Consider the following 112437-nt stretch of genomic DNA (forward strand, 5'->3'; position numbering starts at 1 on the left):
CCGCGTTCAAGGGTGGTAGCCCGCGCATTCCGCTGGCACGCGGCGCGGCATCGCCGTGGTTCTTCGCCGACAGCAATCCCGCCCGCGCCTGCTTCGAATACAATGGCGCGGTGCGGCGGGCCTACCTGGAAAATCCCGTCGCCCAGCGTGCCGTAAGGCTGGTGGCCGAAGGGATCGGCGGCGCACCGCTGAAGCCCACCGACCCCGCGCTTTGTGCCCTCGTCACCGATACGACGGCGGGCCAGTCGCTGCTGGAAACGCTGGCGGCGCACCTGCTGCTGCACGGCAATGCCTATGTGCAGGTGATCAAGGATGCGCGCGGCCGCCCGGTTGAGATGTTTGCGCTGCGGCCCGAGAGGGTGAGCGTGGTGGCCGGTGACGACGGCTGGCCCACCGCCTTCGCCTACGATGTGGCGGGGCGGCGACTGTCGATCCCGCTGCTGGACGAGGATGCCTTTCGCAACATCATCCACATCCGACACTTTCACCCCAGTGACGATCACTACGGCGCTGGCTGCCTCACCGCCGCCGACGAGGCGATCGCGACGCACAACGCCGCCGCCGTCTGGAACCGCCAGTTGCTGGAAAACGCGGCGCGGCCGTCCGGCGCGCTGGTCTATTCCGGGGACGACGGGGCGGGGCTGACGACCGAGCAGTTCGACCGGTTGAAGGCCGAACTCACTGCCGCCTATTCCGGCATGGCGAATGCCGGGCGGCCGATGCTGCTGGAGGGCGGGCTTAGCTGGCAGGCCATGGCGATGACCCCGGCGGACATGGATTTCGCGACCCTGAAAGCCGCCGCCGCGCGCGACATCGCGCTGGCGTTCGGGGTGCCACCGATGCTGCTGGGCCTGCCGGGCGACGCTACTTATAACAACTATCGCGAAGCCAACCGTGCGCTTTGGCGGCTGACTCTGCTGCCGCTGGCCTCCAAGCTTCTGGCCGCGATCGCCGAGGGACTGTCGCCGTGGTTTCCCGACGCCGCGCTTGCCATCGATCTCGACCGCGTGCCCGCCCTCGCCGACGATCGCGAGAAGCTGTGGGCACAAGTCAGCGCCGCCGATTTCCTGAACGACGACGAGAAACGCGCCCTCCTCGGCCTCCCCGAGCGGGCGGGAAAACAGGAGAACAAATCATGAACTCCAATGACATGCTAGCCGGATTGGTGGCCCAGGCATCGTCGCATGGCGGCGACCTCGTCACCCTGCGGGCCATTGTCGAGGAAGCGAGCGAACTTGGCGCGCGCCGCATGCTGGAACGCATCGGCCTGGACGACGAGACTGCGCCGCAAGACGTGGGCGAGCTGCGCGAGCTGCTGCAGGCGTGGCGCGATGCCAAGTCCAGCGCGCGGCGCACGGTGATGGCCTGGGTCATGCGCGGCGTGTTCGCCCTCATATTGCTCGGCCTTACGGTACGGCTGGGCGCGACGGACCTGCTGCGATGACAGGGCCGAAAACCCTGCGCTTCGCCGGTTACGCCGCCTTGTTCGGCCGGGCCGACGCCGGGCGCGACACCATCCGCCGGGGCGCGTTCGCCCGCACGCTTGCCGAACGCAGCGATCCGTTGCCCCTGTTCTGGCAGCACCGCGCCGACGTGCGGGTGGGCTGGGTGGAAACCGTGGCCGAGGATGCCCGCGGCCTGCGCGTGGTCGCCATGCTAGACATTCCGGACGGGGCGGCGGGTCTGGCTCTGCAGCGCGGCACGGTAACCGGCCTGTCGTTCGGCTACCGCACCCGGGCGAGCCGCCGCCTTTTGTCGGGCCGCGAATTGCTCGACGTGGATCTGTTCGAAGTCAGCCTCGTCACGCATCCGATGCAGTCTGATGCTCGGGTTCATCTGATCGCCTGAGTTTCACGCGGAAGCGCGGAGACGCGGAGAAGGATGTTCGCGCAAAGGCGCGAAGGCCCAAGGATGTCGCGCCGCGCCGCAGGCTATCTCTCCGCATCCTCACGTCAGCCGCACCTTCGAATGGGAAGGCGGCTTGGCCGCAAACGCTACACCTTAGCGCCTTTGCGCCTTTGCGCGCCCCCCTCCCCTTTTCTTCCTACGCGTCTCCGCGCCTCCGCGTGACCCACCCTTCCCAAGCCCAACCGAAAGGCCCCCGAAAAATGGAATCCACTCAACCCGTCGAAGCCCTCGACGCCTCCTTCGATCTGGTCGCCCGCCAGGACGCCACCGATGCCGCCGTCGAGGCACTTCGCGGCGATGTCGATGATGTGAAAGCCCGGCTGGACCGCGTATCCCGCGCCGCCGCCCGCCCGCTGATCGAAGGGTCGGCCCCCGCCAGCCTTGAAGTCAAAAGCTTCGTCCAGGGCTATCTGCGCTCCGGCCGCGAGACCGAACTGAAGTCGCTATCGGGCGCGGTGGCGGCGGATGGCGGCTATGCCGTCCCGCGCGAGATTGATGCGCTGATCTCCGCCCGCCTGAAGAACATCAGCCCGATCCGCTCCATCGCGCAAGTCGTTCAGACCGGCAGCGCCGGGTATCGCAAGCTCGTCACCACCGGCGGCACCGCGTCCGGCTGGGTCAGCGAAACCGCCGCCCGCCCCGAAACCGCGACGCCCGCCTTTGCCGAGATCGCCCCGCCGTCGGGCGAACTCTACGCCAATCCGGCAGCGAGCCAGGCGATGCTCGACGATGCCGCGTTCGATATCCAGTCCTGGCTGGCGGACGAGATCGCGATGGAATTCGCCCGCGCTGAAGGGGCCGCCTTCGTCCTTGGCACCGGCACCAACCAGCCGCGCGGCTTCCTCAACACGCCGTCCACCACCGCGAATGACGCCACCCGCCCGTTCGGCACGTTGCAGCACCTCGTCTCCGGTAACGCTACCGGGTTCGACACGTCGCCCGAACTGAAGCTGATCGATCTGGTGCACTCGTTGAAAGCCGGGCACCGCCAGGGGGCGAGCTGGGTGATGAACTCGAAGACGCTGGCGCAAGTTCGCAAGCTGAAGGCGGCAGACGGTTCGTTCCTGTGGCAGCCGGGCCTGATGGAAGGCCAGCCCAACCGCCTGCTCGGCTATCCCGTGGTCGAGGCCGAGGACATGCCCGATATCGGCGCGGGCGCCCTGCCGATCGCCTTCGGCAATTTCCGCGCCGGCTATCTGATCGCCGAACGCTCGGCCACCTCGATCCTGCGCGATCCGTTCACCAACAAGCCGTTCGTCCACTTCTACGCGACCAAGCGGATCGGCGGGCAGGTCCTCGATTCCGACGCCATCAAGCTGCTGCGTATCTCGACCTGACGGGTCGAGGCCCGCGCCGCTGCCCCCTCCCGGCGGCGCGGGCACTTTTGCCGACTTTGCCCCCCATTCCTGATTGGAGACACCCATGAACCGGGTCATCCTTACCCCGGCTGCGTTGCCGCCTTCGGCGCTGGCCGAGCTGAAACAATGGCTCGGCATCACGATCGGCGGCGACGATGCGGTGCTGGCCGCGCTGCTCGCCACTGCGCTCGAAACTTGCGAGGCGTTCATCGGCGTCCTGCCCATCGAGGCCGAATGCGAGGAGATACAAGACTCCAAGGCGTTCTGGCACACGCTGGCGACCCGCCCCGTCCAGGCGATCACCGCGATCGACGGCATTCTGAAGGACGGCACGCGTATCGCGCTCGCCCCCGCCGAATGGGAAGCGGACCTTGCGGCGGACGGCGCGGGCCGCGTCCGGTTGACCGGCATCCAGCCGTACCGGCGCATCGCCGTTCGCTTCACCGCCGGTCTTGCGCCTGATTGGGACACCTTGCCCGAAGCGCTGCGCCGCGGCGTCGTCCGGCTTGCCGCGCATCAGCACCGTGAGCGCGAAAGCGCGGGCGCCGCACCGCTGCCGCCTGCCTCGGTCGCGGCGCTGTGGCGGCCATGGCGGCGGATGCGGCTGGCATGATCAAGGTCGCTGCCCCGCTCGACGGCCTGGTCCACCGGCTGGCCCGCCGCGCCGCCACTCTCGCCGCCGCCCACGTCACCAGCCGGGTCCTTGCCGCCCGATCCGACGAGCGGCGCTGGCGACAGGCCCGCCTGCTCTGGCCGCTTTTCGCGAAAGGATAACCGATGGAAATCCCGTTGCGCGCGGCGCTTGTCGCCTGGCTTTCAGCCGACCCTGCCCTCGCCTTGCGCCTTAACGCCGTGGTCGAGGAAGCGCCGAGCCGCACCACACTGCCCTGGCTCGCCATCGTATCGAGCGCGAGCACGGACTGGAGTTGCAAGACCACGCCGGGGCGCGAAGTGCGCGTGGCGCTGGAACTGCACTGCCGCGGCGACGCACCCGATGCCGCCGCCGGTCTGGTCAGCCTGATCGAAGCGCGGGTGGAGGCCATGCCGCGCGAACAGTCCGGCTTTCGCATCACCACTGTCCAGTTTTTGCGCGCCCGCGCGGAACAGCGCCGGGAAAACCGCCGCGCGGTCCTGCTCGAATATCGCTTTCGGCTTTTGGCCGCCTAATCCGACCCCCTCGACGGAGAACTCCCAATGACAGCCCAGAAAGGCAGCGCCTTCCTTCTGAAAATCGCCGACAACGCCCAGCCCGCCACCTACCGGACCGTCGCTGGCCTGCGCACCACGCAGATGTCGGTCACCGGCGACGCGGTAGTCGTCACCTCCAAGGACAGTGGCGGCTGGCGTGAACTGCTGTCCGGGGCGGGCGTCCGATCGGTATCGGTCAGCGCCGCCGGAATCTTCCTGGGCAGCGATGCCGAAACGCAAGTGCGGGCCAACGCCATGGCCGGGACGCTCGACGACTATGAACTGAGCTTCGAGGATGGCGAGCGACTGCGCGGGCGGTTCCTCGTACAGCGGCTGGACTACGCCGGCGATTTCAATGGCGAGCGTAACTACACCCTGCAGCTGGAAAGCTCCGGCCAGGTGTCCCCGGCATGACCGGCGCCAACCCCCTGCGCGGCGAAGCGCTGCTGACGGTATCGGGGGTGCCCCGCCGCCTGCGCCCCAGCTTCACCGCGCTCGTCGCCGCAGAAGAGGAACTCGGCCCCCTGTTCGCGCTGGTCGAACGTGCCGCGGCGGGCAGCCTGCGCTTGTCCGAAATGGCCGCGCTATTCTGGCACTGCCTTGCCGAGCGTGACGGCCTGACCCGCGAAGCGGTGGGCGATGCGGTGGTCGGCCAGGGCCTGGCCGCTTGCGCTGCGCCGCTCCGCACGTTGCTGGCGCAGCTCCTGAAAGGCACCGCGTGAGCCACACGTTCGGGTCCGCCGCCCTGTCGCTTTGCGGCTTCGCAGCGCGCGCACTCGGGTGGCGGCCTCATGATTTCTGGAGCGCCACTCCCGCCGAACTGGCCGCCGCGATGGGTCTGCTCGGGTGCGGCTCTGCCGATGCAGGCTTTGACCGCGCCGCCCTCGAAAAACTGATGGAGCAAGATCATGGACGATGAAATCGACAGCCTGCTGATCGACGTGCGGGCCAGCACCGATGGCTTCACGCGCGACATCGCCCGGATGCGCGGAGTGGTGGACGGTGATCTGGTGTCCGGCTTCACCCGGGCGGGCGATGCGCTGGAACGGGGCCTTGCAGGCGCGATCCGGCGCGGTGGCCTTGGTTTCGACGACCTGAAACGCACCGCCACCTCTGCCCTGGATGCGATCGCCGGGCAGGCAGCGCGAACGCTCGCCTCGGCCGTCGTGGGCGGCGGCGGGGGAGCAGGCGGCGGCATCGACCTCTCCGGTCTGCTGCTCGGCGCGCTGGGGCTGCCGGGCCGGGCCACGGGCGGCAACGTCTCTCCCGGGCGCGGCTATCTGGTGGGCGAGCGTGGCCCCGAAGTCTTTGTGCCGACCTCCGCCGGGCGGGTGGAAACCGGCACCGCGTCCGGCGCCCGTGACGTGCGGGTGGCGATCAACGTCATCGCGCCGCGCGGGTCCAGCGCTCCGCAATCGCTGCAACGCTCCTCCCGCCAGGTGGCGAGCGCGGTCCGCCGCGCGCTGACGAACTGAAAGGACGCACCATGGCATTCTGGCTCGCCGATAAACGCGACGGTCAAGCCAGCGATTGGATCATGCGGTTCGACCCGCGTTTCTGGACGGTCAACTTCCCCCGCCCGATGGTGGCGACGGTGGTGTCGACCGGCCCGGACGCGCTGCGGGTGGACGCGTCGTTCCTGCGCAAGGCAGACCTTGGCGGCCTTATCTGGGACAGTGTCGACAGCCTCGACCATCCGCTGCTCGCCTACAAGACAGACCGCGATTACGCCCATACGTCACTGCGTTTTCGCTGGCGCTCGTCGGGCATGATCCCGCTCGACGGTGTGAATGGCCCGACGCTGACGATCGAAGGGCGCGACAGCGCCGGTGCGCCGCATACCTGGTACGTGCGGCTGTGGAACTACGCACAAGGATCGCCAGAGGATGCGGTGATCACGCTGGACTTCTCGCAGCTCGACGGCGGGTTCCAGCTGCCCGCCGATGCCGAACGGGTGTGGCCCGGCGCGATAGAGCGGATCTTCATCTCCTTTGCCCCGCCCGGCTACGATGGCGCTAGCGCCGACCCCCTGCTTGCCGAAGCCGAGGGCTGGATCGAAATGACCGGCATCGTCGCCGATGGCGCCCGCCCCATGCTGGAGATCGGCGACGTGATTGCGCCCATCAACGGCCTCGCCATCGCGACCGGCTATGACGATCAGGGCGTGCAGACCCCGGCACGGCTGGTGCGAGGCTTCCGCCAGCTGGGCTATCGCGGATCGGTGATCCACTATGTCGGGATGAGCCATTACTTCCGGCTCATCAGCGACGGCAGCGCTTTCCTAACCGGGTCCGGCGATGACCCGCTCAATGCGCCGACCCGCGTCTGGCACCGGTCCTTCTTCGCCGAATGCGTGGCTCAGGGGTTCAGCCCCGTCGCCTCGCTGTCCTACGAACTGCTGGACCAGCATTGCCCGCCGCGGTGGAAGCAGCGGGACCTGAACGGCAATCCAGCGCTTACCGGCTGGGATCCTCCATCGACCCTGCTCTCCCCCGCCCACCAAGGCGCGATGGTATGGCTGCAATCGGTCGCCGCCGCGTTCGGTCAGTTGATGGTCGATGCCGGGGCCCCGGTCCGCTTCCAGGTGGGTGAGCCGTGGTGGTGGACGATCCCCGACGGGCGCATCTTCCTCTACGACGATGCCGCCCGCGCCGCGTTCGGCGGATCGCCCCCCGCCATCGCCGACATGCGCGAGGAACTGGACGGCGCGCAGACCGCCCTGCTCGATCAGGCAGGCGCGTTGCTGGCAGGATCTACCGCTGCTCTCGTTTCAGCCGTTCGCGTTGCCGTGTCGCCTGATCCGGTCGAATCGCTGGTGCTGGTCTTCACGCCAACGCTGCTGGCGCCCGACATGCCCGAGTTGAAGCGTGCCAACCTGCCGATCGGCTGGGCCGCGCCCGCCTTCGACCGCTTGCAAGTCGAGGATTACGACTGGCTGACCGCCGGGGCCGACGCGCTGCGACGGCACGCCTATGCCGAAGTGGACGCCCGGCTGGGCTATCCGCCGCACGAGCAGGACTACCTCGCCGGGTTCGTCCTGCGCCCCGACCAGCGCGACCAATGGCGGCACATCGATGCCGGCATCGACGAAGCACTGGCCCGCAACCCGCACGAAGTCGTCGTCTGGGCGCATCCCCAGATCGTGCGCGACGGCTATGTCCGCCTGCCCCCCAACACCCGATCAGGAGCCGACCCCATGCAGGCCTTCGACGATATTCCATACCCCTTGGCGCTTGGCCGCGATGCCACCGTAGCGCCGGAATTTTCCACCAGCGTATCGGTCACCGCATCGGGCTTTGAGCGTCGCAACAGCCTGTGGTCGGATGCACGCCTGCGCTTCGACGTCGGCCCCGGCGTGCGATCGGAAGCCGAGATCGGCACGCTCATCGCGTTCTTCCGGGCGCGGCGCGGCCCTGCGCGCGGGTTTCCCCTCCGCGATCCGAGCGACTACAGTTCCAACGATATGGTCGGCACGCATGGGCCGCTGGATCAACTGCTCGGCATCGGAGACGGCACAACGGCCAGCTTCCCGCTGATCAAGACCTACGGCACAGGTGAGGATGCGCAACGCCGCCGCATCACCCGCCCTGATGTCGCGTCGATCCTCGTCTCGGTGGACGGTGCGCTTCAGGTCGGCAACTGGACGCTGGGCCAGCGCGGCGTGGTGACGTTCGATCACGCCCCTCCCAGCGGCGCGAAGGTGCGGGCAGGCTTCCTGTTCGACGTGCCCGTCCGCTTTGCGGAGGACCGCCTCGAAGTGTCGGGCGCGGCATTCGCTGCCGGGGAAGCGCCCAGCGTGCCGGTGGTCGAAATCCGGGAGGCATCATGACGCGAAACTGGTTCACGGGCGATCTGGAAACCACCGCTACCTGGCTGCGGATCTTGCGCAAGGATGGGGTGACGCTGGGCTTCACCACGCATGACCGCGACCTGTGGCTCGACGGCGTGCTCCATCGCGCGTCGCCGGGCATGGTGCCCAACGCCATCCGCAAGTCCGCTGACTTCGAGGCGGACAGCGCCGAAATCCGCGGCTCCCTCGCCGACGAGTCGATCACGGCGGACGATCTTGCCAAGGGCCGGTTCGACGGCGCGCAGGTGCGGATCGGGCTGGTCGATTGGGAATCGCTCGACCACGCACCCCTCTATGCCGGAACGATCGGGTCGGTCAGTGCGGAGGACGGGGCATTTTCGGTCGAGCTAACGTCACGCAAGGCCGAACTGTGGCGCGACGATACGCCACGCACCAGCCCCGCGTGCCGGGCCACGTTCTGCGGACCAGGCTGCAACCTCAATCCGGCACGTTACACCCGCGACGTCCGGCTCGCTTCGCTAAACACCACCGGGAACTCTGCTTCGTTCGAGCAGGCGATAGACCCATCGCGATATGCCGGGGGCAGCCTGCGCTGGCTGGACGGGCCGCAGGCGGGCCTTGGCATGACCATCCTGGGCGAAGGCGAAGGCGGCGGCCTTGCGCTCGATGTGCCCCTGGCCCCCGACATACCGGCCGGCAGCACGGCCATGGTGCGAGAGGGCTGCGATCATACGCTGGAAACATGCGCCACTCGCTTCGCCAACGCGGTGAACTTCCGTGGTGAACCGTTCCTGCCCGGCAACGATATGCTCACCCGCTACCCAAGCCCCGGCGAATGAGGGGCTACCGTCTGGCAAGCGCCGCCCGGTCTCTGGTCGGAGCGCCATTCCGCCTACATGGACGCGATGCCGTCAGTGGACTGGACTGCCTTGGCGTCATCGCGGTCTCCTTTGCGGCGATCGGCGTGCGCGTGGCATGGCCATCCGGTTATGCCCTTCGCACGCTAGGCCAGCCGGACACCGCCGCGCTGACGAACGCTCTTGGTCTGCGCGCCGTGTCTGGAAACCCCATCCCCGGCGATGTGCTGATGGTGCGGCCCGGCCCTTGTCAGTGCCACTTCGCCATCGCTTCCGCCGCGCGCTCGATCGTCCACGCCCACGCAGGCCTACGCCGCGTCGTGGAAGGCCCGCCCCCGGATGAATGGCAGCCGATCCGCCACTGGCGGATGACCGATACGCTCGAACGATAAGGACCTCTATAATGGCAACGCTCGTATTCAGCGGCATCGGCACGATGCTGGGCGGCCCGATCGGCGGCGCTATCGGATCGCTGGTGGGTCGCCAGCTGGACGCCGCACTGTTCGGCCCGACCGCCCGGCAAGGTCCACGGCTCAAGGAACTTGCGTTCACCACTTCCACCTATGGCCAAGTGCTGCCTCGCCATTTCGGCCGGATGCGCACCGGCGGATCGGTGATCTGGGCAACCGAACTGGTGGAACACAGCGAAACGCAGGGCGGCGGCAAGGGAGCGCCGTCGATCACCACCTACAGCTACACCGCCAACTTCGCGGTCGCCCTGTCGAGCCGCCCGATCCTTGGCATCGGGCGCATCTGGGCCGACGGCAAGCTGCTGCGCGGTGCGGCGGGTGATCTCAAGGTGGGTGGTATCCTGCGTGTCCACACCGGAGCCGGCGACCAGATGCCCGACCCGCTGATCGCCAGCGCCGAGGGAGAACATCGCTGCCCCGCCTATCGCGGCATCGCCTATATCGTATTCGAAAGCCTGGATCTGTCGGAATTCTATAACCGCATCCCCTCCCTTACCATCGAGGTGATCGCGGACGAGCAGTTCGACCTTGCCGCCATCATCGGCGATCGTATCGCGGACATCGACGTGGCCGTTTCCCTGCCCGGCATCGCAGGGTACACCAGCGAAAGTTCACCGGCCGACGATCTGGGCGTGTTCGACCAGGTCATCCCGCTGGCTCTCGATTGCAGTGGCGAACGCCTGACCGTCGATCTTGAGAGCACGCAACGCGAGGTAATCCGCCTCTGCCAGCCAGCGATCGCGACGGCAGACGACGATTTCGGCGGCGCGTCCGGTTTCGTCCGCCATCGCGCCCCCTCTTTGGAGAAGCCGCCAGCCATCCTGCGCTACTATGATCTGGCGCGAGACTATCAGCCCAGCCTCCAGCGAGTGCCGGGCAAAGCGGGGATGGGCACAATCGACCTGCCAGCGGCACTCGACGCGGATACGGCCCGCGGTCTGATCGAACGGACCAGCCGCCGAATGGATTGGAACCGTGACCGGACCGCCTGGCGCACCAGCGAACTGGACTGCCGGGTCAAACCGGGCAGCCTCGTCTCACTGCCCGATATGGACGGGGTCTGGCGTGTGCGGGAATGGGAATGGCGCGACAAGGGGGTCGAGCTGGCGCTCCAACGTGTTATCCCGATAAGCGCCGACCGGGCGGCCAGCGTGGTGTCCGATCCGGGACGCGGCAACCCACCTGTCGATGCACCTCTTGGCGAAACGAGACTGCTCGCCTTCGAATTGCCGCTGGAGGCTGAAAGCCAGACGCCCGATCGTCCTCGCCTTGTCGCCGCAGTGTCGAGTTCCCGCCCGCACTGGAAGGCGCAGCGCTCTATGCCGATCGGGGTGACGGACAGTTGCTCCCCCTTGGCCCTAGCGGACGGCGGCGCGCAATAATGGGCATTGCCCAATCGATCCTGCCCGCCGCCAGCCCGCTGCTGTTCGATCGCGGTTCGACGATGACGGTCAGGCTCATCGATCCGGCCATGCATCTCGCTTCCGCCGATACCCTGCAACTTGCGCAAGGCGCCAACCTTGCCGCGATCGGCGACGAAATCGTGCAATTCCTATCGGCGGCCCCCCTGGGTGGAGGGCTATGGCAGCTCGCAGGACTACTACGTGGGCGGGGCGGAACCGAATCCGCTATTGGCAGCCACGGTCCTGACGAGCCGTTCGTGTTGCTCGACCAGGCCATGGTGCCACTCGATCCGGTCCTGGTCGGAGCGAGCAGTGACCGCGCCATCGTCGCGATAGGGCTTGGCGATGCGGGTCCGGTACGCACAGCGATTGGCCTGTCCGGGTTGACCCTCCGCCCGTTGGCTCCCGTCCATCCGCGCAGAATAGTATCGGCAGACGGGGCATGGACCCTGTCCTGGACGCGGCGAAGCCGAAATGGATGGTCGTGGCACGATGCCATCGACATCCCGATGGAAGAGCAGACCGAGCGCTACGTCGTAACGCTCGGAACCATCGAATCGCCGGTTGCCACCTGGACCACCAACGAACCGATGCTGCGTCTGTCGGCCACAGAGCTCGCTGTTCTCCAGCACACAGCGCCCCACGGGCCGCTTCACGTGAGGCAGCAGGGACGACACGCCATGTCGCACCCCCTCCTGCTTTGCATTCTGCCTTGATCGAACAACAGGAGCGCACCCGATGCCCGACCAAATTATTTTTACCGAAACCACCCCCCGCACAGCCCTTCCGTTTCTCTATCCAGGGCAAACGCAAAAAGAGGTGTTCGTGAACGAAGCGCTGTCTCGGATCGACAACCTGATGCACTGCGTCGTGTATGGCAAAAATGCTACACCTGGGGAAAATAGCGTAGAAGGTGAAACATGGCTGATCGCCGACGAAGCGGTGGGTGCGTGGGCCGGTCGCGATGGCCAGCTGGCCACTTGGAACGCCGGAAATTGGGCGTTTCTGACCCCCTTCGACGGGCTTCGGATATTCAATGCTGCAACCGCTCAAGAGTACCTCTACTTCGGGGGCTGGAGAAAAGCGAAAACGGTCGGGGAACCAGTCGGAGGGGAGAGTGTTGATGGGGAGGCTCGGGCTGTGATCAATGAATTGATTGCAGCCCTACAAGCCTTGGGTATCCTCCCATCGGCATAAACAGGTGCAAAGAAACTAGGTATTCAGGGGTGACAGAGATTTCGAACATCGAGGTCGTACACGACACCCTGGTCTCCAAATTCGCGACATTATTGCAACAGTCGGTTGTAATGTGCGCTTGCACACGTAATGCCGAGGGGTTAGACACTCTCGCACTCGGTGGCTCCAAATCTCTAAGTAGGGGAAACGTATGAGGAAACTCGTCCTTGGCCTGGCGCTAGCTTCGACAGCTATCGCCACGCCCGCGCTCGCTCGCGACAATTCGTGGTATATTGAAGGTGGCTTCGGCGGCATGATCGTCGAAGATTCTGACGTCGACATCAACGGCATCAACAATGCCGATACGATCGACTTCAAGAAGGGCTGGGACGGCGGCGTGTCGCTCGGCTATGACTTCGGTCCTTTCCGTCTGGAAACCGAAGCCAGCTACCGCCAGGCAACCATCAAGAACAGCGGTGGCGCTGACGCCAGCAACCTGTCCTTCATGGTCAATGGCCTTCTGGACTTCGGTCCTGACGATGGCCTTCAGGGCTTCGTCGGTGGTGGTGCCGGTATCGCTCGCGTTCACGCCGATCTGATCGACGACTCGGACACGGGCTTCGCCTGGCAGGCAATCGCGGGTATCCGCGCTCCGCTGAACGACCACTGGGATGTCGGTCTGAAGTATCGCTTCATGAACGTCCGTAACGTTGACCTCGTCAGCGCTGCAGGCGACGACATCAGCACCCGCTGGCGTTCGCACTCGCTGCTCGGCACCCTGGCCTACAACTTCGGTGAGCCGGCTGCTCCGCCCCCGCCTCCGCCGCCGCCGCCGCCGCCTCCTCCGCCCCCGCCTCCGCCGCCGCCGCCGGTTGTGGAATGCAACAAGGGTCCGTACATCGTGTTCTTCGACTGGGATAAGTCGGACATCACGCCGGAAGCTTCGACCATCCTCGACAGCGCTGTCAGTGCCTATGGCAACTGCAACAGCGTGCCGATCATGCTCGCAGGCTACACCGACCGTTCGGGTTCGCCGCGCTACAACCAGGGTCTGTCGGAGCGTCGTAACGCTTCGGTCCGTTCGTACCTGACCAGCCGTGGCATCCCTGATGGCTCGATCTCGAGCCAGGGCTTCGGTGAAAGCAATCCGCGCGTTCCCACCGCTGACGGTGTGCGCGAGCTGCAGAACCGCCGCGTTGAGATCACTTACGGTCCGGGTTCGGGCATGTAAGCTAACCGGCAACGGTTACAGATTGGGGGGTCGGAGCAATCCGGCCCCTTTTTCGTATGACCGGCGGCCGCGAAAGTGTGCTGCCGACACAAAAAAGCCCCAGCGTCCTATGTGGACGCCGGGGCTTTTTGGTTCGTCTCAAGCGGCGTAGGGCGTCGGATCGATCAGCCCAGCGTCCGCGAACCCCGCCTTGCGAAGTCGGCAGCTATCGCACAGGCCACAGGCATGTCCATCCGGCTGGGGATCATAGCAAGACCAGCTCATCCCGGCATCCAGGCCCAAGCGGTCTGCCTCACGCGCGATGTCTGCCTTGCCCATGTACTGAAGCGGCGCGTGGATGCGCAAACGCTGCCCTTCTGCCCCCGCTTTCGTCGCGAGCGAGGCGATATCTTCGAACGCCGAGATGAACTCGGGGCGGCAGTCGGGATAGCCGGAATAATCGAGCGCATTGACACCGATAAAGATGTCGTTCGCCCCGATCGCCTCCGCCCAAGCGAGGGTAAGGGACAGAAATACGAGGTTGCGGGCGGGGACATATGTCACCGGGATGTCATCGCTCAACCCGCCCTTGGGCACCGCAATGTCATCGGTGAGGGCGGATCCGCCAAACCGTCGGAGGTCCAGTGGCATGATCACGTGGCGACGCGCTCCGATGAAGCGCGCTATGCGTCCGGCCGCTTCGAGCTCGATTCGATGCCGTTGATTGTAGTCGATGGTCAGTGCGGTGACCGCGAACCCTTGCTCACGGGCAATGCCGGCGCAAACCATGGAATCGAGCCCCCCGGACAACAGCACCACTGCCTGCCGGACTTCTAGTGTTTCAATGTCGTGCATAAAATCCCGCTACGCCTGCCGCACGGCGGGGGCAACGTTCAACCGTGACAATCGCCTGTTCGGCGTCCCTCAGCCGAATAGGAAAACGGCAAGCCATTGACGATGCCTTGAGTGTCGATCTGCATCAGCTTGCTCGTTTCGCGACGGATTTGGGTGCGGCCAAATCCCTGCCCCGGGCACGTATACTGCACCGTGACATGGTCAGCGGCATCATCAACAACCACGTTGCGGCATGCCAGACCAGGATGGCGAAATTGGATCAGGCGCCGTGCGCTATCCAGGCAGATATTTCGAACGCTGCCGTCACCGCCGCGCTCTCGCAACTCCCAGCCGCCCCGTTCGATCTGGTCGAGCATCGCCAACGACGATTTCTGCCCATGCGCCGGCAAGGCGATAGCCACGAGCAAGATGGCCGGAACTGCTGCGAAAGCCGCTTTCAATACCATTCCCTTTTCCTGTTCTCCGGAATATCGGCTCCCGCGCCCGGCGTTTCAAGTAATCAACGCCAGTGTCACGCTGGGATGCGAAGGATCTTCGAACAAAAAGCGCAATCCACCGGGATCATTCCATCCTCGTCGCGCATCTCGACGCGCTGGTCCTCCGGGAAGCTCGACAGGATCGCCCGATAATGTTCGACGCTGCAGCGGCACCCCCGCTCGAGCGGTGCCAGCGGCTCGACCCGCACTTCGTCTTCTTCGTGAAAAAGGCGCCACAGCAGCTGTTCGAGGTTCAGCACCGGATCGACAAGTTCGGCTTCCTGCACGCTGGCCGCCATGATCGCCACGTGTTCCCAATCGGGATGGTCGTCCTTGGCGTGCAGCCGGGTCTTGCCTTCCTCGCCGTCGGGGAAATGCTGCACCAGCAAGCCGCCCGCAGTGCAGCGCGCGCCGTTGGATCGGACGGCAATGCGGATCAGGGTCGGCACCTGCTCGGACTGAGCGAAATAATGTTCGCAGGCAACAGCGAGTGATGCCCCTTCCAGCGGCACGACGCCCTGATAACGCTCACCCGACGTCGCCAGGTCAAACGTGATCGCCAGATACCCTTTGCCGAAAATCGTTTCCAGCGAGCAATCGTCTTCCAGATCGGCAACGCGTTCCGGGTCATGCCGCAGATAGCCGCGCACTTCCCCGCCACGATAGTCGCACACCAGCAGATCGACCGCCCCGCCCTCGGCCTGCGCCTGAAAGGTGATCTGGGCATCATCATCCTTGAGCATCGAGCCCATCAGCGACGTCAGTACCAGCGCCTCGGCCAGTACATGCTTGACGACTTTGGGATAGTCATGCGCCGACAATACCGTTTCCAGCGTCGGGCCGAGCCGCACCACCCGCCCGCGCGCGTGGCGCGAGGGAACGGTGAAAGCCAGGACCCGATCAAAACCGGTATCGTCGCGGCGCAGGAAATCCTCTTCGTTCATAGCTTGCCGAGTGCCCATAGCAGGATCGACTTCTGAGCATGGATGCGGTTTTCCGCTTCATCCCAGATCGCTGACTGCGGGCCGTCCATCACCTCATCTGTGACTTCCTCGTTACGGTGGGCCGGAAGGCAATGGAGGAACACGGCGCGCGGGTCTGCCTGGGCCATCAAGGCCGAATCGACCTGATAGGGCTGCATTGCCGCGATGTGCTTGTCTCCACCGACCTGGCCCATGGACACCCACGTATCGGTCACCACGACATGCGCTCCGGCCGCCGCTTCGCGCGGATCGCGGGTGAGGATGATCTCCCCTCCAGCGGCGCGTGCTCGCTCGACGAACCCCGCATCGGGTTCATACCCCGCCGGACCACCGATACGCACCGTGAACTTCATCAGGCCGGCTGCCTCGATCAGAGAGTTCGCGACGTTGTTGCCATCCCCAAGCCACGCCACCTGTAGACCCGGCAGCGCGAACCCGCGTTCCACCACTGTCAGCAGATCGGCCACGATCTGGCATGGGTGGGACAGATCAGTCAGTCCATTGATGACAGGTACGTCCGCGTAATGGGCCAATTCCTCAATCTTGGCGTGATCGTCGGTGCGGATCATGATGGCATCGACCATGCGGCTAAGCACGCGAGCGGTATCAGCGATCGATTCACCGCGACCGATCTGCGTGCTCCCCGCTTCCATGATCAACGCCGAACCGCCAAGCTGGCGCATGGCGATGTCGAACGACACGCGGGTGCGGGTCGAGTTCTTCTCAAAGATCATGGCGAGAGCATGGCCCGCCAACGGCGCATCGGCATCGGCGCGCCCCTTCGTCCAACCCTTGCGGGCGGCCTTGCGATCGATGGCATCATTGATCATGGCGGCGATCACATCGCCCCCGGCATCGGTCAGATCGACAAAGTCCCGCGCCATCAGGCGGCCCCTTCCGGTTGATAGCTGGCCGCTGCAGCGGAAATCTTTTCCATGAATTCATCGATATGGGTATCATCGATGACCAGCGGGGGGAGGATGCGCACGACGTTGTCACCGGCCGAAACAGTCAGCAACTGATGATGGTCGCGCATATGAGCTACAAATGGGCGCGGTTCGACCTTCATTTTGAGGCCAACGAACAGGCCCCGGCCCCGTACCAGTTCAAAGAGGTCGGGGTAGTTGCCGATGAACTGTTCGAGCCGCGACCGCAGCCGCTCCCCTTTGGCGCGCACGTCAGTGAGGAAAGCTTCGTCCGAAAGAACGTCAAGCACCGCGCCGATCGCCGCCATCGCGAATGGATTGCCGCCATACGTCGAGCCATGGGCACCTGCGACCATGCCACGCGCTGCCTTTTCGGTCGCCAGGCAGGCACCGACCGGAAAGCCGCCGCCGATGCCCTTGGCCGTAGCGAGGATGTCGGGCGTGATGCCATACTGCTCATACGCGTAAAGAGTGCCGGACCGCCCGACGCCGCTCTGCACTTCATCGAGCACCAGCATCAGGTCGTGTTCGTCGCACAGCGCGCGCAGGCCCTGCAGGAATTCGTCGCTGGCGATGCGAATGCCACCTTCTCCCTGGATCGGTTCGACCAGGAAACCGGCGGTGATCGGTCCGATCGCCGCCTTGGCCGCTTCCAGATCGTTGAATTCGACATGCTTGAAGCCAGGAAGCAGGGGCAGGAAGCCCTTGTGCATCTTGTCCTGGCTGGATGCGCTGATGGTGGCCATCGTGCGACCGTGGAAGGCGTTGTTGAACGTGATCAGTTCGAACTTGTGATCATTCCCGGCCGACTGGTGATAGGCGCGCGCCGTCTTGATGGCGCACTCCACGGCTTCGGCACCGGAATTGGTAAAGAACACGGTGTCGGCGAACGTCATGTCGACCAGACGCTGGGCGGCTGCTTCACCCTGCGGGCTGCCGTACAGGTTTGAGACGTGCATCAGCGTTTCCGCCTGCTTCTGGATCGCGCCGATCAAGCTTGGGTGCGAATGGCCCAGGGCGTTCACTGCGATGCCGCTGGCGAAGTCCAGGAAACGGCGACCGTCCTCGCTGATCAGATGGCAATGCTCTCCGCGAACGGGACGCACGCCGCACCGAGGGTATACGGGCATCAGCGGGGTGATCGACATGTCGGTTATCCTCAAATCCAAATCAGCAAGTGAAGTTCGCAAACGACAAATGGCGGCCCCAGCGGACCGCCATTTGCGCGCATTTAGATGTTTGCAGCCTTTCGGTCATACGACCGAAAGCAGTGCTGGCAGGGTCAGGCCTGGAGCGCCGACAGGTTGACCGCCGAGTACTTGCCTCGTCGATCGACCTCGATGTCGAACTCCACGCGATCGCCTTCGTTCAGGCCGGAAAGACCCGAACGTTCCACCGCGCTGATGTGCACGAAAGCATCCGGCTGGCCGTCATCACGCGTGATGAAGCCAAAGCCCTTCATCGCGTTGAAGAACTTGACCGTACCGGTAGCCTTTTCACCCGTCAGCTGACGCTGCGGAGCTGCAGGTTCGCGCTTGGCGACAGGAATGACGTCGCCAACGACCGAAAGGTCGGTTGCCGAAACCTTGCCACCGCGATCGACGAGCTGGAATTCCAGCTGCTGGCCTTCCGCAAGACCTTCAAGGCCTGCACGCTCGACCGAGCTGATGTGGACGAACACATCATCGCCGCCTTCATCACGCTGGATGAAGCCGAAACCCTTGGCTGCGTTGAAGAACTTTACGACGCCGCGACCCTGGCCGACGACCTGTGCAGGCATGCCGCCGCCACCGCGGGGGCCGCCGAAGCCACCACCACCGCCGCCGCCACGGAAACCGCCGCCGCCGCCGCCGCCGCCACCGCCGAAGCGATCGCCGCCGCCACCGAAGCCGCCGCCACCACCGCCGCCGCCGAAGCGGTCACCACCGCCTCCGCCGCTGAAGCGATCACCGCCGCCGCCGAAACGATCCTGTCCAGCAAAGAACGGGTCGAACTCGTCCTCTCCAAACCGATCCCGCTTGTCGCGTCCCCTTCCGCGACGACCTCTGTCAAAACCCATGTCTACGAACGTACCTTCGCTGCGCCCCTATAAGCATTCACCCGAACGCGTGGACGTAGCACGCCGGGCACCAGGGCGAACGACGGGCATAACCCAGCGTTCTCCTGCGATCATGCCTATTACACGACTCCCCAATCAATAGCGAACGGAAATACGCCCTTTTTTAGGACCGGATTGGCGAAACATTCGATTTTCGAGCGTGGTTTTGGCTTGCACACAGCCATGAGAGCGTCTTGATGACCCTACCCACGGGCTTTGCCGCCCGCCATGCATCATCGATTCCGGAGACTGTTCCACCATGTTCCGCCAGATAACCGATACCGTTTTCGCCAGCCCCCAGATCGGAACCGATGCGGTCGCCCATGCCAAGGCCATGGGTATCGTGCGGATCATCAACAACCGGCCCGAGGGTGAGAGCGAAGACCAGACGGCTGGCAGCGAAATCGAAGCCGCCGCCCGTGCTGCCGGAATCGACTATGTCTCCATTCCGGTGACGCATGCCGGATTCAGCCAGGCGCAGGTCGATGCGATGGAAGCTGCCCTTGCTATCGACGGGCCAGTGCTGGCCTATTGCCGGTCGGGCACGCGATCGACTTTGCTATGGGCACTGGCTCGGGCGAAGGCTGGCGACAGCCCGGCCGTCATCGCGTCGAAGGCAGCCGCCGCCGGGTACGACGTCACGCCGATCCGCCAGATGATCGAGATGCTCTCAGCACGCGGCTGACGCTGGCCCTACCTTCTGAACTCCTGAACGGCTGACAAAAAAGGGGCCGGAGCGTATGGCTCCGGCCCTTATCAGTTTGTGTTCGCAGGAGGAACATCGGGTGGCGACGACAGGTGGGAGGAGAGAACCGATGGCCCCGCCGCCGCCAAACTCTTGAACTTAGTTGTAGGCGCGCTCGCCATGTTCGCCGATGTCGAGGCCATTGAACTCGACTTCTTCGGTGACGCGCAGTCCGGTGACTGCCTTGGCGATGTACATGGCGATAACCGTGCCGATGATCGAAAGGACGATCGTAGCCGCGACGGCGACGATCTGGGTGATCAGCTGGGCGCCGATCACGAAATCCGCACCGCCGGGTCCGCCAAGCGAGGGAGCGTAAACGACGGCCGTGCCGATCGCGCCGACGATGCCGCCAACACCATGGATACCAAAAGCGTCCAGCGAGTCGTCATAGCCAAGAGCTGGTTTGAGCTTGGACACGCAGAAGAAGCAGATGACCGAAGCCACGCCGCCAAGGATGATCGCCCCAAAGGGACCGGAGTTGCCGGCAGCCGGAGTAACGGCGACAAGGCCCGCAATGATGCCTGAGCAGTAGCCCAGGGCCGAACCCTTATGGCCCGACATACGCTCAACCAGCATCCAGACGAGGCCGGCGGAGGCCGTGGCGACGAACGTATTGATCATGGCAAGCGCGGCAGAGCCGTTTGCTTCGAGAGCAGAGCCAGCGTTGAAGCCGAACCAGCCAACCCACAGCAAACCGGTGCCAACCATTGTCAACGTCAACGAGTGCGGAGGCATCGGCTCATGCGGGAATCCCTTGCGCTTCCCAAGCACCATCGCCGCGACCAGCGCAGAGACGCCCGCATTGATATGGACGACGGTGCCGCCGGCGAAATCGAGTGCCCCCATCTTGAAGAAGACGCCACGCGCTTCCCAGACCATGTGTGCAATCGGGTAATAGACAATCAGCAGCCAGACGGCCGCAAAGGTCATGACTGCGGAGAACTTCATGCGCTCCACGACCGACCCAAGAACCAGCGCGACGGTGATGGCCGAAAACGTCATCTGAAATGCCACGAAGACATATTCCGAAATCACGACGCCATCAGTGAAAGTGGCAGCGGTCGAATCAGGGGTGATCCCGGCAAGGAAGAACTTGCCCCAGCTGATGAACTGGTTGCCTTCTGGACCGAACGCAAAGCCATAGCCAAACATCACCCACATCAGCATCGCAAGCGCGGTGACGCCGCCGATCTGGGTCATTGTCGAAAGCATGTTCTTCGAGCGGGTGAGACCGCCATAAAACAGGGCCAGGCCGGGAAGGATCATCATCAGGACCAGTACGGTCGATGTCATCATCCAGGCATTGTTGCCGGGGTTCGGCACGGGCGCGGTGGCAGCAGCGGCCTCTTGCGCCCAGGCCGGAACAGCGGCGAACAAAGACGCGACGATCGCGCCCATTCCGCCAAGTAACTTGCGGTTCATCATGGCTTTCCCCCTCAAAGCGCCGTGTCGCCGGACTCGCCGGTGCGGATGCGCACGGCGGAGGCCAGGTCGAGAACGAAGATCTTGCCATCGCCGATGGCTTCGGTGCTGGCGATCTGCTGGATCGTCTCGACGATCTTGGGTGCCAGATCGTTCGATGCGGCGACCTCGATCTTCACTTTGGGCAGCATGTTCGTGGAGTATTCCGCGCCACGGTAGATTTCCGTCTGGCCCTTCTGCCGGCCGAACCCCTTGACCTCGGATACCGTCATGCCAGCCACGCCGATTGCCCCGAGCGCCTCTCGCACTTCGTCGAGCTTGAAGGGCTTGATGATGGCTATGATGAACTTCATGCCTATCCCCTGTTAGCCACCGGCCCGCTGCCGGCTCGAACAGGACTTTTGCAAGGCGTGTGCCAGTTTACCTTTTCGTAGTGTTTACTGCAGAATCCGACTGGCGATTAAATTGCAGCGCCAGGGAACTTTCCCCGGATCGCCCATTTCGCAGGCAGCTGCCTATTTTTAAGGCAGTTTCAGCGAGGCCACGACGGGCAAGTGGTCCGACCCTACCGCAGACAGCGGGCTATGATGAACACCCGTATCGACAATCGACCATTCGGCAGACGCAATTATCCGATCCAGCAGCGCCAGTGGCCGTCGGGACGGAAAGCTGCGGCCGGGCGCCAGCACTTGCCACTTGTTGTCAAACTCACGGAAGCAGCCACCCCGCTGCGCCCACTCGTTGAGATCGCCCATCATTACCGTAGGGACTTTCTTCACACAGTCCGCGCAGTGCGCCAGAACGCTACGGATCTGGTGACGGCGGCGTAGGCCGGACAGATCGAGGTGCATGCCAATTACCCGCACCCGCTTGCCCTCTATTTGCAAATCTGCTCGAATCGCTCCCCGCGGTTCCAGCACCGGAAGAGGCACGGGGGCGGCTTCGATCAGGTCTATTCCCTTGCGCACAAGCAGGGCGTTGCCGTGCCAGCCAAGGCTATCGGGCTTCATCGAAAGCGGCACCGGCACGTAGTCAGTCGCTGCGTGGATCGTGTCCAGCGGCAGCACCGCCATACGCCGGCCATAGCGGCGATCGACCTCCTGCAGCGCGATGACGTCGGCGTCAATTTCACGCAGGACAGTCAGGATCCGCTCAGGATCGCGCCGCCGATCCAGCCCCACGGCCTTGTGAATGTTGTAGCTGGCAAACTTGATCTGCAAGGATAAGGTCCGATGGATTGACCCTGCGTACAAGCGGCCAAGGCACCGTCGGGTTCCTTCCCGGACGGCCCATATCGGATTTCACCGCTCCTTGGTGGCGCTGAAAGCCAGATCGGGATGGCGTTCCTGCTGGTAACTGACGTCCCAGGCCGAACGCGCCATGAACACTGGGTCGCCGTCGCGATCCTTCGCCAGGTTCATCTTGTTGAAATCGGCAAACTCGCGCAGTGCCTTGTCGTCGCCCTTGAGCCAGCGCGCAGTATCGAATGGCGCGGTTTCGAGCACGGCCTCGACTTTGTACTCCGCCTCAAGCCGCGAAATCAGAACCTCAAGCTGCAACTGTCCGACGACACCGACGATCCATTGCGATCCCAGCTCCGGATAGAAAACCTGGATCACGCCCTCTTCAGACAAGTCGTCCAGCGCCTTGCGAAGCTGTTTGGTCTTGGTCGGGTCCTTGAGCTGGACCCGCCGCAGGATTTCCGGGGCGAAGTTGGGCAGGCCGGTAAAGCGCACGTCGTTGCGTTCGGAAAGCGTATCGCCCACGCGCAGCGTGCCGTGATTGGGGATGCCGATGATATCGCCCGGCTCGGCACTGTCGGCGATCTCGCGATCCTGTGCGAAGAACAGGATGGGCGAATGCACGGCGATCGGCTTGCCCAGGCCCGAGGGCGTAAGCTTCATGCCGCGCTTGAACGTGCCGGATACCAGCCGCATGAACGCGATACGATCGCGGTGCATCGGGTCCATGTTGGCCTGCACCTTGAAGATGAAGCCGGTAACTTCCTTGTTGTCCGGCTCGATCGTGCCCTGCTCCGACGGCTGCGGGCGGGGTGGCGGGGCATAGCGGGCGATCGCGTCGATCAGTTCCGCGACGCCGAAGTTCTTGAGCGCCGAACCGAAATAGACCGGGGTAAGGTCTCCGCCCTGATAGGCCTCGATGTCGAATTCGGGGTAGCCGACTTGCGCCAATTCCAGTTCTTCGGCCACGGCATCGGGCAGGCTGGCGCCTTCGTCGACTTTGCCCAGAAATTCCTTGCTTGGTCCCTCGGGGCGGCTGATGCGGCCGCTGGCAATGTCGAGAATGCCTTCGAACACACCGCCCATGCCGACCGGCCACGACATCGGGCATACGTCGAGCGCCAGCATGTCCGCCACTTCGTCCATCAGGTCGAAGCAGGCGCGGCCTTCCCGGTCGACCTTGTTGATGAATGTGATGATCGGCACCGAGCGCAAGCGGCAGACCTCGAACAGCTTGCGGGTCTGCGGCTCGATCCCCTTCGCGGCGTCGATCACCATGATCGCCGAATCGACGGCGGTGAGCGTGCGGTAGGTGTCTTCCGAAAAGTCCTCGTGGCCCGGCGTATCAAGGAGATTGAACGTGACGGTATTGCCGTCCGCATCGGTTCGCTCGAACGTCATGACCGAGCTGGTCACCGAAATGCCGCGCTGCTGTTCGATCTTCATCCAGTCCGACCGGGCGCGCCGGGCCGCACCTCGCGCCTTGACCTGCCCGGCAAGGTGAATTGCGCCGCCTTGCAGCAGCAGCTTTTCGGTCAGCGTGGTCTTACCGGCGTCCGGGTGGGAGATGATCGCGAAAGTGCGGCGGGAGTTCGTCATCGGCGCGCTTTAGTTGCCCGCGCGGCGGGTAGCAACAGGCGAGACGCCTTCCGGCCCCTATCCCTCGCGAGCGACCTGGAACCCCGCGAACGACTGGTTGACCGGCATCACTTCCAAGGCGTTGATGTTCACATGCGGCGGCAGGGTGGCGACCCATACCACGGTGTCGGCGATATCGTCCCCCGTCAGCGGATTGACGCCAGCGTAGAGTTTGTCGGACGCTTCCTGATCGCCGCCGTTGCGCACGACGGTGAACTCGGTTTCCACCATGCCCGGTTCGATCGAGGTGACGCGAACGCCCGTGCCCGATAGGTCGGACCGCAGGCCCAGCGCGAACTGGCGAACGAAGGCCTTGGTCCCGCCGTATACATTGCCGCCGGCGTAGGGATACGTCGCCGCGACGGAAGACAGCATGACGATGCCGCCCTTGCGCGCGATCAGGCCGGGAAGCAGCTTATGAGTCAACGATGTCAGAGCGACGATGTTGGTGTCGATCATCGTCTGCCAGTTCTCGAACCTCGCGTCCTGTGCAGGGACCCCGCCCAACGCCAGCCCGGCATTGTTCACGAGGCAATCGATGCCTGCAAACGCAGCCGGCAGCGACGCCAGCGCGGCGTCACGAGCCGCTTCGTCGCGCACGTCATAAGCGCAGGCGTGAAAACGATCGGCTCCCAGTTCTTCGACGAGCGCCTCCAGGCGCTCTGCCCGCCGCCCCGTGCCGACCACCCGCCATCCGGCCGCCACGAACTTGCGGGCGCACGCCGCGCCGATGCCGGAGGTTGCGCCTGTGACCAGAGCGGTTTTCATGCGATTTCCTTCAGTCAGCCGAGACGAGCGCCACGTTCATACGAAAACGGCGCCTGTCTCCCGGCGATAGGGTGATGACGCCGGGCTTCTCACGGAAATCTCCGGTAAAGCCCATAGGATCGGCAATGCCCTGCCACGGTTCGATGCACAGATAGGCAGCACCGGGTTTCTGCCAGATACCCAGCATCGGCGTATCGGGGAACGCAACGGCAAGCTGAGTGGCGCCCGCGGCGCCGAACGTCACCGATCGGCTGGAGAGACGATCCCAGATCAGCGCATCGTCGACGAATAGCGCAGCATCCGGGTGGAGCAGATGGCCTTCGACCGGGGTGGCGAACGGTTCGGGAAGCAGCAGCCCGGTTTCCGGTTCGATCCGCCGGATCGGCTGGGGTTCGATCTGCTCGAAAGCGATGACATGATCGGCCTTCGCGGCGCCGCCCGGCAACGGCCAGGCGAATGCGGGGTGGAAGCCGAAGCTGAAGGGCAGCGGCTCCTGCCCGGAGTTCGACACACTTGCTTCCACATACAGCGCGGTGCCTTCGAGCCGGAAAGCCACGTCGAGCACGAACACGAAGGGGTAAATCTTGCGGGTCGCATCGCTATCGGTCAGTCGAAACCTCACATGATTCGCGCCCGCCTCGACCACATCGAATGTCGATCGACGGGCAAAGCCGTGCTTCTTCAACTCGTATTCCCGCCCGTCTATCCGATAGCGGTCGCCGTTCAGCGCGCCCACGATCGGGAACAGGATCGGAGCATGGCCCGTCCAGAATGCCGGATCGGCATCGGTCATGTACTCGCGGCCCTGCCGGTCGGTGATCGACCATAGCTCCGCGCCCAGCGGATTGATCCGGGCGGTAAGATCGCCGGACGAAATCGTCACGAATTCCGAATCGGTCACGGCGATCTTCCTATTCCTCAGCCGCGCAAGACGGCCCCGAGCTTGGTTGCAGCAGCGGTCACCCGATCGCTGATGGCTTTGAGGTCTTCATCCTTGTAGCTCTTTTCGATCGGCTGAAGCGTGACTTCGAGCGCGAGCGACTTCTGCCCTTCGGGTACGCCCTGCCCCCGGAAATCATCGAAAAGCCGCGCCGCCACGATGTTCGCCTTGTCCGCCCCCTGAACGGTGCGGATCAGGTCGCCCGCCGGAAGCGATACCGGCACGAGGAACGCATAGTCGCGCGTCACCGCCTGCAACGCTGGCGGAGAGTACGACACACGAGTGAATCCTGCCGCGCCCTTGCGAGCGGGTATCGCGTCGAGATAAATCTCGGCCAGGGCGACCGGGCCGCCCACGTCGAACTGGCGGGCCAGACGCGGGTGCAGCATACCGAACCGGGCCAGCACATTCTTCGGACCGAGCCGCAAGGTGGCCGACTGCCCGGGATGGAACTGCGGCCCCGCCTCACCCATTACCTGCAGCTTGTCGACAGGAGCACCTGCCTCTGCCAGCAGCGCCAGGACTTCTGCCTTCGCGTCGAACGCATCAAACGATACCGCCTTGCCTGTCGCCCAGCCCCGCTCGGCTTTGTCACCGGCCAGAACGAGGCCCAGGGCAAGGCGCTCATCGCTTGCCCCCCCGGCCCCACGCAGGTAGCGACGGCCGACCTCAAACAGACGCAACGACGACGCGCCGCGATCGACGTTGCGTTTGGCGGCCATCAAAAGCCCCGGCAGCAGCGAAGGGCGCATGGCCTTCATGTCCTCGCTGATCGGATTGGCGAGGACCCACAGCTGGTGGTCGGTCTCGGTGAACGCCTGCGCGGCGGGTTCAGGCAGGAACGACCAGGTGACGGCTTCGTGCAATCCGCGTGCGGCGGCGGCGCGGCGAACCCGGCGTTCCAGCGACTGGGCGGGCGTCGCGGTCGGCTTTGCAACCCCGTCTTCACGCGGCAAAGGCACGCTTTTCACGTTGTCGAGGCCGTGGATGCGCACCACTTCCTCCACGATATCGGGAGCGCCATCCACGTCCGGGCGCCAGCCGGGAACGGTGATGGCCCAGCTTTGCGAGCCGTTCTGTTCGGTCGCAACGATCGAAAAGCCCAGGCTCTCCAGGATGCGCTGCTGCTCGCCGGGCGTGACGGCAACCCCGCCAAGCCGCTCGACAAGGGCGGGATCGAAATGGACGATCTTCGGCGTCCCCGGCGCAGCGCCAGCGCGAACAACTTCCGATGCCTGTCCCCCGCACAGCTTCAGGATCAGCCCGCTCAACATGGCCATCCCGGTATCCAGGAACTGCGGGTCTATGCCCCGCTCGAACCGGGCCCGAGCATCCGACGTCAGGTTCAATTTGCGACCGGTTCGAGCGATCCGCTCGGGATCGAAATAGGCGATTTCGAGCAGCACGTCCGTGGTCGCATCGTCGCAACCGGAGTGAGCGCCGCCCATGATACCGGCGATGTCATGCACCCCACTATCATCGGCGATCACCGTCATTTCGGCGTCGAGCGTATAGGTCTTGTCGTTGAGAGTGACGACCGTTTCACCCTCACGCGCCCGCCGAGCGACGACCGCGCCGTTCAGCTTTGCCAGATCATAGGCGTGGGCCGGTCGCCCGAACGTCAGCATGATATAGTTGGTCGCGTCCACCAGCATTGAAATCGGGCGCTGTCCTGCAGACTTCAGCACGTCCTGCAGCCACTGGGGCGACGGGCCGTTCTTCACGCCTTTGATGACGCGGCCATAGAAGGCGGGGCAACCGTCCGAATCGTCGGTCCGCACCTCTACCGGGCAGGGGAACGTGCTGGCGATGTCCTCTACAGGTAGCGGTTTCAGCGTTCCCAGTCCCGCCGCCGCCAGATCGCGGGCAATGCCATACAGGCCCATGCAGTCGGGCCGATTGGGCGTGATCGCCACGTCAATGATCGGATCGGCGCCGTGATACTGCGCGAACGGCCTGCCGATAGGGGCGTCTTCCGGCAATTCGATGATGCCGTCGTGGTCTTCGCCCAACTCAAGCTCTCGGGTCGAGCACATCATCCCGTTGGATTCGACGCCGCGGATCGCCGACTTGCGCAGCACCATGCCGTTGGCAGGCACCGTCGCGCCCGGCAGGCCCAGCACGCCGATCAGACCCGCACGAGCATTCGGCGCGCCACACACTACCTGCAACGGCTCACCTTCGCCGGTGTCGACCGACAGGATCTGAAGCTTGTCGGCGTCAGGATGGCGCGCGGCCGTCAGAACACGCGCGACGCGAAAGCCCTGCAGCTTTTCGGCCGGGTCTTCGATGCCTTCAACTTCGAGGCCGATGGCGTTCAGCTTGGCAGCGATCTGATCGACGCTGGCGTCGGTATCGAGATATTGCTTGAGCCAGGAGAGCGAGAATTTCATGTCTTAAATCCTTCTTCGCCTCAAGCCGGCGTACCGACGCCGCCCGACAGGGTCGGCACGTCAAGAGCGGAGAATCCGTAATGCGAAAGCCAGCGCACATCGCCGTCGAAGAAAGCGCGCAGATCGTCCATGCCGTATTTCAGCATTGCCAGACGATCGACGCCGGTACCGAACGCAAAGCCCTGCCACTCGTCGGGATCGAGACCACCGGCCGCGATGACCCGGCGGTTGACCATGCCGCTGCCAAGCACTTCCATCCAGGCGTGGCCCGGCGCATCGCCCGACCCGCCCACGACGCGGCGGCCACCTTCGTTGGAATAGCCGACATCGACCTCGATCGACGGCTCGGTGAAGGGGAAATAGCTGGGTCGCAGGCGAAGGACGATATCGTCACGCTCAAAATACGCCTTCAGGAAAGTCTCCAGCGTCCATTTCAGGTGCCCGAGGTGAATACCCTTATCGATGACCAGGCCTTCGATCTGGTGGAACATCGGCGTATGCGTGGCGTCGCTGTCCGAACGATAGACGCGTCCCGGCGCGATCAGGCGGATCGGTTGGCCGCCCGGGGTGCCCTTGACCGACGCCAGCATCGCGCGGATCTGCACTGGTGAGGTATGTGTGCGCAGCAGCATCTCCCGCCCGTCATCGTTGCGATCGGGGAAGTAGAACGTATCGTGCATCGCCCGCGCCGGATGGCTTTCGGGCATGTTGAGCGCGGTGAAATTGTGCCAATCATCCTCGATCTCGGGCCCGGTGGCGATCGAGAAGCCCAGGTCGGCGAAGACTTCTGCGAGTTCGTCCATGACTTGTGAGATCGGATGCACCGACCCGCGCGGGCTGGTCGGCGATGGCAGCGACAGGTCGATCGTCTCGGCCGCCAGACGAGCGTCGAGTGCGGCGGTTTCCAGCGCCTCCTTCTGCGCGGCCAAAGCCTCCGTCACGCTTTCACGCAGGGCGTGAATGCGCGGGCCTTCGACCTTGCGCGTTTCGGGATCAAGCTTGCCCAGCGTCTTGAGCAGCCCGGATATGGACCCCTGTTTGCCAAGATACTCGATCCGCAGGCTTTCCAGCGTATCGAGATTATCGGCGACCGCGATGCGGAATAGCGCCTCCTGGCCGATTGCTGCGTGGTCCACTCGTGATCTGCCTGTCTGGTTATGAAGGTGTTCGGTAGCGCTCCTTAAGGAGAAGGGGCGCGGATCGCAATGTGGCAGCAGCAGGCATCAGACGCGAAAAGGGCGCGGACGGCACTTGCCATCCACGCCCCTGAAATCGCGCTGTGACGCGAGACCTTCGCTGCCGTGCGGATCAGGCCGCGGGCAGTGCTGCCTTCGCCTGCGCGATGACGGTGCTGAACACGCCGCCTTCGTTCATGGCAAGGTCAGCCATGGTCTTGCGGTCCAGTTCGATCCCGGCAAGCTTGGTGCCGTGGATGAACTGCGAATATGTCAGGCCTTCGGCGCGGACGGCAGCGTTGATGCGCTGGATCCACAAAGCGCGGAAGGTCCGCTTCTTGATCTTGCGGTCGCGATACGCGTACTGGCCAGCCTTTTCGACGGCCTGACGGGCAACGCGGATGGTGTTCTTGCGGCGGCCACGGTAGCCCTTGGCCTGTTCCAGGATCCGCTTGTGCTTGGCGCGGGTGGTAACACCCCTCTTGATACGGCTCATCGGTCAGTACTCCTCAGTTGAGCCCGTAGGGCGCCCACTTCTTGATCGTCTTGGCATCGGCGTCGGAAATGACTTCGGTGCCGCGATTCTGGCGGATGTACTTGCCGTTGTGGCTCATCAGGCGGTGGCGCTTGCCGGCCACGCCATGCTTCACCTTGCCGGTGGCGGTGAGCTTGAAGCGCTTCTTAACGCCGCTCTTGGTCTTCAACTTGGGCATTTCGGTCTCCTTTTCAGGGACACGTCCAGCCGGCCATGGCAGCCCTTTTCGCCAGGCCGACGCGCGAATCTCTTGGATCAAGACTCAACCGTGTCGATTGAAGGGCGGGCCTTTAGTGTGCGCTGCCGCGAAAGGCAAGCGCTTCAACCGGTGTAGATCATGCGCCGCGTCATGCCACCGTCGACGACGATCTCCTGACCGGTGACGAACCCGGCTTCGGCCAGCCATTCCACGGTACGCGCGATGTCATCGATCGTGCCCACCCGGCCCACCGGATGCTGCTGCCGCGCTGCATCCGAGTGATGCGGCTCGACGCGTTTGTCCGCCGCCTGCCAGGGACCGGTTTCGATCCAGCCGGGGAGCACCGCATTAACGCGGATCTCCGGGCCGAGGCTGACGGCCATGGCATGGGTCAAGGCACTGATCCCGCCTTTCGCGGCGGCGTAGGCGTATGTATCCGGTTCCGATTGATGAGCGCGCGTAGAAGACATGTTCACGACGCTGGCCGGGGCCGCTGCCCGCAACAGCGAAAGCGCCTCTCGGGTGCACAGGAAGGCGGCGGTCAGGCTTGCATCGATGAAGGCTTGCCAGTGGTCCAGCGTCAGGTCCTCAAGGGGGCCGCTGACGGGATCGGCGATGCCGGCGTTGTTGACGAGCAGGTCCACGGTCGGCGCCCATTTGGCGATGCGAGCGAACGCAGCCTTGACCGCTCGTTCCTTGCCCACGTCACATTCCAGGGCCATCAGCCTGTCCTGTGGGAGCAAGGCGGACAATTCATCAAGCGCCGCGCGATCGAGGTCGAGTGCGGCAACGCGCCACCCCTGACCTGCGAGATGGAGTACCAGCCCTCTGCCGATACCTGCCCCGCCGCCCGTAATGATCGCTGTTCTGGTCATTTTCGTGCAACCCACGAAACCACTTCAGGTGCCACCGAAGGCAGCGCGCCCTCGCTTGTTCAGCCAATCGAGAAAATCGCCGCCCGGAATGACGGGTGCGCCATGAGGCAGAGCCGCCTGCCAGATGTAAGTCTGCGCTTCGCTACGTCGCCCGAGCGGTGTGCGCACGGCAATGCGGACCCGGCGATACTGAGGCCCCTCGTAAGCGTCGAGTGCCTTGAGGTCCCCCGGCCCCAAGGTCAGGACGCAGAGTGTTCCACGTACCTGACCCCGCCCCTGCACCAGCGCGGGATACCAGCCATCCCGGTTCACGATGGCATGAAGCCTGCCCGCAGCCACGGCAGCTTCCATCTCCGGCTGGCCGTCTCGACAGGCCAGTCGTCGAGCCAGCCACGCTCCCATGGCAGTGCCCGCCTGCGGCTGCAGCGTGCCGTACACGAACAGGCGCAAGGTCCGCGTCATCGCGCCCGGCTCAGTCGTGATGATGGCAGGCCATGGCCTCGATTACATCTTCCAGCCGCGCCGGGTCGCCGATCGCTAGTACTTCTCCGCCCGAATCGATGTTGAGCGGTTCGCCGTTCCAGTCACACATGGTACCGCCTGCGCCTTCGACGATCGGTACCAGGGCCGCCCAGTCATGCAGCTTCAACCCCGCCTCGCACACCAAATCTAGATGACCGCTGGCGAGCAGGCCGTAGTTGTAACAGTCCCCGCCGAACATCATCCGCTTGTGATCGGTCTTGGCGGCGAGGGCCATGAAATGATCGCCCTGGTGATCATCGAAATACTGCGGCCCGGTGGTCGCCAGCATCATGTCCGCCATTTCACGGCAGGGCCGGGTGCGCACCTCGGCTCCATTGAACGTCGTGGAATGGCCGCTCGCCCCGACCCAGCGTTCTTGCAGGATCGGCTGGTCGATAACCCCCAGCACTGGCCATCCATCCACCAGCAACGCGATCAGCGTGCCGAAGATCGGACGTCCACCGATGAACGATACGGTACCATCGATCGGATCGAGCACCCAGGTGCGGTTCGACGATCCGTTCTCGGTACCGAATTCCTCACCGATGATCGTGTCACGCGGCACCTCGGCCTTGAGGATGCGGCGCATCGCTTCTTCCGCCGCGCGGTCTGCGACGGTGACGGGCGACGCGTCCGGTTTGCGTTCCGCGCCGATGCCGGTCCGAAAGTGAGGACGGATGGCCGCCCCGGCCGCATCGGCCAGACGCATGGCGAGCGCAATATCGTTTTCGATCTTCATCCGAAGGCTCTGCCGCGCGGCGGATGACTCGGTCAAGCCCGATGGCACAAACAACCGAATTGAAACAAAAAAATATCAGAAAGGTCGAAATCCCGCTTTTCCAGCATTGCCGCCGCACAATGCTGCAAGTATCGTTAATTGGGCATTTGCGAACAGGTGGGCATGCAGCGCAACGATCGCCCGGCGGTGGATCCATCGATCGCGCCGCGCCAGGGCATTACAAAAGATGGACAGCCGCTGTCCTATAACCGCGCTCCGGCGGCGGATCTCAAGCCTTGGATTGCAAGACTGTACGTCACCAAGGTGGACCTTCCCCCGGATTACACATTGTCGTGCGGGCTGTTCAACGACACTGCCTGTCTCCGTGTCCAACTGGCTGGTCAGTGGACGGCCCAAACGGCGACGGGTCCTGTTCACGGCGAGAAGGAGGCAATGTTTTTCGGACCGCATTCCCGTCGAATGCCGGTATCTGTCAAAGGAAGCTTTATAAGCGTAGGCATGGCGATCCGTCCCGGCACCAGTATGGCTCTGTTGGGAACTAGGGTCGCTGAATTGCTGGATCGGGTAGTTCCGACAGGTTCGATCACCACCCCCTCCGACCAACTGGTCGCTTTATTCGATCCGGATGCGTCGCCGGAGGATTGGCTGCTCAGTCTCGAAAACAGTACGCGTGCAAGAATCAATGTGCTCGGCGGACAACCACCCGATCGCATATCCGCCATGTTCGAGGAAATATCATTGCGTGATCCGGGGATGTCGATCCGGGACGCGGCAAATGAGTGCGGAGTGGATCGGCGAAAGCTGGAACGTGTAATCCGCCGGGACTTCGGCTTGTCCCCAAAGCAGGTGCTACGTCGTGCCCGCGCGCTTGATATGGCAAGCCACTTGCGTGGGGTCGCGGACGATAACGAGAGCGAGGAGATAGCGCTCCGTTATTACGACGAAAGCCACCTGATTCACGAATTCACCGAATTGTTCGGTATGTCTCCGCGTCAATTCGTCAAGACACCCCAGCCAATTCTGACGCTTGCGCTGGAATCACGTCAGGCCAGGAGGCTGGAGGCACTGGATCGAATCCAGCCAGGCGAGGCCCGGCCCTGGGAATAATGAGGCAACGGGATGCGCCGAAGCGCACCCGTTCAGTCGAACAGACTGGAAACCGAGCTCTCATCCGCAATCCGGCGGATCGCTTCCCCGATCAACGGCGCTATGGTGAGGATGCGAATCTTGTCCGAATTCTTGGCCGCATCAGTCGCCTGGATGGAATCAGTGATCACCAGCTCCTTCAGCGCTGAATTGGTGACGCGGCTCACCGCCGCACCGGACAGAACGCCGTGGGTGATGTAGGCGGTGACGCTTACCGCGCCAGCTTCCATCAGGGCCTGAGCGGCATTGCAAAGCGTGCCGCCCGAATCGATGATATCGTCGATCAGGATGCAGGCGCGATCCTTTACGTCACCGATGATGTTCATGACTTCGGACTGACCGGGACGGTCACGGCGCTTATCGACGATCGACAGCGGCGCGTTGTCCAGCCGCTTGGCCAAGGCGCGAGCACGGACTACACCGCCAACGTCGGGCGACACCACCATCAACGACTGGTCGCCATACCGGGCCTGAATATCCGCTGCCATGACCGGCGCGGCAAACAGGTTGTCGGTGGGGATATCGAAGAAGCCCTGAATCTGACCGGCATGCAGATCCACGGAAAGCACCCGATCCGCACCCGCTTCCGTAATCAGGTTCGAAACCAGCTTGGCCGAAATAGGCGTGCGCGGCCCCGGCTTGCGATCCTGACGAGCATAGCCGAAATACGGGACGACTGCGGTGATCCGCTTTGCCGACGCACGGCGCAACGCGTCGATGCAGATCAGCAGTTCCATCAGGTTGTCGTTCGCCGGATAGCTTGTGGGCTGAACCACAAATACATCTTCGCCACGCACGTTTTCGTGGATCTCGACGAAGATCTCCTCGTCGGCGAAACGACGCACGCTGGCATCGGTCAGCGGCAGTTCCAGATATCCTGCGATGGCGCGGGCGAGCGGCATGTTACTGTTGCCGGACATGATCTTCATGGCGAATCCCCGTGACGGTTCGTGGGCGGAAGGTCGATGGCGCCCGCCCTGTAGCCATGAGTCATGTTATTGCAATAGAGCGGCGCGGTTTTTCACCGTGAGCCGCCTTGTCTGGACGAAAACCCCGAACAGCGATCAGCCCGAGCAGACGCACGCGCCACCTTCGCGGCAGGAGTAGGGCCGCTCGATGGAACCTCGCAGGGGCTGGGGCGTATCAGATGCGATGTTCGCCCTTGATCCAGCGCACGGTGCCCGAACTGGCCCGCATGACGACACTTTCGGTCGTCATTGTACCCCCCTTGCGCCGCTTGACACCTTCCAGCAACGATCCGCTGGTCACGCCCGTCGCCGCGAAAATGCAGTCACCCTTGGCGAGGTCTTCGAGCTTGTAGATCTTGTTCAGATCCTCGATCCCCCACTTGCGGGCGCGGGCGCGCTCATCGTCGTTACGGAAAAGCAGGCGCCCGTTGAACTGACCGCCGACGCACCGCAGGGCGGCTGCTGCAAGCACGCCTTCAGGTGCCCCGCCCGAGCCCATGTAAATGTCGATCGTCGTATCCTCGTCGGTGGTGGCGATAACGCCAGCCACGTCGCCGTCGCCGATCAGCACGACGCCGCAGCCGATCTCCCGCAGTTCCGCGATCAGCGCCTCGTGACGCGGACGATCAAGGACGCACACGATGATGTCCTCGGGCCTGACGCCCTTGGCAGCGGCAACCGCCGTGACATTCTCGGTCGGGGTCTTGTCGAGATCGATGACGCCGTCAGGATAGCCCGGACCGACCGCCAGCTTGTCCATGTAGACGTCCGGCGCGTTGAGCAGGCCGCCTTCTTCCGCCGCAGCCAGCACTGCCAGCGAATTCGGCCCAGCCTTGGCTGTGATCGTGGTGCCCTCCAGCGGATCGAGAGCGATGTCGATCTTAGGCCCGGTGCCCGGCGCGCCGCCAACCTTTTCGCCGATGAACAGCATCGGGGCCTCGTCCCGTTCCCCCTCGCCAATCACGACCGTGCCATCCATATAGAGTTCATCGAAAGCCTTGCGCATGGCTTCGACGGCAGCGTGATCGGCCGCTTTTTCGTCGCCGCGCCCAATCAAACGGGATGCGGCGATCGCAGCAGCTTCCGTAACTCGCACCATTTCAAGGACGAGGACACGGTCTAATACTTTACTTGCGGGAGTTTTATTTACGGGCATGTTCACTCCGGATTAATCCTGGGAGGAAAGGTTCGGCCCGCTTAGACAGAGGAATTTGAATTGTCGAGAAGCTGGCCTTTCCTTTTCGCCATCGCAACCTTGGGGGCCGCCCCCGCAACTGCACAGGAAGCCGCAAACTCCACCCAGCAACCTTCAAATGCCGACAAGGCACTTGCGGAAAAGATGTTGGGGGCCGGTGGCCGAATCACTCCGGACCGGATCCGCAACCGCTGCGCCAACCCGACGAGGCAAGGCGAAATCGTGGTCTGCGCACCCAATCAGGATCAGTTCCGCGTGCCATCGACCGGCGACTCTGATCCTACGTCCGATCAGGCGCTGAAGGACGGAAGGCTTCACACGCCCGACGTCGCGGGCGGCGGTATCTTCAAGGGCGCTGGTAGAGCCATCTTCGGCTCGGTGGAACAACCCTACATCATCGATCTGGCAACGATCCCCGTGGCACCTGTCGGCTCGGACGCCGACAAGATCGCCAAGGGAGAGTTGCGGGCGCCCTGATCGAAAGGCGCCCGCTCGTCACGATGCGATGATTTGCATCACCAGCGGCTGCGCCGTCAGGCTGTCCGATCCATCAAGAATGCGCAGAGCCTCAGTGACGGCGCTCTCTGGCCCGGGGTGAGTGACCACCGCCAGGATGACCTCGCCGTCATGATCCGGGTCGCCTTTCTGGATCAGGCTTTCGATGGAGACACCGGCATCGCGCATGGCAGCGGTGATATCTGCGAGAACGCCGGGGCGATCGGGCACCGTGAAGCGGATATAGGCGCTGCCGATGCGGTGGCCGGACGGTGCCGGCTCCATCGCTTCCAGCTCGGCGGTCGGCATGGAGAACGACGCGCCTTTTTCTCCGCGCGCAATGTCGATGATGTCGGCCACCACTGCACTCGCGGTAGGCCCATCACCTGCACCGGCACCCTGGAATAGCAACCGGCCCATGAAGTTGCCTTCCGCCACAACAGCGTTTGTCGCTCCGTCCACATGGGCCAGCGGATGGTCGCAAGGGACGAGGTGCGGACGAACTCGCTGGAACAGGCGGGATATGCCGTCCGATTGATCGATGGCCGCCGTGCCGATCAGGCGGATGACATAGCCAAGCGCTCTTGCCTGTTCAATGTCGGCAGCGTTGACGCGGCTGATGCCCATCGTTTCCACTGCATCGAAACGCAGACGCGAGCCGAAAGCGATGGCGGCAAGGATGGACAGCTTATGAGCGGCATCAGTCCCCTCGATGTCGAAGGTCGGGTCCGCCTCTGCATATCCCATGCGCTGCGCATCCGCGAGAACGTCCGCGAAATCACGCCCTGTGTCCTCCATGTTGGAGAGTATGTAGTTACAGGTGCCATTCAGAATACCGTAAACCCGTTCAATCGCGTTGGCTGCGGCCCCTTCGCTCAGCCCTTTGATCACCGGAATGCCTCCCGCCACGGCAGCCTCGAATTTCAGCGCCACTCCAGCCGCTTCCGCTGCCGACGCCAATTCCAGGCCATGATGCGCAATCATCGCCTTGTTGGCGGTGACGAGCCCCTTGCCCCCGATGATGGCATTGCGCGCAAGAGCAAGCGCCGGGCCATCCGAACCGCCAACCATCTCCACCACAACATCCACGTCGTCGCGAGCGGCGAGCGCAGCGGTATCGTCCTCCCAATCATAGCGGGATAAGTCGACGCCACGGTCCTTGCTGCGATCACGCGCGCTGACGGCGGCAATCCGGATCGGACGGCGCGCCCGGCGGGCGATCAGTTCGGCGTTCGTCTCGATCAGGCGGACAACCCCGGTTCCGACAGTTCCCAGTCCGGCAAGCGCGATATTGAGCGGTTCGACCATGCAAGCTCCTTTTCGGGAGCGCGCACTAAGACAGGCGGAGAGGAATTTCCAGCGCCTTGCTCGAGACCTACCGAAGCGACCGCTCGCACGGCCCAAGTTCACCCAGCACCATACGGTAGTCCGACAGGGCCTGCTGCTGCGCTCCGGCGCTGGCGGAAATGTTGGCTGCAGGGGGCGGAAGGTTGGGCAGTGAACAGGCGAGGCGATACCATTCCAACGTGTTGCGAGCCGGCGGGGTGCCTACATTCGCAACGAGTTCAGAAAACGAAACGCCCCAACTTGGCGGCGAACCCGCCTCGTGCTTGACTGAAATCGATGCGGCAGAATTGTCCTTCGTTTTCAGGAAGATTTGCGTCTCCCCCTGCCCCGCGAGATTACCCGGAACGAACAGTAATTCGCGCACGCCAATAACTTGGGCAGGGGCATCCGGTGCAGTCAGTTCGCGCAGAATGGATCGAACGCGGGCATCAGCTTGCGGCGTCCATGGCTGTTGAGCGGTCGGACTAACCAATTGCAATTCGGTCGGGCGCCCCGGCACTGCGCGTGCAAAAAGCAGCACATCCTGCTTCTTCAACTTGGGCGCCTTACCTCTGGCATCCAGCGGCAAATCCACGAGATAGCGGATCGATTCGCCGAGTGGCGCCTTGCCTGTCAGAAGCGCCTTGGTACGCGCCTCCACGTAAAACCGCCCATATCCCGGCTTCGGATTACTCATCCGGGCATCGGCGATCCGCATCATGTCTGTCACCTGCGCGTGAACGACAAGGCCTGCCGAATCAGCAAGACTGGCGACGTCGGCATACGTGACCTCCTGCGGACCGACAGTGGCGCGCTGCGTTTGTGCCATGATGGGAGAAGCGACGGGAACAGACGCCAGGCAAGCAACCGTCAATAGCCTTACAAGGCGCCGCGATTTCAAATGCATAAACGAATATCTCCGTGGAAACGCGCTGGCTTATAACCGCACTGCGGCACATACACAAAATTGGACTGGATCAATGTCGGCTAACGCGGCATGAATTATGCGTTAACCTATGTAGGGACGATAAGTCGTTGCGTGGGACGGGCTTCACCGTTAAGAAGTCCGCAATATGGGGCAAAAATAACATAAAATGCCCTACGGTTTGCCTGTCCGTCGGGTTTTGTTTCGGAGAGGCGGACTGTCAGCCGTCAGGGTGGGTAATTTGATTTTCGTCATGGGTTTTCCCTAAAGGATAAGCCATGGGCGCCCTTGGACACGTCATGTAAGGATTGGTCCGGGGCTTGGTAATGGAGTGATGCGTCTGAATGGCTTACGCTGACCAGCAAATGAGCGGTAGCAAGATTACCGCTCTTGTCATTGTCGCCTTGATCCACGTCTTCGTCGGCTATGCGCTCGTCACCGGCTTGGCCTACAAGGCGGCGCAACAGGTCATCAAAAAGGTGACCACCGTGGATATCAAGGAAGAGAAACCGAAGGAGGAGGAACCGCCGCCACCTCCACCTGAACAACCGGATACGCCGCCGCCGCCGATCGTGGCGCCGCCGCCGCCGATCAACATTTCGCCGGCTCCGCCGCCGATCCAGACAGTGATTACCCCCCCGCCGGCGCCGCCGGTGGTGATTACCACTGCTGCTCCGCCGGCACCGCCGCCGCCGCCGCCCGGACCGTCGAAGGCACGGGGCGTAAGGCCTAAGGGCCAAGCTGGCTGGGCTGGCCGTATTCAGTCCAACTATCCGACCCGGGCTGCGCGTGAAGAACGCGAAGGCCGTGTGGGCGTACGCGTTCAAATCGGCGCGGACGGACGGGTCAGCGCATGCTCGGTATCGGGTTCAAGCGGCAGCCCCGACCTCGATGAGGCGGCTTGCGACGGTATGACGCGTTATGCGCGGTTCGATCCGGCGCTTGACGATGCGGGTAACCCGATTTCGTCGTCTTACTCGACCGCGATCGTCTACAAGCTCAACTAACTGAAAGATGGTCGGGACGGCACCTTTTGGTCCTGACCAGCTCCTGCATTCTTCTTGAGAGGTAATTCGCATGCTTATCGTTGACATCCTTGCCGCCGGTGCGGGCGCGCCGCAGAACAAGTTCGGCTTCATGGAGGCGCTCGAGCAGGGCGGCTTCATCGCCTACGCGACCGTGATCATCCTCGGCGTCATGTCGTTCGGCTCGTTCTACATCCTTTTCACCAAGTGGTTCGAACAGTCGAAGATCCTGCGCCAGTTCGGCGTGATCCGCACGTCCTTCTGGAAAGCTCCCACCCTGCGTGAAGGCGCCGCCAAGCTCGACAAGAACAGCGCCTGGCGCCAGCTCGTCGACGACGGCATCGCTGCGGAAGACCAGCACGCCAAGATGACCGATTCGCTCGAAGCGCACGACTGGCTGCACGGCTCGCTCGCTCGCTCGGAATCGACCATCAATGCTCGCCTTGCTGGCGGCCTGCCATTCCTTGCAACCGTTGGCGCAACCTCGCCGTTCATCGGTCTGTTCGGTACGGTGGTCGGCATCTATCGCGCACTGATCGCCATCGGTCTCGCCGGTTCGGCATCGATCGACAAGGTCGCAGGCCCGGTTGGTGAAGCTTTGATCATGACCGCGCTTGGTCTGCTCGTCGCGGTTCCCGCTGTGCTTGCCTATAACTACCTGCAGGCACGCAACAAGCGCATCGCCGAACTGCTGACCGGCTTTTCGAACGACGTCCTCGCCAACATCACCTCGAAGGGCGCAGTCAAGCCGTCGATCGCCTCTGCCCCGGTGAAGACGACTGCCGCTCCCGCCAAGCCGACTGCTGCTCCCGTCAAGCCGTAAGGAGCACGGGTAGGGCGAAGACCTTTTGAGATCTTCGCCATCCCGCAGGGGATCGGGTGACGGCACGATGCATGCGCAATCCGTCACCTGCCCCAGGCAACGCAAGGATTAGGATAAGACTATGGCGATTTCCACGGGCGGAGGTGGTGCAGACGCACCAATGTCCGACATCAACACGACGCCGCTCGTCGACGTCATGCTGGTGCTTCTGATCATCTTCCTGATCGCGGTCCCGGTTGCGATCCAGACGATCGAGAAGCTGCGTATTCCGGTTGTGGAGGCAGTCGAATCGAAGGATAAGGTCGAAAACCTGCTCCTTACCGTTTCGACCACCGACTCGTCCGGCCGTACGGCGGGCGAGCCCGGATACGAAGGCGCAGTGCGCGGCGGCGAATGCCGTATCTACTTCAACAACGTCACTCCGGTTACTTCCGAAGAACTGCGCGACCAAGCTTTCAAGCGTCTTGACGCTATCGTGAAGCGTGAAGGTGGTCCGCAGGCTCTCATGGCGAACCCGGAGCTCATTCCGCAGGTCCACATCCGCGGCGACGTCAACGCCCCGTGGCGCTGCGTGGCCGGTGCGATCTACAACGTCCAGATTTCGGGTTACCCGACGGTTGGCTTCATCACCAACCCCGTCGATCCGAACGGCTGACGTTCAGGCAGGAACAGGAGTAACTTTCCATGGCAATGTCAGGCGGCAAGGATGATGGCTCGCCGATGATGGAGATGAACACGACGCCGTTGATCGACGTCATGCTCGTTCTCCTCATCATGTTCATCATCACCATCCCGGTTGCGACCCACTCGATCGACATCGATCTGCCAGTGGCAACCCCTCCCACGAACGAACCGCCGCCGATTGATCCGGTCAAGAACAAGATCGTGCTTACCCAGGACAGCAAGATCTTGTGGAACGGTACGCAGATCGATCAGAACGGGCTGGTAACCTCGTTGCAGGCAACCACTCGCATGACCCCCGAGCCGGAACTCCAGTTCCAGCCCGAGCCGGATGCCAGCTACGAGTTGTCGGCACAGGTCCTGCAAGTGATCAAGGCGGCGCAGGTCACCAAGTTCGGCTTCGTCGGCAACGAACAGTTTGCGAACTTCGGCAAGTAAGCCAACGGTTCTGGAACTGGTCCCCTCAAGGACACCTAAAGGGGCGGAGCGATCCGCCCCTTTTCGTTTGCCGCTATTCTTCTTCCGGTGGGTCTACTCGCATGGCGACCGATGCCAGGCTCTCCGCCTCGACAAGCAAGTCGTCATCAGCGGCACCGGATGGCATATTCTCCCGGCCAACCATCGACAGCGCCGGGACCGAAAGCGGACTGATCCGATCCAATCGGACATGGTCGATTTCGCGCGCCGCCCGGTCGAGCACATCAGCGACCCGCCCCACATCGGTCATCCTTGCCCGCGCATCAGCCCACGCCGCCTGAATCAAAACATGGTCCGGCTCATACTTGCGTAGGACGTCGTAGATCAGGTCGGTCGAGAACGTGACCTGGCGGCCCGACTTGCGCTTGCCGGGCTGCTGTCGCTCGACAAGCCCGGAGATGACGGCCACCTCTCGAAACGCTCGCCGCAAAAGGTGGGATTGCTGCACCCAATCCACGAACTCATGCGTAAGAATATCCGGCGAGAGCAGCGCGCGGGGATCTTCTACCGGCTGCAACGCCCACACCGCCAGCGTATAATCGGTAGCATTGAAACCCAACGGACCAAGGCCGCGATCCTCCATTCGCCGGGTGATCAGCATTCCCAGCGATTGGTTGGCGTTCCAGCCTTCGAACGTATAATAGCTCGTATATTCCAGCCCACGATGCGGAAAGCTTTCTACCAGTAATCGCCCCGGCGCCGGCATGTGCGAACGGTAGTCCTGCACTTCCAGCCACTCGCGAACGTCATCGGGAAACCGCGCCCATCCTGCGCGATCGACCAGCATCGCGCGTACCCGGTCCGCCAAATGGGTGGTGATCGGCATGCGCTGCCCGGAATAGCTGGGGATCACCGCCGATCGCTTGGCCGCCCGGACGATCAGTTCCTGATCCTTTTGTGCCTCCACTTCCAGGTCCATCCCTGCAAAGCGAAACGTATCGCCGGGCGACAGAGTAGCGCCGAAACCCTCCTCCACCTTGCCCAACGATCGACCGTTGCGGAACCGTATGTCGATCATCTCGGCATCGACGATGATCCCGGCATTCAGCCGATGCCGAGCAGCATGTTCCGGGTGGGTCAGCCGCCAGGTGCCGTCACGATCGCGGACGATGCGGCGGAACCGGTCATACGAGCGCAGGGCGTACCCACCCGTCGCCACGAACTCCAGCACTCGAGCAAAAATGATCTCATCCACCCAAGCATACGCCAGCGAGGACCGAATCTCCTGCAGGAGGACATCCTCGCGAAAGGGGCCGGCGCAGGCGACCGCCATGATATGCTGGGCCAGCACGTCCAGTCCGCCGGGCCGAAATGGATCGCCATCGCGCTGACCTTGCCGGACCGCTTCTTGCGCCGCGAATGCCTCCAGAAATTCGAAACGATTGCCCGGCACGAGGATCGCTTCGCTTGGGCAGTCCAGCCGGTGATTCGCGCGGCCAATGCGCTGGAGAAGGCGGGAGGACCCTTTAGGCGCGCCCATCTGGACGACCAGATCGATGTCCCCCCAATCGATTCCCAAGTCCAGACTTGCGGTACAGACCAGCGCGCGCAGCTTACCATCGGCCATCGCTGATTCCACTTTGCGACGCGCCTCGCGCGAAAGCGATCCATGGTGAATGCCGATGGGCAGGTTGCCCTCGTTCACGTCCCACAGTTCCTGGAATATATATTCTGCGAGAAAGCGGGTGTTGGTGAAGACCAGCGTCGTCCGATGCTCGCGGATCTGTTCGATCAGTTGGGGGATCGCCCAGGTTGCAGCGTGTCCGCTCCATGGGATACGCTCTTCACGCGGGAGCAGGATATCCACCACCGGGTCGGCGCCCTCCTCCCCCTCGACCAGTTCGACGGTATCGATCTCACCCCATGGCGCGAGCCAACTGCGATACTCGTCGGGGTCCGCCAACGTCGCTGACAGCGCAGCGCGTTGCATGCCCGGCGCAATCGCCTGCAGCCGCGTCAGCGCTAGTGCCAGGAGGTCGCCGCGCTTTCCGGTGGCGAACGCATGGACCTCATCGATCACCACGCGTTTCAGGCTGGCGAATAGGTCGGGTGCCTCTGGATAGCTGAGCAAAAGAGATAGAGATTCGGGAGTCGTCAGCAGGACATGGGGAGGTCGCGCGCGCTGACGAGCCTTGCGATCTGACGGTGTATCGCCGCTGCGAGTTTCGACACGGATGGACAGGCCTATGTCTTCGATCGGTGCGATAAGATTGCGCTGCACGTCAGTCGCCAGAGCCTTTAATGGCGAGACATACAGGGTGTGCAGTCCGTCACCCGGCCCTGCCCCAGCATCCAATCCTTCTGCATGCGACGGGCAGAATGCGGCCAGTGTCGGCAGGAATCCGGAAAGTGTCTTTCCTGCGCCGGTATCCGCGACCAGAAGCGAGTGATGGCCGCGATCGGCAGCGCTCAGCATTTCCTGCTGATGGCGGCGTACGCGCCAGCCGCGAGAGTCGAACCAAGCGGTGATCTCGAGCGGAACGGTGCCGGCGTCGTTCATCGACACGGCGGGATAGCGACTGGTGGTGAAAGTATCGACACGGTCAGGAAAAGCGCCGTCCGGTCGGGAGTTGCATGCGCTCCATTGCAGCCACCATGATCAGGTCCGAGAAACACCCGATATCGCAAGTTGGCGGTCGATTTCCGCCACAAGGCGCGCCAACCCGTCAGGCGTGTTGCTTTCAGCGCGCGCAGTCAGTGCTTCCTGCGTGTTTGATGCCCTCAGCAACCACCAACCATCCGCCGCAGACACTCGCACGCCATCCATGTCCTCAAACTGCGCGTTCATCCCAACAAGGCGGTGACGCACCTCTTCGATCACAGCGAACTTGCGATCGGCCGCCACCCCGAAACGTAGCTCGGGCGTATTGTGCATTGCAGGCATCGCGTCGCGCAGGTGCGTGACACCGGCACCCAGCCGCGAGCAGGCCACGATCAATCGAACAGCGGCAAAGAGGCCATCGTCATACCCAAAATGATCGTCTGCAAAGAAGAAGTGCCCGCTGGTTTCCCCTCCCAGCAATGCCCCCGTCTCATGCATTCGGGCCTTAATATGCGAATGGCCGGCCGGGGCCATCAACGCCTTTCCGCCGAGAGCGGTCACCGTATCGAACACTAGCTGCGATGCCTTCACATCGGCGACAACCCTCGCGCCGTGATGACAGCGGAGAACATCCCGAGCATGGATTGCCAACAGCTGATCCGCGTCCACTATGCGCCCCTGTGCGTCGATTACGCCGATCCGATCGCCATCGCCATCGAATGCGACCCCGAAGTCGAGCTGCTCCCGTGCCACCAGTGCCCGCAAATCGGAGAGGTTGCCCTCCACCGTGGGATCAGGATGGTGATTGGGAAACCACCCATCCACTTCGGCGTAAAGAAGATGGTGCTCGCCCGGCAAAAGGCTGGTGAGCCGTTCCATTGCAGGCCCCGCCGAGCCATTTCCGGCATCCCACCCGATCCTCAAGGTCGCTGCATCGGCTTCGGTGCCGGCTAGCCCTTGGATAAGCCGGTCGACATAGGCTGGTAGCAGTTCGACATCTTCGACCCTGGCCGCTGGAGCCAAAGCAGGCCCCCAATGGCCCGCCTCCGCCATCGGCCCCAGCGCTGTGATATCGGCGCCGAAAAAAGGGCGGCCGGCGAGGACGATTTTGAAGCCATTGTGATCGACCGGATTATGGCTGCCGGTCACCTGGATCGCCCCAAGTACATCAAGTACATGCGCGGCGTAGTACAGCATCGGCGTGGCAGCCAGACCAACGCGAATGACATCGACACCGCCCTGACGCAGCCCGTCGGTCAGAGCGTGCTCCAGCATCGGTGAACTGAGGCGACCATCGCGTCCCACAGCGACTTTGCCGCCACCGGCCCGGCGCACGATGGCCGCGAAGCATCGCCCCAGCGCAAAAGCGTCCGCAGCATGGAGAGTCTGGCCGACAATCCCGCGAATGTCGTATTCACGCAGGATCGTGGGATGGAAACGATGCGGATGCGATGCTTCAGGCATCCTCTGCCGGGAGCTGAGCCAGCAGCACGTCGCGGGCGGCGTTGGCTTCGTGGACCTGTTCCTTGCTGCCCCCGCGATCGGGATGGACCGCGACCACGCGCCGGCGGTGCGCCTCCATGATGTCGCGTCGGTTGGCGCCGCTTTCCACGCCCAGCAGGACGCGCGCCTGCGCCGCCTCGAACGACGGGACCGCCTTGACCTTGGGCTGCCATGGCCAACGCCCGGAATAAAGACGCCAGGCGATGCAGCCCAATGCGATCAGCCAGACCAGTTTGATCATCGGATCAGGCTCCGGCCGCCATGGCCAATTCGCCCTGCCCGCGCCCGGGCACCGGCAGGTTCAACCCCGCAACGAGGCCGCGCACTTCCTGCCGCGCGACCAGGTGGCTGGTGCCAAGATCGCCCAGATGCCCCTTGTCGAGAAGGGTCAGGCCCGAGGGAAACAGCTCACGAAAGATCACGCGTTCAGACAAGCCGCCCGCCACCCGGAAACCGGCGCGCTTGGACAGTTCCTTCAGCGCCCCGTCGATGCGGCGCATGTTGCGCGCTTCGACGTGCTGGACGCGGTTTCGCACCACGACCCAGTCCAGTTCCCGGCGGCCTTCCTGGATGGTCTTCAACCCGCGTTTCTTGCGCGCTTCCCACATCACTTCGGCATAGAACGACAGCCGCTTTACCTTGAACGTCTCGCTCTCCACCTGACCAAGCAGATCGAAATCGACGAAGCTGTCGTTCAGCGGCGTGACGAGCGTGTCGGCCGTCGTGGCGACATGGCGAGCGAACGGATCGTCACGGCCCGGCGTATCGAACACCAGGAAATCGTATCCCTCGGCAATCTGCTCGGCAAGCTCGTCCAACTCTCCCACATCGTCGCCGTCATAGACCGCAAAGCGTGCCCCGGGCAGCACGATGTCCCGCCGACGTTCTGTCTCCACCCGGTTTTCCAGATAGCGGAACAAGGTGCGTTGCCGGTGGTCAAGGTCGATCGCGGCGACTTTGGCCCCCTGATAGGCCAGCGCGATGGCCACATGGACGGCCGTAGTGGACTTGCCGGTGCCGCCCTTCTCATTGGCGAAGACGATGCGATGCGCTTTCACGGGACCGTACGCTTTCCTTTTTGCGGGCAGAGGTTCGGCCCGACATTCATATAGTGTTGCCCCCAGAAGTGCGCAGTGGCTAAGTGCCGAGCGCGCCTGCCGGTCCAGGCCACCATACCGGAGCAGTGAACCTCAATGCAAATCGTCCACACCCTTGATCCACTGCGCCGTACGGTTAACGATTTGCGAACGAGCGGAGACACGCCACGCACGATCGCCCTGGTACCGACCATGGGCGCCTTGCATGAAGGGCATCTGACACTGGTGCGCGAGGCGAAACGCCGGGCGGACCACGTCGTGGTGTCGATTTTCGTCAATCCGCTCCAGTTCGGCGCCAACGAGGATCTCGACGCTTACCCCCGGCAACTCGAACGCGATGCGGGCTTGCTGAGAACCGAAGGTGTCGACCTGCTGTGGGCGCCGACGGTCGAGGCCATGTACCCGGCAGGCTTTGCCTCCAACATTTCGGTAGCCGGCGTGAGCGAGGGGCTTTGCGGTGCCTCCCGTCCCGGCCATTTCGATGGCGTGGCGACGGTCGTGTGCAAGCTGTTCAATCAGGTGATGCCTGACGTTGCGCTGTTCGGTGAAAAGGATTGGCAACAGCTCGCCGTGATCCGCCGCATGGCGCGCGATCTCGACCTGTCACGCCCTACGGCGGATGCCATTCTGGGGGTCGAGACCGTGCGCGAGGCAGACGGTCTCGCAAGGTCCTCCCGCAACGCCTACCTCAGCGAGCAGGATCGGAGCGCGGCCGTATCCCTGCCAACGGCGATGCGCGCCGCCATTGCCGCGATCGAAACCGGCGCGCACGTCCCGACCGCGATTGCAAAGCTGGAAAGCGACCTGCTGGCTGGCGGCTTCCTGTCGGTCGATTACGCGCAGCTACGTGATGCCGACAGCCTGGTCGAGCTGGACGCACGCAACGACCGCCCGATGCGACTGCTGGTCGCGGCACGCATTGGCCGCGCTCGCCTGATCGACAACATGGCCGTCAGCCCCGCCTGAAGGTGACCCGGCCCGCCTGGCCGGGTCGGGTCGGCTACTCCGCCGCCTCAGCCAACGCAGCCGGGCGGAACGGGCACGTATCTTCCTTCTCGGCCATGTCGAACACGAACAGCATCTTGGCCAAGCCACCAAGATAGCTCATGACAGTGCCAAGCTCTAGAATTTGCGCATCGTCAAAATGCAGGCGCAAGTCCTCATAAAGATCCGGGTCGAGATGGCCTTGGATATTCGTCATCAGGAACTGGTCTGCCAGCGCGAGTACCGCCCGTTCGGAGTCGCTGAAAATCGAACGATCGCCCTCGATCGCGTTCAGCTCCTCTTCGCTATACCCGACTTCCTTGGCGCCGATCGTGTTTCCCAGGTTACAGCTGCGGCACCCGTGGCCCAGGCTCATGCGCAGCCGGGCGAGGTGCTTCAATTTGACGTCGACCCGGCCGCGGTAAAAAATCTTCTCGTAGAAATCGATCATGGTGAAATCGAGCAGTTCGGGCGCGTGAGCCCCCTTCTCGATGAAGCCGGCCTGCCCGGTCAGCTCATGGACGAAATCCCAGGATTCCTGAAGGTTTGGCGATAATTCTTCGCGATTGAGGCTTTTGATGCCGTTGGCCACGGTGCCTTCTCCTCTGTCCCAATGCATGGCCGCCCATCTCGGCCTTGATCGATGCAGCAGCATTTTTTGGATGGGGTGCCTGACCCTACGCCCAGTCCTGGACCTGCCAGCCTATCCAAAAAGCTAGATCGGCTGGCGAGGGAGCGACGAGGAGAAGCGATCCCGCGATGTACCGAAAGATCATGCGGGCAGCGCAATAACAAACAGTCATGAATGATTATTTTGAGATTGTTATCTTGCGATATTGATTTAAGTTCGGGGCTACAGCGAGGGCAAAAAGTCCGGCTTCCGGGATACCCGGAACATTTGGGAAAGGTTGGGATCCGCGTCATGGCTCATGGACCTGCGTATGATTATCGTCAGACTTGGCCAGTCAATCCCGAGGCGCCTGCCGAAAGCCATGAGGCAAAAGCACCGTACGTCGATAACGGCGTACACGCGATCTCCCCGGAGAGATATTGGTCGGCAGACTATATGGATGCGGAGCGTCGGCTGCTCTGGTCTCGGGTCTGGAATTGGGCGGGCCGTGAGGAAGATATTCCCGATCCGGGTGACTACGTCACATTCGAGATTGGAAAAGAGAGCTTCATCATCACGCGCGACGATGACAATCGTATCCGCGCTTATTTCAACGTCTGCCCGCATCGTGGCAATCGGCTTGTGTCGGATGACGAAGGATGCCGCCCCAACGGCTTCACCTGCCCCTTCCACAACTGGCGTTTCGATCTTGACGGGAAGATCGCGCATGTCACCGACCGGGAGACATTCCGACCCGAGGCGCTGTGCCGCTCCATGGATCTGATGGAAGCCCGCTGCGAAAGTTGGGAGGGCTTCATCTTCCTCAACATGGACCCCGATGCCAAACCACTGAGTGAGCATCTTGGCCCCCTGGTCACACATGCCGAGCCCTATCGCCTCAAGGACATGCGCATCATGCGCCGTGTGCAGGCGGTGTGGGAATCCAACTGGAAAGTTGCCGTCGATGGCTTCAACGAAGCCTATCACGTGCATGCCATTCACCCGCAGATATTGCCGGTATTCAATGACTACAACGCGCAGATCGATCTCTATCCCAATGGCATGAGCCGGATGGTGACCAAGTTCGCCACCCAAAGCCCGCGCATGGACGCCGACGGACTAAACCCCGGCCTGCGTGCGACGATGATCGAGGTAGGGCTGGATCCTGACAGCTTCGATGGCAACAAGGACGATGTGCGCAAGGCGATCCAGACGGCGAAACGCCAGCGGGCCGAGCGGCTAGGCCTGGATTTCTCCGGGTTCCTGGACAACCAACTCACCGATGACTGGAACTACGACATCTTCCCCAACATCCAGTTGGGAATACATCCGGAAGGTGTGTCGATGTTGTACTTCCGGCCTCACCCGCATGACCCGCGCAAGTTCATCTTCGATGTCATCGTCATGATGCATCCGCAGGACAACGTCGAAATCCTTCCCCCCGCATACATGGGACTTCCCGAGGGGTGGGACATCTCCGGCCAGGAAAAGGCGGAGATCCAGCACATCGACTGGCGCGAAGGCGGCCTGGGCGAAGTCTTCGATCAGGACAGCAACCTCTTCGCCGAAGTTCAACGCGGCATCGAAAGCATGGCATTCAGAGGATCCATCCTGTCGGAACAGGAACAGAGGATCGGCCACTTCCACGCAGAACTGGATCGCTACATCGGCAGCGCCGTCGCCCCCCGATGACGCCCCCGGGCGCGCCTTTGGCAGGCCGCCCCATGAAGACAGGACATTCACCCAATGGCGCGGCGCGCAATAGCTTCGCTGGAAGACGTTCCGCAAAACGGCGGCAAGGCCTTCGATGTCGACGGTAAATCAGTACTCGTCTGTCGCTCGCCGTCAGGGGTGTTCGTGATGGAGAACATGTGCAGCCATGCTTTTGCCTACCTTGAGGGAGGCAAAATCAAAGGGCCGCATATCTTCTGCCCGTTACATGGCGTTCGGTTCGACATGAGAGACGGATCGCCCAGCGGCACGCTGACCAGAAAATCGATCGCGGTTTATGCGGCAACGGTAGACGGCGATATCGTCTATGCCGACATTCCGAAGGCTTGATCCAGCACGAGCGCCTGCATCAGCGGCGTGATCGTCCACCGGCCGTCGTCAGCCGCCCGCTAGGAGCGTCGTCGCCAAAGCACCCCCAATCCGTTTCGCGATACGGCGACTGATCTTTGATGAGCGCATGCTTGCGATGCATTCGGACCAGTTCCTTCCGACCCTAGACAAGTTTTGCAAAGCCAGCCGCGGCGGAATCCAGAGCACCCTGCAAATCAGCAGGCGGGACGCGCGATGCAGCTTGACCCCGTCCTTCTCGATCAGCCTCGGCGATGCTGGCATCGCCTTGCTAGACAACTCGTGAATCTGCTCAGCTTGGGCCTTTGGCGGGTTAAACGCGCGTGCAGGATGGACCGCCGGAGGCCGCCTTGCATCAATTTTGCCAGACAGTCTTGTATAGGCCGAACTGCGAGCACGTGTGATCAATGAAGCGGCGCTCATCTTCTATCGCATCGATTTCCACCGAAGGCTGCGATAGAATAGCGGCTGCCGCCTCAGGGCTGTCAAAATAGGATTCGGTAAGGCCGTCCATGACGGGGAAAGAAACGCCGAGCTCGCTCGCAAGCGCGTCAGTCGCGGCCTCATCAACATGATTTTGCCGGTACCGAACCCCCTCCACGCCCTCGCCGAGCGTTGCATGGCGATCGAACCAATGCGTCATGAACTCCCTGTGGGTCAATTGCGGCAGGCGTCGTAAAGGCATGATGTTGTAGATCGGACCATCGCCGCTGGTGATCGCGATCTCTTGACCAATCAACACTGCCGTGCCTTCGGGCGTCGTCAACTGGGTGAGGGCATGAGCAACTGCCACAATCGCCGCACGCATCGCGGGCAGCGCGGTCGCATCGTCGGCTGAAAGTTGTACGGCGAAGTCAAAAGGAGCAGGACTATCCGCCATCACGCGCTGATGGGGCAGTATCGGCAAGGTGCGTATCCGGCACGCGGCGCGCACCAGGATTTTTCCCGGCAGGTCGGATGTTATCTCAGGTAGCCTTTCCGCTGCGAACGCAGTAAATTTATCCCACGCGATCTCGTCGCGTGCATACATATAGATTGCTGCCTTCGCGCGGCCGGTTCGCTTGTTCATCCGCTTGTCTCCGTGTTTATTTCCGCTGAAAAACAATACGGGGTTATCATCGAAAATGGCCCGGATGGGCAGCCGCTTTGTGCATCCGTTGACCCGCACGTTCAAGATGCTGGCTTCTTCACTTTGGGTTCGGGCGCAGCGATATGTGATTGGACGCTGAAGAAGCTGTCGTTGCTGGTTTCCAGGGCGCGGCAGTCAGAATTTTGCTAGGCCGTGAACCCATTAACGCGACGATGTCTTAGCCGTCTTGATCTGTCGCACCGCCCAGATGCCAATTGGAATTGTCATGATGAGGAACACGATCAATCGAGGGTTCCATTGCTCACCGCTGAAGAATGCGATCAAGGCGGCGGCAAAGAAGAAGAGCGCCCAAGACATCCAGGGTTTCATGGGGTCCACGGTAACACGGCTTTCCTTGTTGAGCGAAAGCTGATTCAGGGACGGCATGAGCCGATATGACCTGACCGATTTCGAGTGGCGTGTGATCGAACCACTGTTGCCCAATAAGCCGCGAGGCGTTCCTCGTGTCGATGACCGGCGTGTGCTGAATGGCATCTTCTGGGTACTGCGATCGGGAGCGCCGTGGCGCGACTTGCCGGAACGCTATGGTCCGCGCACGACCTGCTATAATCGCTTCGTGCGATGGCGGAAGGCAGGTGTCTGGGATCGAATGATGGACGCCATCATTCGATCCCATGATGGCGACATCCAGATGATCGACAGCACTTCCATCCGAGCGCACCAACACGCCGCGACGGCAAAAAGGGGGATCGAGATCATTGTCTCGGTCGCTCCCGAGGCGGGCTCACCACCAAAATCCACGCGGTCGTCGATGGGCAAGGTCTTCCGATCCGGCTGAGACTGACCGCTGGTCAAACCCATGACGGCCAAACCGCTGACGAGATGCTCGATCATGTCGGCGCTGAAACAATCGTGTTGGCGGACAAGGCATATGATGCCAATCGCATTTGAGCAGTTCTTCGTAAGAGAGCGTTCACAAATATCCCGCCCAAGACCAACTGGAGGTCGCAACCTTACTTCAGCACGTGGTTATGTCGCGAGCGAAACTTGATCGAGCGCTTCTTCTCCAAGCTGAAGCACTTCCGGCTCGTCGCCACCCGATATGACAAGCTGGCTGAGAACTTCCTCGCTATGGTCCAATTGACTTCAATGCGCCTGTGGCTCCGAGTCTATTGAGTCTATGGCATAGTATGCCAGTCTAGCCAAAGCACCCCAGCCCGTGCCTCAATACATTGACTGGCAGTCTGCTGTACGCGGTACATGCATTTAGAATCAGACCGATGATATGCTGTCAATACTACGACCATGAGTGCCGCAGGTACACATTTCATTCCATATGCTCTTCGAGGGAACCTAGTAGGATAAAGGGCTCAATTCGCCTTCAGAATGGCGCTAGCCGTCTTTGATCCTCGAAAGAAACGAATTAGCGGCTTCTCGATAACAAAATGGAACAATAGCCCGCCGAGGAGTCCTGCGGTAAGCAAAATAAGGAATGCGACAAGATGCGGGATATGAAGTTTATCAGTAAGCTTATAGCCTACGATAATGATTGGGAAATGGCACAGATATATTGCATACGAGGCGTCTCCCCATAGCCTGCAAATCGATGCTACTCTCCCCTCTATTTTTAGGTCCATAGTAGAAAGTAGAACGAGTGCACCCGATATTGAGAAATAAATTGGGGTGACATTTTCGTATGACTTTAGATGTTTAAATTCAATACAAAGCCATGCGAAAGTTACCCAACTAAAAATTGAAAATGCGGGGTTAAAGCGGCTAACCCATGCCGCGACGCCTTCCCGCCTGCAAATCCAAAACACTGCGGCACCAAAGGCGAATAGAACGTTCAAATTAGATACAAGTGTTCTCACAAGTTGGTTTTCGCCACTCGACGTCAGTCCAAACGAGAACATCCCCCATGCTACCACCCCGGCGATTGCAGCCTTTCGTGATCGGTAGCGCAATGCAAAAATAAGGTAAAAAATGAGTTCATGCTTTAAAGTCCAGATGACAATCGGACTTGGCAAAGTTAGCATCGGGATGACCAAAGCCGAACTCAGCCAAAGCTTGAGATCGAGGTTGCCCATAGATGATGTATCTATTCCGATACGATGTGCGATCAACCCAACAACGAACCAAGCGCTCGCTACTATAAAAGCGGGGGGAATAATCCGGACGATCCGCTTAAAGAAGTACCGCTTTGCCGACTGCGCCGTGCTGACGTCGTCCCAATGTGCGTAAAAGATAACGAAGCCACTCAAGACGAAAAATAGTTCAACGCCGCGAGACCCTATTTCGGCGAAGCTCCAAGCGGGATCGTAACCCGCGTTCTGCAGCAACACTACATTGCAGTGGTGGGCTACAACCGCAACAGCAGCGATAGCCCGCAGCATCTGAAGACCTATTATGGTCTTTCGCTTTTCCAGGTCTGTAGACACGACAGCGCTAGCTTCGTGCGCAAGGCTAACTTGCAAATTCATCGCGCGCTATCTCAATCTAAGAGTGCAAGGTATGAGTTGAACCGGTGGTCCAGTCGACCGTAACTCTCTGCTATTTTACGCCCGAACCGACCGTTTACCAGCTTTCATAGAACTGCGCCCTGCCAGAATTTTTAACGGCTTCTTGATATAGTCTGGTACCATGCGCTTGACACCGGCCACACTCGATTCTCCGATGACATAGTGTTCCCAATCTGGAGCAAGGCTGACTTTATCCTCATTCCCATACCAGAAATTGCCGTACAATTGAGTACGTTGTGCCTTGAGGTGGTCGTATTTGGCATGCACAGCATGCAATGTTTCATGACTTGGTGAAAAAATTACCATGCTGTTGTTAAGATTTTGCTGCTTAACTGTGTTACACCAGCCCCATGGCACCCAACACCGCTCACTATCGACATTGTATTCCCAATAAGACCTTATGTAGTCCTTCTCGGGCCGAAATTTCATGTAGTGAGTATGGTACCCAGCACTCTCCGAGTCTGGTGCGGGATTGATATTAACCATATATGTCAACGCTTTACGGCGGATGTCGGGGTGGGGGCTTATTTCATAGCCGTCCAAATATTTTTGGATGCCTGCATCATAAATGATACCATCCCTCTCAATACCAAACTTGTTCATTAAGGTGGCTTGGAACTCCTCTGAGGCCAAGAATTCCCCTAATTCCTTGATGATCGCCGATCTCTTTTCAAACAACCGAAACGTGATACCAAAGCCCTCACAAGTATTGGTATTCAGTACCTTGCCACCGTTTTTGTGCCATTTCAGGTACGTTTCAACATTCTCACTTGTTCCTGGGAATGGGATAGGCTTCCAACCAGACTGCTCTAATGCATCGATCAGCATACGATCATTTTCGACCGGCCGAAGTGCTATTTCTGGAGCAGCAATGATTTCGCGGAAAACGGTGTCGGGAAGCAGATTTGTGATTTCAATGTGACGGAATGGCTCATCTTGGAATGGAGCGCTTTTGATCTTCTCAATTACTTCCTGAAACACAGCTTACTCCCGCACATAATAAAATGCTGCTGTGCGCATATCTTCGGGCGCGGTCATACGCAATAAGTTACGCAAGCTAATTTGAGCAGTTAGCCTTATTTTCTCGAAATGGCACGGTCATGCTTCTGATCTATTCGGTCGATCTAAATTATTGTAAAGCGTAGAATGCAGAAAGCCGAGCGGGCAATATTGCAGCACCATGCGGTCGCCTGCCTCATACATCGTCAGGGCTTGACGGCGGGCATGGTCAGCAATTTGTGAGCAGACAGTCTGCAAATGACTGAATAGGCACTCTTGGCGCCATTGGATCGGCTATGGTCTAAATAAAACGGGTATAGCGTAGTCATAAGATGAACCCGGCCCAAACACGCCCCAGCCTTGACCCAAGCGCTCCCAAGCTGGAAAGCCCTTCCCGTGGGAAACCGCCGATGTCTGGGTGGAAGTGCCTTTGAGACGGTGGTGCCGCTTACAGGATTCGAACCTGTGACCCATCATTACGAACACGAGCGATAGAATGGCAGAAATCCCGGGCTTCCGAGGTGCTTGGTACCGGAAATTGCCCAGTCTTCCGGCTTGCCCAAGCGATACCCAGATTGTGCCGAAATCCGAACTGAGCGTCTTCCTACCGAAAGCACTTTAGCTCAGTGAAGGATCGGATTTCGACCCGGTCAAAACCCGGATGGGGAGCAATTCAACTTCGTCCACCTCGAACCCTATTGCAATGCCGATGGGTCAGCCTGGCGTTTTCCGGAATGGTTGCTCCACCTCGCCAATAATGGTCGATGTGGTCGATCTCCGCGTCATCTGCTGATGGAACGCGCTGATCGCAAATCGCGCATGCCGGGTCGTCAGCAAACATCGTTTCCTTGAGTTTGCGAGAGAACGAACGGGTTTCGCTGCCGGGCGTTGCGACCACAGCCGTAAGGCGATCCAACCAAACTCGCGCACGGTATTGGAGGCGCTCGGGCTTGTCGGTTGATCGGCCGATATAGTCCACAAAGGTAGCATCATTCGACATCACATCGAGAAACTCTTCTCGGATGGCATCGGCAACAGGGACGATTTGCCGCTTCTCGTAGAACGCAAAGCCGTAAAGGAGCGTGTCCCACAAGGCGACATTGATTTTGGCTTCCCATTCGCCCGCTTCAGCCGCTATCCGTCCGTTATTCCAGCGTCGAAACGCGCTCTCGCCGAAGACCAGCCAAGCGCACTCGATCGCCTCCTCAAACGTCCGGCTCATTTCCGCAACGTCAGCCTGAGATGCGTTTCGATGCACCTGCATCTCCCGATTCATGAACTGCTTCATCGCACCACGATAGTTCAGATGGGAGTTACGCTTCATAGCAAGGAAGCGCAGGATCAGCTGGCGATCCTCCATTCGTTTATGTGGCGATTCTGCGCGTCGCACCTTCAAAAAGAATGAGTTCCGCGATAGGGTGGCGAGCATATCGTTATATGCCCCCCGATACATGCAGTTTCGCAACTCTGCGTCTTTGAGCTGAACCGATCCACAGTTTAGGCGCTCAAAAACCTCAAACTTTACGTCAGGATGACTATCATTGCGCAGCACGATCGCGCGCAAGGTATAGTTGAGGATCGCGTTTTGTTCGGACTTGCTGAGATCCTTGAAAGCCTTGCCCTTCAAGTCGCTGCGGACGTTAAGTCGCCCGAGGCGGAAAGCAGAACCGTCCGGAAAACGTCCGCAAACATATGCATGGATCGACGTCAACCGTTGCTGGCCGTCCACCACTTCCCAGTCACTGTCAGGGGTTTCTGCCAAGTAAACAATCGGGAGCGGAATGCCCATAAGAATGGACTCAATAAGTTGGCTCGCCTTTGCTGACGACCAGACATAATCTCTTTGGAATTCCGGCTGGAGAATCAATCCCCCTCGATCAATCCGCGAAACAAGCAAGTCAACGGTGAGATCCAGCGGCTGCGTGGACAGCCTACGTTCGTTATCACCGAGCTCAAGAACTTCATCTTCTTCAATTTCTAAAACATCAAACTCGGCCACTACTTCCTCTGTCATGCAAATGTTCCCCGCAAGGTTCCAAATAAAATCTCTAAGTTTCTCAACCTCGATTTGGTCTTGAGCGGACGTCCATATCGTGGGTCCAAGTTTGATTGCCTTGGAGCAGCTCGAGTTTTTTTGGAGGAGGGCGAAAGGCCACTTCCTCCATGCTACCTAGAGTATGTTCTCCGTTAAATTGAACATTTTGACCAGCCACGCATAGGCGTGCTTTGGCTTGTGACTCCCGGAACAAATTGACTGAAAGCGTTGGCCGCTCCCATCGGATGACCTTCTTTGTATAGCCAGGATCGGGTGGGCCGATGACCGATGAAACCGCTTCGATCGCGCTCTGAATCAGCTTACTTTCAGCCTCGAAATCGCAGAACAACCCAACCTCAACCGTAGAATATTTGCAATGGTCCTTAACGGCTTGGCCTGTAGGAACAAGGCCGATTTCGCGTTGGTCGCTGCGCAATCGGGGGAGCAGATCGCAGGCTTTCGATTTCGTTACACCAATGCGGCAACATAAACCGCATTTTTAGAAGGCAATGCCTACCTTTTAACCACGGACTAAATTATCACACCCCTATTTTGAAGATCTTTATTAATGATATTAAAGCGAAATAAGATGTTCGATGTGTAGCAAACGATGGGGCTTGGGATCGCGATGAAGATACTACATGGAGTTGATTTGGCAGAGGCGATCCATGGCTTATTCCAAGGGCGTGGTCGGTTGCGATGCGCAGTTGCGTTCTGGGGGCCCAAGTTGGGAGAGCTGGCGCTAAAGCGTGAAGCAGAAGTCATTCTTGATATTTCTATGGGCGGCACTTCGCGCAACGCATTGAGGGCGCTCGGACTACGCAAGAAGGCGCTTCCAGATCCGACTGGCCGCGTGAAGGTACTCGATGGATTGCATGCGAAGTTGTACATCAGCGAACAGACGACAGTGATCTGTTCAGCCAATGCATCCCAGAATGCGTTAGGTGCGGAAGGTTTCAAACCGAAGCTTCTCGAAGCAGGAGTTCTCATCGATCGGACGGATAATCAGCATGCGTACGATGAGGCGGTCGCACTATTTGAACGATATCAGAAGATGGCTCGGCTCATAGGGCCTGACGACTGGGACCGAGCGGTGCGAGCGCCTACAAATCCAGCCGCTCGTGACTATCGAGAAAACGTGAACTCAACATCACCTTCACTTCTTCGATCCCTGCTCGAACAGCCCCAAGACTATGCTAGCACGGCATTTATATTTGGCGATCATAAAATAGGTAATCATGATCTACAATTGGCAAAGGAAGCCTACCTAGATGAAGTAGGTGAGAGCCCCGAGCAATCAAAGCGGTCACATATTGCTACAATTGAAGGTAATCCGAGAGCGGAACGCAAACTTCGTAGCGCCATCCAGATTATTATGTACTGGTTAGCAGATTCACCTGGAATATTCGCCTATCATGATATTATGCGTGCTAAGCACAAAAATGGCGATGTCAGTTATTTTGGTCGAAGAAACTGGGGCACGGTGCGCTCAATTCTACCTATGCGGAATATTAAAAGTTCCGATATTTGGCTGGCCGATCGATCAAAGGCGAATCAGCTTGCGGACAAGGACGGCGAAGAGGAAAGAGAGCGCTTTGTGATCCTCACCAGTGGCGAGGTTTATGAAAAGCTTGAAAGGGATATGCTAGATCGCACGTCGGGAGCTTGACTTGTCAGGTTGGACGCAGAACACGGCAGCATTCGTCCTCCGTGATACCAGCGATAGGTCACCCGAAACCGTTCGAGCTTTCAGGATCGGCGAAGGCTTTATCGGGCGGGTGAAGCTGGTGCAAAGCGGCCACCCTCAGACTTCGGTTTTCGCCGTTTCACGTAAACTGCGTTATCAGTGCGTAGCGGCGTCCCCAATCAGCCTAGACATTCGCAGGCGTGGCGGTGCTAGGCTGCGTTAAGCTGCGGCCTGAAGTACCGATATGATCGTACTGGTAGGGACTTCGACCGATCTGCGGGCATTCAGATGCATTATCGCCAGCCATCGGGTTACGACACCTGCCCCTTGCGGCAAGAGCTTAAGCAACTGCCGATCAACTTGCTGTTCGGCGGGGACGCGTTCTACCAGCTTCATTTTAATCAAACGAATGATCGAATGCGCCGCAGTCGCTGTTGGGTGCAAGGATGCCAAGCACGCTGCCGAAACCGCCATGCATTTTTCCGACGAGGAACGATAAAGGTTCAGTAGGATCAGCCAATCACACTGACTGAGGTCGGGGGCTATCTGATGTCTGGCTTTGACCGCGTCCAGGTAAATTTGAACGTTGTCGATTTCGCATTCAATCTCGGCAAAATCTCCGACGACAGAGGTCAGATCATCCATCAACGCTTGAAAGTTCTTCACCGGACTCACTCTTGAAGCCTTTGCGGAAATCCAGAATTGGGCCAAGGCACAGCACAATCAATTCCGGGATGCTCCAGAACGCCGACAAAGCCTTGAACAGGCGAGGCGTGCTGGGGATGAATTGCCAAGCGAGAAACGAGAGAACACTGAGCATATGAAACGCACAGATCCATAGGGGCCAGTATCTGTCGGTTCGTACCGCCACCCTTGAAAGACCAGCCAATAGCAAAAGGTCTACGATGATCGTCGCATTAGGAAGGGTTATGATTGATTTGAGGGTCGTGGCACCGATGTAGGTACCTGCGCCTGCAGCGACAAACATTAGGCATGTCCGCCGCCCTTCCCAACCGCCCCAAACCAATGCAGGGACACATGCAACGATCATCAATAGCCCAAAGGCGAGGTTCAACAGCATGGCGATCGTTGTAAGCTAGACTCGCTTCGCCAAGCCATCCGACTCGTCACAGGTTAAGCGTTATTCGGCATGGGGCTAACAAGCTGCCCGCTCGGTGCGTTGTCGCCAAAGCAACCCCAATCGGTTTCGCGGTGCGTAGATTCGCCTTTGATATGGGCCAGCTTCCGATGCATTTGCACCATGTCCTTTCGGCCCTCTACAAGCTTGGCAAAGCCTGATGCGGCGGAGTCTAGTGCTCCCTGCAAATGGGCAGGCGGCACGGAGGACGCGGCATTGGTTTCCATAATCGTGGCAGCAAGCCGCGCGGCATCGTAAAGGGCGTGATCTACACTCTTGAACATACCGGAAATCTCGGTGGCAACTGCACGCCCACCAGCTTCTGAAAGATGCATAAGTTTCTCCGATGCGTGAAGCACGCTAAGGTTTTCTATTTGCTGGAATTCACCTGCCTAACAGGCTGAAGATACCCACCATGACCGTAACGATGGCAGCAAGGACGACAACCGAGACAAGGCCAACCTGCCCCATAACCATCACTCGTTCCACCAGACTAAGGCTATGTCGAGTTCCCCCGACCGGAGGTAGTTTCAGCAAAGACGAAGCGGAAAACGATGATCCAGTATCGCTGCCCGTTGTCGTGTTTGAATGATCCCGATGCTCCGGCTGAACGCTTATTGCATCAGCGATCGGCACAACGTCGAGAGCGCTTGAGGTACTAGGTAGCCGCTCCCTATCCCTTGAAATATTGAGATAAATCCTCGCAGCGTCAGCACGGCTGGATACGTCTAGCCTCACCAGCAAATCCGCGACATGATTATCGATAGTTTTATAGGATAACCCGAGACGAGCGCCGATTTCCTTCGAGGACAAATGGTCGGCCACGAGGGAGAGCACCTCGTATTGTCGATTGGAAAGCTTTTGCTGTAGCTCTGCCTTAGACCATTCTCGCATTGCCTGCTCTTGCTCACGCCTGCCATATTTATCGGCCATCGATGAACAACATACCGTCACCGACTGGCAATGGGTAAAGGCATTAACAGAAATTTAGTTCGTGTGTCGAACACATCCCCTTGCCCTTATCGGCAAGCGGATTCTAAAGGGCGCCATGTTTTTGGTGATATTCCGCAATCGCAAATGTCACGATATCGACGTCGATTCGTACCTCGACGATGCAATACGCATCGAGGAGCTCGCGCGGCGACAGACGGGCCTTCTACTCTATCGTAGCTATACGTCTGACGACGGAGAAGACGTCGTGCTATCGGAGTGGCAAGATGAAGCGTCTGCACTCGCTTGGCAAACACACCCGGAACACGAGCAAATGCAGCAGCGTGGGCGGGACGGCTATTACGAATCTTATCATCGCTACTGCTGCCCCGCTCCCCGCACCCACCGATTCGACCGCTAAATTCAGCGCTAGCCTTTGTTTGCGCGGCAAAATAGCTTACTCAAACAACCTAGACTGCGCTTCTATCCCTGACCCCGTGGGCTGCTGATCTTCATTGCGATTGGATTGCGGTCTATCACGTCAGAAATCGACGTCGTCAAAATATCGATCCATGGCGGCAATTGCCTCCGGGCTCAGGGACACCAAATTTTTCCGCCGGTCTGAGGCCACTTCGCGCTTTTGAATGAAGTTTTCGCGGGTCAGGAGGGTAACCCAGCGTAGAGCGGTGGTGCTTGGTACATCCGCGCCGATGCATGCCGATGTAATCGTGATCTGCCTTTCTTCGTGATGCGCGATATAGAGATCCAAAAGAATGTCCCAAGCAGGCTCCCCAAACAGCGCCGGATTGAAATGACGTGCCCGCCGACGCCTGGCGTCATATAGCCGTTTGGCATTGTCGTATCGTAGAGCTGGTGAAAGAGGGGCTGTACGCGGTTTGTGGCTGTTTGCTTTGAGGTTTCTCAGCAACGATAAAACCTGATTGGCATAAGACGCCATTTCGTCAATTTCGACGTCGCTAACCTTGACTGCACGACGTTTCTTGATCGCGATTTCCAACATAATTTCGGCCCCCTATTCGTTGAGGGCTAGTTACGTAGAAATCTATATGGCCGTCATTAAATCGCTGTTATTCAATCCAAAGCGAATGTTTCATTTGGTTGCCGGGTCGTTCGACCGGGGTGATGGCTGCAATGTCTCGCTATGATCAACCATCGATCGCAATGCATCAACGCCAGCCTGCACATGGGCTGCAGCGATATAGCATTTCATGCGGTCTAACCGCAGAATTAGGGCGTCTAACTCCAGCGCTATCTCTTGGATGGGTTGGGTAGCCATTTTGGCCCTCGCAATTCTGCAATCGATTTATCACAATAAGGGATGACACCTAACATTAGGTGACCGCAATTGCTTAAATTGCGGATGTTTCATCCAGATCGGTGGTTATTTGGCCTATCTAAAGGTTCGGCATGTCACTCACGCGTCGTCAGACTACATCAGCGTCGCGTCTAGAGCGTCAGGCCTTACAAAAGGCTTACCGCTTTGTGACGAAGCGCTGCGGACAAACTTTACTCAGTAGGGATGTGCTGAGCCTATCCATGGGGGAACCAGGGCTCGGACGAGAAGTCAGTTGGGCAGAGGCGATACCGTATCGTCCTTCCGCCCGTCCAAACGACGTCGATCTGATTGCTGGAGACGTTGCTGACCGCTCCCGAGATGGGCTCGATGCCGTCATCGATCGTCAGCTTGTTGGCAACTTGGGTCCACTTCCCAGTGCTCACATCCTCACTGTAAGTTCCGTCGCCACGGAGGTTCATCGCGTCTCCACTTGCGCAGTAAGACCCTTCAGGCACCCATATGCCTGCTAAGGACCCGACATTGGTGGGAACGGTAGATACTGCCAAAACCCCACTGCTCTTTTGGCTTTCGCGCTGATTGGGAGCTTGCTGATCCGCTCGTTTTATTCCGCTGGCCATAAGGGTAGCCATCAGGAAGCGTTTGATTGCTTCGTCGCCGGTATCCTTGCTATCGACCACTTCACGCTCGAACGCGAGGGTGTCAGGTCCACAGTTTTTCAGATCGCCCTTGCCCTCGACCCGCCTGAAGGACCATTTTGTAACGACCTGCGAATTAGCCACTCGATCAGTCGTCGTGCCGGTTAAGGTGTAAAGGCTATCGCCCTCATCGCTCCACGTCCAAGCCTCGCTCACCGAACTTGGGGCCAACGCTTTAAGCTGAGGGGAATTCATCAGCTGCGTGAGCTGCGAGACGGACACTTCATGTTTCCTCATGACCTGCCCGCCGACGCCCACACCGACGCAAAAGTCTGCGATCGCGGTAGGCGGGCTTTCGTTTCCTGCGGTGGTGAAGCGGCTAAAGCTCCACGCACTTACAAGGACAATTGGTACGATCAACAACGCGGCTATCAGTACGCGTCGGCCCCCGGAAGCTTGTCCGGGCCTAAACGGATTTTGCTGCCACCCTTCCGATAGGGATGGGCGATCGATCTGAGCTTCCCGTTCAGATGCATCGGAACTTGACGTCTGACCCCGTTCACGAATGGCGTTCGAACCGAGCAACTTAGCTTTGGCTGCTGCATATTCTTGTTCGCTCAGATCGCCCTGCTCCCGCAGTGACTTGAGTCTGCCGAGATCGTCCACCCAATTTGACACGCTTCCCCCCCGGTCATTCCCATCGATGGAACCGATAGGGATGATGTGTAACTGTTTGCCGACCATATGCGAGGCGCTACATGCCCGCTCTTCCCATCTGACGCGAGGCATATCCGTTTGGCTGGAAGTGGAACTCGCTACAGACCGGGGTATAGCGTGGGTGCCGACCTCAACCGGCTCAAGACGCCCCAGCGTTGACCCAAGCGCTCCCCAAGCTGGAAAGCTCTTCCCGTGGGAAACCGCCGATGTCTGGGTGGAAGTTAACACCATAAGCAAGTGATCTATGCATCCGCCCATTTTCTGGGTGTGAGTCAAATTTCTCTTATGCAAGTATCTGTTCTTTACAGGAATGCTATCGGGTGGGGCGTATGAATTTGAAATGTCTGCTGCTGGGTGTTGGACCGCTTGCTCTCGCAAGTTGTTCATCAAGCGAACCGGATTGCTCAAACAGCGAAGTCCTAGATATGATGCCGACGCTCGCTAAGGCATCGAACCTCGACATTGATTATATAAATACAGTTATACCAAAGCCAGAATCTCCAGAGTACTCATCGTATAGCGAATTCGAAAAGCGCCAATTGGACGAAATTCGAATTAATGGAGAATATAAAGTAGATGGCGAGCACGCAATCAAGAGAAATGCAAAATCTGGATCTTTGATTTGCAATGCAAAATTGACTTTTCTTCACAAAGGAAAAGTTGGTGTCACCCGTGACTTGGTTTATTGGGCTCGAGATCGAAATGGAAATCTTGTTCTGGAGGTTTTCAATTTAGCTGTCGATCTGTCTACTGGTAAGCAAACGGTCGCAGGTGAAGTGAACGGGGGGGTGTGGGTTGAACTTGAAGGCACCCCCAAGTAGGTTTCGATATGACGGTCGTGCTGCGCCAAACTGCGCAGGCGAAGCAGGTAGTGATAGCCTGACTGTCGAGAGGTCGGGCTACACTTCAAACAATTCTTGCCCCTCGGAGGGTTTCCGAAAGCGCCGTTGGCTTCAGGCACGCTTTCCATAGGTTGACCCGAATGATCCCAAAGACGCCCCAGCCTTGACCCAAAAGCTACCCAAGGGGAAAGCTGCTTTGGCTGGGAAACCGCCGATGTCTGGGAGGAAGTGCCTTTAGGAAGGTGGTGCCGCTTACAGGATTCGAACCTGTGACCCCATCATTACGAATGATGTGCTCTACCAACTGAGCTAAAGCGGCATGCCCTGCGGGCAGGCGGGGCATTTACATGGGAGGGGCGTGTGAGGCAATCGCCTTTTCGTCGTTTTTTATCGATCGACAACCATGGGGCGTTTCACTGCCGTTCTGTCCCCCGGCTGGCCACGTGAGCCGCTGCTTTTTCGGTATCGTCGGAACAACTGTGCGCTCTGCGCACTAAACACACTTAAGGGCGGATTTACTGCGTGGTACGATCCGACCAGCAGTCTGGTCGCCGTGCAAGCCGGGCGTGCCTACGTGGGCAGCGGGAGAAGTGAGCATGCAGAGCGAAGCGGCACCCGTCATGGCGCAGGCACCTTTGGCGCAGGAATCGCTGGCGTCGCTTTTCAAGCAGACCCGCTCTCTCAGTCGCGCATTGGCGCAGGGGCTAAACGAAGCGGACATGACCGTACAGTCCATGCCCGACGCGTCTCCGGTGAAATGGCACCTGGCGCACACGACCTGGTTCTTCGAAACGTTCCTGCTTCGCGATCATGTGCCCGGATATGCGCTGTTCGACGAACGCTGGCCGTTCCTGTTCAACAGTTACTACGAGGCGGAGGGAGAGCGCATTGCCCGGCCCGAGCGCGGTCTACTGACGCGTCCCACGGTTGCCGACGTCATGGCGTACCGCGACCACGTGGACACTGCGATGATCGATGCCCTGCCGATGTTGCTCGATCGACAAAGCGAGCTGATCGAGCTGGGCATCCAGCATGAACAGCAGCACCAGGAACTACTGCTTACCGACTTGAAGCATCTGTTCTCTCGCAATCCGCTGGGCCCTGCCTATGCGGCGGCGCCTGCCGCCAGCATCCATCAGGAAGTGCCCCTACGCTGGATTTCCGGCACGGAAGGTCTTGTCGAGGTCGGCCATGACGGAGCGGGCTTCGCCTTCGATAACGAGTTGCCGCGCCATCCGTCGTGGCTTGCTCCGTACGCCCTCGCCAATCGGCCCGTTACCAATCGGGAATGGATCGAGTTCATCGCGGATCAGGGTTATCGCACGGCGTCACTGTGGCTGTCGGACGGGTGGGACTGGCTGCACAACGAACGTGTCAGCGCCCCGCTGTACTGGCGCGGGCATGGGCGGGAATGGGAGCATTTCACGCTGGCGGGCTGGCAACCGGTCGATCCCGATGCGCCGGTTACGCATGTCTCGTTCTACGAGGCTGACGCTTTTGCTGCATGGGCAGGTGCACGCCTGCCTACCGAGCAGGAGTGGGAAGCCGTCGCGCAGGATCATGATCCACTGGGCGGACTCCAGCTGGACCACGCCCATGCCGTTGCGCCTCGTGCACCGGAGGAAGACGGCCCGTTCGCTTCCCTGTTCGGGAATGTCTGGGAATGGACCGGATCGGCCTATCGCCCGTGGCCGGGCTACCGGCCTGTGGCGGGGGCCGTGGGCGAGTACAACGGCAAATTCATGTCCGGTCAGTTCGTCCTCAAGGGCGGCAGCTGCGCCACACCGCGCGGCCATGTTCGAGCATCCTATCGCAATTTCTTCCATCCTCATCAGCGCTGGCAGTTTACCGGCGTGCGCCTTGCAAGGAGCCTCTGACATGCTCTTGACGCCGACCCGCAGCGACGACGCTCCCGATCGTTCATCCCCTCCCATCGCAGATCCGGCGTTCCGCGCGGACGTGCTTCGCGGCCTTGGCCAACAGCACAAGGCCGTACCGGCACGCTGGTTCTACGACATGCGAGGGTCGCAATTGTTCGAGGCAATCACCCAGGTTCCCGAATACTATCCGACCCGCACCGAAACGGCCCTGCTGAACGCACATGCGGCAGCGGCGGCGGACATCGTGGGGGCGGATGCGACGGTCGTGGAGTTCGGGTCCGGCAGCTCGATCAAGACGCGAATTCTGCTGAAGGCGATGCCCCGCACGACGTATGTGCCGATCGACATCTGCGGCGAGTTTCTGGACGAGGCGTGCGAAGAGCTGAAGCCGATGTTCCCGCAGCTGCGCATCATGCCGGTGGAAGCGAACTTCATGAACCGGGTCTCCCTTCCCGTGCAGCGGGACGGCCAAGCCATGCTCGGCTTTTTCCCCGGATCGACCATTGGCAACATGACGGCGGCTGCGGCAGTGGACCTGCTACGTTCGATGCGCGAAACCCTGAGCGGTGCTGGCGGACCAGCCTATCTGCTGATCGGCATAGACCGGGTGAAAGCGCCAGAGCGTTTGGTAGCAGCCTACGACGACGCCCAGGGCGTGACGGCGCTGTTCAATCTCAACCTGTTGCAGCGGATCAATCGCGAGCTTGGCGGCACCATCCCGGTTGGAGAATTCCGCCATGTCGCCCGCTGGAACGAAAAGCTGAGCCGCATCGAAATGCACCTGGAGGCTCGGCGTGCGCTTCGCTTCGAGGTTGCCGGGCAGATGTTCAGCATGGATGGAGGCGAAACCATCCACACCGAAAACTGCCACAAGTATCGTCCCGGGGAAATGCGCCTGCTCCTTGCGGCAAGCGGCTGGTGTGAGATGGAGCACTGGACGGACGAATGCGGCGACTTCTCGCTCATCCTCGCCAAAGCGGATACCGACGCGCAGACTCCCTGACCGTTCGGTGCGATCAGGCGTAGGCTCGCACGAAGAACGCAATGGTGATGATCACTGCAAGAGCTACCGTGGCTGCGCGTACCCGTTGGGCTGGCATACGCGTTGCCAGGTGTGCTCCCAGATAGCCGCCCGCCATCGCTGCAGGTGCCAGGAACAGGACCTGACGCCAGGCCACGGCGTTCATGACGGCGAAGATGACGATGGCGGTCGTGTTGGCCGCGTTCACCAGAAGCACGCGCGGGCCTTGCAGGCTTTTGATGTCCGCCGTCGTGACGATGCTCCAGAACGCCATCATCATCAAGCCCACGGCGCCACCGAAATAGCCTCCATAAATGCCCAGCACGAACTGGCCCGCCACGATACCAACCGGTCCACACTGAGCGGCACCGCCCAGTTGCGCAGCGATACGCCTGCCGCAGGCCAGGGCCAGCGTCGCCACCAGCAATAGCCACGGCAGGACACGGTCGAACAGGGTGGTCGGCGTGGCCAGCAAGAGAACGCTTCCGATCAATCCCCCGACGAGGGAAACGATCGCCAGTTGCCGCAGCGAAGCACCGGCTACATGCCCGGTTTCGGCGGCCATCCCTTTTCGATAGACCCACGCGCTTGCGATGCCGCCAGGATAGAGGGCAACGCTGCTGGATGCATTGGCCATGACCGGAGGGAGCCCGGAAGCGATCAGCGCCGGTAAGGTTACGAACGACCCGCCCCCTGCCATGGCGTTCATCGCCCCGCCGACAAGACCGGCGCCGATCAGGAGAATGTCAGCGTTCACCCTGTTGCTTTTGACCCCGCGCAGACGGCGGCGCAATACGCATCAGGGCAGCGCCGCTCGCTCCAGTTCAGCCGGTGGTTCGTTGGAGCCCGGAGCAGCACCAGGACGTCCGAAATAATAGCCCTGTGCTTCGTCGCAGCCGTGTTCTTTGAGCAGATCAAGCTGGTCGACGGTTTCTACCCCTTCCGCCAGCACCGGAACCTGCAGGCTCTGCCCAAGGGCCAGTACCGCCTTGATGATCGCCCGCGCCTGCGGACTGGTGCGCGAACGGGAGAGGAACGACTTGTCGATCTTTATCTTGTCGAACGGGAAGGAGTGCAGCGTATCGAGCGAGGAATAGCCCGTGCCGAAGTCATCAATGGCGATGCTGACGCCCAGTCCCTTGATCTGCCGAAGGAGATGCAAGGCGCGCTGCTTGTCGGAGATGATGGCGGTTTCGGTGATCTCCAGTTCAAGGCGACGGGGCGACAGGCCGGTTTCGACGAGGATCGAGCGAACGAGATCGACGAGATCGTTTTGCGAAAGCTGCACGGCCGATAGATTGACGGCTACTTTCAGATCGTCCGCCCAGCCCACGGCTTCGGCGCATGCCTGGCGAAGCACCCATTCGCCGATCCGGAAAATCTCCCCGGTTTCTTCGGCGATGGGGATGAAATCATCCGGCGCGATCTTGCCATGGGTTGGATGATCCCAGCGCAGCAGCGCTTCGTAGCCGGTCGTCTCACCCGTCGCGATGTCGTGCTGCGGCTGGTAGACGAGCCACATCTCGTTGCGATCGAGCGCCTGACGCAGTTCGTTTGCGATCACGCGACGCGCGCGCGCGGTCTCGTCCATTTCCGGTTCGTAATACGCGATCCGTTCGCTGACATTGGCCTTGGCCCGATACATCGCGAGGTCCGCGTTGTTCAGCAATTGCTCGCGTTCGTCACCATCCTGCGGAAAGACCGCCACGCCGATGCTGGCGCCAAGGTAATAGCTGTTGTCCTCCGGGCCGAACGGGCTGGAGAAGCAACCCTCCAGCCGATCGAGGAACGACGTCAGGTCCGCTTTATCCCTAAAACGCTTGGCGGCCGCGAATTCGTCTCCACCAAGACGGGCGACGATCTCGCCTTCGCTCAGCACTTCGAGAAGACGGCGGGACAGGTGCTGGAGGGCAGTGTCCCCCGCTCCGTGTCCGCGGGTATCGTTGATTTCCTTGAAGCGATCGAGGTCGATCATCACGGCGGTCAACTGGTGGCCAAAATGACGGGCCTGATCCAGTTCGGAATCGATCCAGCGAGCGAAGTGCGACCGGTTCGGCAGCCCGGTCAGGCTATCGTGCATGGCCATGTGCGCGATCTTGGCGTCGGTGCGGCGGCGCTCCGTCACATCCTCGATCGTGGTCACCCACCCGCCGCCGGGCATCGCGCGGCTTACCATCGACACGATAAGACCGTCGGCCACTTCCAGCGTCAGGGGCACCCCGCTCGCATCCTGCTGGGTGCTGGCGAACACTTCGCGCAGATCCTCGATCCTATTTTGCGGGATGTCGGGGAATGTCAGGACGCTCAACGCGGTGCGGGCAACCTTGTCGACTGTCATTCCCAAAAGCCGGGCGTCCAGGTCGATGCCCCAGATCTCTGTGAAGCGCGGATTGACGAGCGCCAGCCGCTCATCCGGCCCGAACAGGCACAACCCCTGGTGCATGTTGCCCAGCGCCGCGTCCAATTGCTCGGTCGCCATGCGCAGGCGATCCTGATCTTCCTTGAACCGGCTCATGTCACGGGTGATCTTGGCGAAGCCGATATGGCGGCCGTCTTCGTCGCTGATCTTCTCTATCAGGACATGCGCCCAGAACAGCGTACCGTCCCGCCGCATGCGCCACCCCTCACCCCCGAACTTGCCCACTTCCCGGGCGACCGAGAGCGCACGAGCCGGGGCACCTTCGAGCCTGTCCGCCTGAGGGTAGAATGCCGACAGCGGCAGACCGATAGCCTGTTCGGCGGTGTAGCCCTTCAACCGCTCGGCACCGGCGTTCCAGTTGGCGACATTCCCGTTGCGGTCGAGCATGTAGATCGCGCAATCGGTGATCCCCTTGACCAGGATACTCATTTCCCGCTCTGTCGCCGAAACGGTTATGCGAGTGCGCCGCGCCATGTTGAGCACGACAATGCAGATCGTCAGCAACATCAGCGATCCGGCGCCGATCATCCCCGCCATGCTGTCACGCGAAAGCAGGATTCCGGTGCGTTCATCCAGCGGAGCCGGCACCAGTTTCAGCGCGGTCATGCCGGTGAAGTGCAGCAGCACGATCGACAGGGTCATGAACAGACCGGCGGCCGCCCCGCTGGTCGGCGAGCGTCGGCGAATGGCGAGTGACAAAGCGGGATACATCGGCAGTACCGCAAACAGCACCGAAGCGACGACATAACCGGTGCGCCAGGTCAGACGCGCCGGGAGTTCGAGCGCCTGCATGCCGATGTAATGCATCGCCGATATGCCGCCTCCGGCCAGCAGGCTGGCGATGATAAGATTCTTGCGGCTGGCACTGGCGACGACCGTCGAAAACGACATCGTCGTCAAGGCGATCGCCACCGCCAGCGAGATGACGGTGGCCGGTCCCTTGTATCCGGCGACGACACCGGTATCGTATCCCAGCATCGCCACGAAGTGCGTCGCCCAGATTCCGAAGCCGATGGCAATGCCTGCCCCGGCGATCCAGCGACCCGCTCCGTTGCCAGACAGATGGCGGGCATGGCGCAGGAACTGCACGGCGCTGGTCGTGGAGATGAGGCAGATCGTGGCTGCCAGCAGAACGAACCAGTAATTGTGCTGTTGCTGCACGCACAGCAGGACATCGAACATCGCGCAGAATCCCGAAATTGCGGGAAGGTGATAATTTGTCGTTGGTTAAGAGGGGCCTAAGCTTGTTGGCATTTGCCTGGGCGAAAGCGCGCAATTTGGTCGGTTTCCGTGCAATTCATATGAAAATACTATGCCCGTGCGATCGCCGTCCTCTCGAATTGCAACGCTGAGCGGGCCTAATTCCTCCACTGCAGCCGATTCGCTCCGCACCCATTGCGGAGGCGTGCTGCGGGAGCTTCGACATGCAGGACATCCTCTGGATCGGTCTCTTCCTCGGATTGCTGGCCGCTAGCCTTGGCTACGCGGCACTGTGCAGCCGCGCGTGAAGGATCGCAGACCATGACACTCGATCTTTTACTGGCTGCGATCACCGCGCTGGGCCTTCTCATCTACCTGGTCGCCGTGCTCGTGCGGCCCGAACGCTTCTAAGGGGGCGCTGCCATGACGTACCAGGGATGGCTGCTGATCGCGGCCTTCGTCGGCATCCTGCTGGCGCTCGCCAAGCCGATCGGGCTTTGGCTTTTCGCGCTTTACGAAGGGCGCAGGACACCGCTTCATGTGGTGCTGGGCCCGATCGAGCGGGGCTTCTACCGCCTGTCCGGCATCAATGCCGACGAGGACCAATCATGGCGCCGTTACGCGGTGCACATGTTGATTTTCAACGCAATGCTGCTGGCGCTTACGTATCTGGTGCTGCGCACGCAGGGGATGCTCCCGCTCAATCCCGAGGGGATGGGCGCGGTAAGCGAGCATCTGGCGTTCAACACGGCGGTCAGCTTCACTGCGAATACCAACTGGCAAAGCTACGGCGGCGAATCGACGATGTCGAACCTTAGCCAGATGCTGGTGCTGACCCTGCAGAACTTCCTGTCCGCCGCCACAGGCATCGCTTTGGCCTTCGCGCTGTTTCGTGGGTTCGCCCGCAGGAGCGCGAGCGGGATCGGCAACTTCTGGGCCGACGTCACCCGCGTCACGCTCTATCTGCTGCTGCCGCTCTCGGTCTTCATCGCCTTGTTCTACCTCGCCAGCGGCGTGCCGCAGACTCTTGCGGGATCGGTGGACGTGACCACGCTCGAGGGTGTGCGCCAGACACTCGCGCTCGGCCCGGTCGCTTCCCAGGAAGCGATCAAGATGCTGGGCACCAACGGCGGCGGCTTTTTCAATGCGAACTCGGCTCATCCGTTCGAGAATCCGACCGCACTCACCAATTTCATCCAGATGCTGTCGATCTTCGCGATCGGCACTGGCCTGACCTACACGTTCGGCAAAGCGGTGGGCAACACGCGCCAGGGCTGGGCGATCCTGGCCGCCATGATGGCGCTGTTCCTGGCCGGAACGACCGTCGCCTACTGGCAGGAAGCTGCGGGCAACCCGATCCTGCACCAGCTTGGCGCTGCGGGCGGCAATATGGAAGGCAAGGAAGTCCGCTTCGGCATCGCCTCTTCGGCGTTGTTCTCCGTCGTCACCACCGCAGCCTCATGCGGCGCGGTGAACGCCATGCTGGACAGCTTCACCGCGCTTGGCGGCCTGATCCCGCTGTTCAACATGCAACTGGGCGAAGTCGTGATCGGCGGCGTCGGGGCAGGTATCTATGGGTTCCTGCTGTTCGCCATCCTGGCCGTGTTCGTTGCCGGGCTGATGGTCGGTCGCAGCCCTGAATACGTTGGCAAGAAGATCGAAAGCCGTGAGGTGAAGCTGGCGGTGCTGGCCATCGCAGTGCTGCCCTTGGTCATCCTGGGCTTCTCGGCCACCGCTTCGGTGTTGACCGCAGGGCTTGCCGGGCCGCTGAACAAGGGACCGCACGGCTTCTCGGAAATCCTCTACGCCTTCACCAGCGCCGTCGCCAACAATGGTTCCGCGTTCGCCGGACTGTCCGCCAACACGCCGTTTTACAACGGGACGCTGGGGATCGCCATGTGGATCGGCCGGTTCTTCGTTATCATTCCGATGCTGGCGATAGCAGGCGGCCTGGCCGCCAAGAAGCACACGCCCGAAACGGCGGGCAGCTTCCCCACCACCGGGCTGCTGTGGACTGGCCTGCTGATAGGCATCGTGCTGATCGTCGGTGGCCTCACCTTCCTTCCCGGCCTCGCCCTTGGTCCCATCGCCGATCATTTCGCGATGATCCGTGGCCAGCTTTTCTAAGGATCCGCAAATGGCTCGGTCCGAATCCAAATCGCTTTTCACCGCAGACCTGATCGTCCCGGCGATCGGAGACGCTTTTCGCAAGCTCGATCCCCGCGAACTCATCCGCAACCCGGTAATGTTCACCACGGCCGTGGTCGCGGTGCTGCTGACCGTGTTGCTTATCGTGGGCCATGACAGCCTTGCCGCCGGCTTCAAGATCCAGCTGGTCCTGTGGCTTTGGCTGACCGTCCTGTTCGGTACCTTCGCCGAAGCCATCGCTGAAGGACGTGGCAAGGCGCAGGCGGCATCGCTGCGCGCGACCAAGGCTGAACTGATCGCCAAGCGCCTGAAGGACGGTAGCGACCGTTACGACGAAGTGGCTGCCAGCACTCTCAAGGTCGGCGACGTCGTTCTGGTGCAGACGGGCGACCTGATCCCCTCGGACGGCGAAGTCATCCGCGGCGTCGCGTCAGTAAACGAGGCGGCGATCACCGGAGAAAGCGCCCCCGTCATCCGCGAGGCGGGTGGTGACCGATCCGCCGTCACCGCCGGCACCCGCGTCATCTCCGATGAGATCCGCGTGCAGGTCACCGTCAATCCGGGACAGGGCTTCCTTGATCGCATGATCGCGCTTGTCGAGGGGGCGGAACGCCAGAAGACGCCGAACGAGGTCGCGCTGACGATCCTGCTGGTCGGGCTGACGATCATCTTCCTGATCGCGGTGGCGACGATCCCCGGATTTGCCAGCTATGCGGGCGGATCGATCCCTGTCTCGATGCTGGCCGCCTTGTTGATCACGTTGATCCCGACGACGATCGCTGCCCTGCTCTCTGCCATCGGCATCGCCGGGATGGATCGCCTCGTCCGGTTCAACGTGCTGGCCAAGTCGGGCCGCGCCGTGGAGGCGGCGGGCGACGTCGATGTATTGCTCCTCGACAAGACCGGAACGATCACCGTGGGCGACCGTCAGGCCACCGAATTTCGTCCGGTCGGCGGTGTCGACACAGGCGTTCTGGCCGAGGCGGCCCTGCTCGCCAGCCTGGCGGATGAAACACCGGAAGGCCGTTCCATCGTGGTGCTGGCGCGCGACAAGTTCGGCCAGACTGCCGCCGCCCTTCCTGACGGCGCGCAAGTCATCCCATTCACCGCGCAAACCCGCATATCCGGCGTCGATACCGGGGGCCGGGTCATCCAGAAGGGCGCGGTACAAGCGATCCTCAAAGCCAATCCCGGCGCCGGCGCAACCACCGCCGCCACCGAACTTCGCCGCGTGACCGATGAGATCGCCCGCGCCGGAGGCACTCCGCTCGCCGTGGCGATGGACGGCAGGCTGCTGGGCGCGATCTTCCTGAAGGACATCGTCAAGGCGGGCATCCGCGAACGGTTTGGCGAACTGCGCGCCATGGGCATCCGCACGGTAATGATCACCGGCGACAATCCTCTCACCGCCGCCTCCATCGCGGCCGAAGCGGGCGTGGATGACTTCCTTGCCGAGGCCACGCCGGAGGACAAGCTCGACCTGATCCGCCAGGAACAGCAGGGCGGTCGCCTTGTCGCGATGTGCGGCGATGGCACCAACGATGCCCCAGCCCTGGCACAGGCGGATGTCGGCGTCGCCATGAACACCGGCACCCAGGCGGCCAGGGAAGCGGGCAACATGGTGGATCTCGACAGCGATCCTACCAAGCTCATCGAAGTCGTGGGACTGGGCAAGCAGCTGCTGATGACCCGCGGCGCGCTGACGACATTCTCCGTCGCCAATGACGTTGCCAAGTACTTCGCGATCATCCCGGCGCTGTTCGTGGCACTCTATCCCGGGCTGGGCGTGCTCAACGTCATGGCCCTGGGATCACCGCAGAGCGCGATCCTGTCGGCCATCATCTTCAATGCGCTGATCATCCCGCTGCTCGTGCCGCTGGCTCTCAAAGGGGTGACTTACAAGCCGATGGGCGCGGGGCCGCTGCTTGCCCGCAACCTGGCGGTCTACGGCCTTGGCGGCCTGATCGCGCCCTTCGTGGGCATCAAGCTCATCGACCTCGTGGTGAACGGTGTGGGTCTGGCCTGATGCCGACCCTGCCCAACTGCCTTCAAGGACACCGACAATGAAATCCGAAATCCTTTCTTCGCTGCGACCGGCGCTGGTGATGACGCTGCTGTTCGCCGTCCTGCTCGGGCTTGCCTACCCCCTCGCCCTGACCGCTATCGGGCAGGTGCTGTTCCCGGCTCAGGCCAATGGCAGCCTCGTCACCGCCAATGGCAAGGTCATCGGTTCGCGCATCGTCGGACAGGCTTTCACGTCCGAGCGGTACTTCCACACTCGCCCGTCCGCTGCCGGCAAGGGCTATGACGGTATGGCTTCCTCCGGCTCCAACCTCGGCCCGACATCGCAAGTCCTTGCCGATCGCGTGAAGACCGACATCGCCACTCTTCAGACTGCGGCACCAGGCCGCTCCGTTCCCTCCGACCTGGTGACCACCTCCGCCTCGGGGCTTGATCCCGATATCACCCCCGAGGCGGCTTTGTATCAAGTGGATCGCGTAGCCCGCGCGCGATCGATCGAGCCGGAGGCGCTGCGCCGGCTCGTCGCGGGCAGCATTGACCAGCCGATCATGGGTTTCATCGGCGAACCGCGCGTCAATGTGTTCGAACTCAATCGACGGCTGGATGCACTTGGCGCTAAGCAGGCACGGTGACGCCGCTCGATCGCCCATCTCCCGAAGCCCTTCTGCGCGCCGCTGCGCAGGAGGGCCGTGGCCGCCTGAAGGTCTTTCTCGGCGCGGCGCCGGGTGTCGGCAAGACGTGGGAAATGCTCAACGAAGGGCACCAGCGTCGTGATGCCGGGATCGACGTGGTGGTCGGCGTAGTCGAAGCCCACGGTCGCCGCGAGACCGAGGCGCTGGTCGATGGCTACGAGGTAATCCCCCGCCGAACGGTGGATCACCGTGGCCACTCGCTGGGCGAAATGGACATCGACGCCATTCTCGAACGCTGCCCCGCGCTCGTGCTGGTGGACGAGCTTGCCCACACCAATGCGCCGGGAAGCCGCCATCCCAAACGCCATCAGGATGTCGAGGAACTCCTCGCCGCCGGGATCGACGTCTATTCGACGATCAACATCCAGCACGTCGAAAGCCTGAACGACGTCGTCGCCTCCTTCACCCGCGTAAGGGTGCGGGAAACCGTGCCGGACAGCGTGCTGGAACAGGCCGAGATCGAAGTGATCGACATTCCGCCCGACGAGCTGATCGAGCGGCTGAAGGAAGGCAAAATCTACGTCCCGCATGAGGCATCGCGGGCGCTGGGGCACTTCTTTTCCAAATCCAACCTCACCGCTTTGCGCGAACTGGCGCTGCGCCGCGCGGCGCAGGCGGTGGATGCGCAGATGCTGGACCATCTTCGCGCCAATGCCCTTGCCGGTACGTTTGCGGTGGGCGAGCGCATCGTCGTGGCGATCAGTGAGCATCCCCATGCCGCAGGGCTGGTCCGCGCCGGGAAACGGCTGGCCGACGCGCTGAAGGCGCCATGGTCCGCCGTTCATATAGAAACACAGCGTGATCAGTACTTTACCAGCGCCGATCGCATGCAGTTGGCCGACACCTTGGCCCTGGCGTCCAGACTGGGCGCGTCGACGGCCAGCGTGCCCGCCGCCAGCGTGGTGGAGGGCCTGCGCCAGTTCGCCGGTGATGCCCGGGCGACGCAGATCGTCATCGGCAAATCCACGCGATCCTGGTGGTTCGAGCTGCGCAACGGATCGGTGGTGGACCGGCTGGTCCGCACGCTGGGAGACGTTGCCATCCACGTTCTGCCCGCCACGGAGACGCCTGTCGGGCCAGCGAAAAAAGCGGCACCTAAAACGACATGGGGCAACCCGACAAACTATCTATGGTCGCTGTTGATGGTAGCGGCCATGACGATGCTGGGCCGGCTGCTGCTGGAAGCGATCGACCTCAGCAATATCGCTCTTCTGTTCCTGGTCCCGGTCATGTTCGCCGCCGCCACGTTCGGACTTCGCGCCGGACTGTTTGCAGCGATGGCGTCCAGTCTAGCGTACAATTTCTTCTTCCTGCCCCCCACCGGCACGCTGACGGTGAACAATCCCGAAAACGTCATTTCGGTTCTCGTCCTGCTCGGCGTCGCCATCGTCACCAGCCAGTTCGGCGCACGGGTGCGTGGTCAGGCCGATCTGGCGGGAGCCAGCGCGCGGCAGAATGCGGCGCTTGCCAGTTTTTCCGGAAGGCTGACCGCCGCCGTCACGCAGGAGGAACTGGTCCAGGCGATCTGTGCCGAAGTGGCGCGCCTGCTGAATGTGCGAACCGTGTTGCTGCTGCCATCCGCAGACGGACCGGTGTTGAGCGCCGCCTTCCCCCCCGAGGACCGGCTCGACCAGATCGAGCAAGCCGCCGCCCAGTGGGCGATCGACAACGAACAGCCCGCCGGGCGCGGGTCCGCCACGCTGACCGCCTCTGACTGGCTGTTCCACCCCCTGTGCGCGTCCACGGCTTCGGGCCGCGGCGTCCTGGGCGTCCTTGGCCTCGCGCGGCAGGATGCACATGAAGCGATCCGATCCGATCAGGTGCCGCTGTTGATGAGCCTGCTGGATCAGGCGTCCATCGCCTTCGATCGCATGGCGCTGGAAGAGGAAAATCTGAAAACCCAGGCGGTTGGGGAGCGGGATCGGTTGCGATCGGCCCTGCTTTCATCCGTCAGCCATGATCTGCGCACCCCCCTGACCACCATCATGTCCGCCGCGCAGGAGATGAAGCGCCACCCCTCGCCGGAACTGGCGGAAACCATCGGCACCGAAGCGCAGCGGCTCAATCGCTTCGTCGCGAACCTGCTGGACATGGCGCGGGTAGAGGCTGGCGCCTTGCCGATGAAGCCCGAGGCGACCGACCTGTTCGATGCTGTCGCCAGCGCGGTGCATGATACCCGCGCATCGTTGCAGGGCCACGAGGTGGACGTGCAGATCGCCCCGAACGTGCCGCTGGTCATGCTTGACCCGGTGCTGTTCCACCACTGCATGATCAACCTGCTGGACAACGCCGGGCGCTATGCCGATGCCGACACCCCCATCGTCATCCGCTGCCGCCGCCTGCCCGACGCATTGCTGCTGTCGATCCTCGACCAGGGGCCGGGCATTCCGCCAGGTCAGGAACGACGGGTGTTCGAGACGTTCATTCGCCTTGAAGGGTCCGATCGGGTGCGCCACGGCACTGGCCTTGGGCTGGCGATCGTCAAGGGGTTCACACAAGCCATGGGCCTGACGGTCGAAGCATCGAACCGCGACGATCGACCGGGCGAAACGGGCGGGGCCTGCTTTACCATCCGCATACCCGCCGCGCTTATCATCAGCGGCATCGATAACACGGACATACCATGAAATTGCGTCACAAGGTTCTGGTCGTTGACGACGAAGTCCATATCCGGCGGCTGATCTCCGCCGCCCTGGAGCGCTCAGACTACGGCGTCATCGAAGCGGAAAACGCAAAAGCGGCGCTCGCGTCCTTACGTTCGGAACGCCCGGATATCGTGCTGCTCGATCTGGGCCTGCCCGACCGCGACGGCCTGGAACTGGTGCCGTTGATCAAGCAGCAGGCCGATACCACCCTGATCGTCGTGTCCGCCCGCGAAGCGACGGAGGAAAAGGTCGCCGCGCTGGATCTTGGGGCGGACGACTATCTGACCAAACCGTTCGATACCGACGAATTGCTGGCGCGCGTGCGGGTGGCGCTGCGCAACCGGCTGGCGCGCGGCGGCGGGCTTGCCACGCTGAAAGTCGGCGATGTCACCATCGACATGCTGGCCCATACCATCACCAAGGCCGGGCAGGAGATTCACCTCACGCCCAAGGAGTATGCCGTCCTGTCGCAACTCGCGCGATTTCCCGGACGCGTCATCACCCATCGCCAGATGATGGAACACGTCTGGCCCAACGATGTGGAGCACCACGTGGAGTACCTGCGCGTGCTGGTGCGCGGCTTGCGCCAGAAGCTGGAAAGCGATCCGCAGCGCCCGCAGATCATCAGCAACGAATTGGGAATCGGCTATCGCCTGCGCATGGCTGGCGACGGAAACGTGCCGGAGTGACGCAGGGTTTCGCGCTAAGGACCATGGAAATGGTGGGCGGTGAGGGGCTCGAACCCCCGACCCTCTCGGTGTAAACGAGATGCTCTACCAACTGAGCTAACCGCCCGCTTGCGCGTTAGCGGGCCTATTGCCGGGTTTCGCGCCTCCGTCAACTCCCCGAATCCGACCGAGCGTCACGGGCATAAAAAATGGGCCGCTGCACTCGGCATCGGCCCATCCTTATTCCGTCTTGCCCGCTTACCAGTCGAAGAAGCGGTTGCGGCGGCGCACTTCGGGAACGCCATCGCCGTTCACGTCCGTTACGACCGTGCGAGGCTGATGGACAGTGCCGGTGGTCGTGGTCGCCACGCCGCCGGTCTCCAGCGCATCGGCGCGTGCTTCGGCTTTCGCGGCGCGAAGCTCGGCGTCGTGGATTCGCTCCTCGGCAGTACGGGCGGCGACTTCGCCGCGCCGGGCCGAGCGCAGGGCGTAATAGTGGCTCCACATCTGGCTGTGGGCAAAGGCCAGGGCCAGTCCGCCGATGATCGCCAGGTTCTTCAGCAGCATGGCCTGCTGCATCGGATCACCAATCTGGGCATGGAAAAACAGGATGGTCAGCGCGGTGAATCCAGCCAGCAGGATGGAGACCAGACGCACCATGAAACCAGCCGCCAGACACAGACCGGCGATCAGTTCGAACAGGGCCACTGGCAGCGCAAGGCCGGAGGGCAGGCCCGCCGCGACGATGGTCGTGTTGGTGGCCCCAAGGTCCATCAACTTGCCGGCACCTGAGAATATGAAGATCAGGGCGATCAGGAAACGCCCGATTATGGCAGCGATCTTGGACAAGGCACGACTCCCGACAAGTTATCTCTTGCCGGGAAAAGTGGACTTGTGGACAGTTTGTTCCCGCAGGAAAGGCTAGAGCCGCGGCAGCGTCACGCCGCGCTGGCCCATGTATTTACCCGCTCGATCGGCATAGCTGGTTTCGCACGGCTCGTTCCCTTTCAGGAACAGGAACTGGCAGGCGCCTTCGTTGGCATAAATCTTCGCCGGAAGCGGCGTCGTGTTGGAAAATTCCAGCGTGACGTGCCCTTCCCAGCCCGGCTCCAGCGGCGTGACGTTCACGATGATGCCGCAGCGGGCATACGTGCTTTTACCTAGGCAAATCACCAGCACATCGCGCGGCACGCGGAAATATTCCACGGTGCGGGCCAGAGCGAAGGAATTGGGCGGGATCACGCAGCAGTCCGTCTTGCGATCGACGAAGGAATTGCTGGCGAAATCCTTGGGATCGACAACCGCCGAATCGACGTTGGTGAAGATCTTGAACTCGTCCGCCACGCGCGCGTCGTAGCCATAGGACGACAGGCCATAGGAGATACACCCATCCCGGCGCTGCGCTTCCACAAACGGCTCTATCATGCCGTGTTCCTGCGCCTGGGTGCGGATCCATTTGTCGCTTTGAATTGCCATGACCGCCTGATTGCGCAACCGTGGCATGGCGACAAGTGGCCCGTCACATTTTGTCCACGCCGCGATTGCCCTGCGCCGGACGTGCCGGTACGTACCGCTTCGTGATCCGCGCCCTTCCCCCCTTCCGCCGCGCCGCGCTTTTGCTCCTTGCGCCCATCTTCACCCTGATCGCCGGATGCGATCGCGCGCCCGATCCCCAAGCGGGGATGCCGACCGCGAAGGCGCCGGAGAGAAGCCGGGGCAATGACGCCGCCTTGATCGCGCGCGAAAACGCCCAGATCGACTGGCTCAAGAAGACCTTGGCCGAGCCCGCTCATGTCGAAGTCTACGAAGCGGCGCTGGAACAGGCGCGCGGCCGGGCAGACCATTGCCCCAGCGATCGCTGCCGCGAAATCGGCCAGTCGCGGCGCGATGCCCGCCTTGATTTCGCGGAAGGCCAGATCGCCAAGGTAGACGAGCTGCCGTTCGATGCCGGGCAATTCGCCCGGTCACAGTCGGGCTACTCGGGGCCGATCCGCATCCTGCCGCTGATCGACGGGCGCGCGATGATGGTGGTTTCCCTCTCGCTGGGCGGAAAGCCCGCCTGCGCGCTGGATGGCGTGATGACCAAGGACGACAAGGGCGAAACCTGGACCGTCGCCTCGCTGGATGAAGGCATGCCGATGCTGGTGCTGACGCCGGTGGGCGAGAAGGCGTTCGACCTTGCCTATGCCTATCCCAAGCGCCAGCGGGCCAAAAACGCCTATTGCGCCAACAAAGCCGCATCCATCGAAGGGCGCTATGCGATCCCGGGATGACCGCGCGGCTTTATTCCCGGGTTAACCCCTCGCTGCTATCGCCCCCGGCATGAGCAGCCCTGCACGCATCCTCGTGATCTTCGGCACCCGGCCCGAGGCGATCAAGCTATTCCCCGTCATCCACGCGCTCAAGGCGGACCCGCGCTTCGAATGCGTGGTCTGCGTATCGGCGCAGCACCGCCAGATGCTGGATCAGGTGCTGGACATCGCCGGGATCGTGCCCGACCATGACCTTGACGTCATGCAGCCGGACCAGACGCTCGATGCGCTGACCGCCCGGTTGCTGACCGGCCTGGGCAAAGTGATGGACGATGTGCAGCCCGCGCGCGTCATCGTGCAGGGCGATACCGCCACGGCCATGTCCGGCGCGCTGGCTGCCTATTACCGCAAAGATCCCGGTCGATCACGTCGAAGCGGGCCTGCGCAGCTTCAACATCTACCACCCGTGGCCGGAGGAAGTGAACCGCAAGATAATCGGCGCCATGGCCTCTCTCCATTTCGCGCCGACGACGACGAGCGAGGCTGCGCTGCTGAAGGAAAACGCCGATCCTGCGCGCGTCCACGTCACCGGCAACACGGTGATCGATGCGCTTCACTGGGTTACGGCGGAAATCGAGCGTAACCCCGCACTGGCGTCCGGCTTGGCAGAGCTTGAGACGCGGTTCGCGGGCCAGCGGATCATCGGCGTCACCAGCCACCGCCGGGAAAACTTCGGCGACGGCATGGAGGCGATCGCCCGTGCCATCCGCGACATCGCGCAGCGCCCCGATGTGGCGGTGATCTTCCCGGTCCACCTCAATCCCAACGTGCGCAAGGTCATGAATGCGCAGCTTGGCGGGCTGGACAATGTCGCGCTGATCGAACCGCTGGACTACCCCCACTTCGCCCGGCTCCTCTCTATCGCGGAGATCATGCTGACCGACAGCGGCGGCGTGCAGGAAGAAGCCCCGGCGCTGGGCAAGCCCGTGCTGGTCATGCGCGAGACGACCGAGCGGCCGGAGGGCGTGGAAGCGGGCACCGCGAAACTGGTTGGCACCGATGCGGCGCGCATCGTTACCGAATTATCAATCCTGTTGGACGATAGAAAGGCCTACGAGGCCATGGCGCGTGCCCATAACCCGTTCGGGGACGGGCAGACTTCGCGCCGTATCGTGGAGCTGCTTGCGCATGAAATCTGACAAGAGAGCCTGTCCTGCTCATTGCGATGCTCCGGGACGGAGCCGAGTTTGGCCCAGCGCAAGGCGCGAGGAGAGCGCAATGCGGGCACATTGTGCGCGACGAGCAACGTGGCGATGGGCCAAACTCGGCCCGCCCCTTCGGAGTTTTTCTGAGAAGCCTGCTGGCGTCGTCATGACGCTTGCACGGGCTAACCAGCCCGTACTGCGCGCCATTCCTAGTCAGCAGGCTTCCCAGAGAAATCACGGAGTATCGCAATGAGCAGGACAGGCTCTTCACCTTCGGTCTGCGTCGTCGGCCTTGGCTATATCGGCCTGCCTACCGCAGCGGTGATCGCGCGCGCCGGGTGCAAGGTTCTGGGCCTCGACGTATCGCAAAAGGTGGTGGACACCATCAATCGCGGCGAAATCCATATCGAGGAAGTCGATCTGGACGGGCTGGTGCAGGGCGTCGTGGCGCGCGGCCTGCTGTCCGCCGCCACCGAGGTTGCCCCCGCCGACGTCTTCGTCATCGCCGTGCCGACGCCTTTCGATAAGGATCACGCGCCGGACATTTCCTACGTTCTGGCGGCCGGGCGCACGATCGCCCAGGTGCTGAAGGCCGGCGACGTCGTCATACTGGAATCGACCTCGCCCGTCGGCACGACCGAGCAGATGCGCGACATGATCGCGCAGATGCGGCCCGATCTGAAGATCCCGGGCCTGACGCGCGAGACGCCCGACATCTCCATCGCCTATTGCCCGGAACGGGTCCTGCCGGGGCGCATCTTGGAGGAGCTGACCAACAACGATCGCTCCATCGGCGGCATCACGCCGCGCTGCGCCCGCAAGGCGCTGGCTTTCTACAAGCGCTTCGTGCGCGGCGAATGCGTCACCACGGATGCCCGCTCGGCGGAAATGACCAAGCTGGTCGAGAACGCCTACCGCGACGTCAACATCGCCTTCGCCAACGAATTGTCGATCGTTTCCGACCGCATGGGGCTGGACGTATGGGAAGTCATCCGCCTTGCCAACCGCCACCCGCGCGTCAACATCCTGTCGCCCGGTCCCGGCGTCGGCGGCCACTGCATCGCGGTCGATCCCTGGTTCATCGTGCACAGCGCGCCCGAGGAGACGCCGCTGATCCGCACCGCGCGCGGCGTGAACGACGGCAAGATGCATCATGTCATCGCCAAGGCCGAAGCTCTGGTGGAAGCGCATCCCAGCGCCCGGTTCGCCTGCCTTGGCCTGGCGTTCAAGGCCAACATCGACGATTTCCGCGAAAGCCCCGCCCGCTTCGTCGCCAGCCGCCTGGCACGTAAGTTCGGCGACCGGATGAGCGTGGTGGAACCCTATGCTGCCGAACTGCCGATCGAATTCACCGACACCGGCGTGACCCAGATCGACATCGACGAAGCGCTGGAAACCTGCGAGATCCTGATCGTGCTGGTCGACCACGACGTATTTCGCGTCGTTCCACTTGCCGAACGGGCCGATAAACTGGTCTACGATACCCGCGGCATCTGGGCAGACCAACCGCGCGTGGTGCGGGGAGAGGCAGCAAAGGTCGCGTTGGCGGTCTGATCCCGCCTACAGGATTTACCCTTGGCCGTTTATCGCGGGTGAATGAGCGGTGAACCGTGCAGGGCGGGCGGTGGCCGCCCCTGCCCTTCGCTATCGCGGTAAGGATTGGCGTTTATAACGCTGAACCATGAAATTGGTTCCCCTGATCGCGGCACTTGCCTTCACCGTCGCTACACCGGCGATGGCCCAGACCCTGCAGTGCGCGCCTTACGCTCGCGAGCATTCGGCGATCAATCTCCATGGCAACGCCGCCACGTGGTGGGACCAGGCCAGCGGCACGTACGAACGCGGCCAGACGCCGCGCGCCGGATCGGTGCTGGTGTTCAAGGCATCCGGCGCCATGCGGGTGGGTCATGTCGCCGTCGTCAGCAAGATCGTGGACGAACGGCACGTGGTGCTCAACCACGCGAACTGGTCGCGCCCCGGCATGATCGAGACCTCTGCCATGGCAGAGGACGTTTCCGCCGCCGGGGATTGGTCCAACGTGCGCGTATGGCACGCACCCAGCCGTTCGATGGGCCTGCGCGCCAGCCCGGCGTTCGGCTTCATCTACGCACCCGGTACGCAGGATGCTGCACCCGCGCTGTCGAAGCCGGTTCGCGAGCGGTTCGAAACCGCCTTTGCCGACATCAGCGCGAACGGCTGATCCAACCCGAAAGCCGGTAACCCGCTCGCCTGAGCTTATTGCTTGGGTGGTTCGATCCGCGCCAGTTTGCGCGCCGATTGGATCGTCTGGACCACGAACAGCGTGATCAACAGCACGCCTACTCCACCGACAAACCAGTCAAACCCGGTCATCACGTCCAGATCGCGCTGCTTGTCACCCAGCAGCAGCATGGAGAACGTCAGCGTGATCAGGATCACGCGCAGTTCGGTGGGACCTGCCGACAGGTACGAAAGTCGCATTTCGCCCAGCACCCGCACCGCCAGAAACGCGTGGATGCACAGGAGCAGATAGCCGATCATCGCGATCAGCGACACTTCCAGCCGCACGTAAGGGCTGACGCCGATGCCCAGCAGGATCAGGAACGTCGCCACGCCATCGCAGCTATGATCCAGGAAATAGCCATAGCGCGGACGTTCGATGTGGCGAAACCGCGCGAGGCTGCCGTCCATCGAATCACCGAACCAGTGCAGCAGGTAACCGGGCATGCACAGCCACAGCCAATTCTCGTCCAGCAGGCTGGTGGCATATCCCGCGAAGATCAGGACCGCGCCCACCATGCCCAGCGCGGTGAGCTGGTCGGGCTTCACCCAGGCCGGCATCCGCGCACACAGCCAGTTCAGCAGACGCCGCTCCCCGATCGCCAGAAGGTTTTGCTGGATTCGGGTAGGGGGAGCGATCCGGTTTTCGTGCATCGCGTCTTATTGTGACAAGTTGATGGCTTGGCAAGGGCCGATCGGCTCCCAACTCCCCCGTTTCGTCGCGTCTCAGGCCTTCGCAATGACTAAAGATGGTCGAACACAGATCCCATGCGGGGCGAGAACAGGCGATCGTACGTGCGCAGCAGATAGGTGTCCGTCATTCCCGCAACGTAGTCGCAGATGACCCGCATCGGTTCCGGCGCGCTGTCGAGCCGGGCATACGTATCGATCGGCAGGAAGCTCTTCGGATCGGACTTCAGCACTTCGAACACGTCGACCACCATCCGCTGGCCCTTGAACTCCAGGTGCTGCACCCCCGGACTCAGGATCACGTCCTCCCGGATGAAGGCTTTCACCGCCTTGACGAAATCCATCACCGGCCGCGGCAATGTGGCGGAATAGCGCAGGCGTGGCTCCTCGAACCGCGCATCATCAGCGATGTGGACGCTGGGGATGATGAAGTTGAGGATGCGGTTGATCTGGTGTTTGCGCTGGTTGCCCGTGCCGAACAGGCGATCGACCACGCCAGCATAGACATCGTTGCCGTACTGCCCCGGATACTCGCTGTTGAGGTAATCCAGCAGGCCCTGGCACCGGTCCGCCGGGACGTGCTTTCGAAAGCCGTCACGATTGACGAGGCGCAGCGCCAGCGCATCCTCCATGTCGTGGATCGCAAAGCTGATGTCATCGGCAATGTCCATGATGCTGCAGGCGAACGCCTTGTGACGGGGCTTGCGGTGGGCGCCATCGCGCGCTTCGCTCGTCTGGAAGCGTTGCCGGTCCTTGGCGGACAACGGCTCCAGCAGCCATTCGACCACGTCCTGCTCACTCGCCAGATAGCATTTCGGGGGCTTGGACGCGTCGCGATCGAGCAGCGCCACGCCCCCTGTACCCGGCAGCATGGCCGGGACGATCGCAGGATTTACCGCCTGCGCGTAGGCCACCGGGTATTTCAGGACCCCCAGCAGCGTCTCGCGCGTCAGGTTGGAGCCGGAGCGTTCCGAAAACTTCTCCAGCCGGGCCAGAATGCGCAGCGTCTGGCCGTTCCCTTCGAAGCCGCCATGGTCCCGCATGCAGTAATTCAGCGCCACCTCCCCGCCGTGGCCGAATGGCGGATGGCCCAGGTCGTGCGTGCAGGCGATGGCCTGTATCAGGCTGTGCTCTGGCAGATAATCGAGCGCCGGATGATCGGGCTGGTTGTGGCGCAACTGCTTGGCCAGCCCGCCAGCGATCTGCGCCACCTCCAGCGAATGGGTGAGCCGGGTCCGATAGAAATCGCTATCGCCCAGATTCAGGATCTGCGTCTTGCCCTGCAATCGCCGGAACGAGGCGGAATGCACGACCCGCCCGTAGTCCACGTCGCCGGGCGTGCGCGCGTCGGAGTTCTTCCGCGATTCCGGTGTCCTGCGTTCCAGCCAGACCATAGTGCCAACACCCCCGCAGCCGAGCGCCGCCTGCGGGCGGTGTAGCCGCGTTTGCGGGTCAGGCAAATGGTCGCGGGCATTTGCGTCAATCGCTGCGGATTGCCGAGGCGAGAATTGACCATGCGCGGGTCCTGTGCCATGTCGCCAGCCTTCGCGTCGCCATCGATGCAACGCGGGTGTAGCTCAATGGTAGAGCAGCAGCTTCCCAAGCTGAATACGAGGGTTCGATTCCCTTCACCCGCTCCATCCTACCATCCACTGACGTCCATGCGGGGCTTTGCAACCCGCTGAAATCCGCGGTATTTTCTCTCCATCAGGCCAGTGAAGGTTGCGCGCATCCATGCGTAGCCGGGCAGATTGGGGGCCCTTCGGGGGCCTCAACCGAGCTGGTCAATGTGGGAGGCCCCCAAAGTGGGGGCCTCGCGTCAGGAGACCCGGAGAATATGGCACTGAGCGACATGGCGATCCGCAAGGCGAAGCCGCGAGAGAAGCCTTACAAGCTGGCGGATGGCGGCGGGCTCTATCTGCAGGTTCAGCCGAGCGGCGGGAAGCTGTGGCGGCAGAAATACCGGATCAACGGCAGCGAGCGAAAGCTGAGCATCGGAGCCTATCCGGAAATCAGCCTCAGCGAAGCCCGGAAGCGACGCGATGCGGCGCGTGAGCAACTCGTCACGGGCAAGGACCCCTCGCGCGAGAAACAGAGGGAGCGGCTGCGCGCGCAGGCGCTCGCCGCTTGCACCTTCTCGGTCGTCGCGGCCGAATATTGCGACAAGCGCAAGCGCGATGGGCACAAGCCCTGGGCGCCGGCGACCGCTGCCCGCAGCGAATATCTGCTAAGCTTATTGGAGGGGCCGATCGGTCGGCTGGCGATCACTGACATCGAACCAGCGGACGCGCTCGCCGCCATTCGCCGGATCGAACGCAAGGGCAATCTGGAGAGCGCCAGACGCACCTTGCAACTGGCAGGGGCAGTCTTCCGCTACGCTGTCGCGACGGCGCGGTTGGCGTCGGATCCCACGCGCGATCTGCGCGGCGCGCTGGCCGCCCCCAAGGTCACGCACTACGGCGCCATCATCGAGCCAAAACGGGTCGGCGAATTGCTGCGTGCCATCGATGGCTATGAGGGCTTCGGCATCACCAAGAACGCGTTGCAGATCGCGCCACATGTCTTCGTCCGTCCCGGTGAGCTACGCCACGCGGAATGGAGTGAGTTCGATCTGGAGGCTGGCCTGTGGACGATCCCGGCCGAGAAGATGAAGATGCGAAAGGCCCACCATGTCCCGCTGTCCCGGCAGGCGGTTGAACTCTTCAAATATCTGCGCGGGATTACAGGGCCATCGGGCTATGCGTTTCCTTCAGTCCGCAGCCGATCGCGACCAATGAGCGAGAACACCCTGAATGCCGGACTGCGACGGCTGGGCTACACCAGCGACGAAATGACCGGCCATGGATTCCGCGCGATGGCGAGTACCCTCCTCAACGAGTCTGGAAAGTGGTCGCCCGACGCCATCGAGCGCGCTCTTGCGCACGGGGATTCAGACAAGGTGCGTGCGGCCTATCACCGCGGGGCCCATTGGAAAGAGCGCGTGGAGATGGCTCAATGGTGGTCGGATTACCTCGATGAGCTACGCAAAGGGGGCGATCATCCCGGGGCAGCTTGATCCTCGTCGTCGGGAGTGCTTCTCAACATCTGGTCACCCCAGAATATTCCAGCGCTGTGTTCGACTAGAACCTCTGTTACATAACGAGAAATGGTGGGAGGGGGACACACTTTGCCGATCGAACATATCCACACATATTTGGTCTATCCAAACAAAGCCGTTGATGACGCGGCCGGCGTGGTCGGCAGCGAGGTGCCGCACGTAGGGGAGATGTTCGCGCTCTTGAAGGGCGTCTACGAGAAGGCGGAACAGGAGTGCACAATCGGAATAGCATTCACGAAAGGTGATGACGGCGCACAAGTCAACGAATGTCGGACTATGCTCTTAGATTATCTCAGGGAACCGTCGGTTGAAGCCGGGCGCGGGTTGGCCGAGCGCCTATCGAGAGTCACAACGAAGAGATCCGGCATGGGGTTGATGTTCCTGCTAACAGGCAAGGAGGGACTCAAGCACAAGGTCGTGCTCTCTCGATTTCGGGCGAACAACGGGGTTTTGGTAAGCGAAGCCGCTGATATGTTAACGGTCGAGTTCATCGATCGTGTGTTCATGAAGAACGCGCATTCCTACAAGGCGGTCGTCTACCAGCACCAGTCCTTGCTCGCGGGCTTCTGGGACGGCATGGCAGTAGATAAGCAGATCAACAGTCAGGATCTCGAATCGTCTGACTATTGGGTGAAGGACTTCCTCGGTTCGACGTTTCTGACAAGCCCCGCTTCTGGTACACGGAGATTGGCGCTTGCGCTGAAGGAGGCAAGCAAACACTCCACAGATTTGGCAACCAAGAAGCAAATAACCGCTGCGGTGACACTGGCAGGCGGCCTAGATGGTCAACCTTTCAACGCAAATACGTTCTGCGACCGGTTCGGGTTCAATGATACAGCTCGCGCTGCGGTCGTAAAGGCGATGGGCCGTGCTGATCTGGTCGCCGACAATTTCAGATTCGACGCTGCCGAGTTTGACCGACAACTGCCCTACAGGACGGTAGAACTTGATTCAGGCGCTATGCTCACAGCACCATCTGGCGAGTTCGATAAGGTTTTCGACCAAGAGATCATCGACGACGCAGACAAGATACGCTTCAGTGCTACCGGAACGGTCGTCGGTGAAAAACTGGAGAAAATTAGATGAGCCAGATCGAAACCGACTATCGCGCCCGTTACAGTAAAGTGCTGTTTCCAGTCGCGGACAGTTTGTGTCGATACCTGCAGGATATCCTCAAGGATCAAATTCGTATCGACCGAATTTCGACGAGGCCGAAATCCGTCGAACGATTCTTGGGCAAAGCGAATGCGATGGTTGGAGATCGGTCGAAATATGCTGATCCTTTACACCAGATCCAAGATCAGATTGGTGCGCGCATCGTCACTTTCTACAAGGAAGATGTTGGTCGCATTTCAAGCGAAATCGGTCGGTTTTTCCATGCGATCGAATCGAAAGACATGTTACCAAACAACGAATGGGAATTCGGTTATTTCGGCCAACACCACGTACTGTTACTTCCCAAGGACGTGATCGATCCCGGATTAGATGCGGATATGGTTCCGTACTGTTTCGAGCTGCAGATTAAGACACTCTTCCAGCATGCATGGTCCGAGGCCAACCACGATTTGGGCTACAAGCCGGGGCAGTTGCCGCTCGAACCTGATGAATTGAGGCAGCTCGCGTACACATCGGCGCAAGCTTGGGGCGCTGATCGTGTCTTCAATGACCTCTTCCTCAAGCGAGAAGCGTCCGCAGCAACCCTCGCCGCGACCAACGACGCTGTCGCGACGCAATAATATAGCGAGTTATAAGCGGGTTGAAGTGCTGGGAACAGCATAGATCAGCGGAGGACAATTTGCCGGAGTTCCGCAATCCGTGCTTCGATCTCCGTGTCAGACACCTCGACGCGGAGTTTATCCTGCACGAATTTTAGACGGGCATCGCTCTCACGAACGACTTCCGCCCAAGTTTTGATCCAGAATTTGAAGTTGTCTCCGAACAAGAATAAGCCGTGGGGGCGATCTTTCTGATAGATGCGGCCCTCGATCTCTGGATCGAATTCAGTGGCGATCAAGTAAAAATTCCACGTCGTGTCAGTATGCAGATATTCGGCTTCACTCTTAATCGCGTTCACATAATCTTCAACCTGGTCCAACTCCTTGCGACCGAGTTTGAGGGAGGGGCGCTTCAGCTCGATCAGCAGAAATTCGAGCTTCGATGCATCTGCGTGGGGAACGGAGCGGCCTAGAAAGCAATCAACGCGCCCGATTTTACCGTCCTTCTTGGTAACCTTTCGGCCCTTGCGCTTCGTCCCGAGTTCCTCCGCCACCCGGTTCATCACCTTGGTAAGCCCCGTCTCGGCCAACGTGATGTGGAATTGCTCGCCAAAGATCCAAGTATTGTCGCGGACGAGCACATCGAGTTCGCCGCGCTCCTTGACTGTGTTTCGGAATTTGTTGTCAAATACCATACTTCTGAGGACGCCCAGCGCAGTGACCCGGTCGGCAATCATGCTGGAGGCGCCGATGATGTTGCCAAGCTCGGTCTTTTTCAGCAGCGATGAAAATTCAGCCTGCTTGGCCTTGGGCAGATCGACAACGGCACGAAGGATGGTCGTGAGCTCGTCCGGATTATGCTTGATCGCCTCCTTGAGCAGGGTCAACGTCATACGCTTCAGTGACGGCTCGGCGCGGGTGAAATCGCGCGAGTAGGAATTGACGGCGTAGGTGGCGATATCGAACACTTGTCGTTCGCGCCGTTCGATCTCGTCCTTGGGCTCACCCTCATAGGGATAAGCGCCCGCGTCCTTGAGATCCTGAATAACGCCGAGGGACTGCTCACTTATGCGGGTACGGAAATAATCAGTCAACTCGCCCCGGATATGGGTGAGGACGATCATGAAATCAGGATCAGTCAAGTTGTCGAGTTCCAAGAGATTATGATCGGCAATCTCTTGGAAGAAGGACGAATATGCATAGGCCGAGAAGGCAAAGCCCGGGGCCGTCACATGCGCGGGCTGAGAGCCCAGCACGATGGCATCCTCTCCGCCGAAATGTATCTGACGGGTTTCACTGCCCATCGTCCATTCGATGACCTTGAGCCTCAGGTCGTCGATCGTCCGGTCCGCCAACTGGACTACGCGGTGCGGAAGATCCTTCCAGCGATCGATAGTGACGTCGGGATCGACGTCGAAGCCGTTCCACCAGATTTTAGCATTCGGATATTGCAGGATATAGGGAGCAAAGATGGTGCTGAATTGCCGGAAGGCATCCGGTGTCGTGAGCCAATCGAAGGTCTCCTTGAGCATTGTCAGTTCGACCGTAGTGCCCGTCGCATGGGCCGCCGGCGCGTCGAGTTCCACAACCTCGCACCGCTCGAGAGACTTGGAATGGATCTCGAGTTTCTGGGAAGCGAGCCCGTCAGGGGTCGCAAAAGTGGTGTGCCATTGCGCGCGCTGGGCGAGCGAGAAGAAGCGAAGGCGGCCGCGCCCCTCCTTGCCGTGGATAGCGCGGCCGGTGGCCGTGCGATGTGCTTGGCGCTTCCAAGAATCCCCCAGATTGGCGAAATCGTGGCTTGCGCGAGCGGGCGTGATCCCGACGCCATTGTCGATGACCTTAATCGACATCAGGCCGCCCAGTGGATTACGCTCGAAAACGACTTCAATGGTGGTGGCGTCGGCGTCAAGCGAGTTCCAGACCAGCTCCGAAATCGCCTTGATGGGATCTCGGCCACTGGCCTCTCGTTCGAGAAAATCTTGTTTGGCGAGGAGATTGAGCGTGGTCATTGGCGGTCCGTGATATCCAATATGCAGCCTAGCGGCGGCGTACTGGTAAAGCGAGCGCATCCCTTACCAACATCAGCAATCCAGCGTCAGCCGGAGGTCAAACATCCGAGCGCCAAAGCCGGGAACCTACAAATTATCGTCGCGCGGCGGGGTATTTAGCTGCCGAACGCCCCCACTCCCGTCTTGAACCGCGTGGATGGACGCACTATCACCTTTTGCTCTTCCCTTCCAGAAATGCTTGCAGCCCGGCAACCGGCACGAGAGTGATCGCCCCGACCTTCACGATCTCAATCTCACCGTCAGCAATCAGCTCGTAGAGCTTCGACCGCCCGATCCCGGTCATGCGGCAAGCCTCTTTGATCCGAACGGTAAAGGGCTGGAGCTGGACATGGGTCACGATCGATCCTCCTTTGCTGTGGTGGCGGCTAACAGCCTCGGCACACCCCGATTGCTCGCGAGCCGGCGCGCGACCTGATCGATGAACTGCTGGTAACGCTGGCGGCCAAGCTGCCCGGTCTCGGTATCGAACGGCGGCTGGTGGGCGGTCAGCGTGAGCTGATGGGCCACGAACAGGTCGAGCATTTCGGCGATGGCGCCCAGCATGGCCTCGCTGCGCTGGGCGATCCGTTGCTGCCGGTCGAGCCGCGGCCCGAAGCGTTCGTCGATCTCGTTGCTGGCCTTTCGCTCCATCCAGGCGCGCAACGCATCGGTCAGGATTGCGGTTTTCGAGGCGCCGGGCTTCGACGCAAGGTCGTCCAGCGCCCGCGACAGATCATCGGGCAGATAGAATTGGTGGCGGATCTTGCTGGTCTGCATCGGACCACAATAGCCGCCCGTGCTATCCCTGATGATGGTGCTGATGGGCGCTGTTGGGCTCGGTGTGGGCGATCAGGAGATGCCCAGCCCCCGGCTGCGCCCGATCGTCCAGCTGATTCCGCCGGTCTCGCGCATGATGCCCGATACCTGTTTGCCGATCGCCTTCTCAAGTACCGGTCGCCAGGGGACGAGCGTGAAGTCGCGGGCTTTCTCGATGAGCGCATATTTCCCGTCGCCGATCTGAACCAGCCGGCGACAGATGCCCTCGATCGGCTGGCCGTGTTTCGTCTCCGCGAAGGGAATGCCTAGCTCCTCGCTCAGTTGCCCCGCAACCCGGCGCAGTTCGCGCTGGCGGAGTGTCGCGAGGAGATTGGCGCGCACGCGGATATTCTCGCCATCCCCATCGGCCAGTTGCTGCTCGACCAGCCATTGCCGGCGAAGGTCGAGCGCCTTGCGTAGCTCGGCGCCAAAACCTCTCCCCGTCGATGTCGGGTTCGGGGCGGTCAGTTCCCGATCGAGCCAGGTCACGCCATCATGCCGGGCAAGCTGCTCGACCGGCATGGTGGACAGCGTCTCGATCGTGACCGGCTGATCGCGCAGTTTGCCGCGCTCCCAGGCTTCGACCCGAGCCAGATGATCGGGTGCGATGGCCCAGCTTCCGTCGGACCGCCGCTCGACGTCCCCCGTACTTCGGCGGAACGCTTCGAGCCGGCGGACATGCGTCTCGGCAAAGGCCTCGGTGGCGGAAGGGTCATGTTGGAGATGCAGGTCGACGCTGTAGCTGCCGCCATGCGCGGCGGCGATCTCGGCGACCGTGCGATCGACCGGCCGCACCGTCACGGCGGCGGGCGCAATCCTGACGAGTTCTCGTGCACTGGTGGCTGAAGCATCGATCCCAATATCGACATAATGGCTGAGACCATCGGCGCCATCGACGATCAGGTAATGACGGTCGGCAAATTCGTCGGCGAGGCCCCGCGCGACCACTTTGCCGATGATCGGGGCGGTTCCGCCTTCGTCCGGATCATAGATGGTGTAATCGGCCGGTGATCGCTCGGGCGCCCGCTCGATCATGGCGCGCTGCATCGTCCGGATGATGTCGCCGCGCTCGCCCATCGCGCGCAGCGTCTGTTCGAGGTCGACATCGAGCCGCCAGCTTCCCCGTCCTTCCTCGCGCGCCAGCCCCATCCGTCCGAGCGTCTGGAGCCGCCCGGCCCGCAGCGATTGCTCGACGCCGTCCTGATGGGAGGGTCGGACCAGCCCGTCCTCGCCGACCGCCTGCAACAGACGCCGGTCGATCCCGGTGAAGCGCTCCTGCTCAACCTCGCGCAAATTGGCTCGCAGGATTTCCTGTGGCGAGCGCGGCCCCAGATCGAGGTCGACCAGTTCGGCAGCGCGGGCGCGCAAACCCTGCGTCATGTATTCGCGGGCGATGATGAGATCCTTGCCGCGATCGTCCTTGCCCCGGACGATGACATGGCTGTGGGGATGCCCCGTGTTGAAGTGATCGACCGCCACCCAGTCGAGCTTCGTTCCCAGGTCCTGCTCGACCTGCGTCATCCAGCGTCGGACCAGTGGCTTCAGATCCTCATATTCGGCGCCATCCTCCGGGGCGACGATGAAGCGGAACTGGTGGCGATCACCGCTGCCACGTTCGAGGAAGGTTTTGCCGTCAACGGCCTCGTCATCCCGGCCATAGAGTTGGCCGCGATCGCCCTCGCGCGTGGTGCCATCACGTTGGAGATAGCGCAGATGGGCAACCGCCGCGGCCTGGCCCTTGCCGCCCAGCCTGACGATGCGGGCTTTGACCACGACGCGCCGGCCAGTCCAGCCACCGCGCGAGGCGAGTATCCGCCCCACCCCAGAACCGCGCCCGATCCGCACGCCGGAAAACTTGCTCGCTTTCCGCACCACCGTGCCGCCCGCGCGGTTGACGGCGCCGCGCATGCGGTGCGCGAACGGGCGGTCATTTCCCAAACGGCCAAGCCAGAGTTCGAACGGATCGTCGGGCATCACAGGAACCTCATCACGGCATGATCACCGTGATGAGGGGATGGCCGCGTTGCCGTTCAAGGTGCTCCATAGGTGGCACCGTCGCAGCGTCCGGAACTGCGCCATTCCCGGCCGGCATGGCACTGGGTTGGAGGCAATTATCGGCTCGGCCCCATCTTATGCCTCCCACTCAAACGACGTGCAGACGCCACTTTCTGGGCCTCATGGAGGCACAGCTTTCAATCTTGCCATCGCCTTCTCATCCTTTCCTTGCACAATGTTCTTTGTTTGTTCCATCCTTGCTGCTCTGCCGAATCACGACGAGGAACGGGCCAGTGGACGTCCAAATTGAAGCCATCGATGGTCACCGGCTGAGGCTGACTGGTGATGTCGAAATGCTGCTCGACCTGCCCGCGCGAGCAAAAACGGAAGGCTGTTCGCTGGCGATTTCCGATGGCAGTCTGATCCGTGGTGGCTATGATGCCGGCAGCGATTACTGCCGGTTTTCGCTCGACGTGGAAGGTGCCGCGATCATCAAAATCACGCGCGCCGATGATGGTGATCGGCTCGAAATTGGCTGGCGGATTGACTGGATTGCGCTCGCCTGCGGCAGCGTTACGCTCTGCCCGATCGATGCCAAACTGCATGATGATGAGAGACAGCCGGTGCTCAATATTAGGGCCAAACAATCGGCCTGATCAGATATTGCGAGGGCAGGTTTATTAGGTCGGGAAACCTATTTGCGGTCCCACTGCCGCAACCCCAAGCGGTGCAGAATGAAATCGGCGCGGTCAGATACTGCCATCCTTGGCATCACTTCTACGGTGTAGTTCAGCAACGTGAAGGCCCGCAGTAGCCTTTCATATTCGGCGACGGCCTCGGTCAGACCATGCCGCCGGTCGTCGTCCGCAGCGTAGATTTCGGGCCATGGCGGTGCCATGAAGACCAGCGGATTGTAACGCTCCCCCGCGTAGGTTTGAAGCGCCGGCTCGCCGGTAACATATTCAAGCGCGGCGGCGGCATCAACAAGGCCGCGATCGAAAAAGACCGTGCCTGATATTGCGCTGGCTTGCTGCCTGTCCCGCAGCGCCATCTCGATCGCTCTTCGGGCAAATGCCACCAGATCAATCCAGGGCAATGCCTTCCCTGAACCGGAGCGTTCCTCCGCGATGATGCGGCGGCCCGGCTCTTCCACGGTGGCGAAGCCGCGCCTACCCAGTTCGGCAAGTAGCGTCGACTTGCCGCCGCCAGAACATCCGGAAATGACGACGAAGCAATCCATAGCGATTCCGCGCGATGAGGGAGATTGACGCCTAAGCAGCCTTGGCAAGGGTCTCGATCCGCATCTCGCAAGCCCCCCGAACAAGGCCCTGCAAAAGCGAGACGCGCGCCGCGATCCAGTCGAGTTGCTCGGCGGTAATGCGATAGGATCGGGAGTAGCGCGCCTTCACATAGGCATCGCGCAGCAGCGCGTAACAGCGCTTCTCGAAGCGGGTTTCGCGCGGCCAGACGGCTTTGAGCGAGGGTTCCAGCTCCTCGGCCAGATCGCGCAGCCGGTTCAGATTATGGGTCTTGGGACTGTACAAAGTGCGGACCAAAAACAGGCAATGGTAAAGCCGTTCGGTGGCCTGATGGTAATTGAACGCTGCGAGGTTGAGGTGGTCTTTCCCGAGGTGAAATTCGGCACCCTCGATAAATTCTTGGGCGGTTCCGAACCAATCTTCGTAGTATTCCCTCGTCTCCTGCAAGGCCTGTTCCGCCGATAGCGGCTGCGGGTCCGCGAAGGGATGACCCGGCTCCTCGAACAGCACGATGCCGTCGCGGATGATGTCCATGAAGAAATAGCGGCCGAGCCTCAGCTTCTCGTTCACATCGTCGAGGCTGTGATAGATCAGGCTGACGGGCGTGCGCAGCACGTTGCCCGCCGACAGGTCGGCGAGAAGCTGGCTCTCGGTCTTCTCCCAGAACTCGGCAAGGTCGGTGAGATCGTCATGATTGACGACGACCAGCAGGTCATAGTCCGAGAAATAGCGCCCGACCGGATCCTCGACCCAGTCGCCGCGCGCATATGAACCGAACAATATGACCTTGAGCAACTGACCGTTGCGGAAGCGCGGCTGGGTGCGCTGCGCGGTCGCGCGCGCGAACCCGGCGCGCACGATCTCGACCACATGCGCCAGTTCGCGCTGCTTGCCGTCTGGCAAATGATCGAGGCCGGTCTTCATCCGAACAGTCCTAACCCGGCATGACACATCCGCCAACCGTGCCGCGTGAAAACGGCAAGATTGGCGGTAAAATCATCGCCTTTGCCGCCATCTCTGCCACCAATGTCGGAGCGGTGGGGCTTCGCCATGCCGCAGATGATAATCAAGGTGACATAGGGCACGGACCATCTGGCTCTCGACACCTTTGACGGAAAGGCCCGTTACTTTGGCGACCTGATCATAGGATATCGCGTCCAGCCGCACCGCCAGAAATATCTCGCGGCGGAGCTTGGGCATCGACAACAATGCCGCTTCAAGTCGTGCCAATATTTCGGGGTCGGGTGCCCCATGCGGTATCGGATCGACTGGCTCGATCGACCGTTCCAGTGCGCGCCGGGCGCGCTGCGTCATGTCGGGTTCGGGGGCGTCGGTCATGGGCTATCTCCCGTGCAACAAGGGACCGGCGGCCCGCAGACCGCCGGTCAATGAAGGTCATGCGGCCTGCATCATGGGCGCGGCATCGCTCTCGGCTTCGCGCTCCGCCGCGCTCGCCGGGGTCAGTGCTCCGGCGGCGCTGGCCGTCCGGCTGACGCTCGCGACGCCGCCGCGTGTCGTGTAGCTGGTAGCCGGAAACCGCAGCCAGCGTGGCGCCCAGCCCTCGACCTTGGCGCGGCCATTGGTGCCGTCGAGGCAGTCGCGGATGATCTGGCGTTTGACCTTGCCGGTTTCCTTGGCGTTGGCGTCAGCAATCTCCTTACCCGCCACCTCGGACAGCATCGCGTCGATGACCTCACGGTCGCGAATGCCGTCGAGCACGGCAGCATCGGCCTGCCAGACCTCGGCCATGTCGATACCAAGCTGCATCCCCAGCGCATCGACAAGATCGCCGCGGGCATCGAGCGTTTCGCCCATCACCACCGCCAATATGTCCATGACGGTCGCATCATCGAGGGTGGACAGCTTGGCGAACAGGCCAGTCAGCGTACCGTCGCCCCGCGCGATGGTCGGGGCATCGGGATCATAGTCCAAGACGCCCAAGAGCTTGCGCCGCTGGGCATCGAACAGCGCCTCGGACTGGCTGTTCTCGACGCTCTCGACAATGGCATCGGGGCCGCGCTGCGGTTCGATCCTGACCGTCCAGAGCGATGATCCCGCGATCATGTGCGCGACGGCGACGCGCAGACAGATGCCGGGCACGGCGATCATCCTTGCCCTGACGGCGGCATGGCGGTGCAGATCGATATAATCCTGCTGGCTGCTGGAAACCTCGGGCCGCTTGGGCGTGTCGATGGCTTCGCCCTTCGCGAGCTTGCGCGCCTCTCTGACGGTCACATAGCCTTCATGGAAGGCGACATCGCCGCGCGTACTGACGACGACATAGACCTTGCCGCCCTTGCGCTTCGGGCAGCGCTCATGTTCCCAGCTATGGAACGGTTCGCCCTGCGGCAACAGGATGACATCGCTCCATCCCGCCTCGCGATAGCTCTCGACGCGGGCCTCGATCGCTTCATTCTGCGCGGCCCAGAAAGCCGCGACATCGGCAAAGTAGCGATCATCGCCGAACAGGTCGGAGACGATGCCGCCGCCGTAGCGATCGACATCGAACAGTGCGGCGCTGACCGGGATCGATACGCCGCCGAACACCCACGCCTTCAAGCTATGGCCGGTCGGGCAATAGCTGTTCGGATCGTCGAAGAGCGCCAGCCATTGCTGTTGCTGCGCTTTCGTCGCGAGGGTCAGATGCCGCACGGTGGCCGCATCGATCTCACCGCGCCGGTAGAGGTTGCGGATGCGCGGGAGCAGATTGCCCAGCGCGAGCGTCCGCTTCACCTGCAACTCTGTGAGGCCGAAAGTGGTCGCGATATGCTCGGGGGTTCGGCCCTCGCGCACCAATCGGGTGAAGCATTCCCAGCGGGTCACTTCATCGGGATCGAGCCGGGCGATATTCTCGATCAGCGAGGCTTCGAGCGCCGCCGCGTCGTCACCGGCCTCGATTACCGCGCAGGGCAGCGCCTCGCATTCGCCAGTTTCCTGCGCGACCGCGAGTGCTGCCTGATAGCGCCGCTTGCCCGCGACGATCTCATAAGTTTCGGGCGATCCGTTCTGCCGCACGATCAGCGGCACCAGTACGCCGCGTGCGCGCACCGATGGCAGGATGTTGGACAGGTCGGCCTTGCCCTTGCCGCGCATGTTGGTGCCGGAAATGGCGAGGTTGGCGATGTCGATATGCTTGAGCTCCATGGTCCTTCACTCCTCTTCAAACCGCCGCAACCGGCGCCGGAATGGCGGGTGGGCGGCAGGAGCGAACCGGCAGGCCCGCCGGCAGAGCCGGGGTGCATCCGCAGGACCGGAACGCAAGTGGAGGACTGAGGCAAAGCCTCAGTTGCGGCCCGGCGCGGCGGGCCTAAAGGGTAGCGACGCCCACCCGCCAGATCGACGCCGCTAGGCCAACGCCGCCGCGTCCACAGCGCGGCGACCGCCGGGACGACGCGTAGCGCCGGCCCCTTGCGTTACTGATCGTCACTCGAAAGAGACGAGACGCGCGCAGCGTGGCTCGGTGGAGCGAAGCGGAATAGAGCAGGGTCGCGCCAACGGCGCGAAACGCTCATCTTATATGGAGACAGTCCGCTGACCACGAAACTTCATCAACTATTCATAGACTTAGCTGAATATTCCGGCGTCCACAGGGACACGGGAAACGTTTCGCCGTAACCTCGCTATAGGCGCGCTGGCCAACAGTGCGACCTAGCGTCTCAAGGTGGTGCACGCTCCCCGTTAGATAGTTGGAGGTCACGGTGGAAATGCAACAATTCTGGGCCGGGCTGGACATCGGAGAAGGCAAAACAGCGGTCTGCGTCACAAGCGATGCTGGTGAGGTGCTGCTCGAGCAAATGGCGACGTCGGACATTCCTGACGTTGCTGAAGTTCTCGAGCCCTTCACTCAGATCGGGGGCGTGCGCGTCAGCATCGAAGCCGGCATGGGAAACCAGCTTGCGAGAAAGCTGCGGAAGCTCGGCTACCCGGTCGTCGTTTTTGACACGATCACGTCGAACAAATTCCTTACAATCAGGCGGAACAAGACAGACGCGAACGACGCGCGCGGTCTGGCTGACCTAGGGCGGATGCGTCGGACGGCGGCGGTCTCAGTTCACGTAAAAAGTGTCGAAATCCAGCGCTTGCGATCCCAGCTGGTATTCCGCGACCAGTTGCTTCGCCAGAGGACCGCGCTCGACAGCGCCGTGCGCGCACTGCTGCGCGAGAACGGAGGAGACCCGAAGGCGGCGCCACCCAACAAAGGTTGGCGGGTCAGGCTCGAACAGGAATTGATCCGGCTAAGGCGCGATGAGGAAGTGGATCTCACCGCGCAGGTCGGGCCGATGGTCGAGGTCAGGGAAGCCCTGGATCGGTATGTAAAATCGGCCGACAAGCAAGTGCTGCAGACGGCCGAATCGAACCCGATCACCAAGAGATTTCTGCAGATACCCGGCGTCGGACCAATCAGCGCGCTCTCATTCTACAGCGCGATCGAGAATCCGATACGCTTTGCAACGTCCGCGTATGTCGGCGCGTATCTCGGGCTCGTCCCCAGGGTGAAGCAGTCGGGAACGATCTGCCAGCGTTCGCGAATCACAAAAGCGGGCAACAAACTGACTAGAGGTCATCTCGTCATGGCGGCTGGAGTGTTGATCAGCCGAACGAAAACCGAATGCGCCATAAAGGATTGGGGCCGGCAGTTGGCGGCTCGCGCGGGGCACGGGAAGGCGAGGGTGGCAGTTGCCCGAAAACTCGCGACCGTGATGTTGAGCTTGTGGAAATCCGGTCGAGACTTCCAGCCCTTCCCAATCCCCAGTTGAACTTGAAGCCTACAGGCTTGGACCCCGTCCACATGTCTAGAGCATCACTCAGTACCAGGAGCTGGGGCCAAGCCTGTAAATCGTTTATGTGGAATTTCGCCGGGTGGTCGGCGCGGATGTCCAAGTCTTCTGACCAAAGGCGCCGACACGCACTCAAGGGCGTCTCAACACCCGGCTCGTGATCGCATGGCCTGCTTGGACTGTGTCGGAGCCAGCCCGCGGGCGGGTGAGATTCTCGAGCCTTTCGAATGACTCGGCTTCCATCGGCCACCCTGGCGTAGGCGCGGAGGGCGCCGTCCGGTCAGCCGACACCGAGACATAGATGATGGGCGCCCAATCAGCCGGTCAACGACTCATCGGCTTATATTGTGGACGTTGCCGTCCATGGACCTCGGAAATCTTGCCGCGCTGACAACCAAAGCGGTGGCCCCAACATCCCGGAGGCTCGGGCGGTTGCCCAAGCAGGCCAGCCAATATGAACTGCGCTTTCTATCCGTCGATTTGCAGTTATCTTCCCGCACAGGCTGGAGATGATGTCGAGCATGGATAGCTTCCCGAAACGCGTAGCCGAGAATATCCTTCCTTTGTCGGTCGCAAGGACTTTGCCTGCTGCCTTCCGGGAATGGCACTTCACCGGCCAAACAGTTGATCACGAAATTCCGGAGGAGACCTGCCGCCTTTGTGACAAGGAGGGGCTTCGATACCATTTCGAGATTCGGAACGACCAAACGGGTCATCGCCTCGACGTCGGTTCCGAGTGCATCCTCAAATTCCAGGTCGCTGTCTTCGACGAGGGCCGCGAGCTCGAACCGGACGAGGCGCGTAAAGCCCTTGCCGAACGGATGCGGCAGATGCGGCTCGAAAGCTGCCTGCGCGCGCTGGAACGGCTTGCAGCGGCCGAAGCGAATGACATCCTTTCGAATGCGCTCACTTACTACAGGCTTCACAAATCGCTGACGCCAAAATTCGCGAATGTCGTGTTCTGGCGATTGCAAGCCAACGCGATCGATCACGACCCCACGTTCTTCAAGGTGCGGCTCGATAAGTCGAGCTATGTTACCGATCTTGGGGCAATGCCCCGGCGCAACGTCCATCGTATCTGGAAAGCGCTGACTTCAGCCCAGCGCAAAAAGGCGATTGAGCTCGGCCACTCCGCTCCGCCGGAGTGAGGGGGCGGACAGGCAACGGTCCGCGACGCAATCTCAGGACCGCCAGACGATCTGCTGGTTGGCGATGTCGCCGATGTTCCAGTTGCGCGCGCGCAGCAGCACGAGTTCGGCGTCCGTGAAGGCATCGTTCCGCATGGCCAGGCAAAGCAAATGGGAAGGACGAGTCACCGCAACATAATGCTGCTTCAGGCTCTTGCGCAGCTCGGGCTTGTTGGCGGTCAATCCGGATCTCGCGCCCGTAAGCCAGTCCTTGATCCGAGTGAGGTGCGACCCCTTGTAATGAGTGTCGAAGACGAGTGTTGCGAGATGAGTCTCACCCTTGACGGAATGGATCGAGCCGACCTTGATCTGAACAGCGGGCTCCAGTTTCGGGTAAGAGAAGATGTTGCCCGGCGTTACCAGGGCACCGACCGCTCCACGCTCGTCTTCCCACGCCATAAAATCATCCGCGCTTTCCGCTGCGGCGCCCGCCAGCAAAGCGTTGGCAATATCCGTGATCGGCTTCTTCCAAGTCTGCCACACCCCGGCGTTCGTAGGCAGTTCGCCGCTCGCAACCTTCCAGCACAAAAGATGAAATCGTCGGAGTGTCGCAGCATCGTGTTCGAGAAGCCGGCCTAGCTGGCGGAAGCGGTTGGCCAGATTCGGATGCCGAACGGACGGGTTCAGTATCGTCGCCAGCCGCAGCACGGCGTCGGCGGCCTTCTCGGTTATGGGACGAACATCTCCCGTTCCGGCTGCGTCCCGGACACCGCGCCTGAGATAGCCGATCAAGGTGGCGGGCCTCCCTTCGACGCGGGCCAGCTCATGATCGTAACCGTCCCAATAGTGGGCCACGCAATTTGGCGTGTCCGGTCGATTGGTGTCGCGATGGATCGCACCGACTGCAGCGAAGACGCCAGCCGCACGCTCTGCGGGACTGAACCGCGTAGTCAGAAGATGCGCGAACGCCGGCAGCACAGCCGTGGCCTGTTGGGTACCGAAGAGCAAGATCGCGGCCTGTCTGCCCCGTTCGGGCTCAGGATGCTCGCGCAGGCCGATGAGGCCAGGAGGGGACAGGGCGAGCCCATCGGCCAGCGTTGCGATCTGGGTGCCGAAGCGATGGCTGTTGGCCACAGGGATAGAAATTGCCGCGTTGGGAAAAACATTGCTGTTCGTGCCATTCAGATCTGTTGCGGACGCGCTCCCATAAATCGCCTGGTTCATGTCGCCGAAGCGCTGACGCACGACCGGCCGATCGTCATCCATGAACAGCCGGTGGAGGATCGCAGATTGAACATCATCATTGTCCTGAACCTCGTCCAGGAACAGCACCGGGAATCGTTGACGGACCGCGTTTCGCAGCTCGGGATTGCGATCGAGGGCCTGTGCGGCCCAGATCATCATGTCATCGTGGCAGAAATATCCTTCCGCTGTCGTGGCCTGACACGCAGCAACGAACGCCTGATAGGTCGCGGTGTGCTTCCCAAGCGGTCCACCGCCCCAAGCGACGTCGCCAACATCGTGGTTGGCGTCGACGATCCGAAGGAGCCCCTCCCGGCGCTTGGTCTGCAAAACCCGAGAACGTTGGGGCGGGGTCAGCTTGTGCAGCCGCCTTCGGAGGCAGATGTCGTCGTCGATCGCGACCACGTCGATCCCCTGCGATCTAAGCCAGGGAAGCGCGATGAACTGATTCACGAACCCGTGAATGGTGCCGATGAAGTGCGGATAAGAAAGAATCGCCCGGCCGGCGGGGTCAGCACCAAGCCTTTTCTCGATCTCCAGCCGTGCCACATTGGTGTGAGAGAGCACACAGACGCCTGCGGCGGGCGAGGTCCAGCGCTTCGCCAAGATCGCGAGTTTCGCGACGAGCAGCGTCGTCTTTCCACTGCCGGGGCAAGCTGCGACGTCGATCGATCCGTTTGAGCGCAAAACGGCAAGGCGCGCATCCTCTCCGCCAGCGCCGTGAAACGCCAAGGGCGGCAAACCGAGGCTAGCGCAGGCAACGGCGATGTCCTCGTCGCTAACGGGCCGCGCCAGGAGTTCCGCTATGCCGATCACGCCAGCGCATCGCCGATATTGCCCGTGGCATAGTCGATCGTCGCTCGGACATAGGGTGGTAGGAGCTCGCGAAGTGAGGCCGGAGTCAGACGGCCCCTGTCCGCCGCGCGATCAAGCAACGCCGCCAGATATTGCGCAGCGATCGCCTTGGAGGCTCCGCCTCGATACTTCGCATATATTGACGTGCTGCGGCTCTCAGGGGCCAGGTCAGACAGGTCGCGGAAGCTGCGGATCGAGGTGCGCACGACTTCGGCCACCGTCGCTCGCCCCGCATGGATGCGTTCGTCGGCAATCGCGAGATCCGCAGCAACCCATACCTCTCTAGGGAGGCCGAAATGCGCGAGGTCATATTCGAGGGTCCACTCGTTGGCTACGAAGGTGCGGACCGATTGGCCGGTGGCGCGGGCCGCAATTGAAGCGCGTTGATTCTCAAGGCCATCGCCCTCGAAGTCGTCCTTCTTGCGCCACCGTCTGCTGCTCTTCGCGGGCACCGAACCGTCCGGAGTGGTAAGACCGAGTATAGCCGGCGCACAATCGGGCATCACATCCATGTCGGTCATGCAGGCCACCGGGACGTTGAGTAGCCCCTGTTCGTCCGCCGCGCGGCGCTGGAAAATCCGCCCATATCGGCCGAGACCCGTACCTCCGACGTTAACGACCGACACACCATGGCGCGCCAAATCTCTTCCGATCAGCCGGGCGAGCGTGGGCAGGAGGATATTCTCGGCATCGCCTTCCACGATGATGACGCCGCGAGCGAAGAAGAGGTTCGCCTTCGTGGCGTCCAGAAACCGCTCGAGAAACGCATAATCGTCCGGCGCGAGCAGGGTGTGCTCGGGGCCCAGAGGGAACGCTCGTCCGTTGCGAACTAGCACGAGATTTTCCAGTTTCAGCGACGATGCAAGCGATGGACTGTGGGTCGTCATCAAAACCTGAAGCCCATGCTCGGCACCTCGATCTACGATCGCCTTTTGCTTCAGGAAATCGATCAGCAGATGCTGGCGCTGGGGATGAAGATGGGCCTCAGGCTCTTCGATCAGCAATGCGGGATAGCCGTCAGTTTCCTGGCTGAGAAGAAGCAGTTCGGATGCCATGAACAGCAAATTGTTGGAGCCAAGGCCGCGCCCCGGGGGCGGGTCCGCGACACCATCGTTGCGCAGATCGAGTTCCAGCTTCTCTAGGAGTTGCCGCAGCCGTGCGGATTTGTCGCCGCGAGCGCCGCTGACCGAGATCGCGCCCCTAAGCACATCGCCTTCGAACGAAAGCTTGGCGAGATAGTCGTCGTTGAGGCGCGCGCGCGCGTTGCCTATACCGGCCTGACGTTCCAGCAACTCGTTGGCGAAGTCGCCGATGCCGAGGACGCTCAGCGTCGCTGGATCTTCCGGGAAAGCTTCGGGATTGAAATCCTCGCCGACGCTTTCGATCTCTTCGGTCTGCTGGAGGATCTGAGCCAGCCGCGAGCCGCGGCCGGCCGAAAGAGCCTGATTGGCGTCGCGGAGTGGTCGCAGATAGGTCGCGCAGAGGAGCGCGCGTGCCGAGGCCTCCAGCGCCGGACCACCGCCCGTGGCGCCGGAACGGCACTCTACAGTCGTGAAACGTCTCGACGGGCCGCGGGAGCCCGCCACCGCTTGCCAATGCAAGAACAGATGGGCCTTGCCATCAAGATAAGTGAGATGCTCCAGGAAGGCCCCACGATCGCCGACGCTGAGCGCATCGAACCGCAGGAGAATTCGGATCTCGTTCCTGGCCACGCCGCCGTCCGGCGGCTGATGGAAATCCACCTCACCGACCCGGAAATAATCCTGGCCCCGCGTACCCAGCACAAGCCGGATAGCATCAACGATGGCAGTTTTGCCGGAATCATTCTCTCCCACCAGTGCCGCGATGCCGGCCGGCAAGGTCAGTCGAAACGCGGCGTCCCCTTCGCCAAAAGTTCTGAAGTTCTCGATCCGTATTTCGGCCAGCCGCACATGTCCTCCCCGGAAGGCCCGCTAAGATACATCCCTCCCATGAAACCATAGCGTTCTTGTGGCGGCAAAGCACCGATATTGGCGCAGTCGATCTTCATCCATTTTGGCGCACCTCACTAAACTTCAGATGCGGGCGCGATCACGGGGTCGTTTTTGGCGCTCTCCGGGAATAACCTCGTTCATTTCGGTGATTTCACCTGAAACCGTCTCCGGCCTTCGACTTCGGCTCGCCGACCCGGATCACTATCTCGACCGTGCCGAACCTCGCCAGCGGGCGCGGGCGGCGCCCGTCGCCGCCTTCGGCCTTTGCCACGAGTTCGGCCAGCGGATCGCCTGTGCGCAATCCCAAGACCACGTACGTCAGCCATTCAGCCAGCGGGCGCGAAGCAGAGCCGACGAGGTTCGCCGGGATTTGAGCGGCACTCGGGGCGTGATGCCGCGCCAGGTCTTCGACCAGCTGGGTCGGGATAATCGGGATGCCCCTATCGAGGAGCCCGGGACATTGGAACAGGTAGAACGACGAGCCGGTCTGTCGGATCAGGTCCGTCATCTGCCTGGGATCCAGCTTGAAGGACGAAGTGAGGCCGCGCTCGGGCCGGGTGGTGTCCTTCAGGCGGAGCCGCTTCGCCTGCACCAGCGTGGCACGCTTGCCGAGCGGTCGTCCGTCGAGATGCGGGTCGATGATCAGACAGAGGTCTGCGGAAAATGAGGGAGGCTCCGCGTCACCACGCGGGTTCACCCCCGGCTTCCCTTCCTCCGACTTGTCGACCGGACGGTAGTTCAGCTCTATGCTCGCGGTCCGGTCCGAGCCGGTGGCCCTCGCGGTCGCCCGAAGCCCCTCCCCAAGGTCGCGCAGACGGTTGGCGAGATCTGAGAAGAAGCTGCGGAGCAGCCCCTCCTCACCTTCCTCACTGTGGTCGCGATATTCCTGCGCGAACCTGCGCTCTTCGCCGGCGATGGTCTGTTCGATCAACCGCTCGAGGAGCCGATCCCCGATCCAGGTGAGCGGGTGCTCCGTCGCTGCCGGCATGAGTCCGATCTGGAACAGGCGGTCAGTGATGGTGCTGACACCGGGCGCTGGCCAAGTGTCATCGGCGGCCACCGCTCCGAAGACCGCGTGGCGAACCATGTCGGCGAGATACCCAACCTCGCGGTCAGGGTGATCGACGAGTTCCGAGACGAAGGCCTTGTCGCTGGCCTCTACCAACCGCGTGGCCGCGAAGAGCGCCAGGTCGTGCTGCCGCGGCGGGCTGCGGCTGAGCAGCGCCTCCACGGTGGCCCTGCGCAGCTCGTCATCATCGCCAATGGCGGTGCGCAGACGCCGGACATAGACCGCCCGAACGTCCGGACCCGAGGTTGAAAGCACTCCCTCGAGATCGAGGATGAGCCGCGCGACCTGCCGGACCGGAAGGTCGGGCAGTATCTCGCTCCAGGCCTCGCGCCGCATCCCCATCGATTCATCGGTTTCCCAATTGCGCTTCTCAGGATCGGGCGGCCCCATCTCGTCCGCGAGCTCGGTCCCATCGCACAGGATCGCGAAGAGCTTTACCCAGCGTGTCCACCCAAGACCGCGAGCCGTCGCCGCCACGAGATAGGTCGGCAGGAGGTCGTCCCGCCTCGTCTCCGAAACAGGCAGCGCCAGCCTCGCCTGGTTCATATCGCGGATCATCAGGGCGCTCATATCAACGTAGCGATGCAATCCTGCCATCGCCCCTTGTGACGCCGCCTCGATGATCGCCTCGATCATGGCGGAGGACTCCACCATGTCGGGGAAGGTCTTCAAGATGTCGCGATGCTGACCGTGTCCGGTGATCGCCACGAGCGCGATGTCGGCATCGAGGTCGCCCGCGCGCGATTCGAGCAATCGCTGGAGTGCGTGCGTGGTCCCCGCATCGTCGCCAAACCTCCGGCGAGCCGAGGCCGCCGCCAACGCGAGGGCGGCGACCTCGCCCGCATCGAGCTGTGCGGTCACCTCCGGCAATTCCAGTTCTCGAGCCACCTCCTCGATCCATTCCTGATTGAAGGAATCCGGACTCTCGAGAGTGATAACCCGCTTCCCCGGGCGCTTGTCCGGTCGGTAGCGATGCAACATGGCATGGATGCCGGGAGAGATGTTGAAGTCGGCTGTCATCTGCGAAGGCACCATCAGCAGCTTGTTGAGGCGTTAACCGCTGCACCTCGGCGTCATCCCGCCTGTCTCGATAAGGGTTGGCGAGCCGCGATCGCGCTGCGGGAAACGAGAGCGTAGTTTGCAACACAGAGATAGTCGAGCGGGCCCTTCCAGACCGCCCCACACCCTGCATGTCAAGGATCTCAAGAATACAGGGCGGCCATTATCCGGTCCTCCCCCCAGTAGGGATCGATGAAGGGACATTCGTAGCTCGGCCCCACATCGTCGATCTTCGCGGAGTGGAAGAAGTCTCGCGCGGTCTCATGCAGATCCTCGGGAATGATGAGAAAAGCCGGGTCGGTTTCCGAGAAGTCCAAGTCGCCCACGTGCCGCCACTCCCTCTCCCACTCATAGAGGTACATCGACTTGCCGTAGATGCCGGGCAGATCCACGAACGGCGCGACATCCCAGACCGGCGAATTGGCGTCGTGCGCCGCCGCATGCACCATCGCCTTGATCGCCTGCGCCTGCTTCGTGTCCTTGTAGGCATAGAGGATCGGACCGCCGCCACGATCTACAATGTATTCCTTCCGGAAGCCGATGCCGTGCCGCCCTCGAACATCTGCCAGCCGCTTCAGGTGGTGGAGCGGCACCTCGCTGAAGCACACCGATTTCCGTGCTGGCGCAAGATTGCGACCGGCCCCAAACGCGTTCGCCGCGATGATGCGCCGCCCGTATAGGATCGAAATCGCGTTATCGTAGGCCGTCTTCGGCGGATCTGCCTTCGCGAAATGGACCACGTACTTCGACATGTCTTTCCACGATGGATCGATGTTACCGATCAGCATGACCTCGCCCTCGTGGGACAGGACGGAAACGGGTGGAACCTAGGCATCGACGCTCACCATGCGCCACGCGCCAAGGTGTTCGGCAGCGTCAACTCGCGCACGATCCCGTCATTGCTTCCGATGGTCAGGGAGGGCTTCTGCTTGCCACGTCGGGTGCCGAACCATGTCTCGGCGATATGGATAATATCCGTATTTAGCGGCCGCTCCAGAATGCTGTCGATCAGTCGTTCGCTAAGGTCGGGATCCGGCATTGTGTAGAAATCGCCCGCCCTATTCAGAACGTCCAGATTCTCCGCCTCGTCCTCGATCCGCTTCTGAAACATCCGCCGCGGGATGACCACGTCCCGTTGAACGTCCTGGAACGCCTCATGGTACAGCGGCGACATGAAATCGATGATGTAGTTCTCGGTCTGCACCCACATGTGGAAACCGTCCTCGTCGAACTCGACGACTCCGCCGCCGTCGCCGTCGCATCCGAAGAACATGTTTTTCTCGGGCTCCACGCACATGGCGAAGCCTCCCGCCACCGCCCGGGCCGGGATCTTGTAGTGCTTGCTCAAGATCAATGCGCCGATGCATGCGAATAGGGTGCATCCCTTCCCCGGGTTGCCCTCATCCTTGATTGTGCCATGGATGACCTGATGGATGCGATTGAACTCTGACATCGGCAGAAGGAAATTACTCATGGCGCTCGCTAAGTTGCTCGGGCGGCTCGGTTCCGCAGGTTGGGTCGAGAGCGCATCGGAAACACAATGCTTACATCGGCTCAAGCAAGTTCTTACATGATCGCCATGACCACGATCTACATTGATGAATCCGGCTATACCGGTGGCGACCTCTACAATCCCCAACAGCCCTATTTCACCATCGCATCGTCACTTATCGGCGACGATGGGGCGGCCGAAATCCTGCGCCGCTGCTTTCCGAGGTATCAGGGCGCGGAGTACAAGTTCGTCAACATCTGGAAGCGCGACACGCACCGCAACGGCCTCAGGACCCTGGCAGCCGAGATCCCGGCGCTTGCGGATCGCCTCTTCTTCTACGTAATCGACAAGCGCTTCTCGCTGATCGTGAAGATGTTCGAGTATCTCGTCGAACCCACGTTCACTGCGGGCGGCTACGACTACTATGGCAACGGATACGCCCGGCGGTACATGAACACCATTCACCGGGATTTTCTGCGGTTCGGCAGCGAGGACCTCTACGAGGAGACAGCCAAGCGCTGGGATGCCTTCGCCCGCACGCCCAGCCGCACGACCATGGACGCACTCCGTGAGCACCTCGGCAGGACGGCGAGCAGCTCCAAGCATCCGATCTCCACCATCTTCGCCATGCTGGCAGAGGGCGCCCGGCGATTCGAACTCGCCAACGTCGACCTCGCCGCATTCACCGATAGCAGCGAGATCCAGCTGACCGCGGTCCTGGCGTCCGTGGTCCATTGGCGGCAGCGCAGGCCGGAGGACTTCGACGTCGTCCACGACGAGTCCAGCAACTTCCTGCGTCAACGCGACGTCTGGGATACGATCCTGCGCGACGACTGCGAACCCGGGCCGGTGGAGATGGGCGACGGAACAAGCGTCGAGTTCCCGCTGCGAGTTCGCAGCACCACCGCCGTACGTTCCCATGAGTCGGCCGCCGTGCAGCTTTGCGACGTCATCGCCGGTCTCGGCGCGAAAGCGTCCCTCTCCTTCGATGGCCGGGAGAAGGATCCGTTCATGGTCGAACTGATCGCCCTCGGGGCAGGTGAGCTCACGTTCAACGGCGTCAAGCCGCACGAGGATTACGCGGACGGGCCGATGCCCCGCAGGACTGGCCCAGACATGCTCGACCATATGGTCGGTCTGCTCGAGCCTCACTTTAAGCGCCGGCCGAAATAGCCGCTGTGCATGAGTTTACTCCCGGCTTCGGGAGAACGGCAGGTACTGACATAGGCGGTCGTTCAACTGACGGTCAGTGAATGGAGTAAGTTGGTCGGCAGCGGGCGAAAACATCTGATCTGTAGGAAGGGCAGCTATCCCGCGATTCGTACTTGGAACCTGCCAGACAGGAATCGGGCAGATCCGGCGAAGATCTTCTCTCGGAAAAAGCGCCGACTTAAGACTTGAAAGTAGCCCTTGACGCTGACGGGGTGGATTTTCGGCGGTGACAAGCGCCAGGCGGGTCGCTACAAATTCGGAGCCAGAACAGTGAAATAGTGCTTCGAACTCGGACATATGGCGGTTCCGGGGGCCATATTGGGGGCTTTAGCCCATCTCAACGCATCTTGAATAAAACGAAATCAGTGGTTTAGGTTATCCTATTCGATTCCCCTCACCGACCAAATCATGATACGCGTATGAACGGCGGGAGGCAGTGTTGCCTCCCGCCTTCGTTCACATGCCTGGCGCCGGAGGGGGAACCTCGGAACCATCTGCCGGCGGTGGGGGCGGCGGGGCAGGTTGCCCGGCGGCTGGTGGCGGCGGCGGCGCTCCGCGGCCGGACCTATCCATTGGGCCGCGCGCTCCGGGGGGCGGAGGTGGGGGCGGCGCACCGTCGGCACCGGACGGCGGCGGAGGGGGCGGCGGCCCCGCGCGGTCATCGGCGGGAGGTGGTGGTGGAGGGGGTGGCGCCATCCCACCACGAGGCGGCGGTGGCGGTCCTACTTCCCGCACCGTTCCCGAACCGTCGACCAGGAAGCGGGCGCGGAGATGTCCATCGTCATAGCGACCCTGCACCATGATCGGACTGCCAGCCTTTGCCATGGTGCTATTGCGACCGGCATCGACCAGCGCGCGGCCTGTCTGATCCTGCACGATGAAGCGATCGCCGTACACTTCGGCCACTTTCCCGCGCACGGTGACGATGCCGCTGCTGTTGGGCAGCTTTGCGATCGCGGTCGTAATGGTGGGTGCCATCTCCACGGCAGGCCGGGTCAGCGCCATCGCCCCGGCCCCGGTCGCAAACCCTACCATCAGCAGGCCGACGCCCGCCAGTGCAAGGCCACGGCGGCCTGCGTTCCATCTCAGTTTCATGGGTAGAACTCCTTCTTCGGTGATGAAGGATCAATATCCGAGTCGAGCGCCACCCCCGCTGAACCACCTCGTTCAGCGAGCGTTTACGGCTCATCCATAGGAATGAGCGATGCGTATCCTGCTAGTCGAAGACGATCCCGATCTCGGCCCCGCGCTTGCCAAGGCGTTGCGGGAGGAGAAGTTCGCCGTGGACCTGGCCGCCAATGGCATTGACGCCGGTCATCTGGGCGAGACGGAACTCTATGACGTGGCGGTGCTCGATCTCGGCTTGCCGGGCAAGGATGGCCTCACCATCCTGCAGGGTTGGCGGGCGGCCAACCGGGAAATGCCGGTGCTGATCCTGACCGCGCGGGAGGCGTGGGGAGACAAAGTCGCCGGGTTCAAGGCCGGGGCCGACGATTACCTGCTCAAGCCCTTTCGTTTCGAAGAACTGGTGATGCGGCTGCGCGCGCTGGTCCGCCGGGCGGCAGGCCATGCCCAGCCCCGGATCGAATGCGGCCCGCTTTCCTTCGACGCCCAGCTTGGCCAGTTCGAGTTCGATGGCCTGCCCCTGAAACTCACCGCGTTCGAATGGCGCGTCCTTTCACAACTGATGCTGCGCAAAGGCGCGATCATTGAGCGGCTGGATCTGCTCGAGCACGTCTACGAAGGCGATGCCGACGTCGATTCCAACAGCCTTGAAGTGATCATCGGCCGGTTGCGCAAAAAGGTTGGCGCCGACCGGATAGAGACGCAGCGTGGGCGGGGTTATCGTCTCGTATGCGGAGACTGATCGGATGCGCCTGATCCCGCGCTCGCTTCATA

At 61.5% G+C, this 112437-nt stretch carries 111 protein-coding genes, 3 tRNA genes and 3 pseudogenes (2 of these 117 running past the window's edge); 54 read left to right on the plus strand and 63 right to left on the minus strand.

The genetic code is table 11. The features are described 5' to 3' along the window. From ACZ1JM_RS12290 to ACZ1JM_RS12375, 18 genes are all read left to right on the plus strand, one after another. Positions 1–1139 carry the 3' portion of a phage portal protein gene (locus ACZ1JM_RS12290; RefSeq protein ID WP_465132683.1) on the plus strand. 25 nt of this gene lie to the left of the window's left edge, so 1139 of the gene's 1164 nt are visible here — the last part of the coding sequence; the start codon falls outside the window, past its left edge; the stop codon is at positions 1137–1139. Then, the gene (locus ACZ1JM_RS12295; protein ID WP_465132684.1) at positions 1136–1444 is read left to right on the plus strand and encodes a DUF6127 family protein; all 309 of its coding nucleotides are present in this window, start codon (positions 1136–1138) and stop codon (positions 1442–1444) included. The genes ACZ1JM_RS12290 and ACZ1JM_RS12295 overlap by 4 nt, the downstream gene beginning before the upstream one ends. Further along, the gene (locus tag ACZ1JM_RS12300; RefSeq protein WP_465132685.1) at positions 1441–1848 is read left to right on the plus strand and encodes an HK97 family phage prohead protease; all 408 of its coding nucleotides are present in this window, start codon (positions 1441–1443) and stop codon (positions 1846–1848) included. Before ACZ1JM_RS12295 ends, ACZ1JM_RS12300 begins: the two co-directional genes overlap by 4 nt. A 260-nt stretch (positions 1849–2108) precedes the next feature. Beyond that, the gene (locus tag ACZ1JM_RS12305) at positions 2109–3245 is read left to right on the plus strand and encodes a phage major capsid protein (RefSeq protein ID WP_465132686.1); all 1137 of its coding nucleotides are present in this window, start codon (positions 2109–2111) and stop codon (positions 3243–3245) included. Positions 3246–3330: 85 nt separating this feature from the next. Beyond that, positions 3331–3879, plus strand: coding sequence for a head-tail connector protein (locus ACZ1JM_RS12310; RefSeq protein WP_465132687.1), 549 nt, complete (start codon positions 3331–3333; stop codon positions 3877–3879). Further along, positions 3876–4040 (plus strand): hypothetical protein, encoded by a 165-nt coding sequence (locus ACZ1JM_RS12315; protein WP_465132688.1) that lies wholly within the window; start codon positions 3876–3878, stop codon positions 4038–4040. The genes ACZ1JM_RS12310 and ACZ1JM_RS12315 overlap by 4 nt, the downstream gene beginning before the upstream one ends. Before the next feature lie 3 nt (positions 4041–4043). Further along, a complete protein-coding gene (locus tag ACZ1JM_RS12320; protein WP_465132689.1) occupies positions 4044–4433 on the plus strand; it encodes a DUF3168 domain-containing protein in 390 nt (129 codons plus the stop codon). 27 nt (positions 4434–4460) lie between these two features. Further along, positions 4461–4868: a phage major tail protein, TP901-1 family gene (locus ACZ1JM_RS12325; protein WP_465132690.1), complete on the plus strand. Its 408-nt coding sequence runs from the start codon at positions 4461–4463 to the stop codon at positions 4866–4868. Further along, positions 4865–5176 carry a gene transfer agent family protein gene (locus ACZ1JM_RS12330; protein ID WP_465132691.1) on the plus strand — a complete coding sequence of 104 codons (312 nt, stop codon included), beginning with the start codon at positions 4865–4867 and terminating at the stop codon, positions 5174–5176. The genes ACZ1JM_RS12325 and ACZ1JM_RS12330 overlap by 4 nt, the downstream gene beginning before the upstream one ends. Next, positions 5173–5373 carry a phage tail assembly chaperone gene (locus ACZ1JM_RS12335; RefSeq protein WP_465132692.1) on the plus strand — a complete coding sequence of 67 codons (201 nt, stop codon included), beginning with the start codon at positions 5173–5175 and terminating at the stop codon, positions 5371–5373. The genes ACZ1JM_RS12330 and ACZ1JM_RS12335 overlap by 4 nt, the downstream gene beginning before the upstream one ends. Continuing rightward, positions 5363–5929: a tail tape measure protein gene (locus ACZ1JM_RS12340; RefSeq protein ID WP_465132693.1), complete on the plus strand. Its 567-nt coding sequence runs from the start codon at positions 5363–5365 to the stop codon at positions 5927–5929. Before ACZ1JM_RS12335 ends, ACZ1JM_RS12340 begins: the two co-directional genes overlap by 11 nt. An 11-nt stretch (positions 5930–5940) precedes the next feature. Continuing rightward, positions 5941–8283 (plus strand): phage distal tail protein, Rcc01695 family, encoded by a 2343-nt coding sequence (locus ACZ1JM_RS12345; RefSeq protein WP_465132694.1) that lies wholly within the window; start codon positions 5941–5943, stop codon positions 8281–8283. Then, positions 8280–9104: a DUF2163 domain-containing protein gene (locus tag ACZ1JM_RS12350; RefSeq protein ID WP_465132695.1), complete on the plus strand. Its 825-nt coding sequence runs from the start codon at positions 8280–8282 to the stop codon at positions 9102–9104. Before ACZ1JM_RS12345 ends, ACZ1JM_RS12350 begins: the two co-directional genes overlap by 4 nt. Continuing rightward, positions 9101–9514, plus strand: a complete 414-nt coding sequence (locus ACZ1JM_RS12355; protein ID WP_465132696.1) for an NlpC/P60 family protein — start codon at positions 9101–9103, stop codon at positions 9512–9514. The genes ACZ1JM_RS12350 and ACZ1JM_RS12355 overlap by 4 nt, the downstream gene beginning before the upstream one ends. An 11-nt stretch (positions 9515–9525) precedes the next feature. Next, positions 9526–10974, plus strand: coding sequence for a phage tail protein (locus ACZ1JM_RS12360; protein WP_465132697.1), 1449 nt, complete (start codon positions 9526–9528; stop codon positions 10972–10974). Next, positions 10974–11711, plus strand: a complete 738-nt coding sequence (locus tag ACZ1JM_RS12365; protein ID WP_465132698.1) for a GTA baseplate fiber-binding domain-containing protein — start codon at positions 10974–10976, stop codon at positions 11709–11711. Before ACZ1JM_RS12360 ends, ACZ1JM_RS12365 begins: the two co-directional genes overlap by 1 nt. Positions 11712–11733: 22 nt before the next feature. Further along, positions 11734–12192, plus strand: a complete 459-nt coding sequence (locus ACZ1JM_RS12370) for a DUF2793 domain-containing protein (protein ID WP_465132699.1) — start codon at positions 11734–11736, stop codon at positions 12190–12192. 190 nt (positions 12193–12382) lie between these two features. Beyond that, positions 12383–13402, plus strand: a complete 1020-nt coding sequence (locus ACZ1JM_RS12375; protein ID WP_465132700.1) for an OmpA family protein — start codon at positions 12383–12385, stop codon at positions 13400–13402. A 138-nt stretch (positions 13403–13540) separates the two neighbouring features. Here the strand turns inward: ACZ1JM_RS12375 and queC are convergent, their stop codons facing one another. The 6 genes from queC to ACZ1JM_RS12405 all read right to left on the minus strand — a co-directional run bounded on the left by queC (position 13541) and on the right by ACZ1JM_RS12405 (position 18680). Then, a complete protein-coding gene (gene queC, locus ACZ1JM_RS12380; RefSeq protein WP_465132701.1) occupies positions 13541–14236 on the minus strand; it encodes a 7-cyano-7-deazaguanine synthase QueC in 696 nt (231 codons plus the stop codon). Between the two features lie 38 nt (positions 14237–14274). After that, complete coding sequence (locus ACZ1JM_RS12385; protein ID WP_465132702.1) at positions 14275–14682, minus strand: DUF3617 domain-containing protein; 408 nt, start codon at positions 14680–14682, stop codon at positions 14275–14277. A 65-nt stretch (positions 14683–14747) separates the two neighbouring features. Continuing rightward, complete coding sequence (gene hslO, locus ACZ1JM_RS12390) at positions 14748–15656, minus strand: Hsp33 family molecular chaperone HslO (protein WP_465132703.1); 909 nt, start codon at positions 15654–15656, stop codon at positions 14748–14750. Next, complete coding sequence (gene argF, locus ACZ1JM_RS12395) at positions 15653–16579, minus strand: ornithine carbamoyltransferase (RefSeq protein WP_465132704.1); 927 nt, start codon at positions 16577–16579, stop codon at positions 15653–15655. The genes hslO and argF overlap by 4 nt, the downstream gene beginning before the upstream one ends. Next, a complete protein-coding gene (locus ACZ1JM_RS12400) occupies positions 16579–17769 on the minus strand; it encodes an acetylornithine transaminase (RefSeq protein WP_465132705.1) in 1191 nt (396 codons plus the stop codon). Before ACZ1JM_RS12400 ends, argF begins: the two co-directional genes overlap by 1 nt. Positions 17770–17903: 134 nt before the next feature. After that, a complete protein-coding gene (locus tag ACZ1JM_RS12405) occupies positions 17904–18680 on the minus strand; it encodes a cold-shock protein (protein ID WP_465132706.1) in 777 nt (258 codons plus the stop codon). Between the two features lie 298 nt (positions 18681–18978). Between ACZ1JM_RS12405 and ACZ1JM_RS12410 the strand changes: the two genes are divergently transcribed. Next, positions 18979–19404 carry a protein tyrosine phosphatase family protein gene (locus tag ACZ1JM_RS12410; protein WP_465132707.1) on the plus strand — a complete coding sequence of 142 codons (426 nt, stop codon included), beginning with the start codon at positions 18979–18981 and terminating at the stop codon, positions 19402–19404. 159 nt (positions 19405–19563) lie between these two features. Here the strand turns inward: ACZ1JM_RS12410 and ACZ1JM_RS12415 are convergent, their stop codons facing one another. From ACZ1JM_RS12415 to ACZ1JM_RS12475, 13 genes are all read right to left on the minus strand, one after another. After that, positions 19564–20889 carry an ammonium transporter gene (locus tag ACZ1JM_RS12415; protein WP_465135060.1) on the minus strand — a complete coding sequence of 442 codons (1326 nt, stop codon included), beginning with the start codon at positions 20887–20889 and terminating at the stop codon, positions 19564–19566. Positions 20890–20903: 14 nt separating this feature from the next. After that, positions 20904–21242, minus strand: a complete 339-nt coding sequence (locus ACZ1JM_RS12420; protein WP_465132708.1) for a P-II family nitrogen regulator — start codon at positions 21240–21242, stop codon at positions 20904–20906. A gap of 168 nt (positions 21243–21410) precedes the next feature. Continuing rightward, on the minus strand, positions 21411–22109 hold the full coding sequence (locus ACZ1JM_RS12425; RefSeq protein WP_465132709.1) for an endonuclease/exonuclease/phosphatase family protein: 699 nt from the start codon (positions 22107–22109) through the stop codon (positions 21411–21413). Between the two features lie 81 nt (positions 22110–22190). Then, complete coding sequence (locus ACZ1JM_RS12430) at positions 22191–23729, minus strand: peptide chain release factor 3 (protein ID WP_465132710.1); 1539 nt, start codon at positions 23727–23729, stop codon at positions 22191–22193. A gap of 57 nt (positions 23730–23786) precedes the next feature. Then, the gene (locus ACZ1JM_RS12435) at positions 23787–24536 is read right to left on the minus strand and encodes an SDR family NAD(P)-dependent oxidoreductase (RefSeq protein WP_465132711.1); all 750 of its coding nucleotides are present in this window, start codon (positions 24534–24536) and stop codon (positions 23787–23789) included. 10 nt (positions 24537–24546) lie between these two features. Next, positions 24547–25437 (minus strand): aldose 1-epimerase family protein, encoded by an 891-nt coding sequence (locus tag ACZ1JM_RS12440; RefSeq protein WP_465132712.1) that lies wholly within the window; start codon positions 25435–25437, stop codon positions 24547–24549. A 17-nt stretch (positions 25438–25454) separates the two neighbouring features. Then, entirely contained in the window at positions 25455–27869 is a 2415-nt protein-coding gene (pheT, locus tag ACZ1JM_RS12445; RefSeq protein WP_465132713.1) for a phenylalanine--tRNA ligase subunit beta, read from the minus strand. A 20-nt stretch (positions 27870–27889) separates the two neighbouring features. Then, the gene (gene pheS, locus ACZ1JM_RS12450) at positions 27890–29005 is read right to left on the minus strand and encodes a phenylalanine--tRNA ligase subunit alpha (RefSeq protein WP_465132714.1); all 1116 of its coding nucleotides are present in this window, start codon (positions 29003–29005) and stop codon (positions 27890–27892) included. A gap of 172 nt (positions 29006–29177) precedes the next feature. Beyond that, the gene (gene rplT / locus ACZ1JM_RS12455; RefSeq protein ID WP_465132715.1) at positions 29178–29540 is read right to left on the minus strand and encodes a 50S ribosomal protein L20; all 363 of its coding nucleotides are present in this window, start codon (positions 29538–29540) and stop codon (positions 29178–29180) included. A 13-nt stretch (positions 29541–29553) separates the two neighbouring features. Continuing rightward, positions 29554–29757 carry a 50S ribosomal protein L35 gene (rpmI, locus tag ACZ1JM_RS12460; protein WP_021232722.1) on the minus strand — a complete coding sequence of 68 codons (204 nt, stop codon included), beginning with the start codon at positions 29755–29757 and terminating at the stop codon, positions 29554–29556. 143 nt (positions 29758–29900) lie between these two features. Continuing rightward, the gene (locus ACZ1JM_RS12465; RefSeq protein ID WP_465132716.1) at positions 29901–30653 is read right to left on the minus strand and encodes an SDR family NAD(P)-dependent oxidoreductase; all 753 of its coding nucleotides are present in this window, start codon (positions 30651–30653) and stop codon (positions 29901–29903) included. Between the two features lie 24 nt (positions 30654–30677). Next, complete coding sequence (locus ACZ1JM_RS12470; protein ID WP_465132717.1) at positions 30678–31115, minus strand: gamma-glutamylcyclotransferase family protein; 438 nt, start codon at positions 31113–31115, stop codon at positions 30678–30680. Positions 31116–31125: 10 nt separating this feature from the next. Beyond that, entirely contained in the window at positions 31126–31914 is a 789-nt protein-coding gene (locus tag ACZ1JM_RS12475) for an inositol monophosphatase family protein (protein WP_465135061.1), read from the minus strand. A 162-nt stretch (positions 31915–32076) separates the two neighbouring features. Between ACZ1JM_RS12475 and ACZ1JM_RS12480 the strand changes: the two genes are divergently transcribed. Continuing rightward, positions 32077–33021 carry a helix-turn-helix domain-containing protein gene (locus ACZ1JM_RS12480; RefSeq protein WP_465132718.1) on the plus strand — a complete coding sequence of 315 codons (945 nt, stop codon included), beginning with the start codon at positions 32077–32079 and terminating at the stop codon, positions 33019–33021. 32 nt (positions 33022–33053) lie between these two features. Here ACZ1JM_RS12480 and ACZ1JM_RS12485 read toward each other — a convergent pair whose 3' ends face one another. Continuing rightward, the gene (locus tag ACZ1JM_RS12485) at positions 33054–33989 is read right to left on the minus strand and encodes a ribose-phosphate pyrophosphokinase (protein WP_465132719.1); all 936 of its coding nucleotides are present in this window, start codon (positions 33987–33989) and stop codon (positions 33054–33056) included. A gap of 214 nt (positions 33990–34203) precedes the next feature. Continuing rightward, positions 34204–35184, minus strand: a complete 981-nt coding sequence (glpX, locus tag ACZ1JM_RS12490; RefSeq protein ID WP_465132720.1) for a class II fructose-bisphosphatase — start codon at positions 35182–35184, stop codon at positions 34204–34206. Positions 35185–35244: 60 nt separating this feature from the next. On the opposite strand from glpX, the gene ACZ1JM_RS12495 reads away from it, so the two are divergent. Beyond that, positions 35245–35700, plus strand: a complete 456-nt coding sequence (locus tag ACZ1JM_RS12495; protein ID WP_465132721.1) for a hypothetical protein — start codon at positions 35245–35247, stop codon at positions 35698–35700. Positions 35701–35718: 18 nt separating this feature from the next. Here the strand turns inward: ACZ1JM_RS12495 and ACZ1JM_RS12500 are convergent, their stop codons facing one another. After that, the gene (locus ACZ1JM_RS12500) at positions 35719–37026 is read right to left on the minus strand and encodes a homoserine dehydrogenase (RefSeq protein ID WP_465132722.1); all 1308 of its coding nucleotides are present in this window, start codon (positions 37024–37026) and stop codon (positions 35719–35721) included. A 67-nt stretch (positions 37027–37093) separates the two neighbouring features. Further along, positions 37094–37873 carry a hypothetical protein gene (locus tag ACZ1JM_RS12505; protein WP_465132723.1) on the minus strand — a complete coding sequence of 260 codons (780 nt, stop codon included), beginning with the start codon at positions 37871–37873 and terminating at the stop codon, positions 37094–37096. A 440-nt stretch (positions 37874–38313) separates the two neighbouring features. Between ACZ1JM_RS12505 and ACZ1JM_RS12510 the strand changes: the two genes are divergently transcribed. From ACZ1JM_RS12510 to ACZ1JM_RS12525, 4 genes are all read left to right on the plus strand, one after another. After that, positions 38314–38976 (plus strand): energy transducer TonB, encoded by a 663-nt coding sequence (locus ACZ1JM_RS12510; RefSeq protein ID WP_465132724.1) that lies wholly within the window; start codon positions 38314–38316, stop codon positions 38974–38976. 70 nt (positions 38977–39046) lie between these two features. Continuing rightward, entirely contained in the window at positions 39047–39817 is a 771-nt protein-coding gene (locus ACZ1JM_RS12515; protein WP_465132725.1) for a MotA/TolQ/ExbB proton channel family protein, read from the plus strand. Between the two features lie 121 nt (positions 39818–39938). Then, the gene (locus ACZ1JM_RS12520) at positions 39939–40472 is read left to right on the plus strand and encodes an ExbD/TolR family protein (protein ID WP_465132726.1); all 534 of its coding nucleotides are present in this window, start codon (positions 39939–39941) and stop codon (positions 40470–40472) included. 29 nt (positions 40473–40501) lie between these two features. Further along, positions 40502–40936, plus strand: a complete 435-nt coding sequence (locus ACZ1JM_RS12525) for an ExbD/TolR family protein (RefSeq protein ID WP_465132727.1) — start codon at positions 40502–40504, stop codon at positions 40934–40936. A gap of 73 nt (positions 40937–41009) precedes the next feature. On the opposite strand, the gene ACZ1JM_RS12530 is transcribed toward ACZ1JM_RS12525, so the two are convergent. From ACZ1JM_RS12530 to ACZ1JM_RS12545, 4 genes are all read right to left on the minus strand, one after another. Then, a complete protein-coding gene (locus ACZ1JM_RS12530; RefSeq protein ID WP_465132728.1) occupies positions 41010–43475 on the minus strand; it encodes a ligase-associated DNA damage response DEXH box helicase in 2466 nt (821 codons plus the stop codon). A gap of 99 nt (positions 43476–43574) precedes the next feature. After that, positions 43575–44981 (minus strand): phosphoglucomutase/phosphomannomutase PgmG, encoded by a 1407-nt coding sequence (pgmG, locus tag ACZ1JM_RS12535; RefSeq protein WP_465132729.1) that lies wholly within the window; start codon positions 44979–44981, stop codon positions 43575–43577. Then, positions 44974–45261, minus strand: a complete 288-nt coding sequence (locus tag ACZ1JM_RS12540) for a J domain-containing protein (RefSeq protein ID WP_465132730.1) — start codon at positions 45259–45261, stop codon at positions 44974–44976. The genes pgmG and ACZ1JM_RS12540 overlap by 8 nt, the downstream gene beginning before the upstream one ends. A 4-nt stretch (positions 45262–45265) precedes the next feature. Further along, positions 45266–46078: a division plane positioning ATPase MipZ gene (locus ACZ1JM_RS12545; RefSeq protein ID WP_465132731.1), complete on the minus strand. Its 813-nt coding sequence runs from the start codon at positions 46076–46078 to the stop codon at positions 45266–45268. 135 nt (positions 46079–46213) lie between these two features. Between ACZ1JM_RS12545 and panC the strand changes: the two genes are divergently transcribed. Further along, a complete protein-coding gene (panC, locus tag ACZ1JM_RS12550; protein WP_465132732.1) occupies positions 46214–47083 on the plus strand; it encodes a pantoate--beta-alanine ligase in 870 nt (289 codons plus the stop codon). A 34-nt stretch (positions 47084–47117) separates the two neighbouring features. Here panC and ACZ1JM_RS12555 read toward each other — a convergent pair whose 3' ends face one another. Continuing rightward, entirely contained in the window at positions 47118–47693 is a 576-nt protein-coding gene (locus ACZ1JM_RS12555) for a carboxymuconolactone decarboxylase family protein (RefSeq protein ID WP_465132733.1), read from the minus strand. 330 nt (positions 47694–48023) lie between these two features. On the opposite strand from ACZ1JM_RS12555, the gene ACZ1JM_RS12560 reads away from it, so the two are divergent. Continuing rightward, positions 48024–49403, plus strand: coding sequence for an aromatic ring-hydroxylating oxygenase subunit alpha (locus tag ACZ1JM_RS12560; protein WP_465132734.1), 1380 nt, complete (start codon positions 48024–48026; stop codon positions 49401–49403). Between the two features lie 54 nt (positions 49404–49457). Further along, entirely contained in the window at positions 49458–49772 is a 315-nt protein-coding gene (locus ACZ1JM_RS12565; RefSeq protein ID WP_465132735.1) for a Rieske (2Fe-2S) protein, read from the plus strand. A 373-nt stretch (positions 49773–50145) separates the two neighbouring features. Here the strand turns inward: ACZ1JM_RS12565 and ACZ1JM_RS12570 are convergent, their stop codons facing one another. Both ACZ1JM_RS12570 and ACZ1JM_RS12575 read right to left on the minus strand, forming a co-directional pair. Beyond that, entirely contained in the window at positions 50146–50958 is an 813-nt protein-coding gene (locus ACZ1JM_RS12570) for an EthD domain-containing protein (protein WP_465135062.1), read from the minus strand. A gap of 123 nt (positions 50959–51081) precedes the next feature. Beyond that, positions 51082–51306 (minus strand): hypothetical protein, encoded by a 225-nt coding sequence (locus ACZ1JM_RS12575; protein WP_465132736.1) that lies wholly within the window; start codon positions 51304–51306, stop codon positions 51082–51084. Here ACZ1JM_RS12575 and ACZ1JM_RS12580 point away from each other — a divergent pair. Continuing rightward, positions 51305–52056 (plus strand): annotated as a pseudogene (locus ACZ1JM_RS12580) (IS5 family transposase). The gene ACZ1JM_RS12575 and the pseudogene ACZ1JM_RS12580 overlap by 2 nt on opposite strands. A gap of 194 nt (positions 52057–52250) precedes the next feature. On the opposite strand, the gene ACZ1JM_RS12585 reads toward ACZ1JM_RS12580, so the two are convergent. From ACZ1JM_RS12585 to ACZ1JM_RS12600, 4 genes are all read right to left on the minus strand, one after another. After that, complete coding sequence (locus ACZ1JM_RS12585; RefSeq protein ID WP_465132737.1) at positions 52251–53360, minus strand: acyltransferase family protein; 1110 nt, start codon at positions 53358–53360, stop codon at positions 52251–52253. 75 nt (positions 53361–53435) lie between these two features. Further along, positions 53436–54380 carry a hypothetical protein gene (locus ACZ1JM_RS12590; RefSeq protein WP_465132738.1) on the minus strand — a complete coding sequence of 315 codons (945 nt, stop codon included), beginning with the start codon at positions 54378–54380 and terminating at the stop codon, positions 53436–53438. Between the two features lie 691 nt (positions 54381–55071). Continuing rightward, positions 55072–56412 (minus strand): GmrSD restriction endonuclease domain-containing protein, encoded by a 1341-nt coding sequence (locus ACZ1JM_RS12595; RefSeq protein ID WP_465132739.1) that lies wholly within the window; start codon positions 56410–56412, stop codon positions 55072–55074. A 43-nt stretch (positions 56413–56455) separates the two neighbouring features. Beyond that, positions 56456–56869 carry a hypothetical protein gene (locus tag ACZ1JM_RS12600; protein ID WP_465132740.1) on the minus strand — a complete coding sequence of 138 codons (414 nt, stop codon included), beginning with the start codon at positions 56867–56869 and terminating at the stop codon, positions 56456–56458. A 216-nt stretch (positions 56870–57085) separates the two neighbouring features. On the opposite strand from ACZ1JM_RS12600, the gene ACZ1JM_RS12605 reads away from it, so the two are divergent. Then, on the plus strand, positions 57086–58102 hold the full coding sequence (locus tag ACZ1JM_RS12605; protein WP_465132741.1) for a phospholipase D family protein: 1017 nt from the start codon (positions 57086–57088) through the stop codon (positions 58100–58102). Between the two features lie 237 nt (positions 58103–58339). Here the strand turns inward: ACZ1JM_RS12605 and ACZ1JM_RS12610 are convergent, their stop codons facing one another. From ACZ1JM_RS12610 to ACZ1JM_RS12625, 4 genes are read right to left on the minus strand one after another with little or no spacing between them, the layout of a single operon-like run. Then, complete coding sequence (locus ACZ1JM_RS12610; RefSeq protein WP_465132742.1) at positions 58340–58765, minus strand: hypothetical protein; 426 nt, start codon at positions 58763–58765, stop codon at positions 58340–58342. Further along, positions 58758–59201, minus strand: coding sequence for a hypothetical protein (locus ACZ1JM_RS12615; RefSeq protein WP_465132743.1), 444 nt, complete (start codon positions 59199–59201; stop codon positions 58758–58760). The genes ACZ1JM_RS12610 and ACZ1JM_RS12615 overlap by 8 nt, the downstream gene beginning before the upstream one ends. A gap of 53 nt (positions 59202–59254) precedes the next feature. Further along, positions 59255–59593: a hypothetical protein gene (locus ACZ1JM_RS12620; protein ID WP_465132744.1), complete on the minus strand. Its 339-nt coding sequence runs from the start codon at positions 59591–59593 to the stop codon at positions 59255–59257. Positions 59594–59642: 49 nt separating this feature from the next. Then, positions 59643–60191: a helix-turn-helix domain-containing protein gene (locus ACZ1JM_RS12625; RefSeq protein WP_465132745.1), complete on the minus strand. Its 549-nt coding sequence runs from the start codon at positions 60189–60191 to the stop codon at positions 59643–59645. A 115-nt stretch (positions 60192–60306) separates the two neighbouring features. Here ACZ1JM_RS12625 and ACZ1JM_RS12630 point away from each other — a divergent pair, with 115 nt between their 5' ends. Beyond that, entirely contained in the window at positions 60307–60609 is a 303-nt protein-coding gene (locus ACZ1JM_RS12630; protein ID WP_465132746.1) for an antibiotic biosynthesis monooxygenase family protein, read from the plus strand. 120 nt (positions 60610–60729) lie between these two features. Here ACZ1JM_RS12630 and ACZ1JM_RS12635 read toward each other — a convergent pair whose 3' ends face one another. Both ACZ1JM_RS12635 and ACZ1JM_RS12640 read right to left on the minus strand, forming a co-directional pair. Further along, positions 60730–61209: a MarR family transcriptional regulator gene (locus ACZ1JM_RS12635; protein WP_465132747.1), complete on the minus strand. Its 480-nt coding sequence runs from the start codon at positions 61207–61209 to the stop codon at positions 60730–60732. 530 nt (positions 61210–61739) lie between these two features. Beyond that, positions 61740–62885, minus strand: a complete 1146-nt coding sequence (locus tag ACZ1JM_RS12640) for an SHOCT domain-containing protein (protein WP_465132748.1) — start codon at positions 62883–62885, stop codon at positions 61740–61742. A 293-nt stretch (positions 62886–63178) separates the two neighbouring features. Here ACZ1JM_RS12640 and ACZ1JM_RS12645 point away from each other — a divergent pair, with 293 nt between their 5' ends. Then, on the plus strand, positions 63179–63679 hold the full coding sequence (locus ACZ1JM_RS12645) for a hypothetical protein (RefSeq protein ID WP_465132749.1): 501 nt from the start codon (positions 63179–63181) through the stop codon (positions 63677–63679). A gap of 264 nt (positions 63680–63943) precedes the next feature. Here ACZ1JM_RS12645 and ACZ1JM_RS12650 read toward each other — a convergent pair. Beyond that, positions 63944–64019: transfer RNA gene (locus tag ACZ1JM_RS12650), tRNA-Thr, on the minus strand. A 277-nt stretch (positions 64020–64296) separates the two neighbouring features. Between ACZ1JM_RS12650 and egtB the strand changes: the two genes are divergently transcribed. Both egtB and egtD read left to right on the plus strand, forming a co-directional pair. Beyond that, positions 64297–65577 (plus strand): ergothioneine biosynthesis protein EgtB, encoded by a 1281-nt coding sequence (gene egtB / locus ACZ1JM_RS12655; protein WP_465132750.1) that lies wholly within the window; start codon positions 64297–64299, stop codon positions 65575–65577. Position 65578: 1 nt separating this feature from the next. Further along, positions 65579–66583: an L-histidine N(alpha)-methyltransferase gene (gene egtD, locus ACZ1JM_RS12660; RefSeq protein WP_465132751.1), complete on the plus strand. Its 1005-nt coding sequence runs from the start codon at positions 65579–65581 to the stop codon at positions 66581–66583. A gap of 13 nt (positions 66584–66596) precedes the next feature. Here egtD and ACZ1JM_RS12665 read toward each other — a convergent pair whose 3' ends face one another. After that, the gene (locus ACZ1JM_RS12665) at positions 66597–67358 is read right to left on the minus strand and encodes a sulfite exporter TauE/SafE family protein (protein ID WP_465132752.1); all 762 of its coding nucleotides are present in this window, start codon (positions 67356–67358) and stop codon (positions 66597–66599) included. A 42-nt stretch (positions 67359–67400) separates the two neighbouring features. Next, entirely contained in the window at positions 67401–70202 is a 2802-nt protein-coding gene (locus ACZ1JM_RS12670; RefSeq protein ID WP_465132753.1) for a bifunctional diguanylate cyclase/phosphodiesterase, read from the minus strand. 339 nt (positions 70203–70541) lie between these two features. Between ACZ1JM_RS12670 and kdpF the strand changes: the two genes are divergently transcribed. Genes kdpF through ACZ1JM_RS12700 form a run of 6 tightly spaced genes read left to right on the plus strand, consistent with a single transcriptional unit; the run spans position 70542 to position 78416 of the window. Beyond that, on the plus strand, positions 70542–70631 hold the full coding sequence (gene kdpF, locus ACZ1JM_RS12675) for a K(+)-transporting ATPase subunit F (protein WP_465132754.1): 90 nt from the start codon (positions 70542–70544) through the stop codon (positions 70629–70631). A 12-nt stretch (positions 70632–70643) separates the two neighbouring features. Further along, the gene (gene kdpA, locus ACZ1JM_RS12680; RefSeq protein WP_465132755.1) at positions 70644–72347 is read left to right on the plus strand and encodes a potassium-transporting ATPase subunit KdpA; all 1704 of its coding nucleotides are present in this window, start codon (positions 70644–70646) and stop codon (positions 72345–72347) included. A gap of 10 nt (positions 72348–72357) precedes the next feature. Further along, a complete protein-coding gene (gene kdpB / locus ACZ1JM_RS12685) occupies positions 72358–74394 on the plus strand; it encodes a potassium-transporting ATPase subunit KdpB (protein ID WP_465132756.1) in 2037 nt (678 codons plus the stop codon). 37 nt (positions 74395–74431) lie between these two features. After that, positions 74432–75022 carry a potassium-transporting ATPase subunit KdpC gene (gene kdpC, locus ACZ1JM_RS12690; protein WP_465132757.1) on the plus strand — a complete coding sequence of 197 codons (591 nt, stop codon included), beginning with the start codon at positions 74432–74434 and terminating at the stop codon, positions 75020–75022. Beyond that, positions 75019–77709 (plus strand): DUF4118 domain-containing protein, encoded by a 2691-nt coding sequence (locus ACZ1JM_RS12695; protein ID WP_465132758.1) that lies wholly within the window; start codon positions 75019–75021, stop codon positions 77707–77709. Before kdpC ends, ACZ1JM_RS12695 begins: the two co-directional genes overlap by 4 nt. Then, positions 77706–78416: a response regulator gene (locus ACZ1JM_RS12700; protein ID WP_465132759.1), complete on the plus strand. Its 711-nt coding sequence runs from the start codon at positions 77706–77708 to the stop codon at positions 78414–78416. The genes ACZ1JM_RS12695 and ACZ1JM_RS12700 overlap by 4 nt, the downstream gene beginning before the upstream one ends. 30 nt (positions 78417–78446) lie before the next feature. On the opposite strand, the gene ACZ1JM_RS12705 is transcribed toward ACZ1JM_RS12700, so the two are convergent. From ACZ1JM_RS12705 to dcd, 3 genes are all read right to left on the minus strand, one after another. After that, positions 78447–78522: transfer RNA gene (locus tag ACZ1JM_RS12705), tRNA-Val, on the minus strand. Between the two features lie 131 nt (positions 78523–78653). Continuing rightward, positions 78654–79244 carry a DoxX family protein gene (locus tag ACZ1JM_RS12710; protein WP_465132760.1) on the minus strand — a complete coding sequence of 197 codons (591 nt, stop codon included), beginning with the start codon at positions 79242–79244 and terminating at the stop codon, positions 78654–78656. A 72-nt stretch (positions 79245–79316) separates the two neighbouring features. Next, positions 79317–79871 carry a dCTP deaminase gene (gene dcd / locus ACZ1JM_RS12715; RefSeq protein WP_465132761.1) on the minus strand — a complete coding sequence of 185 codons (555 nt, stop codon included), beginning with the start codon at positions 79869–79871 and terminating at the stop codon, positions 79317–79319. Between the two features lie 35 nt (positions 79872–79906). On the opposite strand from dcd, the gene ACZ1JM_RS12720 reads away from it, so the two are divergent. From ACZ1JM_RS12720 to ACZ1JM_RS12735, 4 genes and pseudogenes are all read left to right on the plus strand, one after another. Beyond that, entirely contained in the window at positions 79907–80668 is a 762-nt protein-coding gene (locus ACZ1JM_RS12720) for a hypothetical protein (protein ID WP_465132762.1), read from the plus strand. Positions 80669–80717: 49 nt separating this feature from the next. Then, a pseudogene (gene wecB, locus ACZ1JM_RS12725) lies at positions 80718–81846 on the plus strand (non-hydrolyzing UDP-N-acetylglucosamine 2-epimerase). 255 nt (positions 81847–82101) lie between these two features. Next, positions 82102–83406 carry a UDP-N-acetyl-D-mannosamine dehydrogenase gene (gene wecC, locus ACZ1JM_RS12730; RefSeq protein WP_465132763.1) on the plus strand — a complete coding sequence of 435 codons (1305 nt, stop codon included), beginning with the start codon at positions 82102–82104 and terminating at the stop codon, positions 83404–83406. Between the two features lie 127 nt (positions 83407–83533). Next, complete coding sequence (locus tag ACZ1JM_RS12735) at positions 83534–84052, plus strand: CHAP domain-containing protein (protein WP_465132764.1); 519 nt, start codon at positions 83534–83536, stop codon at positions 84050–84052. 35 nt (positions 84053–84087) lie between these two features. Here ACZ1JM_RS12735 and ACZ1JM_RS12740 read toward each other — a convergent pair whose 3' ends face one another. Next, complete coding sequence (locus ACZ1JM_RS12740; RefSeq protein WP_465132765.1) at positions 84088–84765, minus strand: CDP-alcohol phosphatidyltransferase family protein; 678 nt, start codon at positions 84763–84765, stop codon at positions 84088–84090. An 89-nt stretch (positions 84766–84854) separates the two neighbouring features. Then, positions 84855–86261, minus strand: a complete 1407-nt coding sequence (locus ACZ1JM_RS12745) for an anti-phage deoxyguanosine triphosphatase (RefSeq protein ID WP_465132766.1) — start codon at positions 86259–86261, stop codon at positions 84855–84857. A gap of 106 nt (positions 86262–86367) precedes the next feature. Here ACZ1JM_RS12745 and ACZ1JM_RS12750 point away from each other — a divergent pair. The 4 genes from ACZ1JM_RS12750 (at position 86368) to ACZ1JM_RS12765 (ending at position 89634) form a co-directional block, all read left to right on the plus strand. Further along, positions 86368–86441 (plus strand) — tRNA-Gly (locus ACZ1JM_RS12750). 197 nt (positions 86442–86638) lie between these two features. Further along, positions 86639–87856 (plus strand): tyrosine-type recombinase/integrase, encoded by a 1218-nt coding sequence (locus tag ACZ1JM_RS12755; RefSeq protein WP_465132767.1) that lies wholly within the window; start codon positions 86639–86641, stop codon positions 87854–87856. 111 nt (positions 87857–87967) lie between these two features. Next, positions 87968–88984, plus strand: coding sequence for a hypothetical protein (locus ACZ1JM_RS12760; RefSeq protein WP_465132768.1), 1017 nt, complete (start codon positions 87968–87970; stop codon positions 88982–88984). After that, the gene (locus tag ACZ1JM_RS12765) at positions 88981–89634 is read left to right on the plus strand and encodes a GTP pyrophosphokinase (protein WP_465132769.1); all 654 of its coding nucleotides are present in this window, start codon (positions 88981–88983) and stop codon (positions 89632–89634) included. The genes ACZ1JM_RS12760 and ACZ1JM_RS12765 overlap by 4 nt, the downstream gene beginning before the upstream one ends. A 44-nt stretch (positions 89635–89678) precedes the next feature. Here ACZ1JM_RS12765 and ACZ1JM_RS12770 read toward each other — a convergent pair whose 3' ends face one another. The 4 genes from ACZ1JM_RS12770 to rlxS all read right to left on the minus strand — a co-directional run bounded on the left by ACZ1JM_RS12770 (position 89679) and on the right by rlxS (position 94451). Next, the gene (locus tag ACZ1JM_RS12770; RefSeq protein WP_465132770.1) at positions 89679–91622 is read right to left on the minus strand and encodes an ATP-binding protein; all 1944 of its coding nucleotides are present in this window, start codon (positions 91620–91622) and stop codon (positions 89679–89681) included. A 208-nt stretch (positions 91623–91830) separates the two neighbouring features. Beyond that, positions 91831–92019 carry a helix-turn-helix domain-containing protein gene (locus ACZ1JM_RS12775; protein ID WP_465132771.1) on the minus strand — a complete coding sequence of 63 codons (189 nt, stop codon included), beginning with the start codon at positions 92017–92019 and terminating at the stop codon, positions 91831–91833. Then, on the minus strand, positions 92016–92438 hold the full coding sequence (locus tag ACZ1JM_RS12780; protein WP_465132772.1) for a CopG family transcriptional regulator: 423 nt from the start codon (positions 92436–92438) through the stop codon (positions 92016–92018). The genes ACZ1JM_RS12775 and ACZ1JM_RS12780 overlap by 4 nt, the downstream gene beginning before the upstream one ends. Before the next feature lie 72 nt (positions 92439–92510). Then, a complete protein-coding gene (gene rlxS, locus ACZ1JM_RS12785) occupies positions 92511–94451 on the minus strand; it encodes a relaxase/mobilization nuclease RlxS (protein WP_465132773.1) in 1941 nt (646 codons plus the stop codon). 203 nt (positions 94452–94654) lie between these two features. Between rlxS and ACZ1JM_RS12790 the strand changes: the two genes are divergently transcribed. Continuing rightward, the gene (locus tag ACZ1JM_RS12790) at positions 94655–95128 is read left to right on the plus strand and encodes a hypothetical protein (RefSeq protein ID WP_465132774.1); all 474 of its coding nucleotides are present in this window, start codon (positions 94655–94657) and stop codon (positions 95126–95128) included. 38 nt (positions 95129–95166) lie between these two features. Here ACZ1JM_RS12790 and ACZ1JM_RS12795 read toward each other — a convergent pair whose 3' ends face one another. From ACZ1JM_RS12795 to ACZ1JM_RS12810, 4 genes are all read right to left on the minus strand, one after another. Beyond that, complete coding sequence (locus ACZ1JM_RS12795) at positions 95167–95712, minus strand: AAA family ATPase (RefSeq protein ID WP_465132775.1); 546 nt, start codon at positions 95710–95712, stop codon at positions 95167–95169. A 31-nt stretch (positions 95713–95743) separates the two neighbouring features. Continuing rightward, positions 95744–96655 (minus strand): HEPN domain-containing protein, encoded by a 912-nt coding sequence (locus tag ACZ1JM_RS12800; RefSeq protein WP_465132776.1) that lies wholly within the window; start codon positions 96653–96655, stop codon positions 95744–95746. Between the two features lie 72 nt (positions 96656–96727). After that, on the minus strand, positions 96728–97069 hold the full coding sequence (locus tag ACZ1JM_RS12805; protein WP_465132777.1) for an RNA polymerase sigma factor: 342 nt from the start codon (positions 97067–97069) through the stop codon (positions 96728–96730). Positions 97070–97126: 57 nt separating this feature from the next. Further along, complete coding sequence (locus ACZ1JM_RS12810; RefSeq protein WP_465132778.1) at positions 97127–98875, minus strand: ParB/RepB/Spo0J family partition protein; 1749 nt, start codon at positions 98873–98875, stop codon at positions 97127–97129. Positions 98876–99417: 542 nt separating this feature from the next. On the opposite strand from ACZ1JM_RS12810, the gene ACZ1JM_RS12815 reads away from it, so the two are divergent. Both ACZ1JM_RS12815 and ACZ1JM_RS12820 read left to right on the plus strand, forming a co-directional pair. Next, positions 99418–100488: an IS110 family RNA-guided transposase gene (locus tag ACZ1JM_RS12815; protein WP_465132779.1), complete on the plus strand. Its 1071-nt coding sequence runs from the start codon at positions 99418–99420 to the stop codon at positions 100486–100488. A gap of 542 nt (positions 100489–101030) precedes the next feature. Continuing rightward, the gene (locus ACZ1JM_RS12820) at positions 101031–101657 is read left to right on the plus strand and encodes a hypothetical protein (protein WP_465132780.1); all 627 of its coding nucleotides are present in this window, start codon (positions 101031–101033) and stop codon (positions 101655–101657) included. A 33-nt stretch (positions 101658–101690) separates the two neighbouring features. Here ACZ1JM_RS12820 and ACZ1JM_RS12825 read toward each other — a convergent pair whose 3' ends face one another. The 6 genes and pseudogenes from ACZ1JM_RS12825 to ACZ1JM_RS12850 all read right to left on the minus strand — a co-directional run bounded on the left by ACZ1JM_RS12825 (position 101691) and on the right by ACZ1JM_RS12850 (position 109308). Then, the gene (locus ACZ1JM_RS12825; RefSeq protein ID WP_465132781.1) at positions 101691–103694 is read right to left on the minus strand and encodes a UvrD-helicase domain-containing protein; all 2004 of its coding nucleotides are present in this window, start codon (positions 103692–103694) and stop codon (positions 101691–101693) included. Continuing rightward, the gene (locus tag ACZ1JM_RS12830; RefSeq protein WP_465135063.1) at positions 103691–105319 is read right to left on the minus strand and encodes an ATP-dependent nuclease; all 1629 of its coding nucleotides are present in this window, start codon (positions 105317–105319) and stop codon (positions 103691–103693) included. Before ACZ1JM_RS12830 ends, ACZ1JM_RS12825 begins: the two co-directional genes overlap by 4 nt. 234 nt (positions 105320–105553) lie before the next feature. After that, positions 105554–105664: pseudogene (locus ACZ1JM_RS12835) on the minus strand (hypothetical protein); the annotation flags it as partial. A 193-nt stretch (positions 105665–105857) separates the two neighbouring features. Then, entirely contained in the window at positions 105858–107795 is a 1938-nt protein-coding gene (locus tag ACZ1JM_RS12840) for a hypothetical protein (protein ID WP_465132782.1), read from the minus strand. Between the two features lie 182 nt (positions 107796–107977). Next, positions 107978–108622: an abortive infection system antitoxin AbiGi family protein gene (locus ACZ1JM_RS12845; protein WP_465132783.1), complete on the minus strand. Its 645-nt coding sequence runs from the start codon at positions 108620–108622 to the stop codon at positions 107978–107980. Positions 108623–108675: 53 nt separating this feature from the next. Next, positions 108676–109308, minus strand: coding sequence for a DUF2026 family protein (locus ACZ1JM_RS12850; protein WP_465132784.1), 633 nt, complete (start codon positions 109306–109308; stop codon positions 108676–108678). A 96-nt stretch (positions 109309–109404) separates the two neighbouring features. On the opposite strand from ACZ1JM_RS12850, the gene ACZ1JM_RS12855 reads away from it, so the two are divergent. Continuing rightward, on the plus strand, positions 109405–110499 hold the full coding sequence (locus tag ACZ1JM_RS12855) for a DUF3800 domain-containing protein (protein ID WP_465132785.1): 1095 nt from the start codon (positions 109405–109407) through the stop codon (positions 110497–110499). 495 nt (positions 110500–110994) lie between these two features. Here the strand turns inward: ACZ1JM_RS12855 and ACZ1JM_RS12860 are convergent, their stop codons facing one another. Further along, complete coding sequence (locus ACZ1JM_RS12860) at positions 110995–111633, minus strand: hypothetical protein (protein WP_465132786.1); 639 nt, start codon at positions 111631–111633, stop codon at positions 110995–110997. A 109-nt stretch (positions 111634–111742) separates the two neighbouring features. Here ACZ1JM_RS12860 and ACZ1JM_RS12865 point away from each other — a divergent pair, with 109 nt between their 5' ends. Both ACZ1JM_RS12865 and ACZ1JM_RS12870 read left to right on the plus strand, forming a co-directional pair. Continuing rightward, a complete protein-coding gene (locus ACZ1JM_RS12865; RefSeq protein ID WP_465132787.1) occupies positions 111743–112405 on the plus strand; it encodes a response regulator in 663 nt (220 codons plus the stop codon). A 4-nt stretch (positions 112406–112409) separates the two neighbouring features. After that, a protein-coding gene (locus ACZ1JM_RS12870) for a sensor histidine kinase (RefSeq protein WP_465132788.1) crosses the window boundary here: on the plus strand, positions 112410–112437 show its 5' end (the start). The gene runs 1316 nt beyond the window's last position; the window shows 28 of its 1344 coding nt (coding positions 1–28); its start codon is at positions 112410–112412; its stop codon lies off the right edge, out of view.

This window comes from Novosphingobium sp. BL-S-24, assembly GCF_055521575.1.

What these genes read in the sequence shown, in the direction of transcription:
- ACZ1JM_RS12295 (WP_465132684.1), top strand. Translation starts at nt 1,136, where the DNA reads ATGAACTCCAATGACATGCTAGCCGGATTGGTGGCCCAGGCATCGTCG.
- ACZ1JM_RS12300 (WP_465132685.1), top strand. Translation starts at nt 1,441, where the DNA reads ATGACAGGGCCGAAAACCCTGCGCTTCGCCGGTTACGCCGCCTTGTTC.
- ACZ1JM_RS12305 (WP_465132686.1), top strand. Translation starts at nt 2,109, where the DNA reads ATGGAATCCACTCAACCCGTCGAAGCCCTCGACGCCTCCTTCGATCTG.
- ACZ1JM_RS12310 (WP_465132687.1), top strand. Translation starts at nt 3,331, where the DNA reads ATGAACCGGGTCATCCTTACCCCGGCTGCGTTGCCGCCTTCGGCGCTG.
- ACZ1JM_RS12315 (WP_465132688.1), top strand. Translation starts at nt 3,876, where the DNA reads ATGATCAAGGTCGCTGCCCCGCTCGACGGCCTGGTCCACCGGCTGGCC.
- ACZ1JM_RS12320 (WP_465132689.1), top strand. Translation starts at nt 4,044, where the DNA reads ATGGAAATCCCGTTGCGCGCGGCGCTTGTCGCCTGGCTTTCAGCCGAC.
- ACZ1JM_RS12325 (WP_465132690.1), top strand. Translation starts at nt 4,461, where the DNA reads ATGACAGCCCAGAAAGGCAGCGCCTTCCTTCTGAAAATCGCCGACAAC.
- ACZ1JM_RS12330 (WP_465132691.1), top strand. Translation starts at nt 4,865, where the DNA reads ATGACCGGCGCCAACCCCCTGCGCGGCGAAGCGCTGCTGACGGTATCG.
- ACZ1JM_RS12340 (WP_465132693.1), top strand. Translation starts at nt 5,363, where the DNA reads ATGGACGATGAAATCGACAGCCTGCTGATCGACGTGCGGGCCAGCACC.
- ACZ1JM_RS12345 (WP_465132694.1), top strand. Translation starts at nt 5,941, where the DNA reads ATGGCATTCTGGCTCGCCGATAAACGCGACGGTCAAGCCAGCGATTGG.
- ACZ1JM_RS12350 (WP_465132695.1), top strand. Translation starts at nt 8,280, where the DNA reads ATGACGCGAAACTGGTTCACGGGCGATCTGGAAACCACCGCTACCTGG.
- ACZ1JM_RS12355 (WP_465132696.1), top strand. Translation starts at nt 9,101, where the DNA reads ATGAGGGGCTACCGTCTGGCAAGCGCCGCCCGGTCTCTGGTCGGAGCG.
- ACZ1JM_RS12360 (WP_465132697.1), top strand. Translation starts at nt 9,526, where the DNA reads ATGGCAACGCTCGTATTCAGCGGCATCGGCACGATGCTGGGCGGCCCG.
- ACZ1JM_RS12365 (WP_465132698.1), top strand. Translation starts at nt 10,974, where the DNA reads ATGGGCATTGCCCAATCGATCCTGCCCGCCGCCAGCCCGCTGCTGTTC.
- ACZ1JM_RS12370 (WP_465132699.1), top strand. Translation starts at nt 11,734, where the DNA reads ATGCCCGACCAAATTATTTTTACCGAAACCACCCCCCGCACAGCCCTT.
- ACZ1JM_RS12375 (WP_465132700.1), top strand. Translation starts at nt 12,383, where the DNA reads ATGAGGAAACTCGTCCTTGGCCTGGCGCTAGCTTCGACAGCTATCGCC.
- queC (WP_465132701.1), bottom strand. Translation starts at nt 14,236, where the DNA reads ATGCACGACATTGAAACACTAGAAGTCCGGCAGGCAGTGGTGCTGTTG.
- ACZ1JM_RS12385 (WP_465132702.1), bottom strand. Translation starts at nt 14,682, where the DNA reads ATGGTATTGAAAGCGGCTTTCGCAGCAGTTCCGGCCATCTTGCTCGTG.
- hslO (WP_465132703.1), bottom strand. Translation starts at nt 15,656, where the DNA reads ATGAACGAAGAGGATTTCCTGCGCCGCGACGATACCGGTTTTGATCGG.
- argF (WP_465132704.1), bottom strand. Translation starts at nt 16,579, where the DNA reads ATGGCGCGGGACTTTGTCGATCTGACCGATGCCGGGGGCGATGTGATC.
- ACZ1JM_RS12400 (WP_465132705.1), bottom strand. Translation starts at nt 17,769, where the DNA reads ATGTCGATCACCCCGCTGATGCCCGTATACCCTCGGTGCGGCGTGCGT.
- ACZ1JM_RS12405 (WP_465132706.1), bottom strand. Translation starts at nt 18,680, where the DNA reads ATGGGTTTTGACAGAGGTCGTCGCGGAAGGGGACGCGACAAGCGGGAT.
- ACZ1JM_RS12410 (WP_465132707.1), top strand. Translation starts at nt 18,979, where the DNA reads ATGTTCCGCCAGATAACCGATACCGTTTTCGCCAGCCCCCAGATCGGA.
- ACZ1JM_RS12415 (WP_465135060.1), bottom strand. Translation starts at nt 20,889, where the DNA reads ATGAACCGCAAGTTACTTGGCGGAATGGGCGCGATCGTCGCGTCTTTG.
- ACZ1JM_RS12420 (WP_465132708.1), bottom strand. Translation starts at nt 21,242, where the DNA reads ATGAAGTTCATCATAGCCATCATCAAGCCCTTCAAGCTCGACGAAGTG.
- ACZ1JM_RS12430 (WP_465132710.1), bottom strand. Translation starts at nt 23,729, where the DNA reads ATGACGAACTCCCGCCGCACTTTCGCGATCATCTCCCACCCGGACGCC.
- ACZ1JM_RS12435 (WP_465132711.1), bottom strand. Translation starts at nt 24,536, where the DNA reads ATGAAAACCGCTCTGGTCACAGGCGCAACCTCCGGCATCGGCGCGGCG.
- pheT (WP_465132713.1), bottom strand. Translation starts at nt 27,869, where the DNA reads ATGAAATTCTCGCTCTCCTGGCTCAAGCAATATCTCGATACCGACGCC.
- rplT (WP_465132715.1), bottom strand. Translation starts at nt 29,540, where the DNA reads ATGAGCCGTATCAAGAGGGGTGTTACCACCCGCGCCAAGCACAAGCGG.
- rpmI (WP_021232722.1), bottom strand. Translation starts at nt 29,757, where the DNA reads ATGCCCAAGTTGAAGACCAAGAGCGGCGTTAAGAAGCGCTTCAAGCTC.
- ACZ1JM_RS12465 (WP_465132716.1), bottom strand. Translation starts at nt 30,653, where the DNA reads ATGACCAGAACAGCGATCATTACGGGCGGCGGGGCAGGTATCGGCAGA.
- ACZ1JM_RS12470 (WP_465132717.1), bottom strand. Translation starts at nt 31,115, where the DNA reads ATGACGCGGACCTTGCGCCTGTTCGTGTACGGCACGCTGCAGCCGCAG.
- ACZ1JM_RS12475 (WP_465135061.1), bottom strand. Translation starts at nt 31,914, where the DNA reads ATGAAGATCGAAAACGATATTGCGCTCGCCATGCGTCTGGCCGATGCG.
- ACZ1JM_RS12480 (WP_465132718.1), top strand. Translation starts at nt 32,077, where the DNA reads ATGCAGCGCAACGATCGCCCGGCGGTGGATCCATCGATCGCGCCGCGC.
- ACZ1JM_RS12485 (WP_465132719.1), bottom strand. Translation starts at nt 33,989, where the DNA reads ATGAAGATCATGTCCGGCAACAGTAACATGCCGCTCGCCCGCGCCATC.
- glpX (WP_465132720.1), bottom strand. Translation starts at nt 35,184, where the DNA reads ATGCCCGTAAATAAAACTCCCGCAAGTAAAGTATTAGACCGTGTCCTC.
- ACZ1JM_RS12500 (WP_465132722.1), bottom strand. Translation starts at nt 37,026, where the DNA reads ATGGTCGAACCGCTCAATATCGCGCTTGCCGGACTGGGAACTGTCGGA.
- ACZ1JM_RS12505 (WP_465132723.1), bottom strand. Translation starts at nt 37,873, where the DNA reads ATGGCACAAACGCAGCGCGCCACTGTCGGTCCGCAGGAGGTCACGTAT.
- ACZ1JM_RS12510 (WP_465132724.1), top strand. Translation starts at nt 38,314, where the DNA reads ATGGCTTACGCTGACCAGCAAATGAGCGGTAGCAAGATTACCGCTCTT.
- ACZ1JM_RS12515 (WP_465132725.1), top strand. Translation starts at nt 39,047, where the DNA reads ATGCTTATCGTTGACATCCTTGCCGCCGGTGCGGGCGCGCCGCAGAAC.
- ACZ1JM_RS12520 (WP_465132726.1), top strand. Translation starts at nt 39,939, where the DNA reads ATGGCGATTTCCACGGGCGGAGGTGGTGCAGACGCACCAATGTCCGAC.
- ACZ1JM_RS12525 (WP_465132727.1), top strand. Translation starts at nt 40,502, where the DNA reads ATGGCAATGTCAGGCGGCAAGGATGATGGCTCGCCGATGATGGAGATG.
- ACZ1JM_RS12530 (WP_465132728.1), bottom strand. Translation starts at nt 43,475, where the DNA reads ATGAACGACGCCGGCACCGTTCCGCTCGAGATCACCGCTTGGTTCGAC.
- pgmG (WP_465132729.1), bottom strand. Translation starts at nt 44,981, where the DNA reads ATGCCTGAAGCATCGCATCCGCATCGTTTCCATCCCACGATCCTGCGT.
- ACZ1JM_RS12540 (WP_465132730.1), bottom strand. Translation starts at nt 45,261, where the DNA reads ATGATCAAACTGGTCTGGCTGATCGCATTGGGCTGCATCGCCTGGCGT.
- panC (WP_465132732.1), top strand. Translation starts at nt 46,214, where the DNA reads ATGCAAATCGTCCACACCCTTGATCCACTGCGCCGTACGGTTAACGAT.
- ACZ1JM_RS12560 (WP_465132734.1), top strand. Translation starts at nt 48,024, where the DNA reads ATGGCTCATGGACCTGCGTATGATTATCGTCAGACTTGGCCAGTCAAT.
- ACZ1JM_RS12565 (WP_465132735.1), top strand. Translation starts at nt 49,458, where the DNA reads ATGGCGCGGCGCGCAATAGCTTCGCTGGAAGACGTTCCGCAAAACGGC.
- ACZ1JM_RS12575 (WP_465132736.1), bottom strand. Translation starts at nt 51,306, where the DNA reads ATGCCGTCCCTGAATCAGCTTTCGCTCAACAAGGAAAGCCGTGTTACC.
- ACZ1JM_RS12585 (WP_465132737.1), bottom strand. Translation starts at nt 53,360, where the DNA reads ATGAATTTGCAAGTTAGCCTTGCGCACGAAGCTAGCGCTGTCGTGTCT.
- ACZ1JM_RS12595 (WP_465132739.1), bottom strand. Translation starts at nt 56,412, where the DNA reads ATGACAGAGGAAGTAGTGGCCGAGTTTGATGTTTTAGAAATTGAAGAA.
- ACZ1JM_RS12610 (WP_465132742.1), bottom strand. Translation starts at nt 58,765, where the DNA reads ATGGATGATCTGACCTCTGTCGTCGGAGATTTTGCCGAGATTGAATGC.
- ACZ1JM_RS12615 (WP_465132743.1), bottom strand. Translation starts at nt 59,201, where the DNA reads ATGCTGTTGAACCTCGCCTTTGGGCTATTGATGATCGTTGCATGTGTC.
- ACZ1JM_RS12620 (WP_465132744.1), bottom strand. Translation starts at nt 59,593, where the DNA reads ATGCATCTTTCAGAAGCTGGTGGGCGTGCAGTTGCCACCGAGATTTCC.
- ACZ1JM_RS12625 (WP_465132745.1), bottom strand. Translation starts at nt 60,191, where the DNA reads ATGGCCGATAAATATGGCAGGCGTGAGCAAGAGCAGGCAATGCGAGAA.
- ACZ1JM_RS12630 (WP_465132746.1), top strand. Translation starts at nt 60,307, where the DNA reads ATGTTTTTGGTGATATTCCGCAATCGCAAATGTCACGATATCGACGTC.
- ACZ1JM_RS12635 (WP_465132747.1), bottom strand. Translation starts at nt 61,209, where the DNA reads ATGTTGGAAATCGCGATCAAGAAACGTCGTGCAGTCAAGGTTAGCGAC.
- ACZ1JM_RS12640 (WP_465132748.1), bottom strand. Translation starts at nt 62,885, where the DNA reads ATGGTCGGCAAACAGTTACACATCATCCCTATCGGTTCCATCGATGGG.
- egtB (WP_465132750.1), top strand. Translation starts at nt 64,297, where the DNA reads ATGCAGAGCGAAGCGGCACCCGTCATGGCGCAGGCACCTTTGGCGCAG.
- egtD (WP_465132751.1), top strand. Translation starts at nt 65,579, where the DNA reads ATGCTCTTGACGCCGACCCGCAGCGACGACGCTCCCGATCGTTCATCC.
- ACZ1JM_RS12670 (WP_465132753.1), bottom strand. Translation starts at nt 70,202, where the DNA reads ATGTTCGATGTCCTGCTGTGCGTGCAGCAACAGCACAATTACTGGTTC.
- kdpF (WP_465132754.1), top strand. Translation starts at nt 70,542, where the DNA reads ATGACACTCGATCTTTTACTGGCTGCGATCACCGCGCTGGGCCTTCTC.
- kdpA (WP_465132755.1), top strand. Translation starts at nt 70,644, where the DNA reads ATGACGTACCAGGGATGGCTGCTGATCGCGGCCTTCGTCGGCATCCTG.
- kdpB (WP_465132756.1), top strand. Translation starts at nt 72,358, where the DNA reads ATGGCTCGGTCCGAATCCAAATCGCTTTTCACCGCAGACCTGATCGTC.
- kdpC (WP_465132757.1), top strand. Translation starts at nt 74,432, where the DNA reads ATGAAATCCGAAATCCTTTCTTCGCTGCGACCGGCGCTGGTGATGACG.
- ACZ1JM_RS12700 (WP_465132759.1), top strand. Translation starts at nt 77,706, where the DNA reads ATGAAATTGCGTCACAAGGTTCTGGTCGTTGACGACGAAGTCCATATC.
- dcd (WP_465132761.1), bottom strand. Translation starts at nt 79,871, where the DNA reads ATGGCAATTCAAAGCGACAAATGGATCCGCACCCAGGCGCAGGAACAC.
- wecC (WP_465132763.1), top strand. Translation starts at nt 82,102, where the DNA reads ATGAGCAGGACAGGCTCTTCACCTTCGGTCTGCGTCGTCGGCCTTGGC.
- ACZ1JM_RS12735 (WP_465132764.1), top strand. Translation starts at nt 83,534, where the DNA reads ATGAAATTGGTTCCCCTGATCGCGGCACTTGCCTTCACCGTCGCTACA.
- ACZ1JM_RS12740 (WP_465132765.1), bottom strand. Translation starts at nt 84,765, where the DNA reads ATGCACGAAAACCGGATCGCTCCCCCTACCCGAATCCAGCAAAACCTT.
- ACZ1JM_RS12755 (WP_465132767.1), top strand. Translation starts at nt 86,639, where the DNA reads ATGGCACTGAGCGACATGGCGATCCGCAAGGCGAAGCCGCGAGAGAAG.
- ACZ1JM_RS12765 (WP_465132769.1), top strand. Translation starts at nt 88,981, where the DNA reads ATGAGCCAGATCGAAACCGACTATCGCGCCCGTTACAGTAAAGTGCTG.
- ACZ1JM_RS12770 (WP_465132770.1), bottom strand. Translation starts at nt 91,622, where the DNA reads ATGACCACGCTCAATCTCCTCGCCAAACAAGATTTTCTCGAACGAGAG.
- ACZ1JM_RS12780 (WP_465132772.1), bottom strand. Translation starts at nt 92,438, where the DNA reads ATGCAGACCAGCAAGATCCGCCACCAATTCTATCTGCCCGATGATCTG.
- rlxS (WP_465132773.1), bottom strand. Translation starts at nt 94,451, where the DNA reads ATGCCCGACGATCCGTTCGAACTCTGGCTTGGCCGTTTGGGAAATGAC.
- ACZ1JM_RS12790 (WP_465132774.1), top strand. Translation starts at nt 94,655, where the DNA reads ATGGAGGCACAGCTTTCAATCTTGCCATCGCCTTCTCATCCTTTCCTT.
- ACZ1JM_RS12795 (WP_465132775.1), bottom strand. Translation starts at nt 95,712, where the DNA reads ATGGATTGCTTCGTCGTCATTTCCGGATGTTCTGGCGGCGGCAAGTCG.
- ACZ1JM_RS12800 (WP_465132776.1), bottom strand. Translation starts at nt 96,655, where the DNA reads ATGAAGACCGGCCTCGATCATTTGCCAGACGGCAAGCAGCGCGAACTG.
- ACZ1JM_RS12805 (WP_465132777.1), bottom strand. Translation starts at nt 97,069, where the DNA reads ATGACCGACGCCCCCGAACCCGACATGACGCAGCGCGCCCGGCGCGCA.
- ACZ1JM_RS12810 (WP_465132778.1), bottom strand. Translation starts at nt 98,875, where the DNA reads ATGGAGCTCAAGCATATCGACATCGCCAACCTCGCCATTTCCGGCACC.
- ACZ1JM_RS12820 (WP_465132780.1), top strand. Translation starts at nt 101,031, where the DNA reads ATGGATAGCTTCCCGAAACGCGTAGCCGAGAATATCCTTCCTTTGTCG.
- ACZ1JM_RS12840 (WP_465132782.1), bottom strand. Translation starts at nt 107,795, where the DNA reads ATGACAGCCGACTTCAACATCTCTCCCGGCATCCATGCCATGTTGCAT.
- ACZ1JM_RS12845 (WP_465132783.1), bottom strand. Translation starts at nt 108,622, where the DNA reads ATGCTGATCGGTAACATCGATCCATCGTGGAAAGACATGTCGAAGTAC.
- ACZ1JM_RS12850 (WP_465132784.1), bottom strand. Translation starts at nt 109,308, where the DNA reads ATGAGTAATTTCCTTCTGCCGATGTCAGAGTTCAATCGCATCCATCAG.
- ACZ1JM_RS12855 (WP_465132785.1), top strand. Translation starts at nt 109,405, where the DNA reads ATGATCGCCATGACCACGATCTACATTGATGAATCCGGCTATACCGGT.
- ACZ1JM_RS12860 (WP_465132786.1), bottom strand. Translation starts at nt 111,633, where the DNA reads ATGAAACTGAGATGGAACGCAGGCCGCCGTGGCCTTGCACTGGCGGGC.
- ACZ1JM_RS12865 (WP_465132787.1), top strand. Translation starts at nt 111,743, where the DNA reads ATGCGTATCCTGCTAGTCGAAGACGATCCCGATCTCGGCCCCGCGCTT.